This window comes from Leeuwenhoekiella aestuarii (genome assembly GCF_004104055.1).
GTDB classification, from domain to species: Bacteria; Bacteroidota; Bacteroidia; order Flavobacteriales; family Flavobacteriaceae; genus Leeuwenhoekiella; species Leeuwenhoekiella aestuarii.
This window is the reverse complement of sequence record NZ_QOVJ01000009.1, coordinates 1-107,384: the sequence shown is the minus strand read 5'-3', so window position 1 is coordinate 107,384 and position 107,384 is coordinate 1. Positions and strand designations below refer to the sequence as shown.

The following is a 107,384-nucleotide window of genomic DNA, read 5'->3' as shown; positions in this document are numbered from 1 at the left end:
TCCTGTGGGCCTTGGGGACCGTGGGGTGGAGGTTTTGGAAACACCGTATCCAGAACCACTGAAGGTACACTATATATAGACTTGATTGATGCATCTAAAAAAGAATTAGTTTGGCAAGGTCAGGGTACTGGTTATTTAGCTCGTGACGTTGAACGCAAACAAGAACGCATTAGCGAAATTGTAGGCGAGATCATGCAAGAATATCCACCAAAGCAAATGGCTTCTAATTAAGAAGAATAACTAAAAAAGCCCTCAGGTTGAGGGCTTTTTTTTATGCGTAAGACTTAAGTTTATTTCTTGTAAATTCAGACAAAACAAGTTTACCGCTTGTTGTTGCCCTATCTTCTAAAAGTTTTTTCCAACCCTTAGTACCTGACCAAAACATTTTTTTACATTCCGCTAATGCTTCGGGATTATAGGTTGCTAGTTCGTTAGCTAATTTAGCTACAGCTTCATCCAGTTCTTCAGCTGAATTTAAAACTTCAGCATACAATCCTTTTTCTTTTGCCCATTCAGCTGAATAAAATTCCTGTGCATTTATGGTCATTTGAGAAAATGCTGAAACTCCAATTTTGCGAGTTACCGCCGGCCCAATTACAAACGGACCTATACCAATGCTTATCTCACTCAATTTTATTGAGGAATATTGAGAAGCTAGACAATAATCAGCAGCAGCAGCAAGACCTACTCCACCTCCTACAGATTTACCTTGCACGCGCACAACTGTAAGCAACCTGCTCGCACGCATTGCCAAAATCACTTTTGCAAACCCCATAAAAAAACGTTTCCCCTGAGCTTCATTCTCAATAGCAATAAGCTCTTTAAAGCTTGCACCCGCACAAAACGTTCTATCACCTCCACTTTTTATTACCAGTACTTTGAGATCAGTATTAGCATCTGCTCTAAGTATTTGCTGTTCCAAATCGGTTAAAATTGCTGTAGGTAATGCATTGTGTTCTGGCGTGAAAAAAATAAGCGTTCCTACTGCTCCATCGATATGAAGTTTTACAAATGAGTTTGTCATATGATTTTTAATAAATAGAAGTATTATTAAATATTTCTCAAATTTATAGATATAATTACGATAACTATAAACAGATTCTTATTTTTCTAGCTGAAACATAAATGATCTTATGAGCCCTGTTTTAGATAAAAATATAGAAACTAATCCACTTATTGAGCGGTTACCCGCCCATTTAAAGCAGTTTATAAAACCTCAAAATTATGAGGATTATACTGCGATCAATCAAGCAGTATGGCGTTATGTAATGCGTAAGAACGTAAATTATCTGAGTACTGTAGCTCACAACTCCTATTTAGAGGGATTGAAACAAACCGGAATTTCGATAGACCACATCCCAAATATGTACGGAATGAATCGTATTCTGAAGGAAATAGGATGGGCTGCAGTAGCAGTTGATGGCTTTATTCCTCCTGCTGCTTTTATGGAATTTCAGGCGTATAATGTTTTGGTTATCGCTTCAGACATAAGACAGCTCGAGCATTTAGAGTATACTCCCGCTCCAGATATTATTCACGAAGGTGCAGGTCATGCTCCAATTATAGCGAACCCTGAGTATGCCGAATATTTAAGACGTTTTGGAGAAATAGGATGCAAAGCCATTTCATCAGCTAAAGACTATCAGTTATATGAAGCAGTTAGAAAACTATCTATTTTAAAAGAAGCTGAAGATACTCCACAAGAAGAAATTGATGAGATTGAACATCTGGTTGACCACTTACAGAATAATATGGGAACTCCAAGCGAAATGGCACTTATACGCAATTTACATTGGTGGACGGTAGAATATGGCCTCATAGGTACTCCTGATACCCCTAAAATTTATGGAGCAGGATTACTTTCATCAATAGGCGAAAGTGCGTGGTGTATGACCGAAAAAGTAAAGAAAATTCCGTATTCCATTGAAGCAGCACATCAGGAATTTGATATTACTAAGCCTCAACCTCAACTTTATGTAACTCCAGACTTTGCCTATCTCAGTGAAGTTTTAGAAGAATTTGCAAACACGATGGCTTTACGTACCGGCGGTCCCGAAGGCTTACAAAAACTTATAGACAGTAAAAATCTAGGGACCATTGAACTGAGCACCGGCTTGCAGATTTCAGGTGTGTTTTCTGAAATGATTTTATATAAAAACAAAGTATCTTATTTACAAACTACAGGGGGGAGTGCTTTAAGTTTTCACGAAAAAGAACTCGTGGGTCACGGCATTAACATTCACAAAAACGGCTACGGTACAGCTCTTGGTAAGCTCAAAGGCATCAATCTTGCTATTGAAGACATGAGCCCCAAAGACCTTCAAGCTTATAAAATATCAGAAGGGAATATCGTAAGCTTAGAATTTGAAGGCGGAATCAGTGTAAGTGGGAAAATAATTACCGGTACGCGCAATTTAAAAGGGAAAATAATTTTAATCAGCTTTGAGAACTGCACGGTTAAATACAAAGATCGTTTGCTCTTTAAACCAGAATCTGGTATCTATCATTTGGCTGTAGGTAAAAAGATCTCATCAGCATTTGCTGGTCCGGCTGATTTTAAATCTTTCAATTTATTGGAGCATAAAATTTCTTCAACCACGGTTAAAACTTCAACAAATACAAAACGCCAAGAACTAGAATCACTATATCTTGCAGTTAGAAATTACAGGGAAGGCAAAGACACCAAATTCTCTCCGCAGGCTGTTTTTGATATTTTAAATAAAAATCACGAAAACGACTGGTTACTCGCTTTAGAACTTTATGAGTTGGCTAAAGAAGATAACAGAGAAGATTTTCTAAAAGAAATAAACACATATTTAGCAGCGCTAAAAACAAGCAATACTAAAATCAAACATCTTATAGAAGACGGTATCGCACTAGTCTAAAATTTGCTGTAAACTTTGACTGCTTTCTATAGGTGTGGTATTATACTTTAATGTCCATCCCAATGTATTAGTTACTACATAAATATTAGACAATTCAGCTACTAATCTATTTTGAGCATTAGCAGGCAATTCTGAAGCTTCAACTTTTTTTCTAATGCTGCTCATCACTCGTTTTTTTATGGTGTTATAGTCTGAAGCTTCAAACTGATTGAGGTAATCTTGAGACACATCATAATATTCAATATCTGGATTGATGTTTATTTCAGGTTTAGGGATTTTTGTAATGGTAATTGTTTTGGCTTCTGAATCTACTTCTGTTTCTAAAGCTCGTAGATCGTATGAAATTGTGACTTTTGCATTAATCACCACAAGTGCCTTTTTATTAGCCTGAACCAAATTAAAAATCTGTTTAGAGTCTTTATAGGTAAAAACCTGTGCAAAAGAACCTTCTGTCACAACGAGCTTCCCTACATTTTTAATTTCTTTCTCAATGAGCGAAGTAGCTTCTAATAATTGATTGCGCTCTTGATTTTTTTCCTCAAAATATTGATAGGTAAAGTACCCAAGTATGAGAACCAGAATTACAATTAGAACCTTGCGCATAGATAAATTAATTATAGAATCATTTCAATTTATCTATTAAATACGGAAAGAAAAAAGGAAGCCGTTAATCTTAACAGCATATTATATAATATTATTTTGGCGGGCTTTTTCTATCGCTTCAATTTTACTATGCACCTGTAATTTTTTATATATATTTTCTATATGCTTACGCACCGTACTGGGAGCTAAAAATAGATTTTCTGCAATGCGTGTATAACTAAAGCCTTTACTCAACTGCTCTAAAACTTCGGCCTCACGACTAGACAGTGAGATTTCTTCGCGTTCTTTTAAACTGTTTATAGAATCTGGATTACGAAGCAATTTAAGTGTTCTCATAGCGATAGAAGGATTCATCGCCGCACCACCAGATAAAGTCTCTTTTATCCCATTTTCTAAAATATTTGGAGCCGTTTCTTTTAATAAATAGCCATCTGCACCCGCTTTAATGGATCTAAAGATATGCTCATCATTATTAAACACAGTAAGCATTATAATTTTTATCTGCGGAAATCTTTGTTTTACAAGTGCTGTAGCTTCAATACCATCAAGTAACGGCATCTCAATATCCATTAAGATTAAATCTATATTCGAATTTGAATCGAGTTTATTTAAAAGGTCTGCTCCATTTTCAGCAATAAATTTTAAGCTGAATTCATTAAAAAAGGAAAGCTTTTCTGCTAATGCACGGGCTAGAAATAATTTGTCTTCTACAATTGCAATTTTTACCGGCATTACAAAGGCGTTTAAATTAAAAACCGTGAAAGTCCCCTAACTCTTTCCCGGATTTAAAAATGTCAATAAACAGTACTGAGATTGAAAGCACTAAACTAAAAAAGTCTGTTTAGGAATGCAATAGGGCAAATGCCCTATTTATGAATTAAATTTCAAAATTATAACCACTTTCTAAAAGCTCTTGATATTTTTCGGCGTCAAAACGGTACAAAAATGCTCCGCGTTTAGATCCGGATTTATCTTTCTCTTCAAGTTTTACCAGCACTTTAAGCGATAATACTTTTTTTCTAAAGTTACGAGGGTCTAACTCGCGTTGATAGATCGCTTCATAAAGCTGCTGCAATTGTGGTATAGTAAATTTTTCAGGAAGTAGTTCAAAACCTATAGGCTGTTGTCTCGCCTTACGTCTTAGTTTACTTAGAGCATCTGCTACCATCTGGTCGTGGTCTAATGCCAGCTTAGGCAAATCTTTTAAAGTATACCAATAAGCACCATGACTTTCTACCAATTCTTTATCATAATCATCAATACGTATCAACGCGTAATGTGCCACCGAAAGACAGCGATAACCAGGATCACGATCTGCTTTTCCATATGTTTTAGATTGCTCTAAAAAGATTTCATCAAGACCTGTTATCTCTTTAAGAACACGGCGTGCAGCATCATTTACATCTTCATCGAGTTGCACAAAACTACCTATCAGCGACCAGATACCAGAGTCTGGCTCTACGCGTCTTTTAAAAATCAATAGTTTTAAATCTCCTTCATCAAAACCAAAAACAATACAGTCTGTAGCGACGTACAATTTCTCGTTATCAGCATAAAAATCATTATTAGAAGCGTGTGCAACACTTGCAGAACTTGGGGTCATAAAATTACCTTTAAACGTACAAAATACGTTTTTTTGATGAAAAAAAGTAATTCAACTTTTTTTTTAGTTTTACATAGTAATTTTTTCAAGCTTAGATTGAAGCAAAATTTTTGTTCCCTTATTTACTGTTGTTGATATTTTAAAATCTGCGTCAATATCGTTCGCACGCTTTTGCATATTAGAAATCCCATAGCCTGATTTACCCTCATTTATATCAAAGCCTATTCCATCATCAAGAATTACAATTTTATACTTGAAATCTGAAATTTTCATTTTTACACATATAGTTTGTGCCGCCGCATATTTTAATGCATTATTTACCGCTTCCTGAATGATACGATAGACATTAATCCCTTCAAGTGCGCTAAACTCAAAATGTTTTTCTGAATCCTGAAGTTGTATTTCAAACTGAGTTTTAGCATTGCTTTCTCGAGCTTTATCTATTAAAGCCTCTATGCGGTTTTTCAAATCAATCAGGCTTATACTTTCTTTATTCATTGCCCAGACCGTGTCGCGAAGTTCATTTATGGTAACCGAAGTAAATGAGCTGATCGCTACAATACGATCTTTGATTTCCTGACCGGTATCTTTAAGCATATAATTAAGATTATCGAGACTGATTATTATAAATGTAAGCTGTGAACCAATGTTGTCGTGAAGGTCTCTTGAGATACGCAGGCGCTGTTCTTCAAGCCGGTTTTGGGTTTCAATTTTAGCAAGAGCGACTTGTAATTCATTTTCTTTTTGAAGCTGACGGTTTTTTTGCTTTTGACGAGTGTAGATCAAATACCCTAAAAGTCCCAAAATAATTGCCAGCCCCAGACTGCCATAGACATACGTATTCTTACGACGCACTTCAAGATCCTTCTCAGCTAGTTGTGCCCGCTGCTCTAAGATTTGATTTTCTTTCTGTTCGGTTTCAAACTCAATCTCCAGAGCTGCAATTTGCTTAGTGGTCTCTAAACTATTGATACTGTCTTTAAAGACGGCGTATTTTTCAAAATAATACAAAGCAGAATCAGTTTGCTGCATTTGCTTAAATGCTTCAGATAATTGCTGATACGTGTATTGCATTAGAAAACGGTAATCCTCCTTACGCGCGATTGGCAGCGATTTTTCAAAAAACGGTATAGCTACGGCAGGTTTCCCTTCAGCCATATATACTTCTCCGATCTGGGTGAAATTTTCGGCAATTCCTTTACGGTCATTAATTTCTTCCCGTATTGCTTTGGCTTTGTAAAAATAGTCGCGTGCGAGGTCAAAATTGCCCATTTACCCGTAAGCTCCCGCCAGGTTACTATAGCTGTACGGCAAACCTTTGGTATACTTGCGTTCTTCTACAATAGCAAGTCCCTTCTTATAAAAATATAGGGCACTGTCTAGTTGTCCCTGCATTTCTTTAAGCACCCCATAATTATTGTAGGTTCGATCTAAAACCTCTTTATAGTTTCCTTCCTCAGCCATTTTTAGGCCTTTATTCATATAATACTCTGCCCGCTCCATATTATCACGCTTCATCCCGTAGCCCATTTCACCATACAGATTGGCAGCCTGAGGTTTGAGATCATTTTCTTCAAAAATGCGAATGGCTTTCAGATTATAAGCTACCCTTTTTTCACCGTTGGCTTCATAACCATAAGTGGTTGCCAGGTTTTTATAAGATTCGCCGATTCCCTTTTTATAATCAATTTTTTGAGCTGCTTTTAGGTTATTCTCAAAAATGACAAGTAGGGAGTCTGTTTTGAGCGAACTATTCTGAACCAGAATAGCATTTATGGAATCTATCTTTTGTATTTCCTGAGCAGAAAGTGTATAAACACTTAGAAAAAAAGCAAAAGCCAAACAATAGTAGTGTTTCATAAAAATCTGAATTCTTGCGATTTACAGGCTAATATAGAAAAATACTGGAATACGTTTTCACTTTAATTTTTTTAAAAACAAATTTTCTTAAACTACTATTTCGGGCTGAATGATTAAAGCTTCATCAAGATTGTATACTAAAAAATTATAGCGATCCAAATGATTTTTGCGCTTTATAACTTGAACTTGATTAAGCTGAATGTTGTGCTCCAAAAAAGTTAATCTGGATCTTGCCTTTTTATTATCCCGTATTTTCAGAATTTGAAACCAGAGCACGACAAACGCAAGCGTCAAAAAAACACTTCCCCCAATAACCACAAATTCTGTCTCAATCAAAATCATTTTAGCTCTTTTGATTCATAATTAACAAGAAAATAAATTTTGAAATACTAGAAACCAGCTTTTTAACCCTTGAAGTAATATGTTCAATTAAAATTTCTACAACAGCCGCTTTACTATTTGAATCACTACTCAACTTCTGCTTCTACACTTATTAAACTATGAGCCAAAAGCTGCTTATACAAGCAGCTTTTGGCAAAAATTATTTAGAATGGTTAATTATTTTTAGTCAAAAAATTCTTTCATTTCTTCATCTATAAAAGCACTTCCGGCTTTGTAAAGCGCATCGGCCATTTTTGCCCCATCGGTTTCTGCAAATTTTGCGTTTGTGCTTATGGTGCTGTAGGTATTTTTCACCACGTACAGATCCCCGATATTGGTATAGGTTATTGATTTTCCTTTATCGTATGCGCTTGATTTGGTATCATCAATTACCCCAGAAATATAAATGGGCTTCTTTAGGTATCCTTTTGACTGTACTTTCTTTAAACCGGCACCCTGGTAAAATTCTATTGAAGTGGGCATGGTATAAACCTCTTCCTGTCCTTTCAGGCGTAATCCTTTGGTTTTAGGAGCCTGCACCGTATGTGTACCCATCATAAGATTTGTCTTTACCTGTGCATTGGCACCTGTTAAACTTTTAAACCAGTTTGAACCCGCTTCGCTAAAGTTAAGCGCAAGTTTTACTTCAATAACTAGAGCGTCATCAAGGTCTTTTGATAACTGATTAGGACCTGCAACTGCATTGCCTATCATTTTCAAATTATTCATAATCCCTTTTTTGTTGTTTGCCTTTCCTTCAGCCTCTCGTTTGCTAACCATAAAACTAGCTCCGGTAGGTAAGATTTCCAGATAACCGGGGTTGGCACTCTCACGCACATTAGGACCATTCATACGCTCTGCATTTTTATAATAGTCTGTCTTAGCCGCTTCTTCTACAGAAATTAGCGTATAGCCTTTAGCCTTAAGATCAGCTACAAACTCTGCATATAACTTATCTACTTCAGACTGTAATAAATCGGTATCAACACCTTTAAGTCCTAATGCTGCCTGAGCAGTTGCCTCGCCCCGACCTACTCCTCTAAATTCACGTTCTTTTTTATAATCTACATCTTCACGGTACACTTCTACCAGTACCTGAAAGTCTGAGATATATGCCTTCATTGGCATATTATCTTTGGGCTTTTGACCCCAGTGATCCAATTTTGCATTGACCTCACCCAGTGTCTGTGCCTCAGCTGAGGCTCCAAAAGAAAGCAACAACAGCAACAGCGCATAAAAATAATTTGTCTTCATAATTGTTAAGGTTTAAAAGTTTTTACCCTCCAAAAGTCTCTGAAAATCAAGCATCAATCAATAGGGCAATTGCCGTATATTGAGGCAGGCATTTGATTTTAACAAGACACTTTGCTTCACAACATTCAAAATTTTAGCAGCAATTACCAGCTTTTCGATTGTCTATTAAAAAGTAAAGCCAGAAGAAGGGTTGCCCCTGCTTCCGGCTTCGTGTAAAAACCTCAACACTTGAGATTTTTGATTGCTACTTACTTTCTGATCTTAACATTAAACTCTCCATTACTCACCACTACCGTTTTGCTGGTATCGCTGGTAAGGTATCCGGTAAAACTAAAGGTGCCTTTTACGCTTTCGCCTTTGGTATATTCTGCAATTTTAATCTCGCCGTTAGAAGCCGCACCTGTTGAAGTAGAAAATATCTGGGCACTCATAAAGTCAGACTTATCTTTCAGGAAGGTATACGTAGCGATATTACTTACATTAAGATCGTAGGTTCCTACTCCTTCAAAACCTATAATCGTTATTTGAATGTTTTCAGAGTCAATTGAGCCACCCGAGATGGTGATGACTTCTATATCCCCCGACGAATTTTCTTCAGCCAGAGTAGCTTCGGGCATTGAGGTATAGGCTTTACCGTCAACGCTTGCCTTTAGTTCGCCATTGCCGGCTGCACTGTCACCGCCATCGTCGTCTTTGGAGCAAGCTGCAAAAATAAGAAGTAAGCTTAAAACGAAAGTAGAAATGAGTTTTGTAGATGTTTTCATGGTTTTGGTTTTTAATTACAAGACAAATCTCCTGTAAATCAAAACCCAAATCCATAAGGCAATTGCCGTATTTAAAACCGAATGTCAGGTACTTCAGCCTGAAGTGCTTTTATTTTATCATCCAGCTTTTGAAGAAATTTTTGATGTGCGACGGAATCAGGATTGAAAGCTTTGTGTGCCAAACCGCGTTGTATTTCTTCAACCTGATCTATAGTTTTTTTAGCCTGCGGCGAAAGATACACAGCCAGAAAACGCTCCCAGATATAATCAACTGCCAACGGATTAGGGTGAATTAGATCCCGATCGTAAAACCGGTAATCGCGCAACTCATCCATCATAATCTCGTAAGACGGAAAGTATTCAACACGTTTATTTTTTGCTAGTATTGAATGCACAGCGGCGATAAGATGCGCCTTACTACGCTGGTTTTCTACGAAACCGTCTTTAAGATGGCGTACGGGAGAAACAGAAAAAATTACGGAAGCTTTAGAATTAAGATTTTCGACAGCCGATAATACGCGAAGCAACGCTGCTTCAACCTCTGTTATCGAAGTTAGCTCCTTTTGAAATTCTTTTTGTGGAATCTTATGGCAATTGGCTACAACATTTCCCTGCTCTTTATGTCGGTAGCCCCAGGCAGTACCTAGCGTGATCACCAAATGGCTTGCATTTTGAAGCATTGCAAAGGCTTCTTGTATTGCCGTATTCAATTGGTTGACTGCACTTTCGGTAGTGGTTGCTCCCAATTCTGAATGTGCATCCAACGAGACAAACAAACCATTTACTTTCTCAAGATCGCTTTCTGTAAATTGCTTTTGAGTCTCCACTGCTTCAAAAAAACGGGCAATCGCTTCAGGCTGAAACAAAATCCCAAACGGATTAACCAAATTCTGAAACTTAAAATACTCCAGCTTAGCCCCAATATGCTCTACAAAACAGCTACCAACCAACAGCACCTTCGAATCGTAATCCAATTGATTTGCTGAAGGTTTGAGCGGGATTTTGGTTTGGAGATTCACTACTTTTATTGTTATTACTATTGCTATTATTATTATTATTGGAGTTTCGGGTTCTGGGTTTCGCGTTGCAGATTGTTAAGAACTTATTGATTCAAGCTTTATTTAAAATTGCTTGACATTAACGGTTTCGACACCGCTCGACCTGACAACATTGGGTTATTAATAATGCGCGATGCAATCGCGCAAGAACGTTTGCGCAGGAGCAGGGTTTTAATTTCCGATTTTGTATTTCGTATTGCCAACTGCCAACTGAGACTGCCTACTTTTACATCTTACCACAACCCCAATTGCCTTACAACCATTAACACCAAACCATTAACCCAAATACTCCTTCACCGCTCCTAAAGCAGCTACAATTCCGTCAGGATTTTTTCCGCCGGCAGTGGCAAAAAATGGCTGGCCGCCACCGCCTCCCTGAATGTACTTGCCTAATTCACGTACAATGGTTCCTGCGTTTAAGTCTTTCGCTTTAGCTAGATCTTTATCAATATAACAGCTCAACAAAGCTTTTCCACCTTGACGGGAAGCCAGCAATAAGAATAAATTATCTACTTCGCCACCCAGTTGAAAAGCCAGATCTTTAATTCCATTTGCATCGAGGTCAACCTCCTTAGCTAAAAATTGAACACCACCAACTGATTCTAGGTCGTTTTTCAATTCGCCTTTAAGATTCTTAGCTTTTTCAGCTAATAAAGTTTCTAATTGCTTTTTGAGTTCGTTGTTTTCTTCTTGTAAACCTTCAATTACTTTTGCAGGTTCTTTAGTATTATTTAGCAAACCACGCACTGCCTCTAAAGTCTCATCCTGATCTTCAAAATACTGCATAACAGCATCACCGGTAATCGCTTCAATACGACGAATTCCCGAGGCAACTGCTCCTTCTGACTTGATTTTAAAATACCAGATATCTCCGGTATTTGTAGCGTGAGTACCACCACACAATTCCATTGATTTACCAAAACGAATCGTACGCACAGCATCACCATATTTCTCACCAAAGAGTGCAATAGCACCTTCTGCAATTGCCAGATCGTAAGGGATACCACGCTGCTCTTCAAGCGGTAACTGCTCCTGAATACGAGCGTTTACAAACTGCTCTACTTCTTTTAATTCTTCAGCAGTTACTTTTGAGAAATGTGAAAAGTCAAATCGCAAATACCCGCTATGCACCATTGATCCTTTTTGCTCTACGTGAGTTCCTAAAACTGCTCTCAATGCCTGATGTAATAAGTGAGTTGCGGTATGATTAGCTTGTGTACGGTAACGTTGCTTTGCATCAACCACCGCTGTAAAAGTCTCGTTTAAATGCTTCGGAAGGTTTTTAGAAAGATGAATGATCAAGTTATTTTCTTTCTTGGTATCGGTGATGTAAATAACATCGCCATTTGCCGTTTCTAAATAGCCTTTATCACCTACCTGACCGCCACCTTGCGCATAAAAAGGCGTTAGATTGAAAACCAATTGATATTGATCCCCCTCTTTTTTAGTGTTGATTTTTCGGTAGCGGGTAATTCGCACAGGAGTTTCTAGCGTATCATATCCCACAAATTCTTCTTCGGCGTCCTCTTCAAGAATCGTCCAGTCGCCAGCTTCAATTTTTCCGGCAGCACGCGAACGTTCTTTTTGCTTTTGCAATTCTGCCTGAAAACCTTTTTCATCCAGACTGTAGCCTTTTTCAGAAAGAATCAAAGCCGTTAAATCTATAGGGAAACCATACGTATCGTACAATTCAAAAGCTTTTACACCAGAAACTTCTTTACCGGTTGTGTCTGTTATTATAGAATCTAAAAGAACCAGGCCTTGATCAAGAGTTCTTAAAAAGCTTTGCTCTTCTTCTTTAATCACATTGAAAATAAGATTCTGTTGTTTTTTTAATTCCGGAAACGCTTTGCCCATTTCGTCAACCAGAACGCTAACCAATTTATATATAAAAGGTTCTTTAGTATCTAAAAATGTAAAACCATAACGTACTGCACGGCGCAAGATTCGGCGAATCACATAACCTGCTCCGGTATTACTTGGTAATTGTCCGTCTGCTATTGAAAAAGCTACGGCACGCACGTGATCTGAAATTACACGAATTGCAATATCAATCTCTTCTTTAGCTCCGTATTTTGAATTGGTAATGGTTTCGATCTCGCGAATTAGCGGAGTAAAAACATCAGTATCGTAATTAGATGTCTTATTTTGAAGCACCATACACAACCTTTCAAAACCCATCCCGGTGTCAATATGTCGCGCCGGAAGGTTTTCAAGAGAGCCGTTTGCTTTTCTATTGAATTGAATAAAAACCAGATTCCAGATTTCTACTACTTGCGGGTGATCTGCATTTACTAAATCAGCTCCTAGTACTTTGGCTTTTTCTTCTTCAGAACGCAGGTCAACGTGAATCTCAGAACAAGGTCCGCAAGGCCCCTGATCGCCCATTTCCCAAAAGTTGTCTTTTTTATTTCCGTTTAAGATTCGGTCTTTTGCTACGTGCTTACTCCACATATCAAAAGCTTCAGTATCACGCTCCAGATTTTCACTGCTATCACCCTCAAATATGGTTACATACAGCTTGTCTTTATCTATTTTAAAAACCTCAGTAAGCAACTCCCAGGCCCAGTCTATCGCATCTTGTTTAAAATAATCACCAAAACTCCAGTTCCCCAGCATCTCAAACATCGTATGGTGATACGTATCTTTACCTACTTCTTCAAGATCGTTATGCTTTCCGCTTACGCGCAGACATTTTTGAGTATCAGTAACCCGCGTGTCTTTAGGAATCCCATTACCAAGAAAAAATTCCTTAAATTGATTCATTCCGGCATTAGTGAACATCAACGTAGGATCGTTTTTGATCACCATTGGCGCAGAAGGCACGATGGAATGATTTTTGGATTTAAAGAATGATAGAAACTGATCGCGTATTTCCTGGGATTTCATGAGTGAATTTTAGAGTAGATTTTGCCAATATAGCATTAGCGGCAAACTATTTTTTATATTTGTTCGTTTCCCTTTATTTAATTAAAGGTTAGAGCCCTGAATTTTAACGCAAAAATAGAATAATTTAAATAATGTCTAAGGTTAAATATTATTACGATAAAGAGACACTTTCCTATAAAAAAATAGAGAAGCGCAAAGGTCGTAAACTTGGCTACGGATTGCTTTCTATTGGAGCATCTTTTTTAGCCGGTTTTATTCTCCTTCTTACTTATCTCAATATTCCAGATCTGGAAACTCCTCGTGAAAAAGCACTTGCCCGCGAACTTCAGAATATGAAAGTTCAATACGGCGTGCTCAACAAAAAATTAGATCAGGTACAAAATGTTCTAGGTGAAATTGAAGAGCGCGACAACAGTATTTACAGATTGTATTTTGAAGCGAACCCTATACCTGACGAACAACGTAAAGCGGGTTTTGGAGGGGTAAACCGATATAAAGATCTTGAAGGGTATGACAATTCTAAACTGATTATAGAAACTAACAAACGTCTTGACATTCTTACGAAACAGCTTGTGGTTCAAAGCAAATCTCTTGATGAAATTGCAGTTTTAGCAGAAGAAAAAGAAAAATTCTTAGACGCGATACCAGCTATACAACCAGTTGCCAACAAAGATCTTACCCGTATAGCTTCTGGATATGGTTTACGAACAGACCCATTTACCAAAGAACGTAAAATGCATTGGGGGATGGATTTTACAGCTCCTCGCGGTACTCCTATCTATGCAACCGGTAATGGTATTGTTGAGCGCGCTGATAACAATGCTACCGGATATGGGAACCACATACGTATTGATCACGGTTATGGTTACGTAAGTCTTTATGCTCATTTATATAAATACAATGTAAAGAAAGGGCAAAAAGTTGAACGCGGAGATTTAATAGGTTTTGTAGGAAGCACAGGTCGTTCTGAAGCTCCACACGTGCACTACGAGATCTTTAAAGATGGCCAACGTATTAACCCTATTAATTTCTACTACGGAAACCTTTCTCCTGAAGAGTTTGACGTAATTTTACAGAAAGCTCAGCTAGAAAACCAATCTCTGGATTAATGCACGTACAACTGCCCGAAAAATTATATTATAGCATCGGCGAAGTCGCTGAAGCTTTTGGCGTAAACACGTCATTGATACGTTTTTGGGAAAAAGAGTTTGACGTTCTTAAACCTAAGAAAAATGCTAAGGGCAATCGTAAATTCACTCCAGAAGATATTAAAAACCTGGAACTGATTTATCACTTGGTTAAAGAACGTGGCTTTACTTTAGAGGGAGCTAAGACGCATTTAAAAGAAAACAAACAACAAACACTCAATAAATTTGATCTTATCAGAAAACTAGAAGGAATAAAAGCCCAACTTCAGGAATTAAAAGATCAACTCTAAATCAATCATCAAACATGAAAAAAGGACTCATTGCACTCATCGTAATCGTTATTTTGGGAATTATTGGCTATACATTTTTTAAAGGCTTTTACAATACCGCAATAACGCTAAAAGAAGATGCGACAAAACAATGGGGTAACGTAGAAAGCAGCTACCAACGAAGATCTGACCTGATCCCTAATATTGTAAACACGGCTAAAGGCTATGCAGAATTTGAGCAAAAAACCCTTACAGATGTTATTGAAGCTCGATCTAAAGCTACTGGCGTAAACATCGACCCCTCTAATGTTACCCCTGAGCAACTGGCTCAGTTTCAACAAGTACAAAGCGGTGTAAGCTCTGCTCTATCAAGACTTCTAGTTACCGTAGAACGTTATCCTGATCTAAAGGCTAATGAGAATTTCAAAGAACTCATCAATGAATTGGAGCGTACAGAAAACCGCATCAACGTAGAGCGTAATCGGTATAATGAAGCGATCGCTCCGTATAATAAGCATATTAAAACCTTCCCTAATAATATCGTGAATAACTTCATAGGCAACTTTGAAGAAATGGGATATTTTAAGGCTGATGAAGGTGCTGAAAGTGCTCCCGAAGTCAATTTTGACTTCAATAAAGACGCAGCATAATGGCATCTGTAGTTGAAGACTTTTTAAATACCGAAGAAGAACAGGAAGTTGTAGAAGCAATACGTCAAGCCGAATTGAAAACTTCAGGGGAGATTCGTGTGCACTTAGAACGCCAATGTAAAGGAGAAGCTTTAGAACGAGCCAAAGTCCTTTTTCATCATCTGAAAATGGACAATACTAAGGCTGAAAATGGCGTGCTAATTTATGTGGCTGTTGACGCTAAAAAATTTGCTGTTTGCGGTGACCGCGGTATTAATGAAGTAGTACCAGAAGGATTTTGGCAAAGCACCAAAGACTTGATGCAAACTGAATTTAAAAACCGAAAGTTTAAAAGTGGTTTAGTAAAAGGAATTACTTCTGCAGGTGAGCAACTTGCGCAGTTCTTTCCGTGGGATGATGACGACATAAACGAACTTTCAGACGAAATATCAACCTCTTGATCTATTTACCCAAACTATATACTTTTAGAAATGCAGTGCTTATTGCTTTTCTTTTTTGCCTTACTGCAACAAGTTTTGCACAGTTTGACATCCCTGAAGTTCCCAGTGAGCAAACCAGTGTTTACGATTATGCCGGACTCTTAAATTCTGGTCAAAAATCTGCTTTAGAAGACAAACTGGTTAAATACAGCGACACTACTTCAACTCAAATTGTAGTTGTTATTATTCCAAGTACCAAAGGAGAAGACATTAGTTTTCTAGGAGCAAAATGGGGACAAAAATGGGGTATAGGTCAAAAAGAAAAAGACAACGGTATTCTCATCACATTAGCTACTAAAGATCGTAAAGTGGATATTAATACCGGTTATGGTATTGAGACGATCATAACAGATCGTATGGCAGCACAGGTTATCAACCGCATTATGATTCCCCAGTTTAAAAAAGGTGATTACTATGCCGGTCTTGATGAAGGATCTGATGCCATTTTCCAGATGTTACAAGGTGAGTATAAGGGCGCAAGAACCAAAAATAATCAGCCTGGTTTAAAGAACTTTTTACCCATCATCATAATCTTCTTTGTCATTATTTTTATACTGAGTCGTTCTCGCGGAGGTGGCGGAGGTCGAAATGGCGGTAGACGCAGTGGAGCCGGCAGCTTACTTGATGTTATTATCTTGAGCAGTCTGGGTCGTGGTGGCCTTGGAGGAGGTGGCTTTGGAGGAGGATCTTCCGGTGGTGGTTTTGGCGGTGGAGGAGGCTTCGGTGGAGGAGGCTTCGGTGGCGGAGGCTTTGGCGGAGGCGGTGCTTCAGGTGGATGGTGATATACCTTCTAAAGTTTTATTCTTCATTTTATGAAGCTATAACCATTAGTTAATACCTCAATTTTAAAAAGCAATTCATTTGGAATCTTTTCTAAAACTTATACATCAGATCACCCGCTACGGAACAAAACCGGTTATTCAAACAGATAAGCTGGTTTCCTTAAAAAAATCTCTGGGTGACCTTTATGCACTCTACCTCAATCTGAATTCAAATTTTGACGAGCAACTTTACGAAGAAGTCCACCGGCTGGACTATGCTGGAGTTTATGCACACGTTAAAGTCAATTTCCCGGAATTTATTGAATACCATCAAATTGATCAAATATTGGAGCTTGACCAAACTCCTGAGATATACCTTGGAGATGCCATAGATGATCTTACAGACCTTATTATTGATTTAAGCGAAGTTGCATGGCGATTAGAAAACACGAGTCTTAATGATGGACTGTGGTACTTTAATACGTTGATGAAGATTCATTCTGAAGCACATTTACTCAATTTATTGACGTACTTAAAAGCTTTAGAGGCTTAATTGTAACTCTATATAACTATCCCAGCCTGCTTATGCAGTTTCTTTAGTTCCGTGAGCTGTTTCCTCATCATATTTCTTTTGAACGCCATTATATTGTTTCTTAAATTCTGAAAACAGGCTCTTTATTTTATTATGGGAATTTGCAGAAATCCTTTGGCTTGCAAATTAGTCTCTAATTTTACGAGTGCAAGTTTCAAATAAATCAAAATGGCGCTGCTCATGATTTAAAATCGCTTCAGTTTTTATTATTTGTTCTCAACCTCCTTTTTACAATCAAATTTGTTGCTTACAATTATTGTAGCCTTTGTATATACCGTAACAAAAACAGTCTGATAAGTTATAGAACAATAACTCTCTGCGTCATAAGGTGGCTGCTTTTGAACTTCACCTTTAAATTCTTCCCAACTTAATAAGATTAGCTCCGTGCTTTAGGGCAGTTCCCTGAAATAAAGCTATCATTTACGGGCAGGTACAATCTTTTGATTATCCGTTATCGGAAACTCATAACTCATCTACTTCAATTCCTTATAAATCCTGACCATCATTTAAAGGAGGTACGACAACTTCGGCCTCTTCAATCAGTAATGGTTGAGGGTTCACTATAGATGTGCGTATTTTAGGACTGCATTGTAGAAAACAAAGACCTATAACAAATAGACCACAAGCTTTTAAAACACTAATCAAACCAATTATTCTCTCTAACCTCTCCTTTTTTTCCAAGTGTATTGAATTTATAACTAAAGCTCAACATAAAGTACTGCTGTAATACAGTACTCTGTACATCTTCTACATAAGATTGTGTTGCATTACGACGAGAGTTTGTATTCTGGTTGAGCAGATCATAAACTTTGAAAGTTGCCAATGCTTTATTCTGCATAAATGAATACGCTAAAGAACTATTCCAAAAAACAGCATCTCTCTGAAAACCAGAACCTACATTAGGGTTGTAGATATAGCGTATATCATTTTCCCAAGTAAGCCATTCTGGGAAGAATGTTGTGGTTCGCAAGCGTGCCGAATGTTGTGTGAACTCACGCCCGTCAAAAAAGTCTCGATTAAAACTTGTATTATTAAATTCAATGCTGTATTCTGGTCGTAATTCAAACCACTTATTCCAAGTAAAGCGTAAACCTAAGCTGGGGCGAATATTTTTAGTTATACTGGCGTATTGATCTGCATTGAAAAAGTTCACAAAACGATTTAACCCTCCATAAATACGCGCTTCAAGTTTTAGAGTTCTTAGACTGTCCAACTTAAAGTCTTTATTATAATTCAAGTTTCCGTAGGCATTATAAACTCCGTCTACGTTTGTAAAGGTCGTTTCCCGTACGAAATTATCATCTACCGTGGTAAGGTTCACAACCTGATCATTTATTAATGAAGCTCCCAGATAGGCATAAAATCCTGATTTTGACTCCCAATCATAATTGTTAATCCCCAAATTAAAATTATGTTGATTGGTAGGGCTCAAATCAGGGTTACCCTGAATTGTGTTAATAGGATCTGAAACATCTAAGTAAGGAGAAAGCTGGCGTATATCTGGCGCATTATTAGTTAATCTATAAGCAGACCATAAGCTCAATTTCTGTGTGAAATTGTAATTAAGTCGTGCTGAAGCTTCAAGAGCATTAAACTTATTTTCAAAATCAATATCGCGTACCCGGTTTCCTGCATTATCAGTTAACAAATCTTCACCGGTTAACTTTCTGGCAACATAAGACGCATTAATACCAGCTCTTAATTTTTTATCATTATACGTGACTCCAAGTTGCGGTTTGTGGGTTCGGTTCCTACTTTCAAAATCGGTACTTTGAGGTAAAATAATGTCGTTATAATTCTGGTTAAGGTTATCAAAGCCGTAGACAAGTTGCGTATTAGTTCGATTCTGAGAATTGTATTCATACTCAGTCTCTACAAATAATTTTTTAGCGATAATGGGAATTCGCCAGTTTACATTAGTTGTGATACCGTTATTCACATTATCCCCATCAGTAAATTGATCACGTAAAATTTGACTGGGATTATCACCGTAAACATTTGTTTCTGAATTTGTAAAATCTTCGCTTTTAGTATCATCTAACTGAAGGTTTCCATTAATTCGAATAAAGCCTCCTTTATCTCCATATCGTTTAGTTGCAGTTAAGCGATTACCAAAGTTACGTGTGGTTCTAAAGTTACTATTATCATAGTCACTGTCATTCACTAGACTCCCATCAACATTAGTCACTTCAGACTTACCACTACTTGTGTTTTGTCCTTCAGAATATGAAAACCTAGGTAAAACCTCTATCATTAATGTAGAGTCAATCTTAGCTTGAAATCTAAGATTTGCCGAATGATTATCAACATTAGAGTCTGTTCTTGAAGTACTCACCGAAGTAAAACGGTTTTGAGGTAAAATATTTTCTCGATTTCGCTGGGTCTCCTCAAAACTATTGGAGCCTGAATAGAAATAATCTGCAGAAGTTTCAATTTTCTCACCAAAATCATTGGCAAAATTCATTCCTGCATTACGTGAATTAACAATACCATTCCCCATTCCAAAACTCCTACCTCCTACATTAAAACCACCATTGCTATTAACAGAGATATAGCTAGCATTACCAAACATTTTTTCGATCTCTCCAAAACTAAAACCAGGCGAATTGATATTGTTACCACTACCCAGTAAACTTATACGCAAATCGTTGTCAAAGTAATTACCAATACCTGCATATTCAAAACGGTCATCGGTACCACCACCAGCCGCAACACGGCCAAAGAGACCTTTATTTTTATCCTCATCAATTGTTATATTGATCGTTTTATTTTCGCTATCTCCTTCTTCTCCTGAAAATTCCTGGGATTCAGTTTTCGTATCAACAACCTGAATTTTATTAATAAGCTCTTTAGTTAGGTTACGCGTCGCAATTGTAGGATCATCACTAAAAAAAGGCTTGCCGTTAACGAGTATATTACTAACCGGTTTTCCGTTAATACGTATCTGACCATCTGCATCAACTTCTGCTCCAGGTAACTCCTTAAGTAAATCTTCTAATGTTGCATCTGGATTTGTTTTGAATGAAGCTGCGTTAAATTCTAAGGTATCTTGTTTAACAACTACTGGTGCTGCTCTACCTTTTACAACTACATCTCCTAAAGATTCCACTTGAAATTCTAAAGGAATTGACCCCAAGTTGAGTGTGCGGTTTTGAGTTAAATCTATCTCTTTTTCAAAGGATTGATACCCCACAAATGTGACAAAAAGATTTGCTTTAGTCAGCGAACTCTTTCCACTTAACTCAAAATTACCATTACGATCACTTATCGTGTAAGTAATCATAGTACTATCTTTTAACGTTTCGAGAACTACAGTTGCCGCTTCAATAGGACTCTGTTGTTCATCATCTATTAAACTTCCGGTAATTTTAAAATCTTGAGAGAATACACTAATGGAGAATAGGCCCAGTGCTAGGCACAGTAAATAACGATTGATCATGATTGTTTTTTGATTGATGTACGAAGAAATGTATTTTTAATAAAACTAAAAAATTAGTTGTTCTGTTTAAGATAATTTTAACTATTGATAAATCACTCTTTATTAGCAAGCTATCTCCTCCCAGGACCTCCTCTTCTATTTCCACCTCCAGACTTGCCACCAAAATTGCTCAGTTTATAGGTAAAACTCAACATCGCATATTGAGTTAGTATCAAACTATTAGTATCCTGAATATAATCATCACCTATAATTCTTCGGGTATCTACCACCTGATCGAGCAAATCGTAAACCTTTAATTTTAATGTTGCTTTTTCATCTAAAAATTGATATCCTAAACTCGTATTCCATAGAATTGAAGAGTTTTGAAAGCCGGGAGAAACATTCCCATTGTAATTGTAAGTGATATCATTACCAAAAATTACATTTTTAGGCCAGAAGGTTGTTGCTTCAAAACCTACAGTATGATTTATAAAATCTTCATTTCGGTTAGCATTTATAGAATACTGTGTATCATTATACGTAAGACTATAACTTGGATTCAGCTCAAAAAACTCTTGAATTGCATAAGTAAGCCGAATCCCTGGGCTGAAACTAAAGCGTTTTGAATTGAATAGCGTTCCATTTGTAAAACCTACATTCTTGTTGTAATTCCCAGAAAGACTCAACCGGTACCTAAACTCTTTTTCTTCTTTACGTGTACTTTTAGTATAAAAAAGGCGTACACCAGCAGACATCGCACCATCTACGTTTGCATAGGTTGTGGTTCGTCTTAAATCATCACCTACAGTACTCACAGACACCACTTGATTCTCAGTAAAATCCAGAGAGAACGAACTGAAAATACCACTACCTCCACCAGCTCCAAAGTTGAAACTTCTAAAACCTCCATCAATATTATGGCTGTAAGCAGGGCGCAGCTCGGGGTTACCAATTACAATATTTAATGGATTTGTTCTATCTGCCACCGGTTGCAACTGGCGTATTGAAGGGGTGTTTGCGTTTGTACGATAATTTAAATAAACACTTTTTGAGCGTTCTAATTCATAACGTACCCGTGCGCTTAAATACAGGTTATTATAGGTATTATCAAAATTTACCGGGTTGAGTAAATTCTCATTTTTGAGTATTGTGTTGAGCAGTCCAAAGTTAGTATTGATGCGCCACGCCTCGTGGTCGTAATTTAAACCTAAACTGGGTGTATTGCGAATAGTGTTTACTTCAAAATCACTGCTTAAGGTGTCGTTTTGCACAGTATAGTTCCCGGCGTTATCGGCCTCATAAACATATCTTGAGTTTAGAGATTTTACAGAAGAAAAATCATACGCCAAATCCATAAAAAAATCTGTCGCCAGTACCAGTCGCTGCTCTACTTCAAAGCCATACTCATACTGTTTCTCATCTTCATCAATGTACTGATCTTGAACTTCAGTACGGGCTTCATCTCCAAAAAATTCACTACGTGAGAAATAAAAATCATCGTTAACCTGATCATTATAATCTTGCGAAAGCTCTAACCTGAAATAGGCTCCTCTACTCCCAAAACGTTTTATAAAGTCAAGATCATTATTAAAGCTAAAACTCGATCCATCTCCCTGATTTGCAGTCTCAGTATTGTTGACAAGATCACGGTTTCCGTCTAATGAATTAGCTAACGAACTACGTATAGATTTTGTTTTGTTAGTATTGAATCTTGGTGAAAAAGAAAGACGGGTTAGAGTATCAAATTCTACTTCAAATCGAGCGTTGGCGCGATGCCTGTCGTTTAATGCGTTGCTTCTATTTTCTGAATTGGAATAATACGTAGTGTCAGGTAAAATATTCTCGCGCTCAGTTCGAGAACGCGTATCTGTATCAGAACGGTCAAAGAAATAATCACCGTTAAATTCGTATTTATCATTCCAGTCATTGCTGTAGTTCAAACCAGCCGTTTCAGATTTTGTGATTCCTCCACTTCTATTTCCTGCAGCTACTGCTCTGGCACCACTACGCCCCATCATCCCATAAACATCATCAAAATCAAATCCAGAACTGTTGATGTTGTTAGATCCCGCCAGAGCCGTTAAACGCATATTATCTTTAAAAACGTTGCCTATAGCGCTCATCTCATAGCGCTCATTAGTACCACCACCTAAAGTTGCTCTGGCAAAGTAGCCTTTGTTTTTATCTTTTTTAATGGTTATATTAATCGTCTTATTTTCAGAATCTCCAGACTTCCCGGTAAACTCTTCAGATTTGGTCTTAGTATCAACGACATGTAATTTCTCTATAATTTCCTTCGGAAGGTTTTTAGTCGCGATTTTAGGGTCGTCACCAAAGAACTCCTTTCCGTTTACCAGAATTCTCGAAACCGGTTTTCCGTTAATGGTTATAGCCCCATCTGAATCTACTTCAGCACCCGGAAGCTTTTTCAGCAGTTCTTCAAGATTCGCATCGGGTCTGGTATCAAAAGAAGACGCATTAAACTCAAGCGTGTCCTTTTTTACCGTTACTGGTGCACGATTTGCAACTACAACCACCTCGTCTAATAAATTATCTTGCACCTCTAGTTTGAGATCACCTAGATCCATCTTGGGGGTTATCGTAACCTTTTTACGCATTGGTTTAAAGCCGGCATAAGAAACAAAAAGATTAAGCTCCTTTTGCTCTGTTGTTCCCGCCATCTCAAAAAATCCTTTTCGATCTGTGATTCCGTAAGTTACCAGCGTGCTGTCGCTTATCTTTTCAACATAAACCGTAGCAGATTCTAACGGAGTTCCGCTATTATCTAAAATTTTTCCTGAAAGTTCAAAGTTTTGCGCGAGCAGGGACTGACCTAACAAAACCCCAAATAGTAGCAGTAGAAAGTGCTTCATAAACCCAATATATGTACAGTATACGTTTATTCTATGACTGAATAAAACACAAAAGGTTTAAAACAAAAACCCACTTTTTTTAAAAAAAGTGGGTTTTTGTTATTTAAATAGATGAAGCTATTACTATTTCTTACGGAAATATACGGCTACCGGTACACCCTCAAAGTCAAACTCTTCACGTAATTTATTTTCTATAAAACGCCTGTAGGGATCTTTTACATACTGCGGCAGGTTGCAGAAAAATGCAAACTGTGGATGCGGTGTAGGCAACTGCATACAGTATTTTATTTTGATGTATTTTCCTTTAGTTGCCGGTGGTGGAGTCGCTTCAATAACCGGTAACATATAATCGTTAAGCACACTTGTTTTAATTCGCTTTGTACGATTTTCAAAAACTTTTACAGCTGTTTCAATCGCTTTATAAACACGTTGTTTAGTGAGTGCAGAAATAAAAACAATAGGCACATCAGTAAACGGTTCCATCTCCTGACGGATCATTTTCTCGTACTCACGCATGGTTTTGTTTTCTTTTTCAACCAAGTCCCACTTATTCACGAGAATAACGATTCCTTTTTTATTCCGCTCTGCGAGCCAAAAAATATTTTGAACCTGCCCGTCAAATCCCCTTGTTGCATCCAGAACAACCAGACATACATCACAATGCTCTATTGCCCGAACAGATCGCATAACAGAATAAAACTCTAGATCTTCTTTAACCTTAGATTTACGACGAATCCCGGCAGTATCTACAAGATTAAATTCAAAGCCAAAACGGTTATATTTTGTATCAATCGAATCTCTTGTAGTCCCGGCAATATCGGTAACGATATATCGATCTTCACCAATTAAAGCATTGATAAAAGATGATTTGCCTGCGTTAGGTCTCCCTACCACAGCAAAACGAGGCAAAATGCTTTCTTCTACTTCTTCTTTCTCTGGTAACACCTCAACAAGCGCATCAAGTAAATCACCCGTACCACTACCGCTAATACTTGCTATGGTATAGTAATCACCCAGCCCCAGACTATAAAACTCTACGGCGTTTTCTTCACGCATTGCGTTGTCTACCTTATTGATCGCCAAGAAAACCGGTTTTGACTGGCGTCTAAGAAGCGTAGCTACATCTTCGTCCATGCCGGTAACTCCGCTTTCTACATCAACCATAAAAATTATAGCGTCTGCTTCTTCAATAGCAAGTTCTACTTGCTTATCAATCTGTTCTTCAAATACGTCATCACTTCCTTTTACATACCCGCCGGTATCAATAACAGAAAATTCCTTTCCGTTCCAGTCAGTCTTTCCATAATGACGATCACGCGTAACACCGCTTACTGAATCAACAATGGCTTCCCTACGTTGAATGAGGCGATTAAAAAAAGTGGATTTTCCCACATTAGGTCTCCCTACAATAGCTACAATACTCATAAATCTTTCTTTGTGCTTTTCTCGATAATCGAGATTTGACAACGCAATTGTTAAAAAAAACAATCGTGATCTCAAATTATTCCCCTGAGCATTTTATCTCAAGGTAGTTTTTGCGCTGCAAAATTACGATAATTAACGGCTCAGAAATCAACAATGATTTATTTAGCTAATAACTAGTAAATCAATGCCCTACCTACACAAAAACATATAAAAGGCTAAATTATACCTAAAATCTGTTAAGAATGCTGTTAATATTAGACATCTCAAATCTACATCCTCCTATCTTGCGTATGTATTACCAAATAAACAGATTATGTATCTTCTTATGAAAAGAGTATTTATATGCCTTACATTGGCCTTCACATTAAACAGTTGCAACTTACTTTCTGCAGCGGGTATTACAAGTGGTGGGCAACCGACTAAACAGGCCGGAGAAAATTTAACTTCAACAACAGCAAACTCTGCAGAAAATGTAGATCACAGTGCGTGGGATGCTTTACTTAAAAAGAATGTTGACGCAAATGGGATGGTTGATTATGAAGGGTTTAAAGCCGACCGTTCTAAATTAGATGCGTATTTAAAAAAGCTATCTGGTTATGAACCCTCTAACGACTGGTCTGTACAGGAATTACTGGCATATTACATCAATTTGTATAATGCTTATACTGTAGATTTGATTTTAGATAATTACCCGGTAAAAAGTATAAAAGATATTAATGGAGCGTGGACAAAGGGTATTGTGCCTGTTGGTAATAAAGAACTTTCTCTAGGTGGAATTGAAAACGGCGTACTTCGTAAAATGAACGAGCCGCGTATACATTTTGCAATCAACTGTGCTTCTATGTCTTGCCCTAAATTATTGAATGAAGCTTATACCGCCGGAAAAATTAATGAGCAATTAGAGCGCGCAACTAGAGAATTTATAAATTCTGACAAGAATGATATTAGCGCTAACAGTCCCAAAATCTCTTCAATTTTTGACTGGTATAAAAAAGATTTTATAAGCGATAAATCTCCTACTGTAGTAGATTATATTAATCAATACAGTAAAACTAAAATAAATTCTGGCGCAACAATCTCTTATAAAGATTATGACTGGAATTTAAATGAGCAGTAGCCCAACAGATTAATTTTTATAAAAATCCCGAAATCTATTCGGGATTTTTCATGCTTAATGCGTAAGAATTAATTTAGCTTTGAAAGGCTTACCTGATCTAAACCTTTTGATTTATCGAACTTAACTTTATGATTAGTATTGTCATCCCGGTTCTTAACGAAGCGGAAAACTTACCCTTTCTTTTAAAGCATCTTGCTGATCATGCAGCAGATACAAATTCATTAGAGATCATAGTTGTAGATGGTGGCAGCACAGATGAAACGTTATCTGTAGCCAAACAAATTCAAGCTGAAAATACACTTAAAATTCAGGTTCTATCTTCAGAGCGTGGTCGCGCAAGGCAGATGAACACTGGTGCTGATAATGCCAATGGATCTGTTTTATATTTTTTACACGCAGATTCTTTCCCTCCTAAAGACTTTGACAAACACATAGCTAACGAGGTTGCTAAAGGCAATCCTGCAGGTTGTTTTAAAATGCGCTTTGACAGCAATCATTGGTGGTTGCGTCTGGCGAGTTACTTAACAAAATTTAGTTGGAGAGCGTGTCGCGGTGGTGATCAAAGCCAGTTTATTACACATGAACTTTTTGATGAAATAGGCGGTTTTAATGAAAATTATATTATTTATGAGGATAATATTCTTATTAATGAACTGTATGCTCGAAACTCCTTTGTAGTTATTCAGTATCCTATTAAATCTTCAGCACGTATGTATGACAAGTATGGCGTGTGGTATGTACAATATCATTTTTGGACTATTTATGTCAAAAAATGGTTTGGTGCTTCAGCCGAAGAATTACTGGCTTACTATTCTAAGCATCTCAAGAAATAGCCCTAACCATATAGATGAATCAAGTATTATCAATAATAGTAAAAATTGATACTTTGTTAACAGTCTACTGAAAAGCTTCGGTGTATTTTCAATAAAAATCTAAAAAACTACGCCATGAATATTTTTGAAGCCATCCGTAAAGATCATGATAAACAGAGACAGCTTTGCGAACTTGTAACTTCTACTTCTGGAGAAAGCAAAGACCGTAAATTGCTTTGGGAACAATTAAAGAAAGAGCTCGAGATTCATGCTGATGCAGAAGAGCGTACGTTTTATTCTCCACTTATTCATAACGATATGATGCAAGAACACGCGCGTCACGGCATTGCAGAACATCACGAAATGGATGAACTTATAGAAAAGATTGATGATACTGAGATGGATTCCCCTGCCTGGTTAGTTTATGCTAAACAGCTTTGTGAGAAAGTAGAGCATCATCTGAAAGATGAAGAACACAGCTTTTTTCAATTAGCAGGAAAAGTTTTTACTGAAAAACAAAAGATAGATATCGCAAAAGACTATCAAAAACAAATGCAAGAAAACCGATAAGATTACAGGGTTAAACTTCCTATAACCTCAACAAAAACACCATCAGGATCTTTCAGCAAAATCAGAAAGCTACCATTACCAAGATCAATAGGCGTTTCTGCTTCCGGCAAAATGCCTTCTTTTTTTAGACGCGTTATAATGGGATCTAAAGAATACACTTGAAGGGTTAAATATTGCAAACCTAATTGCTCTTGAATACTGGTTTTTACTTCTTCAACATTCAGGTCTTCCTCTTCTTTAAATGATACGATTTTAAGTTGTGAAGAATCTGGCGAATCTGTGAACTTCAACACGGTTACTTCAAAAGGAACACCAGCTGACAAGCCTAAACGTTCTGCAAAGGCTACATCAATAGTGAATCCGCCGGCATCTTTAAGTCCTAAAATATCTCTATAAAAATGTAGTGTTTGTTGACTATTGCTAGAAATAACAGCAGCAGTTAAAGCTCCAGACTTGAAGTTTGTTTGCGCGCACAACGCCTGTATAGAAAGTGCAAAAAAGATTAATCCAGAAAAAAGAATACGCATAAAAAAAGGGTTTTATAAATATACTTATAAAACCCAATGCTGCATATTACTTTTAGACTTAGCCTCTGCTATTCACATAAAATGCGTGAATTACCCCAGGCAACCAGCCTAGTAAAGTAAGAATCACGTTGATAACAAAATCTTTACCAATACCTTTTGCCATTGCTACACCTAGTGGTGGTAAAAGAATAGAAATTATTATTGTAAGAATTGACATAATTAGAATTTTTAGTTAGTTATGCTAAACTAGAACTAATCACAAAATCAAGGTCTTAAACAAATATCAATTGGCAAGAGTTTGACACTTAATGCGGTTATTTAACATCTCTTTCATACCACTTTTTTAAAATCTGTTCTGCTTCTTTTCCCTGCGGAGTAAAACGGTTGTTTTCTTCTTGTATAGCGCGGTCGTGATTGTGAAACCATTTCCATGCAAAACCGCCTGCAAACCACTCTTCGTCCCAAAACGTTTCAAATACCGCTTCGTATAAATTAGCCTGAGCTTTAGCATTCATTTTCCCGTCATGACGATCGCTTACCCAAGGTTCTTTTCCCGCATAATCTGCACTTCGGTATCCAAACTCGGTAAATAAGATGGGTTTACTATACCTCTGCGAAAGCGATACCAGCAATTTTTTATGCGGCTCCCAGCCTCCTTTAGCTTTAGCTGTTGTGGGTGTAACCTCATCAGTAACCGGAAAATAAGCGTCAGCACCTATAAAATCTAAGTCACTCCAAAATGTTACTTCACCAACTTTATCCCAATTTTCTGCATACGTCAACTTACCTGAAAAAACATTGCGTACTTTTTCAATTAAAGAAGCCCAAAACTCAGGACGCTCTTTTGTAAAATTGTAAAGTTCGGTTCCTATGCAAAACAACTCTGCGTGAGTTTCTTCGGCTAATGCTGCATATAGCAAAATGTAGTCTTCATAACTTTTTTCAAAAAGCTCCCAGTCTGCTTCTGAGTCCATTTTCATATCGCCTGTAAATACACCTCGCCAAATCCAGATATGCGGTTTTATCATCACCTTAATATCATTCTGATGCAAAGCTTCGACATATTGTTTCACACCGGTATATCGCTCACCAAACCACTGTCTTTCTGAATTGAATTGCAGCTCAGGATGATTTTTATCACGCACAAAAGCAAACGGCATAACCGCTGCGTGACTTGCCCCTACATTAAGAATAGGGTCTATATGTGATTGCGTCAAGTTATCTTTTGACGAAACAAAACTAACCCCATTAATCTGTTGCCCGGCAACGGGTGTTGCAGAGCATGCTGTAATGCAAATGGCAACAACTAAAACAAGTAAAAAACGAATATCTATTCTCATCACGTTAAAAATACTGGAAATTTTTAGATAGCTCTTGTGTTTTCTTTCGTCTAAAAATGCAGTTAAAAAGATTTTAAGAGCCTGCTAAGTTCTTATCTTGTAAGTATTCTCAACAGCTAAAGATATGGAGCACGTGGTTATTGTGGGTAATGGTATAGCAGGAGTTACGGCTGCGCGTCACATCCGCAAAAATTCAGATAAAAAAATAACCCTTATTTCTGCCGAAAGTGAGCATTTTTTCTCGCGTACGGCATTGATGTATGTGTATATGGGCCATATGCGCTGGAAAGATCTCAAACCGTATGAAGACAAATTCTGGGCTAAAAACCAAATTGATTTACTACAGGCTTATGTCGAAAAAATAAACCCTCAAGAGCAAATACTTCATTTAGCAGATGGTCAAAAACTAAAGTACGACACACTTATTTTAGCTACCGGTTCTATTCCTGCAAAATACGGCTGGGAAGGTCAGGATCTTAAAGGTGTTCAGGGTTTGGTCTCTAAACAGGATCTGGAATTGTTAGAGCATAACGCACCCAATAATGAGGTTTGCCCAAAAGCCGTGATTATTGGCGGCGGACTTATAGGTGTTGAATTAGCTGAAATGCTTCACACTCGTAAAATTGATGTGACCCTCCTGGTGCGAGAAAAAGGGTTCTGGTCTGGTGTTTTGCCTGATGCCGAAGCTCAATTGATTTCTGAACATATTTTAAGTCATGGTATTGACCTTCGTCACGAAGAAGAACTCGATAAAATTATAGACAACGGCACCGGAAATGTACAAGCTATAGTTACAAAAAAAGGAGAAGAAATTCCATGTAATTTAGTTGGCATCACCACCGGAGTAAAACCAAAAATCGACTTTCTGAAAGACAGCGGTATAGAAACCGATAAAGGGATACTCGTAAATAGATTGCTTGAAACCAATGTTAAAAATGTTTATGCCATTGGCGACTGTGCACGACAGCGTGAAGCCATAGGCTTGCGCAAACCGATTGAAGCGGTATGGTATACCGGCCGTATGATGGGAGAAACAGTAGCTCAAACCATCTGCGGAACACCCTTTGAATACAATCCTGGAAACTGGTTTAATAGCGCTAAATTTTTTGATATCGAATATCAAACCTATGGCTGGGTCTTCAGTACCAAAAATAAAAAAGACTACGAGCAACATTTTCATTGGAAACATCCTGACAATACAAAATGTATCACAATCGCCTTTCACAAAGAATCCTTACAATTTTTAGGAATTAACACTTTTGGAATCAGAATGCGACACGAGGTTTTAGATCGCTGGCTCAATGAACACAAGTCTGTTGAATATGTGCTACAGCATTTAAGTCAGGCAAATTTTGACCCTGAGTTTTACAAAAAATACGAATCACACATACAAGCTACTTACAACGCTTCAAAACAAATCGCATAACTATGAGCAGCATACAACGAGATCTATCGCTTACCGGTCAGCCACCAGCTTCTATAAACAGTGTTCAGAAAGTAAGTACAGCAATTGTTGTGGGCGGTCTCATCATTTTATTACTCGCTTTATTCAACATTAATTTACCTAACAAAGCATTGTGGCTTACACTCTCGCTTGTTTCAATTTTTGGTGGGATTCTTCTTTTTTCCTACGGAGCCTATGCTGACAAACAAGAGGGGATTAAAAATGATGGCGTCTGGTTTAAATCTATTTCCAGCCGTGGCTTTCTGGCCTGGGTTGCCGGCCTTGCTCTAACCGGGTTTTACGTTGTTCTTTATTTTAAAGCTGATTTGCTAGGCCTTAGTGCAGAAGGAGAAAACACTGGTCTCATTGCACTTTTTGATCCTTTGAGTAAAATTCTAAGTGGAAACCCAGCCAGCCAATGGTTTGTTTACGGGACTTTATACACCATTGCTATTTTAGGTTTTGGTATTAAATTTCTATGGAAGTACCGCCACAACCGTTATGAGCGCTTGCGAACAATAAGCGTTATGTTTTTTCAGACAGCTTTTGCTTTTTTAATTCCAGAATTTATGGCGCGTTTAAATTCTGATGAATTCAGTCTTCCGTATTACGACATAAAAAATGTATGGCCGCTCAATTATTATAATTTTGAGCAGTACCGCGTAGATGATTTTATTTCAGCCGGTGATATCGGGTTGGCATTATTGCTATTTGGTATTGCTTCAATTTTTGTAATTACGCCTATACTCACTTACAAATACGGTAAACGCTGGTATTGCAGTTGGGTTTGCGGCTGTGGCGGACTCGCAGAAACTGCCGGTGATTCCTTTAGACACCTTAGTGATAAGAGCGAATTTGCGTGGAAGGTAGAACGCTGGGTTGTGCACAGTGTTTTGGTTTTTGTGGTAGTGATGACAACAGCTGTAATTTCTACATACCTGGGTTACGACCCTGATAAATACTGGCTCACTAAAGATATTTTTCTGATTGGCGTGGGTGTTTTTTTAACGCTGCTTTTTGCCGCAATATGGATTTTTAAGAAAGAAGAGTTGCAAAAAGATGCGCGTTATGGCGCTATTGGGTATTTAGTGATTGTTTTAACCTTAATAGGTATTCATTATACCAGCGGAAGCACACTCTTTTTAATCCCGGCAGAAACCTTGCGTACAACTTATGGTTTTCTAATTGGTAGTATTTTTAGTGGAGTAATTGGTACAGGCTTCTACCCTATTTTCGGCAATCGTGTGTGGTGCCGTTTTGGCTGCCCAATGGCTGCAATTTTAGGCCTTCAGCAAAGACTCTTTTCAAAATTCAGAATCACGACAAATGGCGGACAGTGCATTTCCTGTGGAAACTGCTCCAGTTACTGCGAAATGGGAATTGACGTACGTGCTTATGCGCAGAAAGGCGAAAATATTGTACGCGCCAGTTGTGTAGGTTGTGGTATTTGTTCTGCAGTTTGCCCGCGCGGCGTTCTAAAATTAGAAAATGCTGCTACAGATAATCGCATCAACAGCCGTGAAGTATTGCTTGGTAATGATGTAGACCTTATGGATTATTTGAATCAAAACTAGAATAGGATTATCTTTTGTATTTTTAAAATTCACTCTAAAATTTACATATGTTTTTAGGAATGGTAGGCCCCTGGCAGATTATGTTAATACTTGGTTTAGGTTTAGGAATAATTCTTCCAATAATTGCCTTAGTAGATATCGTACGTCACGAGTTTAAAGGTAACAACAAAATCATTTGGGTTTTGATTGTAATCTTTTTCAACATTTTTGGTTCAATCCTCTATTTTGCTATGGGCAGACAGCAGCGTATTGATACGGTTTAGCTTTCGCGAAAGCGTTAAAACCTTAATCAAAAGCATTAAAAAAGGCACAGATCTCCACCCGCGCCTTTGCTAACAAATCAATATTAAACAAACATTATCTACTTCATTTACGCAGTAAAATGTAATTTGGTTTTTCTTATCCTGTTAAAATGCTTAACCCTAGATTTGATAATTTCTGGCGGTCTGAAAATCGAAAAAGGACAGTAGCCGTGCTACTGTCCCTAATCAAAATCCAAACTAAACAAAAATTATTTTTATAGGACAGGTAATAACACCTGATCAATTACGTGTACAATACCGTTTGTGGTTTGTACATCTGGAATTACCATATTTGCAGGAGCAGTATTACCAGAACCACTTACACTAAGCACGCCATCTGTAAATGTTCCTAGTGTTATATCATCTGATCCTAATGCATCATAAGTACCTGCATTTAATTCTGAAGTAAATTTACCCTCAGAAACATCTGCAAATACGTGATTTAATAAAATTGCTTGTACTGTACCAGCACCTAAAACCATATCTAATTTTGCTATATCATCTGTAGTACCAGTGTAATCATCACCAAGTACAGCTTCTAAAACAGCTTTAAAAGCTGAATCAGTAGGAGCAAAAACAGTAAAACTAGCATCAGGATTGCTCAAAGCACCTGCTAAATCAGCATAAACTACAGCCGCAACTAAAAATGTAAGCTCCGGGTTTTTAAATACGTTTGCATCATTTAATGCCAAAGCTGTTTGTACTACATCTGCTCCTGATGCAATCATCACTTTGTCAATCACGTGTACGGTTCCATTTGAAGCTGATATGTCTGTAGCTAAAATCTCAGAACCGTTAATATATATAGCTCCGTCGCGTTCAATAAAACGACGTGTTGGACCTAAAAGTGAAGGCGCAGTTACTCCATCTGTAGTAGAATTTGAAAGCAAATTACCGTTAGAAACGTGATACAGCAATGTACTTTTCAAAAAAGGTTGTTGCAAAACGCCTAATGTTGCTTCTTCAAGCCCCAGACGTGCAAATGCAGCATTTGTAGGAGCAAAAACAGTAAAGTCGCCAGAAGCATCATTTGAATTACTGTTACTCAAAGTTAAAGCTACATCTCCTAACACAGCAGCAGTTTCTAAAGTGCTAAAATCAGGATTAGCTACAGCTATTGCTGCAATAGATGCAGGCTCATCTTCATAAGCACTATCGGTTTCACAAGATGTGTTTAAAACAGCACCTAAAAAGGCTAGTGCGACACCAGTATATTTGTATATATTTTTCATAATATCTTTTATGTAGTTATTGAAATTTTTGATTTTTAGAATGAATACGTCACTCCCCAGTTAAAACCATCTGCATCACCCAGGTTACGTCCTTCGATGTAATTTGAATATCCACCGGAAACACCCAGACCTTTATAAACAGGCACATACGCATTGAAGCCTAAGCGCGTATAGTTAACCCGTGTTGCAGGAAAGAATCCATTAAAGCCTTCTCCCAATATATCAACCCCACTATCATCTGATAACTGATTAGCCACATACCCTTCTAAATAAAATTTTGAAGCAGCATAGCCCAATTTAACTTCACTCAACAAAGCATTAGGCACATCATTACTGCGCAAGCTGTAACCAATTTGTCCCGTGGCAAAAATGCCGTTATTGTGTTTGTAAGATGCAATCGCAAGACCTGTAATATTTGTAGAGCGATTACCTATTGCTATAATAGATTGTAATTCTTCGTCTACTCGATAATCACCCAAAGGTGTTTCAATACCCGCAGCAGCGATAAAGTCTATCATTCCGTTAGGAGTTGCTTTAGAAGCAAAACGGTATTTTCCGTAAAGACTCACATCCTGCACGCCTTTGCGCTCATTCTCATAACCTGTATTTTCTAAGGTTTCTGGTATAGCTTGCCCTTCAGATTTGATATAAGGAAGATTAAATACCAAGTTGAAATTATCTGAAAGTCCATACTCGGCATAAAGCGAGTAACTTATTGTTTTAACTTCATTAAAAACGGGTACCCCATCTACCTTTTGTGGTACAAGAAATACTTCATCGTATTTTTCCGAAGAAAAAGAGGCGGTAATACTCCCATCTCCTTTAACTTTCATAAAGCCGCTTACCGGACTCTGGGCAAGCATCATAACCGGCATCATAAAAAGAGCACCAGTAAGAAATCGTAAATTTAAGTTCATCGTTATAGATTTTTGGTTACACGACACATACGCTGTATTCAACAATTCAGTTTTCTTAATCTTATGTTAAAAACCTTTAAAGCGGATTTTGCGTATACAATCCTTGAAAACCCTATGTTAGTTCAATCATTCTTTTTCGTCTTACATTAATAATTTCATGATATTTAAAACCTTACTGTGTTTAATTGGTTTCATTTGCATTTCTCAGGAAAGCAAAACCTATGTGCGGGAATTTGACGCCAGCGGAAAATTAATTGCTGAAGGATGGCAAAAAGGCTCTGAGAAAGAAGCTTATTGGTATTACTATTATCCATCAGGAGTGGTTAAAGCCAAAGGAGAATATCATAATGATCAAAAAAATGGATATTGGTTTTATTACGACAAGACCTCCAGACTCTTAAGAGAGGGGCACTATAAACAGGATCAAAAAATAGATTGGTGGATTGTTTACAGGTCAGAAAACCAAAAAGAAAAAATTCAGTATCAGAATAACGTAAAGGAAGGTTACGGTTTGCTTTACAAAAATGAAAAACTTATAAAAGCTAATAGATATGATCAAGATAAACTCTCCGGAAGTTGGACGAGCATATCTCAGTTTAAAAAGGACAACCCTAACGCCCGCTTTTAATGCAAAAAATTAATGTAATTATTCCGGCATTTAACGAGCAGGACTCTATAGGTCAGGTCATACAGGATGTTCCAGACCACGTAGAAGAAGTTATTGTGGTGAGCAACAATTCTACAGATCAGACTGAAAGAACAGCAAAAAAAGCCGGAGCCACAGTCCTAACCGAAAGCAATCCCGGTTACGGCTATGCCTGCCTTAAAGGAATGAGCTATATCGCTGCGAAAGAAACCAAACCGGATATTGTGGTTTTTCTGGATGGGGATTACAGCGATTACCCGGAGCAGTTAGATGAATTGATTAAACCCATCATTCAGGATAATCTCGACTTTGTAATTGGTGCCCGTGTAAAACGCCTGCGCGAAGACGGCAGTATGACGTTTCCGCAACGTTTTGGCAACGCACTGGCGACAACGCTGATGCGCTGGTTTTTTGGTTCCCGATTTACCGATTTGGGCCCTTTTAGAGCCATAAAATACGATAAGCTTCTGGCCTTAAAAATGGAAGATAAAACCTATGGCTGGACGGTTGAGATGCAGTTAAAAGCCTTAAAACAAAAGCTTACATACACCGAGATCCCCGTAAAATACCGTAACCGCATCGGCGTATCAAAAGTTTCAGGAACCGTTAAAGGTGCTATATTTGCCGGTGTAAAAATCTTGGGCTGGATTTTTAAATACAGTTTCAAATGATAGAGACAGCAGTAATCATCCTATATACTCTGGCACTGGCGGTTATATTTTTATACAGCCTGGCACAGCTCAACCTGCTGCTTAATTACCTCAAAGCCAAAAAAAGTATAGAAAATGCTCCTGTTTTTGACTTTTCAAAATCAGAAGAAATTCCGGTTGTAACCGTACAGCTTCCACTTTATAACGAGATGTATGTAGTAGAGCGATTGCTTGAGAGCATCGCAAAGCTCGATTATCCTAAAGACAAATTAGAAATACAGGTGCTTGACGACTCTACCGATGCGAGTCTTGAGACTACCCGCCAGCAAATAAACCAATTACAGGACCAGGGTCTTGATATCAAACACATCACCCGTACCGACCGAAGCGGCTTTAAAGCCGGCGCTTTAAAAGAAGGACTTCTGATCGCAAAAGGTGACTATATCGCCATTTTTGATTCAGACTTTGTTCCCAATCCCGATTGGTTGCAAAAGACAGTTCCGTATTTCAAGGATAGTAAAATTGGCGTGGTGCAAACCCGCTGGGCACACCTCAACCGCGACTACTCGCTATTGACTAAAATTCAGGCATTTGCACTTGATTTTCATTTTGTTTTAGAACAGGTGGGCCGCAATTTTGGGCATCACTTTATCAACTTTAACGGTACCGCAGGTATCTGGCGTAAAACCTGCATCCTTGATGCCGGCAACTGGCAGGGCGACACGCTTACCGAAGATCTGGATCTCAGCTACCGCGCACAACTCAAGAAATGGGATTTTAAATACCTCATCGATGTAGAAACCCCAGCCGAACTACCCGTAGCCATAAGTGCTGCACGCTCGCAACAATTCCGCTGGAATAAAGGAGCCGCCGAAAATTTTCAGAAGCTTTACGGCCGACTTTTAAAAGACCCTACCGTATCGTTTAAGACGAAATTTCACAGCTTTTTTCACCTGCTCAACAGCAGCATGTTTTTGCTGGTATTACTTGTGGCGATCCTGAGCGTCCCGGTTTTATATATCAAAAACAACAATCCCGCCTACAGCTGGTATTTTAATGTGATTGCTGCTTTTGCCGTGAGTACAATCATCTTTTTTGGGTGTTATTGGGTAACCTATAAAAAAATACACGGTGGTGGATTCAAGAATTTCCTCAGGTATATCGGGATGTTTTTCACCTTTTTCTCCATTGCCATGGGCTTTAGCGTTCACAATTCGCTGGCCGTTTTAGAAGGACACTTTGGTAAAAAGTCTGAATTTATACGCACACCAAAATTCAACATCAAGAAAAAAGGCGACAGCTATAAGGCAAACATTTACCTTAAAAAACACCTGTCGCTCAACACCATCATTGAGAGCCTGCTCTTTTTATATTTTGGCTTTGCCATTTACAGTGCGTTTGCCATTCAGGATTTTGGTCTGGTGCTATTTCACCTGATGCTCTTTTTTGGTTTTGGCTTTGTAGCCTTTAAGTCTATTTTTTCACAAGCCTGATTTTTGGGCACCTGTTTCTGATGCTCCCGCTTCAGAAACACCGCGCTTTCCGCTATATCTTTAGCGCCAAAAAAGGCACTAAAGGATGCCGCTGCAATCGCTGGCGCAGGGTATAAAAGCCTATATTTATCCTAATTTCTGCTGTAAATTGATGTTCGAAAAACTAAAGGCTTATAAAATACAATTCCTTTTTACCATCAGTATCCTGGTGATGTATGGGGCGTTTGCCTATGATTTGCAGCGACACGATTTTATAAAACTCATCACACTTTATGCAGCTTTATTTTTTCTGTCTTTCAAACTCATTCAGCTCCTAAAAACCGATTTTAAAATCCTTGTTGCTGTGGGTGTCCTTGCCCGGCTTGTTTTCTTTATTGCCGAACCCAATTTGTCCCAAGATTTTTACCGCTTTTTATGGGATGGTCGTTTGCTTGCTCAGGGTTTAAGTCCGTATTTGCTTACGCCCGATCAATGGGTTGCTCAGGGAAACATCCCAATCAATCAAAGTACCGAACTGCTGGAAGGAATGGGCAGTTTAAGCCGTGCGCATTATTCAAACTACCCGCCAGTAAATCAGTTTTTCTATTGGCTTTCCGGACTTTTCAGCGGTAATTCGATCCTCGGCGGAATCGTAGTTCTACGACTCAGCATCATCGCTGCAGATCTCGGAATCGTTTGGGTAGGAAGCAAACTTCTAAAAGCGATGGGTTTGCCGGCACAACAGATTTTCTGGTATTTTCTCAATCCGTTTATTTTAATTGAACTCACCGGAAATCTGCATTTTGAAGGCGTTATGCTCTTTTTTATGCTTGCAGCGTTGTATTTACTATATCTTAAAAAGTGGTTTTGGGCAGCCGTACTTTGGGGATTTTCAGTTTCCGTAAAATTGGTTCCGTTGATGTTGCTTCCTTTGCTATTTCAATTTTTAATCAAACCAGCAAAACCTTCAGTCCAGACTCAAGACTTTTGGCGTTATGTAAAACACCATCTTCCGGCTTCACTCTGGAAATCAGTCCGTTTTTACGGAGTGGCTGTTTTAGTTTTCATCTTAAGTTTTTCACCCTTTTTAAATTCAGCTTTGTTGGAGCATTTTAGCTCTACATTGGCACTTTGGTTTCAGAAATTTGAGTTCAATGCCAGTGTGTATTATGTTGTACGCTGGATTGGTTATCAAGTAAAAGGCTATAATATTATCGCAACTGCGGGTAAAATTCTTCCGGTTATAGCGGTGGTTGCACTACTCGCACTAAGCTTTTTTAGAAAAAACAGAAGTCCGCAACAACTCTTTACGGGACTTCTTTTTGGGATTTCCTGTTATTTTGCGCTGTCCACAACCGTACATCCCTGGTACCTTGCGACGCCATTACTGCTTTCGGTGTTTACCAGATACCGCTATATGCTCGTGTGGACATTCACCATAATGTTCAGTTATGCTGCTTATCGAGAAACTGCGGTTGAAGAAAGGCTCTGGCTGGTGGCTGTTGAATATATTCTCGTGATTGGTGTTTTAGTTTGGGAGCTCTTAAAACAAAAACCCAAAAAACAAGTAGTTTAACGAAGACAGGGGCACAGAAATGTGTTAATATAAGTTTTCAACAGATTATTCTGATCTATTGAACTTATTTTTAACCTGTAAATGTGCTGAATCAATGAACTTCTTGAGGCCTCTTATTAAATTATTTGGGTTTTTACTGGTTGTATTTTACGGAACAGACGCAGTTTCCCAGACCACACCCATTCCCGATACCAATTTTGAACAGGACCTTATCACACAAGGCTACGATACAAACGGCCTTAATGGAAACATTCTCAACACTGATGCAGCAGCTTTCACCAATTATTCTACAGGCCGCAATGATATTATCGATTTTACGGGGCTGGAAGCTTTTGTAAATCTGGTAACGCTTAACGCAGGTACCAACCAGTTTGCTACTTTACCCTTAACCACACTAACACTGCTAGAAGAGCTCGTTTTTGATCAAAATATGGCATTAGCCTCCTTAGATTTAAGCGGCAACCCCAACCTTAAAATTTTTCAGGCAAGAGCAAATGGAGGTTCTAATACGGCTCCAATTACCGTGATTGACCTTAGCAATAATCTTCAATTGGAGGATATCAATATCTATAATTTCAGAAACTTACAGCAAGTTATATTTCCTGATACCGATACTGTGGTTTCTATATACTTACTGATGCACAATGACATCACGGTAGATTTTTCAGGTTACAGTAGTCTGGAATCCCTTGCTCTGAGCACAAATTTCAACAATTCATTCCCTATAACGGCTACGCTACCCAGTGAACAAAATGTACTCCGGTCGGTAGCCTTTCAAGGTGGAAATATTATAAACGTTGACCTGTCAAATTTCCTGGCGCTTGAGTTCATTTCCCTGCAAAGCACCAATACAGAAACCATTGATATTCCACAGACTACTGCATTGACAACAATACGCATAAGTGGTCATAAAATAGCTTCAGCTTCCTTTGCCGATGCCAGTATGCTGCAGAATCTTGATATTACCCGAAAAATTGATCCCCCGGGGCTTATATTGGATTTGACCCAAAATCAGGCATTGACCGCACTCAATGCAAGTAGTAATTATATGAATGCCATCGACTTAAGTCAAAATACGGTTTTAAAAAATCTCAACTTATCGAATAATGATTTTATAAGCTTTGATATCAGTCAGAACATAGCCTTAGAAGATTTAAATGCGTCTAATAATGCGATTACAAATCTAGATTTATCGACAAATACGCTCCTAAAAGCAATCAATTTAAATAACAATGAACTTCCCACTCTGGATTTAAGTACCAATTTAGAATTAGAAAGACTTAATCTGAGCCGCAATCTTCTGCCTACACTTGATGTTACAAACAACACTAAACTCCGGTCTTTATCAATAAATGACAATTTGTTCACTGACACAGGACTTGATCTTACCCAAAATCCTGAACTGGACTATCTCAATGCTTCAAATAATCAAATTGAATCGCTAGATATTACCCAAAACGTAAAACTGGGTAGCTTAATCTTACACCATAATCTATTTTCAGGTACAGATATTATGGATCAGTATTATGCTATTTGGAGTGCAAATGGCGCACTGGGAGCTTCTGACGATCTTGATGTAAGTAACAATTTGTTGACGGGGAAAATTCCTGATTTTGCAAGTCTGGCTTTAGATCGAAGAACCAATTATTTTGAATTAAAGTTTAATGATAATTATTTTCATTTCGGCGATTTTGAAGAGCAGCATCTTGATTATGTTGCCCTTTTAACAACTTTCTGGAGCACTAATTCCTCTTTGCGTTTATTTAGAGAATACCGGTACGCCCCTCAGGCAAAAGTAAATGCGGTTGAAAATCTTACGCACAACGCCGGTGAGGACATCGTGCTTACCACAGTTGTAAGAGGAAGTCAAAATCATTATAAATGGTTTAAAGATGGAGTAGCAATCCCCGATGCACCAGACAGTCCCAATCTGGTTTTAGATGATTTAAATTCGTGTGATGCCGGTGTTTATTATTCTGAAATCACCAGCGATCTGGTTCCTTTTGAAAATTCTAATCCACCGGGAACCAATGGTAAAAACCTGCTCCTGGTGCGTAATGATATTACGCTAGATGTTAATTATACTCAGGAATGCACCAGTTTGACCGCACCCGCAGACGGCTCGAGCAACATCCCTCGTAATCCCAGACTAGAATGGGAAGATCGCAGCGGAGCCTGTGGGTATCGTATTACCGTAGGAACAACAAATGGAGGTTCTGAAATTCTTGATAAAGTTGATGTAGGCGAAGATCCTTTTTATGCGTTGACTTCTAATTTACCAGCAAATACTCAAATCTTTGTACGCATAACTCCCTACTATGCCGGCGGAGCGGAAAGCAATACCTGTACGGTTACAGATTTTACAACAGGTACTGCAGTTTTAAACAGACCGGCCTGTGCTCCAATAATGAATCCGTTGCCGGGATCTATCGATGCTACGGTAAATACAACTATAGACTGGGACGCATCAACTGGAGCAACCGGCTATTCTTTGAGTTTGGGAACCTATCCCGGTGGTACAGACCTGCTCGCTAAAACAGACCTAGGAAACACACTTACCTACACCCATCCTACAGCTTTACCTTATGACACAGTCATTTATGTCAACCTTACGCCGTATAACAGTGACGGGGAGGCTGTAGGATGTCCTGAAAGAAGCTTTAGAACCGAAAAATTAGTCAATACACCTTCGTGTACCACTCTTATAAATCCAACGGCAGGAGCTATTAATGTTCCTTTAGATACTGATTTGAGCTGGAATGCTTCTGCAGCTGCAACCGGATATTTCTTAAGTGTTGGCACCACCAGTGGTGGAAGCGAAATTTTAAACAAGCTTAATATTGGAAATGTTACTAGTTATGACCTGACCAGCGATCTGCCCGAAAACACCGAAATCTTTGTAAGCATCATCCCGTACAATTCCGCAGCCAATGCTACCGGCTGTACTGAAGAATCGTTTACTACCGAAACTTTACTTACACCCCCGGAATGTACCACATTAAGCAGTCCGTTAGATGGTGCGACAGATGTTGCAATAGACACTAATTTAAACTGGAATGCTTCAGCAACTGCAACCGGATATTTCTTAAATGCGGGAACCACAAGTGGCGGAAAAGACATCCTAAACAATCTTGATGTTGGAAATGTTACTAGTTATGACCTGACCAGCGATCTACCCGAAAACACCGAGATTTTTGTAAGCATCACCCCTTACAATTCCGCAGGAAATGCTACCGGATGTACTGAAGAATCGTTTACTACCGAAACTTTACTTACACCCCCGGCATGTACCACATTAAGCAGTCCGTTAGCTGGGGCAACAGATGTTGTGGTCGATACCGATTTAAGCTGGAATGCTTCCGCCTCAGCCACAGGATATTTCCTAAGCGTGGGCACTACTTCAAGTGGAAGCGAAATTTTAAACAATCTTGATGTTGGGAACACGACAACGCACGATCTGACCAGCGATCTATCCGAAAACACCGAGATTATTGTAAGCATCACCCCTTACAATTCCGCAGGAAATGCTACCGGATGTACTGAAGAATCGTTTACTACCGAAACTTTACTTACACCCCCGGAATGTATCACATTAAGCAGTCCGTTAGCTGGGGCAACAGATGTTGTGGTCGATACCGATTTAAGCTGGAATGCTTCCGCCTCAGCCACAGGATATTTCCTAAGCGTGGGCACTACTTCAAGTGGAAGCGAAATTTTAAACAATCTTGATGTTGGGAACACGACAACGCACGATCTGACCAGCGATCTATCCGAAAATACCGTAATCTTTGTAAGCATCATCCCGTATAATTCCGCGGGTAATGCAACCGGATGTACTGAAGAATCGTTTACTACCGAAACCTTACTTACTCCACCGGCATGTACCACATTGAGCAGTCCGTTAGATGGGGCGACAGATGTTTCCGTTGATACCGATTTAAGTTGGAATGCTTCTGCAACTGCCACAAAATATTTCTTAAGTGTAGGGACCACAATCGCAGGGGGCGAAATTTTAGACAATCTTGACGTTGGGAACAAGACAACGCACGATCTGACCAGCGATCTACCCGAAAACACCGTAATCTTTGTAAGCATCACCCCTTACAATTCCGCAGGAAATGCTACCGGCTGTGCTGAAAAATCTTTTACCACTGGAAGCGCTACACCACCACCGCTTCCGTCATGTACCACGCTTACAAATCCGGGCCCGGGTTCTACAGGTGCATTTATAACAGCAACCATCAGCTGGGAACGGGTTGATTTTGCAACAGGCTACCTCATCTCTATGGGACTTGAAACACAGGCTACTTCCTATGTTGAGAATAGAGACATCGGCAATTCAGACACCTTTTTTCTTGGGGAAGCGCTGCCCTATAACACCGACGTTTATGTAAAAATAGTACCGTACAATTCAACCGGAGAAGCACAAGGCTGTATGATACAAACATTCAGAACCCGGCCAGATCCCAATACGCCAGACGAATTTAATTGTACCCAGATCACAAGTCCGCAGGATGGCGCCACAGCTGTTGCGACCACGACCAGCCTGACCTGGGATGCTGTCCCAGATGCCGTTAGTTATTTATTGACCGTGGGCACCACTTCAGGTGGAGGCGAAATATTCAATCTATTAAACGTTGGCAGCGACACCTCTTTTACATTTATTGACGAACTCGAACCAAATACTACGTATTACGTAACTGTAACCCCTGGTTACGGCAGTGGTTCAGCTACAGACTGTCCGGAAATACGCTTTACAACAGCCCAGACAACAGGAACAGTAACCAAAGCTCCAAAAAGTCGCTATGGCATTTCGCCTGATGGAGATGGTATTAATGAATTTTGGAGGATTGAAGATCTTGATCAGTACCCAAACAACACCGTAAGTGTGTTTAACCGCTGGGGAGATCTGGTCTTTGAAACGAAAGATTACGATAACAGCCTCAATGTGTTTAGAGGCGAGGCTAATCAAAAAACGGGAATGGGAGCAGGTAAACTACCAGAGGGCACGTATTTCTTTATGATTACGTCAGACAATCCCGAATTAACAGAACCTGTAAAAGGCTTTATTGTTCTAAAAAGATGAAAATAAATACCCTAACCTTTGTGGCAATTCTTCTGCTTGCTCCTTTTTGGCCTACACACAGTCTTGCTCAACAGCAGCCGGTTTTTTCAGAATACAATTACAATACGATCATTCTCAATCCGGCGCACGCGGGATATTACAACAACAGCGAATTTACTCTATCTAACCAAAACAGCTATAGCGGCTTTGACGGGGCACCGGCAACATTTAATGCTACTCTAAATCTTACTTTAGACAATGAGAATGTAGGTTTGGGCGGCGGTTTTTTAAGCGACCAAATTGGGGTAACCTCAATCAACAGTGCGTTTGTGTCTTATGCTTACAAACTCTATTTTGGGCAGCAGGCGCAGGCACCCCGCTATCATAATTACAATCCCAATATTTTCTCGTTTGGCATTACTGCCGGAATTTTCAATTACACCGAAAACCTCACCGAATTAGGCATAACTGATGATCCTAATTTTCAGCAAGATATAAAAGGTACCGTACCTACTGTAGGCATGGGTATCTTGTTTAACAGAAACCAGCTTTATGCCGGCCTTTCTGTACCGAATCTGTTAGGCAACAGCTTAGCTCCTGACGACTCCATCGAGATCAACACTGCCGCATACGCTTATGCCGGTTATCGCATCTATACCGGGGTTTTTGATGAACTTGAAATCAAACCCAATTTTTTGCTTCGGTATGAAACCGGCGCACCGTTATCCATTGATATTAATACGATTTTTAATTATAAAAATTTGGTGGAGTTTGGCGGGGGCTATCGCACCTCTTCTGCAGTAAATGTGCTTGCGGGTGTCTATTTATTCAACAATCTCAGGTTTGTTTATAATTATACGATGCCGCTTCGGGAGTCTCCCCTACCCGCTACTCACGGACTCGTGCTAAGCGTACGGTTAGGGGAAGGATATAGTCGTTAATCTTTTAGTTGGGCTTTATAAATACAACCTATACGCCGGGTTTTGTAGTTGCGGTCTGCTTTTGATGTAATGTTGCCGTCATAGCAATCTATTTGCTCCAGCTTGTATTCCGGGAGTTCTTCCTTTAGTCTGTCAATACGATCCTGCTCGATAATAACATAAAAAAATTCTGCATCTGGCAACTCTTTAGAATCTCTCGAAATCAAGGTAGGGACGCGTTGACCAAAATCCCAAATTAATTCCGGCGAACTATTTTCAAGTAGATAGATGGGTTTACCGGCAGCCTCATAGTCTGAAATTATTGGTGCGATTTCTCTAAAATCCTGATTGGTATAGGTGAGTCTTACCAGCGGAAACACAAAAAGAATAATAGCACAAGAAAAACCGATTACCACAAAAAATGCCGGTTCAATAATTTTAGATCTTAAACTCTTTATAATTACAAAAGCAAAAGCAATCGCAGCTAGTTGAAATAAACCGTACCAGAGCCAGTCTGTACTTCGAAAATTATTAATAAACAGATATAAAAGTGCAGGGCCTGCAAGAACGCAGATGACAGCTATAAGTCCAAAATAAAAATAAACAGGTATGGTTTCGCGCTTATCACTCAGGTTTTTAAAGCTACGTACAAGATATTCAATATAGAACGAGGTATTGAGCGCAAGCGGAATAAGTACCGGTAACAAATACCTGGACTTTTTCTCCGGAATACAGGAAAGCAAGACAACCGCGGCCAGTGTCCAAATCAAACTGAAGCGATACGCCTTTAAATGCGTAACCCGTGATTTTAAATAGGGATACAAAAGCGCAACAAATGCCGGAACCGTCCAGATTCCGCTTTGCGTAAAAAAGCTCCAGTAATAATAAAAAGGACGCGTATTGTGATTGGCCCACGCCGCAGACTCTTTATCGGCTATTGCCTGTGCTGTTTCTCCGTCTCCAAAATAAATAGCCAGTGCCCACCAGGAACTAAGCGCCAAAGCGATAACCAGCAGTCCCATAAATGGCGCTATTCTGCTCTTAAAACTCCTGAATTTGTATACCCAGGCGTAGGCAATCAAAAAGGGCGAAAGCAACGCAAAATGGCTTACAGGACCTTTGCTCATAAAAGACAGACCTATAAACAATCCGGCAAGGGAAGCGTTTCTATACTTCTGCTTGCTTTCGGTAAAAAACTGGAATAAAAAATAAATACCACCCAGCATAAAGGAGTGGGCAAAAATATCCCAGGTGCCATTTCGCCCTGCGAAAATCACATAAAAGGAAGTCGCAAGAATGAGCGCCGTATATAAACTCTGTTTAGCAGACAAACTGAGGCGTTTTCGCGAAAGCCAAAAACTAAAAAGGGCCATTACCGTGGTAATAATTGCAGAAGGCAATCGCAGAGCCCAAAGTTTGCTGATGCCAAAAATCGCACCTGAAAAGGCCGCCAACCAGGTTGGTAACGGTGGTTTTTCATAACGGGCTTCCCCGTTCATTGTGGTAAACACCCAATTATCGTAATGCAACATTTCGCGTGCTGTGATGAAGTTACGCGCTTCCATAATGTTAGCGTATAGCACATCGAGATGTGGAAAAAACAGCAATACGCAAACTGCCAGAATGATTAACGGATAATATTTTTCGTCAATACTCATTCTTTATCAATACCTATTGAAAGTTTCATATTTCGGTAGTAGATAAAAACACCCATAAGATGCCCCACAAAAAGTACCGGATCTCTGCGTAAAATAGCATAAGTCAGAATAAGGAGTCCACCTACGAGGCTCAACAGCCAGAATCCTAAAGGTAAACTTGATTTTTTCTTCCTTTCAGAATAAATCCACTGATAGATAAATCGCAAGGTAAAAATCACTTGGGCAATGCTCCCCAAAAGCAACAGCCATAAGGGAATATTTTCATTTCTAAATAATTTATCAATATCATAATGCCCATTGTTGTAGCCATAAATTACCAGCAGAATTGGAAAAATAAATAAAAACCAGCGAAGGATTTTAGGTGATTTAATCCACTGCCCCTGTAGTTGCAGGTTTCTGATATAAATAAAATAAGTTAAGGTTTGGCCTAGCATAATAGCGAAATCATCCCGTAAATACCCGTAGACAAAAAGTAAGAAAGAAGCTCCGAGGCTCAACCACCAAAAGGTTGAAGGAGTGAGTACCCGTTTTTGTTTTTCAGATAAAAACCATTGAATAATCAAGCGCCCGCTAAACATTAACTGCGCGAAAAAACCAATTGCATATATCCAAATGGGGCTATGCATCTGATTTTTTGGCTACTTCGTAATTAATGTATTTGTTCTTCATCCACAGATATGCAAAACAGTCCATCAAAGGACCTAGAAGTCGGTTCCACAAACCAAACTTTGCGGTACCTGCAATACGTGGAAAATGACGAATAGGAACCTGTACGGTTTTCCCATTCTGAAGCATAATCATAGCCGGTAAAAAGCGGTGTAAGCCTCTGAACATCGGAATTCGCTGGGCATAATCGGTCTTTATAATTTTTAGAGGACAACCCGTATCGTCCATCCCATCATTTGTAAAAGCACGACGAATTTTATTTGCAATGGTGCTCGACATATTTTTCACAAAAGAATCCTTACGATCAGCCCGATGACCGGTTACCAGATCATAATCTTTAATATAAGGATACAGAACGTTGAAATCTTCTGGAGTAGTCTGCAGGTCACTGTCAATATAACCCACCAAAGAAGTTTTAGTATAATCGAAGCCAGCTTTAATCGCTGCGCTTAATCCGCAGTTTTTTGCAAAAGATATAAACTCAAATCCTTTACTGCGAGCACAAATGATTTCTATAAGCTCTTGACTTTTATCTTTAGAACCATCATTTACAAAAAGCACCTGAGTAGGTACCGCAGCTATTTTAAAATAGTCATTAAAAACCTGCTCTACCCGAAGTAGATTATCTTCTTCATTATAAACAGGAACGACTACCGTTAACGTGTAAGACATACTAATAAATAAGTTTGCGAAAATAAGCAATACTTCTAAAGCAAATCTAAAGATTACCTGTTTTTGTTAATTACAAAACTTTAAATGCGTCCTCTAATTTACAAAGCGCTTTTTCTTTTTATAATTTCTGATAGCGTAATTTGCAAGATACTTTTAACTAGAAAGCCAGGTATAGCAGTCAAACTTCCAATTTTAATATAACTATTTAATGCATTATTTTAGATCTTCAGCTATAGCATTCAGCTGTATTGCAATGCTATTTTTTTCTTGTAAGCCCGAAAAAGAACCCCGGCATTTAAACCTTCCTAAAACCGATCTAACTCAGGCAGACCTCATCCCAAAGCCTTCAACTACAAAAGCCACATACAGCGCTTTCCCATTAGATCAATTTACTACTATACACACAGCCCCAGATTCATCAGGTTTTAATAATGTTGCCTTGTTTTTAGCTGACAAACTAAAAGACCTGACACAGTTGAGAGTCCCTGTAAATACAGAGTTCACGAATCAGGAAAGTGTCATCTATATTCATCATTCAGATAGTTTATCTAAAATAAATCAAGAGTCTTATTTTTTAAAGATAAATAAAGACTCTATTGTTTTAAGTGCTGCAAGTGCTACAGCAGCCTTTAGAGGGATACAGACTTTGCGCCAACTTGTCCCCGCAAAAGCAAGTGATTCTATCATAGATTATCCAGTATGGCCCATTCCTTCAGGAAGTATAAATGACAGTCCTTTATTTGCTTATCGCGGCGCAATGCTAGATGTTGCACGTCATTTTTTTAATGTTGAAGAAGTCAAAAAATATATTGATCTTCTGGCTTACTATAAGTACAATATTTTGCATCTACACCTGACAGATGATCAGGGATGGCGAATTGAAATAAAATCATGGCCCAAACTTACGGAGATAAGCGGAGTTACAGAAGTAGGTAGCGAGCCCGGCGACTTTTACACACAAGAAGATTATAAAATTATTGTTGAGTACGCTGCCCAAAACCACATCACCATAATTCCCGAAGTTGATATGCCTGGTCATACCAATGCAGCTTCGGTGGCTTATCCTATTTTGAATGGAAACGGAAAAACTCCGAAAATATACCGAGGTACACACGTAGGTTTCAGCACGTTTGACACGCATAAGGATACAGTTTATACATTTATAGATGATGTTGTACGAGAGATCTCGGCAATAACACCCGGACCTTATTTTCACATAGGTGGTGATGAAAGTCACGTAACCAAAAAGAACGATTATATCTATTTTGTAAATAAAGTTGAAAAGCTTGTTCAGCGCTACGACAAAATTATGATTGGTTGGGATGAAATTGTTACGGCAGATATTGATACTACATCTGTTGCTCAGTTTTGGTCAAGTACAGACAATGCAAAAATAGCCGTAGCCAAAAACCTAAGGATAATTATGTCTCCTGCTAACAAAGCCTATCTGGATATGAAATATGATCTTGAGTCTGAATATGGCCTGAATTGGGCCGGTTATGTACCAGTAGATACAGCCTACATTTGGAAGCCGGAATCTTATAAAAATATACCTCAGGAAAATATATTGGGTATTGAGGCGCCTCTATGGTCTGAAACTATTAGCACTATTACCGAACTTGAATATTTAGCGTTCCCTAGAGCTATAGGTTTTGCTGAATTGAACTGGTCACAACCAGAAAACAGAGATTGGGAAAATTATAAAGTTCGTCTGGGCAACCAAGCTCCGTTCTTAGAGAAGATGAATGTGAACTATTATCCTTCCCCTTTGATTGAATGGAAGACTGAAAGCGAAAAGCCCAAGACTTTAAAAAATAAAAGTCTAAATCTTTAGTCATATTGAAAATATGACTCATAAAAAAGGCCTCCTGAATTTCAACTTCAGGAGGCCTTTTTATTTAATATCTAACTATTTCACATATCTAATAAATATGCAAAAATAAGAGGAGCTACAATGGTCGCATCGCTCTCGATAATAAATTTAGGGGTATTGATATCCAGTTTACCCCAGGTAATTTTCTCGTTAGGAACAGCTCCTGAATACGAACCGTAACTGGTTGTAGAATCTGATATCTGACAAAAATAGCTCCAGAATGGTGTGTCTTCACGTTCCATATCCTGATACAACATAGGCACTACACAAATTGGGAAATCCCCGGCAATACCACCACCTATTTGAAAGAAACCAATTCCGTTTTCAGAATTATTGGTATACCAATCTGCTAAAAAGGTCATATACTCAATACCCGACTTCATTGTTGAAGCTTTAAGCTCTCCCTTTAGCACATAAGAAGCAAAGATATTCCCCATAGTACTATCTTCCCAACCCGGGCAGATAATAGGCAGATTTTTTTCAGCTGCGGCATACATCCATGAGTCTTTTAAATCAATCTCGTAGTATTCTTCAAGCACACCACTCAACAACATTTTATACATAAACTCGTGCGGTAAATAGCGCTCACCGGCATCGTCAGCATCTTTCCAGATTTTGAAAATATGTTGTTGCAATCTGCGGAAAGCTTCCTCCTCAGGAATACAAGTATCAGTAACTCGATTAAGACCTTTTTCTAAAAGATCCCATTCTTCCTGTGGAGTTAAATCTCTATAGTTAGGAACACGCTTGTAATGCGAATGCGCTACAAGATTCATAATATCTTCCTCCAGGTTTGCACCGGTACAAGAAATAATCTGAACCTTATCCTGACGGATCATTTCCGCAAAAATTTTACCCAACTCTGCGGTACTCATAGCTCCGGCAAGAGAAACTAGCATTTTTGCACCATTCTCGAGCTGCGCTTCATAACCTTTTGCAGCATCTACAACCGAAGCTGCATTGAAATGCAAATAATATTTTTCTATAAATTGAGAGATTGCTCCCTTAGTCTTCATCGTCATTTAAGTCAAATTTATTTACGCCGCCTTTAGAGGGTTTAGCTACGTAAGTATTATCATAATTATCTTCTATATCTTCTCCTTCAAATTTGTAGCTCAACATTTTATAGTAAAGTTTAGCTGCTAAAAAGTCTGAAGATTTATCGTGCTCGCTAGGGCAAAGTTCCATAATATCAAAACCTACCACATTCTTTTCAGCAAAAAGACGCTTTAAGAAATCCATAGTTTCATACCAAAATAAACCGCCCGGCTCAGGAGTTCCTGTTGATGGCATAATAGAAGGGTCTAATGCATCAAGATCAAATGTTACAAAAACGTGATCTGTACATAAATCTATAACCGTATCTGCCCAGTACTCATCCTGTACCATTTCGTGAGCGAAAAATACTTTATCCTCATCCATTACGGTTTTCTCAAGAGCATCCATACTGCGTATGCCTACCTGAATTAGATTTGTTGTCTGACTAGCTTCATACATCGCACAGGCGTGGTTGCATTTGCTGCCCATATATTCCTGACGCAAATCTGTATGCGCGTCTATTTGTAATACCGTAAGATTATCGTAAAGCTCATTAAAAGCACGTATGGCTCCTATTGACACCGAATGTTCACCGCCAAATAGCGTAACAAACTTGTTACGTTTAATAAAGTCTTTAGTTGTTTTATGAACTTCTTGAACCATTGCTTCTGGAGAACTAGCTTCAGTTATTGCAGGAGCGAGATAAATACCCTGCTGATAAACTTCAGTATCAGTCTCAATATCGTAAGTCTCCATATTTTCTGATGCGTCTAAAAAAGCCTGCGGCCCTTTGTCTGCACCTTTACCCCAAGTACTAGTCCCATCATAAGGCACCGGGATTAATACAATTTTTGAAGTTTCCAGTTTGGCAAACTCATCAGGGATGCCAGCATAATTTTTAGTTGTACTCATAACCTAAAATCTTAAGCAATTGTTCTGCTTTTTGTTGTTCATTAAATATACGGGTTGTTAAGTTACCATTTTCATCCCTATCTATCAGAATATGTTTAGGCTGAGGGATTAAACAGTGTTGCAGACCGCCATAGCCTCCTATGGTTTCTTGATAAGCACCGGTATTAAAAAACCCGATGAATAGTGGTTTATCTTTTTTATATCTGGGTAAGTAAATCGCGTTACTGTGCTGCTCACTATTATAGTAATCATCACTATCACAAGTTAGACCTCCTAGCAGAACGCGCTCATATTCTTCATCCCATCGGTTTACCGGCAGCATAATAAAGCGCTTGCTAATCGCCCAGGTATCTGGCAAAGTGGTAATAAATGATGAATTTATCATATTCCACTTTTCGCGATCGTTTTGTTGTTTTTGATACAGCACTTCATAAATGGCACCGCCACTCTCTCCTACTGTAAAACTTCCAAATTCTGTGAAAATATTAGGTACAGGCACTTCAGCCTCATCGCATGTAATCTTGATTTGATTGATGATCTCGTCTACCATATAAGCATAGTCGTAATCAAAAGCCAACGAATTTTTAATAGGAAAGCCTCCGCCAATGTTTAGACTATCTAGTGAGGGACAAATCTTTTTCAATCTAATATAGACTTTAAGACATTTATTCATCTCATTCCAGTAGTAAGCGTTGTCACGAATCCCGGTATTGATAAAAAAATGAAGCATTTTAAGCTCTAACTGGTCGTTATTCTTAATCTGGTCTTCATAAAAAGGAACAATATTCTTATATCCTATACCCAACCTTGATGTATAAAACTCAAACTTAGGTTCTTCTTCAGAAGCAATACGAATACCTATTTTAAAATCACCTTTAATACCTTCAGTAAGCAAGTTGATTTCTTCATAATTATCAATGATAGGAATACAGTTCTTTTGCCCATCATTAATAAGATTAGTAATATTCTTAATGTATTGGTCCCTTTTAAAACCATTACAAATCACAAATGTCTCATCTGTGATCTTACCATTTTCTTTCAACTTATTTACAATATTGATATCAAAAGCAGAAGATGTTTCTATATGAATATCATTTTTTAGAGCCTCATCAAGTACATGCTTAAAATGCGAACTTTTTGTACAATAGCAATAATTATAAGAACCCTTATAATTGTGCTTTTTGACAGCATCAGCAAACCAGCCTTTGGCTCGATTGATGTTTTCAGAAATTTTAGGCAAATAACTGAATTTCAATGGAGCGCCATACTGCTCTACAAGAGCCATCAAGTCTATATCATGAAACTTTAATTGATTGTCCTCAAGTTTGAATTCCTCTTGAGGAAAATAGAAAGATTGATCTATAAGATCTATATACTTTGTATTCATTAAATTGTTTAAAGCAGGAAATGTAAAAAAAGAATTTGATATACAATGCAATCAACTCTTAAGGTAATGTAAAAAAAATACTAATCTCCCTTTTTACAACACTTTAAATCTAAAATAAAAAAACAAAACACAGTCTTAAAGCATCATAAGGTTGTTAATTTCCTGCTCACTCAAATGTTTATACTTACCTCTTGGCAGGTCTTTTTTTGTCAAACCGGCAAGTGTAACACAATCTACACGTACAACTTGATAATCTAAATGTTCAAAAACAGTACGTATAAGACTGCTTCCTATATTTCTCATGCGAAGACCTACTTCTTTTTTGGGAGCTCCATCTACATACTTTAAATCTTCGACCTCGTATTTTTTACCATCTATAGTAAGACCCTTTTTAATTTTCTCAAGATCTTCACCTTTTAGGTTTTTATCAAGCTCTATATGAAAGAGACGCTGCAAACCAGCTTTTGAGTTGGTTAATTTTTGCATCACCTTCTCATCATTGGTAAATAAGATAAGTCCTGTTGCATTACGGCCCAACCTTCCTACCGGCTGAATTCTAGACTTTGTAGCGCTAGCCACAAGATCCATAACCGTCATTCCTTTATAATTGCTGGTGGTTACAGAAAAACCTTTTGGTTTATTAAGCAATACATAAGCTTTAGACTCCGGGTTGATGCGACGACCGTCAAAACGTACATCATCATCTAAATTAACTTTATATCCCATCTCATTAATGATCTCGCCATTAACCGAAACCTGACCGGTAGCGATATACATATCTGCTTCCCTGCGAGAACAGATGCCACTATTTGAAATATATTTATTTAAACGAATACCGCCTTTACCAGAACTGGCGGTCGCTGTGCGACTACTAGCGGCTGTATTTTTCTTTATAGGAGCGTTCCCTCTTGCGTTACTTTTGCTACGCATATTATTAGAACCGCGACCAGATGCTTTCCCGTCTCTCTTTCCATCTTGATGTCTGCTCATAACTTAAATTTTGCGCAAAGATACATATTTAAAAAACGAATTTAATACCTGAAACAAAGCTTCAAAGACATAAACTGAATACCTAAAAAACTCTTCTTGTTAATCTTTAGTTCATATTAGAAACTAATGCGGTTATTAAAACTGAAGGTTTAAGAAACAATAACAAATTAGTCTGTATTAATTCAATCTAAAACCTTCTGAAATCTGACGACTTTCTTGCTCTTAATTAATAAAAATGGATTTGTTTAGAAATTGTCCCTAACCTGAAATTGAACAGAAAAAGCAGGTATTGCATCAAATTAGCGTAATACAAATTATACCGCGTAATGCAAGTTGAATTAATATTTTTGGGACATCAATCACAAATAAAAAAAACATGAAAAAATTACACATTTTAGTTTTAGCTCTCGCACTAACAGCTACAAACCTTTTTGCAAACACCGACCCAAAACCAGAATCAAAAAGCGTTGAGCTTCGTGCTCAGGTTGTAGCACTTTTAGGAAACCCTGATATCGAATTAGAGCAAGATACAATAGAAAGCAACATTCACTTTATGGTGACTGCTCAAGGGAAACTTGTTCTGCTCAATGTAGCTACAGAAAATAAAACCATTGAAAACTACATCAAATCAAGATTAAACTACAAAAAGACCGATATAAAAGTATTAGGGAATCGTTTTTTCAATATCACCTATACCATTAAAAAGCATTAGTAGTAATTAGTTTATTTGAATCAGCCTTAAAAGCCATCCTTTCAGATGGCTTTTTTTTTATAGAATACGGTTGATCACAACATCTGTATCAATCAGCAAAATGCTAAAAACACCTAGCACGATGATTAGCTTCAAAATATTGTGTAAAAGCAGGTAATGCAACTTTTCGTTAGACTTCCACAACCAGAATAAAAAAACCAGCAGCAGAATCATACTTAAATAAAAATAGTAGCTCATCAAACCTACATCAAAATTGTTAATGAGTAAAAAAGCGGGAATTACTGTAATACCCACAAGCAATGTTATTAAAGCTTTGGTAGAACGTTCTCCGTAAATCACTGGAAACGTATGATAACCTAAGGCAATATCTCCTTTTATATTTTCCAGATCTTTAATAAGCTCGCGCATTATTATAATCAAACCTAAAAACAAAGCGTGTACAAAAATTACTTTTTCAAAATTTCGGTAATAAATAAATACTGCAAAAAAAGGAGTTAACGCAAGAGATGCAGAAGTTAGATTTCCCAAAAAAAGAACTTTCTTCAGTTTATGGGAGTAGAACCAAATCCCGAAAATATATGCTGAGAAAAACAGCACTGCAAAGAACGAAACATAGCTAGCAACAATGATTGAAATGAAATTGAGCACAAAATACAAAGTGAGTATTTTTTTTTGGCTCACCATATGGTCTAGCCTTGTCTTATTAGGCCTGTTGATCAAATCTTTTGCACTATCATAAAAACTGTTAATAATATAACCCCCGGCGATAACCAGAGAAGTAGACAATACAATTAGAAACAGATTAAGATCAAGCACTACATCTCGCGCACGTAGATTATCTGGCGATAAAATAAATATCGAGGCCAGGTATTGTGCTAAAACAATAATGAGAATATTATACCCACGCACCACCGAAAACAAACTCAAAAATTTGAGAAGTAACAGTTTATTTCTTCGGCTTATGCGAGACATAAACGAGTATTTTAATTGAAGATAATTCTTAGAAGTTATAGACCACTTCTAACTTGTGACCATCAAGTGACCTACGAGCTTTATCAATATCTTCGGTAAAACCTAAAATATAACCGCCACCTCCAGAACCACAAAGCTTCAAATAGTAATCATTAGAATCTAAGCCTTGTTTCCATAAATCATGAAAACTTGCAGGGATCATAGGTTTAAAATTGCGAAGCACCGTTTTAGAAAGCTGTTTAACATTACCAAAAAGCGATTTTACATCACCCTTTAAAAAGTCATCTATACAAGCATCAGTATGTTTGACAAACTGATTTTTTAACATTTTACGAAAACCTTCTTGCTTCATACTTTCCATAAATATATTGATCATCGGCGCTGTCTCGCCTACAATACCACTATCTAAAAGAAAAACTGCTCCTTTACCGTCAACGGTTTGAGAAGGAATTCCGGCAGGCTCTATATCGTCTTTACTATTGATCAAAATAGGCAGGCTCAAATAACTATTTAAAGGATCTAAACCAGAAGATTTTCCATGAAAAAAAGACTCCATCTGCGCAAAAATCTGCTTAAGCGTCAATAATTTTTCACGGGTAAGATTCTCCAAAATCGTGATCTTATCACTTGCATATTTATCGTAAATAGAAGCTACAAGCGCACCGCTACTCCCCACTCCATATCCTTGAGGAATAGTACTGTCAAAATACATACCTTCGGTTATATCGGCCTTTAAAGCTTCAATATCAAACTGCACTAATTCCGGTTGATTTTCTTGGAGTTGCTGAAGATACTCAGCAAAACGACCTAAACTTTCATTAGATTTAACAGCGATCTCATCTGGGTTTTCATCTACTTTTAAAGCACCCTTATAAAAGTTATAAGGTATAGATAAACCCTTTGAATCCTTGATGATTCCATACTCACCAAAAAGAAGAATTTTTGAATAAAATAAAGGTCCTTTCATAAATCTACTAGTTATTAGGCCTTGGCAAAGTTACAACTTAATTGCGCCACTTCCCACACTGTCAAAAATATACCTGTTATCCTGACAATATTTACTTAAATTATTTTTAATAAATTCATGAACCTGCTCTTTATCTTTATCAGGAAATAAAACATGAACATTAGCACCCGCATCTAGCGTAAAACACACAGGTATACCGGTTTCTCTTCTATATTCCCAAATCTTATCTATAATATGAAGTGTGTTTGGCTTCATTAATATAAAGTAAGGATCACTAGTAAGCATCATTGAGTGTAGCGTAAGCGCTTCACTTTCTACCAGCCTCACAAACCCATCTAAATCTCCGGTTTTTAACATAGGAATGAGCTTAGATAAATTTACCACAGCCTGTTCAAAACGACTTGCAGCATAAGCATGATTGTGCATCAGGTTATGCCCCACAGTACTACTCACCGGCTTCTCTCCTTTATCCACTAAAAGAATAGCATCTTGATAGTTGTCAAAAACCGGGTTTATTTCATAAGGGTATTGAACTCCGTATAAATCGCTGCTTCCTTTTATTTCTGCATGTTCTCCCCAGACAACTAAGGGACCTTCTAAAGATCTACAACCACTTCCTGAACCCAACCGCGCAATAAACGAAGCTTTTTGATTGAAATGTTTCAAAGTCATTTCTGGCTGCATTTCGCGTTCCATTTCCATCAAACATAATGCAAGAGCACTCAAACCACTAGCGGAAGAAGCGATACCAGAACTGTGAGGAAAACTGTTTGATGTTTCAATAGTAAACTCATAATCTTTTACAAAAGGTAGATATGATTGAATACGCCCAAAGAATTGATAAATTTTAGGCTCAAAACCAGGCTTGTGTTTTCCATCTAAAATCACCTTAAGCTCATATTCATCAGTGATTTTTTCACGCTTAACATAACTCAATTTAGTTGTGGTCTTACATGTATCTAGTGTAAAACTAATTGAAGGGTTTTTAGGTATTTGCACACCGTGTTTACCCCAATATTTAATTAGAGCTATATTACTAGGAGAAGCATAACTCACTGACTCACTTGTCAGTGCCTGAGTGTAGACCTCAGGGTGAAATTTGGTAGTTGTCATACTGCAAATATACTGTCTCTAAAAACTTATGAAAGTTTAAACTCAATTTTTTAATGAATTAAGAACTCAAATTTATTTTCTAAATTAGTAACAAGTACAGTTCTAATGATCACACAAAAGGCTTTACGCATTTTAATACCCGTAACGATTTGCTTAATCGTGGGATTTCTTGATGCAATAGCGACTCAAAGTAGCGTTGACGTGTGGTATATTAATTTAGAAAAGCCTTTTTTCACTCCACCCAATTGGTTATTTGGCCCCATATGGACGCTTCTCTATATACTTATGGGTGTAGCAGCAGGTATGGTTTGGAACAAAGGTTTCTACCATAAATGGGTAAAAACAGCTCTATATCATTTTGGTTTTCAACTTATATTAAATGCCAGTTGGTCTATATTTTTTTTCGGGCTTAAACTTATATTACCTGCACTTATTATTATTTTGGCTTTGCTTATTCTATTACTTTTTACTTTTAAATGGTTTAAAGTAGTGAATCCTAGTGCGGCGACTCTATTAATCCCCTATATAATATGGGTAGCATATGCAACAGCTCTCAATTTTGAGATTTGGCGTCTCAATTAAAGACTTTCTGCCAGAGCCTTTGCTGCGATAAAACCACCCGTCCAGGCATTTTGAAAGTTAAACCCTCCCGTTACTGCATCTATATTGAGTACCTCACCTACCATATACAAGCCCTTGATCTTTTTACTTTGGTATGTTTTAAAATCAATTTCAGTGAGATCAACACCCCCTGCAGTCACAAATTCCTCTTTAAAAGTACTTTTTCCACTTACACGAAAATGACACGTTAGCAATTGTTGCTCCAGATCATTAAGCATGGCTTTATTAAGATCTGCCCATTTTAAAGAATCAGAAATCCCTGAAGCTTTAACCAAACTTTGCCAAAGGCGTTTAGGCAAATCAAAAGGAGCCCACTTCGCAACGGTCTGTTTTGCCAGATTAAATTTTGATTCTCTCAAGGCTTCCCGTAATTGATTTATATTATAATCTGGCAACCAAGAAATCTCAATTAAAAATTCATAATTAGATGCTTTTAAAGTGCGAGCACCCCAAGCCGATAATTTAAGAATTCCCGGCCCGCTCATACCCCAATGCGTTATTAAAACTGGTCCTTCAGTACCGTTGTGGTCAATTTGTGCCTCATTTACAAGTAATGACTTTTTATTTAAATCTAAAAGCTTCACTCGAGCTTGAGTAGCAAGTCCTGCTAAACTTGTGATACGCTCATCTCTTATATTAAATGTAAACAAAGATGGCACAGTGGAAGTCACTTTTACCCGAGCTCCCTCTAGCAATTTTAACATCTTAGGATTACTCCCGGTAGCCACAACAACGGTTCTGGAGAGATAAGTGAAATTTTTAGAACCTAATTCAAAAGTATTATCATCATTTTTTTTTAATGATGTCACAGGTATTTTAGTTTCTATCGCTATGTTGTAGTGCGAAGCCTGTTCAAGAAAACAATCTATAATACTTTGTGAACTGTCGCTTTGCGGAAAAACCCTCCCGTCTTCTTCTATTTTCAAAGGAATGCCTAAATCTTCAAACCAAGCCATTGTATCCCCAGTCATAAACGTATGAAAAGGGCCCAGCAACTCCCTTTTTCCTCTTGGGTAAAAATCGGTAAGTGGCCTGGGTTCAAACACAGCGTGCGTCACATTACAACGACCACCGCCCGAAACACGCACTTTCTCAAGAACCTGACCTCCTCGCTCTAGAATAAGAATTGAGCTTCCCGGTCTGTTTTTAGCTAAATTAATTGCAGTAAAAAACCCGGCTGCCCCTCCTCCGATAATTATTGAATCGTAAATCATTTTACAAAGATACCACCAAGCTTGATTTCTATTCCTAAACCGCTATAAATTTAAAAATCGTTTAATCGATTTAGTACCTTATTAAATAAGCTTTTAAGACATTTCTAATTTATAGGTTACACAGATTTGACGTTTTAAGAATTAAAAAGGGTGTTTTGTGCAGGTAAAAAAGTACTATTTAAGATGTTTTTTTGAGGTTACTTTTAATTTTTTTCAAAAAAAAAGAATCACAAGATTCACTAAACTCTTTTAGGCGAAAATTTCAACAGTATGAATATTTCATAATTTTTTCACTATATTATTAGATATTATTAGTTATTTGATAATATATTGAGGATAAGCGTATTTTTTACAGTTTTCAAAACTATATCGATTTCGTTACTTAAACGTTGTAGTTACCCTTATTTATTCAATTATTTATATAAATTTGATGACCAAGAAACACTTTTGGAAAAACCAATAATTCAATTAAAATTCAAACTTATGAAGCATGTAATACTTAGAAGTATGTTGTTTTTCGCTTCGCTCTTACTGGCAGGTATGGCGCAAGCACAAACAGTATCCGGAACAGTATCAGAACCCAATGGCCCATTGCCTGGCGCAAACGTTCTAGTCAAGGGAACCACAAATGGCACTACAACAGATTTTGATGGTAACTATACCTTAAACAATGTTCCTTCAGATGCAACACTTGTATTTAGTTATGTAGGATTTTCACAACAGGAGGTTGCTGTTAATGGCAGGTCTACTATTAGTGTAACCCTAGAAGAAGATGCTGCAGCTCTTGAAGAGGTTGTGGTTATTGGTTATGGAACTACAACTGTACGTGATGCAACCGGGTCTGTTTCTTCTGTTACTGCAGAAGAATTTAATCAAGGTGCTATCGCTTCTCCTGAACAATTGATTCAAGGTAAAACGGCAGGGGTAAACATCTCACAAAATAGTGGTGAACCTGGTGCTGGAAATAACATTAGAATCAGGGGTTCAAACTCTATTCGTTCTAATAACAATCCACTTTTTGTTGTTGATGGTATTCCACTTTCTGGTGAGTCTACAACCCCATCAGGTGGTGATATTATAAATGGTGCAAACGCTACCAGAAACCCTTTAAACTTTATCAACCCTAACGATATTGAGAGCATATCTATCTTGAAAGATGCCTCTGCAACAGCAATTTACGGTTCTCGTGGTGCTAATGGGGTTGTTATCGTAACGACCAAAAGTGGTCGTGGCTCTCAGGGTGGTGTATTTGAACTGTCTACAAGTATGAGCTTTTCTGCACCAGCAAGAGAATATGACCTTTTTAATGCTCAGGAATTTCTTGCTAATACTGCTGACTTAAGAGGTCAGGATATTGCTAATGATCTTGATTTTGGATCAGAAACAGACTGGCAGGATTATATTACACGTTCAACAATCTCTACAAATAATAACCTTTCTTATTCTAATAACTACAACTCAGGTAATGTACGAGCAACTGTAAGTTATGGAAACATTGAAGGTGTTATTCAAAATTCATCACAAGAGCGTATTACTACACGTCTTAATGCCAATCAACGTTTTTTTGATGATAAATTGAGTTTTGCACTCCAAGCTTCTTATTCTCGTGTAAATGACGAAGCGCCACCAATTAGTGGTCAGGGAGGTGCAAGTGGTAACCTTATTGGTGCTGCTTACTCTGCTAATCCAACTTGGCCCGCAGACCCTGAGTTTTTCTTTGCCGGAAACCTCTTGAATCCTGCAAACTACCTTAATAATTACTACTCAATTACAAATACAAACAGATACCTGTTAAACCTATCAACTGAATATAAATTTACCGATGCAATTACCGGTAAAGTAAGTTTAGGTTATGACAAATCTGACGCAGAAGCTCAAGCTGCTGTATCTCCTAATATCAATAACTTTAACAGGGTTACAGATAATGGTCAGGCTTCATACAACACATTAGAAAACACCAGTAAATTACTAGAAACAACCCTGCGTTATGCTAAAGATTTTGATGGCTTCAAGATTGACGCACTTGCTGGTTATTCGTTTCAGGATTTCAGACGTCAGGGCTTTAATGCTCAGGGTTATGGATCACCAGTTACAAACCTTGTAGACATGCAGAGTACTTTAAGAGGTGCAGTAAGTGATTTACGTGGTTTAATTAATACCCCTTATCAGCAATTTGGATATGATTCTAATGGTGCTAACACGTTCCTAAATTCATTAATGCCATTTGATGATTCTGGAGTTTTACCATCATTTAACGGTGTATATGAATCATTGTGGTTAGATACCTTTGACAATACAGATGAGTTACAATCTTATTTTGCACGTGTTCAGTTAACTTTTGCTGATAAATATTTACTTACTGCAACGATGAGAGCTGATGGTTCTTCGCGTTTTGGCGAAAACAACAAGTATGGTTATTTCCCTTCTGCAGCATTTGCATGGCAACTGGGTGATGAAGATTTCGTAGGTGATGCATTCTCTACGCTTAAACTTCGAGTAGGTGCAGGTTCTACTGGTAATCAGGAAGGCCTGGGTTATGCTCAGTACTTAAACAGACAGCGTTTTGGTGGTCCTTCTATTACGGATGACGGGACAGTTAACAGACCTGGTCTAGAAACTGTAGCGGTACAAAACCCAGATCTTAAATGGGAATCTACAATTGATTTAAACTTTGGTATTGACTTTGGTTTTAACAACGACCGCTTTAATGGTTCGCTTGACCTATATCGCAAAGCTACACGAGATCTTTTATTTAGATCTCCGGCTCCGGCACCAGCTTTTGATCCATTCAGATTCGTAAACTTAGAAGATGGTGAGGTAATTAACAAAGGGGTTGAATTAGCCCTTAACTATGACTTGATTCAAACTGAAGATGTGAATTTTTCTGCTTCATTTAATATTTCATACAACCACAATGAAGTAACTGGCCTAAATGGTGCCGTCGCTAATTTTGGTGAGGTAAATGGTCCTGGTCTTACTGGTGCATTTGTACAAAGACTTGGAGAGGGAAGATCATTATTTTCGTATTATATGGCTGAATATGCTGAGGATGCTGATGGTACTCCTAACTTTTCTGCAGATGATAAAGATTTTGTTGGAAAAGATGCATTACCAGATTGGAATACAGGTTTATCACTTAATTTAAGTGTAAAAAACTGGGACTTCTCAACCTTCTTTACCGGTCAGTTTGGTTTTTATGTGTATAACAATACAGCGAATGCGTTTCTTAACAGACCTACTTTTCTTACTTCAAGAAATGCCACTCCAGATGGATTGGCCCTTGTTTCTCAGGAAGTTTCAACCCTTTACTTAGAAAGTGGTGATTTTGTAAGACTTCAAAATGCGTCTATAGGCTATAATGTCCCTATGCGCGAAGGATCTGCAGTTCAATCACTCAGAGTAAATGTTACTGGTCAAAATTTATTTTTAATCACCGGTTACAGCGGTCTTGATCCAGAAGTGTCATCTACTACAGGTGATTTTGGTAGCGGTATTCCAAGTGCAGGAATAGACTATACGTCTTTCCCAAGACCCACTACAGTAACAATAGGATTAAACGCTAAGTTTTAATTATAAAAAATTGATAAAATGAAAAGAACAAAACAAATTAAATTGGTCTTTCTCAGTTTTCTTACAGCAGCGGCTTTTACAGCTTGTACTGACTTAGAAATTGAAGAGACAGATTCGATACTTACAGATGGCTTTACGGGTATACCAACTGCTGATGAAGCAGCCAGTACTGTAAGCGGAATGTATAATAATATTCAAGGTTACGTTGGAGATCAGGCTAACTTATATGCCCTAAGTGAAGTTACTACAGATGCACAATTAGTACCTACTAGAGGTTCTGACTGGGGGGATAACGGTATCTGGAGACAAATGCATCAGCATACCTGGACTGCAGATCATCAGTATATAAGAACAGTCTTTGACCAGTGGAATGAGTTACAGTTAACTTCAAGTACTGTATTAGATGAAAGATCCGCTTCTTCAGATGAATCTCGTGCCCAAGCATCTTTCTTACGTGCTTTAGGTATGTTTGTAATTCTCGATAATTTTGGCCAGGTTCCATTTAGAGATACAACTGCGGATCCTCGTGAAAATCCAGAAGTTTTAACTGGTGCAGATGCCGTATCTTTTATTGTTTCTGATTTACAGAATGCTATCTCTGGTTTGCCATCTTCTTCTGCTGGAGATGACAATCCACGAGCAACTAAAGCTGCCGCAAGATACTTGTTGGCAAAAGTTCACTTAAACAGACATATCTACGAAAAAACGGGAAGCCCAGCTTCATCAGATATGAATGAAGTAATTACGCTAGTAGAAGAAATCGAAGACGATGGATATGCTTTAGAGGATGGTTATTTTGAAATGTTTGAGCCTACTCCAGATTCAGAAACTATTTGGTACATAAACACATCAACAGGTAACCGTATCTGGAATACACTACATTATAATTTTACACACCCTGATAACACAGGTGGTGGTTGGAATGGTTTTGCTACACTAGCAGAATACTACGATCTATTTGAAGGACCTTCTGATTCTAATAATCCTGGCGAGGGTCAGGAAGAACGTAGAGGTTATGTTGCTCAAAGCGGTATTGCCTTCACTGGCCAAGATTTGATGAGTGATACTGACAATGATGGTTTTGCTGATGCTTCAAATGTTGGGTATGGATTCCTAATCGGTCAGCAATATGCGCTTAATGGGGATGAACTTACTGATAGAGGTAATGTACCCTTACAATTCAAACGTGATTTTGTTGATGCTGGAACAGGTGAACCAAGTCTGGTTGAAAATGGTGAACAAACCGGAATTCGCGTAATCAAATACAACCCTAGAAATGGTGCTTTTAGAGAACACGAGATATTCTTCCGCTATTCTGATGCTTATTTGATGAAAATTGAAGCGATTCATAATGGTGGTACTAGCTCTGACGATGCGTTGACGCTTATGAATGACTTAAGAACATTGAGAGATGCAACTCCTCTGACTAGTCTTACAGATCAGGATATTATCGATGAGCGCGGTCGTGAATTATACATTGAATTTTGGAGACGTAATGACTTGATTCGTTTTGGTCAGTATACTAAAGACTGGGCATTTAAAGATCCTTCTGCGGTAGGGAATGACGAAAAGAATCTTTTCCCAATCCCAAATACACAGGTTATTTTAAATCCAAATCTTGTTCAAAATCCTGGATATTAATCCTTATATTTTGTTACCCATAATAGAAAAGAGGATCATTTATGGTCCTCTTTTTAAATTAGTAACTTTCCCAAAACTACTGTAACCTACTCTATGCCGCGATTACATCTTTATACTATAATCGTTTTGATTTACACTTTTTGCTGTTCTTGCGAAAAGGAAAGTAAGTCCTATAAATTAGCTTATATTGCTGATTCTGGGGTAGATTTTAAAAATACATTAACCAGCACTCCTCAACTCAACATTCTCAACTACCTCTACTTCTACAATGGTGGCGGTACAGCTATTGCAGATTTCAATAATGACGGGTTACCCGATATTTATTTTACAGGGAATCAAGTTTCAGATAAGTTATACCTTAATGTAGGTGATTTTAAATTTAAAGACATTACCTCAGCTTCCGGAATTTATGACACTAAAAGTTGGAATACAGGTGTCACTGTTGTTGACATCAACGCAGATGGCCTACTGGATATTTATGTATGCACAGTAAGCGGTCATTTACAACTTAAGGGGCGCAACAAATTATACATAAATATCGGCGAGCAAAATGGCGTTCCAAAATTTAAAGAAGCTGCTGCTGAATATGGTCTGGATTATGCAGGCCTTTCCACTCAGGCTTCTTTCTTTGATTATGACTTAGATGGCGACCTCGACATGTATTTACTCAATCATTCGGTTCATCCCAACGCCAATTATGGTAAAGCTGCTGTTCGTAAAAAAGCAGATAGTTTACTTGGTGATAAATTGTACCAAAATAACAACGGTTATTTTACAGACATCACTGAAGAAGCAGGTATATTAAGGAGTAAAATAGGCTACGGTCTTGGTGTTTCAGTCTCTGACATTAACAATGACAGCTATCCTGATTTATATATCGCAAATGATTTTTTTGAAAATGATTACCTCTATCTTAATAATCAAGACGGAACATTTTCAGAGCTTAATACCACAGAAAAAAGTTTAGGGCACACCTCACACTTTTCTATGGGAACTGATATTGCTGACATTAATAACGACGGAAACACAGATATTTTAAGTCTCGATATGCTTCCTGAAAATCTGGAAGTTCTCAAGGCTTCTGGGAATGAATATTCCTACCCTATTTACCAAAATCAGTTGCGTAACGGTTATGATTACCAGTTTATGCAAAATACGCTACAGCTCAATTTAGGTGATGGTCGCTTCGCGGAAACTGCTTTTCAAAGTGGAATTGCCGCTACTGAATGGTCTTGGACTCCACTTATTGCTGATTTTGATAACGATGGTTTTAAAGACATTTATATAGCAAACGGAATTCTGGGCGCGACCAACGATATGGATTTTGTGAATTTTATTTCTAATGAGTCTATTCAGAAAAGATTAGGCAAAAACATGTCTGAAACAGAAATGGAATTCATCAAAAAACTCCCAGAAACTCATGTAGCAAACTACATGTATAAAAATAATGCCGACGGTACTTTTGAGGATGTCACCCAGTTATGGACTGCAAATAAACCATCTTTTAGCAACGGGGCTTCTTATGCTGACTTGGATAATGATGGGGATCTGGATATTGTCGTTAATAACGTTAATGAAGAAGCCTATATTCTTGAAAACACAACAGCTCAACAATCAACTCAGAAAGGCATTCTAATTCAGTTTAAAGGGGAAGACAAAAACACTTTTGGCATTGGAGCAAAACTCATCGCCTATCAAAATAATAGAAAACAAGCTTTTGAAAATTACACCACACGAGGTTTTATGTCTGCTGTACCCCCCTCTGTTTTTGTGGGGTTGGGCGATACCGAACAATTAGATTCTCTTATGGTCGTTTGGCCATCAGGAAAACAACAGATTTTGACAAATACAAACTCAAATCTTGTCTTATCTGAAAGCAATGCTGAATCAAAAGAAAAAAACATAAACAATTCTGAAAATGAAATCAACTGGACTATTGATTCTCTTCAGGTAGATTTTAACCACAAAGACGGAAATTCTATTGAGTTTAGTAGAGACGGTCTTATTCCCTACGCGAATACTAATACGGGCCCACAAATTCAAACTGCTGATTTGAATAATGATGGTTTAGATGACTTTATAATTCTGGGTGCTAAGGCTCAAAAAACAACGATATTCTTTCAGAACAAAACAGGAAATTTCACTCAGAGCTTTCTTCCTGATGCTGATGAAGATGCTATAAATGAAGACACCGGAGCAGCGCTTTTTGATGTTGACGATAACGGAACTCTTGATATTGTTATAGCAAGCGGAGGTAACGAATTTAAAAATGGTAAAGCCCTTACTCCTCGACTCTACTTAAACACTAAAGGTTCTTTTGAAAAAATAAATAATGCTTTTGAAGGTATTGAACTTAATGCGTCAAAAATAAAAGCTGTTGATCTTGATAAAGACGGAAAACTAGATTTAGTGGTTACCAGTGATTTAGTTCCTCATGAATTTGGTGCAACTCCAAAGCAATATATTTTTAAAAATTCTGGAAAAGGAAAGTTTGAAGATATCACAACAACCTATGCTCCAGAATTTGCTACACTAGGAAATGTAAAAGATATTATTTGGGCAGATCTGGATGCAAATGGATATCCTGATGCAATAGTTTGTGGTCATTGGATGCCAATACAAATTTTGATGAATTCGGGTTCTAAACTAGAATTACAAAATATTGAAAGTCTAAAAAACACAAATGGATTCTGGAACTCGATCTTGGTTGAAGATTTTGATCAAGATGGTGATTTAGATATGATTGTCGGTAATTGGGGCTTAAACACAAGATTAAAGGCTTCTTTAGAACGGCCTATTAATTTATATCGCTTTGATTTTGATGCTAATGGCAAAACTGATCCTGTGACTACGTATTATTACAAAGGCTCAGAAACGGTTTTAGCAACTAAAGATGAACTGGTTAAACAGCTCCCCTTTTTAAATAAGAAATTCTTAAGCTATCATGCATTTGCACAAGCCAGTATAACCGATTTATTGTCAGAAGAAAAATTAGAAAAAGCTGAAAAAAAACAAGTTTTTAAACTCGCAAGTACGTATTTTGAAAATGTAGGTAACTTAGAGTTTAAAGCACATCAACTGCCATTTATGGCGCAAGTTTCAACGGTTAAAGTTATCACCGCTATAGACTTTAATGAAGATGGCTTAAACGATCTGCTACTTTTGGGTAATGACAGTGAGATTAGCACACAGTTGGGAAGGTTAGATGCATCACACGGTGTTTTTCTTCTGAATACCGGTAATAATTTTAAGTACGCCGGGAAACATAAAATTAATATTAAAGGAGCTGTGCGCAGCATTGCACCGCTAAAAATAAAAGACAATACCTATTATATTATAGGTCGTAATAATGACAAACCCCTATTTTTAAGAAAAGAGAATAACTGATGAATAGTCTTAATAAACTTTACTTTTTCGGCTTAGTATTGATGCTTATTGCCTGTGGCGATAAAGGTTCAGAAGAGAAAGAGACCACTAGCAAAGAACCTACACTCTTTAGCCTGATGGCTTCTGAAGAAACCGGTATAGACTTTGTAAATGCGATTAAAAATGAGAAAGATTTCAATATTTTTAAATACCGAAATTTCTACAATGGTGGTGGAGTTGCTATAGGTGATATTAATAATGACGGTCTTGCAGACATTTACCTAACCGCAAATATGGGAAAGAATAAACTCTACCTCAACAAAGGTAATTTTGAGTTTGAAGACATTACCGAAGCTGCTGGGGTAGGCGGCAGTAAACCTTGGTCTACCGGTGTGGTTATGGCAGATGTGAATGCTGATGGCTTACTGGATATTTATGTAAGTAATGCCGGTAATATGAAAGGAGACAACCACGACAATGATCTTTACATCAATAACGGGGATCTTACTTTCACCGAAAAAGCAAAGCAATACAATCTGGCTAAATCTGGTTTTTCTACACAGGCCAGCTTTTTTGACTATGATAAGGATGGGGATCTTGACGTCTATATTTTGAATAACAGTAATGTGCCTGTAAGTGGATTGGGATATGCTGAACAGCGTGATACTCGCGCAGAAAACTGGGAAAATGTTCCTGATATTTTTAAAGGTGTAGGTGATCTTTTAATGCGGAATGATGGCGATACTTTTACAGATGTAAGTGAAGAAGCAGGTATCTACGGAAGCCTCATAGGTTTTGGTCTTGGAGTAATGATCACAGACATCAACAATGATCTTTATCCAGATATCTACATCTCAAATGACTTCTACGAGCGCGATTATCTTTATATCAATCAACAAGACGGGACGTTCAAAGAAGATATTAAAAACCGGACATCACGCCTTTCTCTCTCCGCGATGGGTGTTGATATTTCTGACATCAACAATGATGGTTTGCAAGATATTTTTATAACTGATATGCTTCCCGAACCTGAAGAGCGGGTAAAATCTGTGATGGAATTTGACAGTTATAATGTTTATAAATTAAAACAGAGTAAAGACTTCTATCAGCAATTTATTCAGAATACCCTACAGGTAAACAACGGTAACGGTTCGTTTACAGAAACTGCCTATTACAGCGGTGTAGACGCTACAGACTGGAGTTGGGCAGGATTATTAGCTGATTTAGACAACGACGGCTACCGCGATATTTATGTAACTAACGGAATTAATCACGATCTAACTGATTTGGATTTCGTAGACTTCTTTGCTAATGAGATAATTCAAAATATGGCACTCACCGGTAAGCGCCAGGCTATTGATTCTATCATTAATAAAATGCCTAAAAAACCGTTACCCAATGCGGTGTACCGCAACAAAAAAGATCTCACTTTTGAAGATGCCGGTAAAAAATGGGGATTAGACATTCCCAGTATGTCTAACGGTTCTGCTTATGGCGATCTGGACAATGATGGCGATCTGGATCTTGTGGTGAATAATGTGAATATGCAGGCATTTATATACCGCAACGAGAGCAGACAACAAACTGATAACAATTATATAAATATCACTTTTAAAGGTGCTGAGAAGAATCCGTTTGCAGTGGGAGCTTCGGTACGCCTGTATTTTGATGGGCAAGAGATTTTACAGGAATTATATCCTGTGCGAGGCTTTCAATCTTCTATGGATTATAAGATGACTATAGGTCTGGGGCAAACGCAAACCATAGATTCATTGCGCGTGCTTTGGCCTAATGATAAAACTGAAGTATTCAAAGAAGTGGCTGCAAATCAAACTTTAAATCTCGATCAGGCTAAGGCTACTGAAGTATTTATTCCGCAGAAGCAAAAAACAGTACCACAATTACTTACAGAACTTAATAACGATAAGCTTAAAGCTAATAAAGAAAACAACTACAATGACTTTGATTATGAAGGTCTAATTGCTAAAAAACTTTCTCAGGAAGGTCCGGCGATAGCTGTAGGCGATGTCAATAATGACGGAAATGAAGATATTTTTGTAGGAGCTCCCAGTGGAAGTGCGGGAAAACTATATCTACATTTAGGCGGTGGAAAACTAAATGCAAAAAATCAGTCGCTCTTTGAAGATGAAGCTAATTTTGAAGATACAGCAGCTGCATTCTTTGATGCAGACGGTGATGGGGATCTTGACTTATTAGTAGCTTCCGGAGGTAATGAAGTGGGCAAAAAAGAGTTGCTAAGACCGCGCTTGTACCTCAATGACGGCAAAGGCAACTTAAGCAAATCACCTAATGAACTTCCGTCAGCATTTCAAAACATGAGCGTTGTTGCTCCTTATGATTTTGATGGCGATGGCGATACAGATGTCTTTATTGGTTCTCGCAGCGTTGTTGGGGTTTACGGTATAGATCCTGCACAATTATTTTTAGAGAATACCGGAGACGGCATTTTTGTAGATGCCACCGAACGTCTGGCTTACGATACTAAAGATGCCGGTATGGTGACCGATGCGATCTGGCTTGATGTTGACGGTGACGACAAAAAAGATCTGATTACCGTTTCAGAATGGGGTTCCCCTCTAGTTTATAGAAATTCAGGCAGAAGAATTTCATTAAAAGAGAATAATCTGAGTGACAAAACCGGCTGGTGGAATACCATTACTGCAGTAGATATAGATAATGATGGCGATATGGATCTGGTTTTAGGAAACGAAGGAGAAAACTTGCATTATTTACCTACGGCAGAAAACCCAATGTCTATGTACATTAATGATTTTGACAATAACGGAACGATTGAACAAATCACCACGATGCACAAAAATGGTAAAGATTATCCGTTACATCAGAAAAAGGAAATCACGGCGCAAATGAGTTCGCTTAAAAAACAAAACTTAAAAGCTTCAGACTATGCCAGTAGATATATCGATGAGATTTTTTCAACAGAGAGCTTAAAAAATGCGATCAAGAAAACTGTAAAATATTCTCAATCTATGTTGGCTATTAATGATGGCAAAGGCAACTTTAGTCTAAAACCACTTCCTTACCAGACGCAACTATCTTGTGTTTGCGATATAGTTTCTGCCGATATCAATAAAGACGGGCTTGCAGACTTGATCATGGCGGGTAACAATTATGAGTTTAAGCCACAATATTCACAATTGGATGCAAGTTTTGGTAATGTACTGCTTAACGAAGGCAATGCGAATTACAAATGGCAGAATTATGATAAGAGTGGATTCTTTATTAAAGGAGAAGTCAAGCACCTATCAACGTTTAGCGACAATAAAGGAAACGTTTACCTTATCGCTTCTGTAAATGATGAAAAACCAAAGATTTTTGCACTTAATGAATAAAGCCGTTGTACTCATACTATTAGGTTTTGTCGCTTTTTCGTGTTCCAAAGAGCCCGAATTATTTACCAATCCTGACACTGAAAAAATCGGAGTTACCTTCCAGAACACACTTACTGCGACTGAAGATATGAACATCTTAGATTACCTCTACTTTTATAACGGAGGCGGTCTTGCGATAGGCGATATCAACAACGACGGATTGCCAGATGTTTATTTTTCGGGTAATCAGGTAAAAAATGAACTCTATCTCAATAAAGGAAATCTAAAATTTGAAGATATCACCGAGACTGCCGGAGTTTCCGGAAACAGCGATTGGAATACCGGTGCAGTAATGGGCGATATTAACGGAGATGGCTTTCTGGATATTTATGTTTGTGCTGTTGTAGGGCTTAACGGTCTGGACGGTTACAACGAACTTTTTATAAACAATGGTGATGGTACTTTTACTGAGAAAGCTTCAGAATACGGTCTTGATCTGGATACCTTTTCCTCTTCTGCAGCCTTTTTAGATTACGATCTGGATGGTGATCTAGATATTTATATTCTAAATCATGCGGTACATACTCAGAGTTCATTTGGAAAAGCAGATTTGCGTTACGAGCGCAATCCACAAACCGGTGACCGCCTGATGCGAAATGATGGAGATCATTTTACAGACGTGAGCGAAGAAGCGGGTATTTACGGCGGAATAAACAGCTATGGATTAGGCATCGCTGTATCAGATTTTAATCTAGATGGTTATCCTGATATCTACATTGGTAACGATTTTCACGAAGATGATTATTATTACTTAAATAATGGCGACGGTACATTTATCGAAGCATTGAAAAAGCATTTTGGGCATACTAGCAGATTTTCTATGGGTAGTGATGTTGCTGATTTAAACCATGACGGTTGGCCAGATCTGATCTCTTTAGATATGCTACCACAAGAAGAGAAAGTTTTAAAAGCATCTGAAGGTGATGACAACATACAAACACAGCGTCTGCGCACAGACCGTTACGGATATCACTACCAGTTTACCCGAAATATGCTATTTATTAACCGCGAAGGTGGTAACTACCAGGAGACAGCTTTATTAAGTGGCGTTGCAGCTACAGACTGGAGTTGGAGTGCGCTTTTTGGCGATTACAATCAAGATATGCAGCAAGATTTATTCATTTCAAATGGCATCCCAAAACGTCCCAATGATCTGGATTATATAAAGTTTGTATCAAGTGACCAGATTCAAAATAAAATAAATAATACAGCGCTTATAGATCAACAAGCCTTAGATCTTATGCCTAGCGGAACTACTCATAATTATGTATACGAAGGCAGTGAAGATCTCAATTTTAAAGATCAGTCCGGTAAATGGATCGCAAATGACACCATCGTTTCTGGAGCTACAGCTTACGCAGATTTAGATAATGACGGGGACCTCGATTTGGTGACCAATAATATCAATGCTGCTCCTACTTTTTACATCAACCAGACTAATCAAAAAGCAAACTACATTAAAATTAAACTGACTTCAAAAAGCAAAAATGATTTTGCCATTGGTGCTAAAATCTACGCTTATGCCAATGGCATAAAACAGTTTAAAGAACTCTATACGGTGAGAGGTTTTCAGGCATCTTCAGAACCACTGATTCATTTTGGGTTAGCCCAAGAAAAAACAGTAGATTCTATTCGCATTATTTGGCCAGATAAGACCAGCCAAAAATTAACTAATGTTGAAGCCAATCAAACGTTGACAATAAAGGAAGAAAACACTCAATCTTTTAATTTTGACAATCTCAAACCGAGAAAAAAGATACTTTTTACAGTAGTCACAGACAGCTTAGGCCTTGACTTTGTTCATAAAGAAGATGCCTATTCAGACTTTGATCGGGAGAAATTGATCCCATATCAGATAGGTGATCGCGGACCAGCAATTGCTCAAGGCGATATAGATGGTGATGGCAAAGAAGACTTATTCTTTGGCGGTTCTAAATACATCGCTTCTCAAATTTATCTACAAAAAGATTCTACCTATCAGCGCATTAGTTACCCGGCTATTCTCAATGATTCTATTAATGAAGAGGTTTCTGCAGTTATAGCTGATTTTGATCAGAATGGAAAAAATGATGTAATGACCGGTACTGCGGGAGGTGACTTTTTTAACAGAGCAAAACCCTTAATAGATGGTTTGTATTTAAATACAGTAGAAGGTTTTGAGAAGTCAACTATGCCAGAGCTTTTTGACAATACTTCGATATTAGTAACATATGATTATGATAACGATGGCGATCTGGATGTCTTTGCAGGAACTCAAAGTATCACAGGAAATTTTGGCAAAACACCGGTTTCTTACCTCTTTGAAAATGAAAAGGGATCCTTCCGCTTAGCGCAAGAATTTAAAGATCTGGGTATGGTAACTGCAGCCGTCTGGGATGATTTTAGTGGCGATGGCGTACAAGATCTTATTATAGTGGGAGAATGGATGGAGCCTACATTTCTTAAAAATGAAAATGGAAAACTTACCCGAACTGAAGTTGTAACCGAAAAATTGAACGGACTCTGGCAAGGCATTATTCCGTTTGATATTGACGACGACGGCGACACAGATTATATATTAGGTAATTGGGGCGAAAACAGTAAATTTAAAGCTTCTGCAGATGCTCCGATGCTGCTCTACTACAATGATTTTGACAAGAATGGGCAAACAGAAACTATTGTAACTACCGCAAAAAACGGAAAATACTACCCCTTAATGGGACTAGACGCTTTAGCTTCGCAAGTAGTGAGTTTCAAAAAAAAATACCATAGCTATAAAGATTTTGCCGGTCAAACCATTGAGGAAATTCTTAATGAAAACCAATTAGAAACAAGTAAAAAACTTGAAGTAACAACGCTTAAAACCGGGTATTTGCGCAATGATAACGGGCAATTTACCTTTGTTCCGTTAGGGTATGATTTTCAGGTTGCTCCCGTATTAAGTTTTTGTAAATTTGACTTTGATAATGACGGTAGAGAAGAGGTTCTCGCGGCAGGAAACTATTTTGGCGTTCAGCCCTTTCACGGAAGATTAGACAGCTTTGATGGAGTTTTAATTAAAAACGCTGACACGTTTATTCCCGGGAATCAAATCGGTTTAGATTTTACACAAAAATCAATTCGTCATTTAAATATTCTTTCATTAAAAGGTCAAAAGTATTTACTTGCAACGCCTAATGACGCAGCCATCCAACTTTATAAACTGAAAAATTAAAAACAAGCATTCATCTTTAATGATGTATTTCTTAAATTAAGTTAGGACTATGTTTAAAAAAATAAGTTTAGTTTTTATAGCCGCACTTGTAATTACTTCTTGTGCTAAAGAAGAAGTACCGCTTAAAGTAACACCAAATGATTACAACAATGCGGTAGATAAAGTGACCGAAGTAATCATTCACGATATTTTCTCACCGCCTGTTGCTAGTCGTATTTACTCCTATTCTAATATTGCTGCTTACGAAGTTTTAGCACAAAACAACTCTGATTATGTGACTTTAGCCGGTCAATTAACAGACTTAAAAGAAACTCCTAAACCTGATGCCGGTGCATCAGTCAATTATGATGTCGCTGCATTGATTGCTCAAATGGAAATAGCAAAAAGTCTTATTTTTTCTGAAGATCGAATTACTGAGATGCGCGACAGTTTATATATGAAATGGGAAGACCAGAATCCTACAGAATTAGCAGCTTCTAAAGACTATGGTTTAAAAGTTGCTGATCACATTAAAAGCTGGATGGATGGGGATATGTACAAGCAAACGCGTACGATGCCTAAATTCTCGGTAAATCCTGACAATCCCTCAAGATGGCAACCTACTCCTCCTGCTTATATGGATGGAATAGAACCGCATTGGATGAAGATTCGCACCTTTGTAATTGACTCTGCTTCTCAATTTAAACCCATTCCACCACCAGAATTTTCTATGGAAGAAGACTCTGAATTTTACAAGCAATTGATGGAAGTTTACACTGTACGCAATGAGATGTCTGATGAAGGAAACGACTCAGAAAAAGTGGCGATCGCTCAGTTCTGGGATTGTAACCCATATGTTTCTACTCACAAAGGACATTTAATGTTTGCCACAAAAAAGATTACTCCAGGTGGCCACTGGGTTGGGATTGTAAAAATTGCCACAAAAAAAGCCAATGCAGATTTGATGGAGACTGTTTACGCATACACAAAGACCTCTATCGCGCTTTTTGATGGCTTTATAAGTTGTTGGGATGAAAAGTACAGAAGTAACCTCATACGTCCCGAAACACTTATTAATCAGCATATAGATGACAGTTGGGCTCCTGTTTTACAAACACCTCCTTTTCCTGAGTACAGCAGTGGTCACTCTGTGGTTTCTGGTGCAGCGGCCGAGGTTCTCACACAAATCTACGGAGATAATTTTCAGTTTGACGATGATACCGAAACCGCATACGGACTTCCCATACGTAGTTTTGACTCCTTTAGACAAGCATCTTCAGAAGCTGCTTTAAGCAGACTTTACGGTGGTATTCATTACCGTGCCGCAATTGACGAAGGTTTAAAACAAGGTCGTCAGTTAGGACAGTTTGTGGTTAAAAATCTTATCATGAAAACCAATACCGCTCAAGCTTCAAATTAATTGCATTTATGAAAAAAGGACTTCTTGCCATTGGTGTAATATTATGTATTGCCGTAGGTTGGTATTTATTTATTAAGCCAAGTGATTATATCATCAACTTTAAAGTAAAAACAACTCCGGGTACAGTAATGCAATCTGTCAAAAGCTGGAGCAGTAATTTAACGGCTAGTACGATTACAGAACAGCACGGAACCTCAGCTATTATTCAAGAGCGGCAATTTGGTGATACAACTGTAACATATACCTTTCACGTTTTTCCACTTAATGATTCGATCACCAAAGTAAGCGTTGGCGTCAAAGACGCTGAGCATAGCCTTAAAAATCGGCTAACAGTGCCTTTTACCAATACACTTTTTAAGGAGCGAAGTACTGCTAATGCAATGGATTTTTACGAGACACTTAATCAGCATCTTAAAGAGATTAAAATAGAAGTTACGGGCATTGAAAAAACACCTTCTACCTATTGTGCTTACATTTCCTTAAAAAGTATGCAAGAAGCAAAAGCCTTGGGGATGATGCGCAATTATGGCTATATAGGCGACGTTCTTACGCGCAATAATGTTGAAATGAACGGCCCTCCATTTGTAGAAATAACCGAATGGAATCAAGATACAGACAGCATTTCTTATAACTTTTGCTTTCCCATCATTCGGTCTGAGAATCTGCCCATCACAGACGAAATTAAATATAAGCGCTTGTTTACAAAAGATGCCATTCACGCAGTATATAACGGCAACTACATCACTTCAGATCGTGCCTGGTACGCGCTTTTGGCTTACGCTAAACAAAACAACATTGAAGTCGATCCCAAACCTTTGGAAGTATTTTTCAATAACCCTAATATGGGCGGAAATGCTATGGAATGGAAAGCAGATATTTATATGCCCCTGAAACAAGAAAATCCCGTAAAGGTAGATTAGTGAGGAAATTTCCGAATCTTTAGTTTATTAAATCAAAAGAGAGCTTAATCCCTTGTATCACCATTGTTGTACCAATGATGGCAATGATCAACCCCATAATTTTACCAACTACCGAAATTACATTTTCTCCTATTTTACGAGCAATAAAATCACTGAGACTAAAGGCTATATAGGTGAGTAAGCACATCAACCCAAAGATCAAAATTACCAGACCTATATTTACATAAGAAGGATTCGACACAAAATTGGTTGCTGTAACTATTGTACCAGGGCCAGCTAAAATGGGGATCGCTAATGGAGATACCGCAATATTCTCATCAAAATTAGGCTCTTTTAAATGTTTTACATTGGACTTTTTAGACTGAAGCATTTCAAACCCCACGTAAAATATTAAGATTCCTCCAGTGATTTTAAATGCCGGAATGGTTATTCCAAAAAGTCCAAAAATAAACTTTCCCAGAACTACAAAAACCGTTATAATAATAAACGCAACCAGAACAGCTCGTTTATTTACATTTTGTTTTTCTTCACGGGTTGCACCTTCAGTAAGTGATATAAAAATAGGAATGTTTGACAACGGATTCATTATCGCGAAAAAGCCAGTAAAAACAGATATTGAATAGGTTAGAATATCATCCATAAGCGTCAATTTAATTTAGGAGTTTAATGAAATATACAATTAAATCTCAAAATCAAGGACCTTATTCTGTGCAGCTGCATCCTTATCTTTTTTTCTACCAACGTTTATGCCTATCGCTATACCGAAAAGCATTCCTATACTTAAATATGACATATTACCCAATGCTGCTCCAAAAGCGGCTCCCATCGGAATACCAAATGCTGCCATGCCTACTGCTAACCACTTACTGCGATAATGATTTTTAGTTACGATACCGGCTTCTTTTTCTAACAAAGTCAAAATTTCAAATTGAGATTTTCTAATCTTCTTCTGCAACTTTTTATCATAACCTTTAAAGCTATTCAGTTCTTCTATGTTTATATTTATTTCAGTTATTACTTTATCTGAAAATTCTTTTAATTGTAGTTCCGCAAGTATCTGATTCAGCTTCTCAAACTGCTTATAAATTTTGCTGTTAGGGTTTAGATTTTGGGGTGTTTTAAGTTATTTTAATTCCATAATAAGTTCTACATAAACAAAAAAAGCCTTTGCTTATAAATTAAGCAAAGGCTGAATTCTTCAAGTAATTTCTTATTTAAACCTCAACGGCTGCATCAGAAGTTACTCGTATTTGTTTACCATCAACTAAAATATCCAGATCATCACCGGTATCAAGACTAAAGGTGTATTTATCTTTAGCCACTGCTACTTTTAGTATCTGATTTCTAAAATTCAGCTTAAAGGAAAAACCTTCCCAGGCCTTTGGCATTTTTGGAGCAAAAGATAGCATATCATCTTTAATTCGCATTCCCCCAAAACCTTCAACAACACTCATCCAGGTACCTGCCATACTTGTGATATGTAAACCTTCGTGTACTTCTTTATTATAGTCGTCAAGATCTAATCGAGAGGTTCTTAAGTAAAATTCATAAGCTTGATCCATCTGTCCCAATTTTGCAGCTTGAATCGCATGAACACATGGACTTAATGAAGACTCGTGAACGGTAAATGGTTCATAAAAGTCAAAATGCTTCTTGAGTTCTTCTTCTGTAAAGTGATCTTCAAAAACATAAAAACCCTGAAGCGTATCTGCTTGTTTTATATAAGGTGAGCGTAAAATTCTATCCCAGCTCCATTTTTGATTGATAGGCCGTTCTGCTTTATCAAGATCTGCAACAGTTACCAGCTCTTTATCTAAGAAACCATCTTGCTGTAAATACACACCTTCTTCTTCAGAAAAAGGTAAGTACATTTTTTCTGAAATATCAATCCAAGAATTTAATTCTTCATTAGAGACACCGGTTACTTGTGCAATTCTTTTGTAATCTGAACTAAATTCTTTAGCAACCTTTTTAGTATGCTCTACCGCATAACTCAAACACCATTTTGCAAGATAGTTGGTGTAAAAATTATTGTTTACGTTGTTTTCATATTCATTAGGACCAGTCACTCCAAGAATTACAAACTGCTCTTTTTTAGCAGACCAAGTGGCACGTTCTTTCCAGAAACGCGCTACTGCGATCATAACTTCTAAACCTTTTTCAGGAATATAGCTGTAATCACCCGTATAATTCACATAATCTCTAATAGCAAATATCATCGCTCCATTACGATGTATTTCTTCAAAAGTGATTTCCCATTCATTATGGCATTCTTCACCATTCATCGTAACCATGGGATACAATGCTGCTCCATTTTTAAAGCCTAACTTTTGAGCATTCTCAATTGCTTTTTCTAAGTGATTGTAGCGATAAGTCAATAAATTACGTGCAACCTCTTGATCTTTAGTAGCCATATAAAAGGGCAAGCAATACGCTTCGGTATCCCAATAGGTTGAACCACCATACTTCTCACCGGTAAATCCTTTAGGACCTATATTTAAGCGTGCGTCTTTTCCTAAATAAGTTTGATTCAATTGAAAAATATTGAAACGTATTCCTTGCTGAGCTTTTACATCACCTTCAATAACAATATCAGCCATTGACCAGATTGCTGCCCAATCTTCTTTTTGTTTAGATAACAAACTATCAAAACCTTCTTCTAAAGCAATATCTAAAACTGAAGTTGCTGCTTTTTTTAAATCATCTTTATTGTGGTTGAAAGAAGTGATATATCCTGCATATTTTTGAATAGCAAAAGTTTCTCCCTCGCGTATATCGGTCTCATAGACATGACCTATGTAGTTATCTGTCTTATTGGTTTTGAGCGTCAAAGAAATTTCTTTCCCATCTACTGTAAAGGTGTTAGACATTGCGGTACATACGTAGAAATATGTTTTCATCGTATGCGCAGAAATAAAGGCTTTATTTCCGTCTTCCGTTACTTCTAAAGTATTCCAGAATTTATCATCCCAGTTTGTATCTTCATTAGTGATACCACTATCTAAATAGGGCTCATAGCTAATGCTTACATCTTTATTGAGGGGAGTAACCTCATAATAAATGGCTCCCAATTCATCATGCTCTAAACTCAAAAAGCGTTTCGACTTCACTTTAAGTTGGGTTCCGTTTTGAAGTTCGGCTTCAAAGCTTCTACCCAACCAGCCTTCTTTCATATTGAGTTCACGACGAAATTTTGACACACTTTTTGCTGTGTTCAAATCCACTGATTCACCATCAACTTTTACTTTTATACCTATCCAGCTAGGTGCATTAAGCACTTTTGCAAAATACTCAGGATAACCATTTTTCCACCAGCCCACACGGGTTTTGTCAGGATAATAGACACCTCCTATATAACTTCCCTGAAACGTTTTTCCACTATACTCTTCTTCAAAATTGGCACGCTGTCCCATTGCTCCATTACCTATACTAAACAGACTTTCTGAAGATTTTACGCGTTCTCTTTCAAATCCCTCTTCTATCACTGCCCAGGGAGCAGGTACTATATAATCTTGATTCATGGTTATGCGTTAATTAGTTTATCTAAAAATGCAGTATCAATTTCTGTAAAATCATTAAAATTATAATCGGCTTCGTGTAAAACCTTGGCATCGCCAATACCTACACTTACCATATCAACTCCATTTGCTGCCTGAATACCGGCAATAGAATCTTCAAAAACGATAGCATCTGTATATTCTATTTCAAGTTCTTCTGCTCCCAAGGTAAAAACCTCAGGGTCTGGTTTTGCCTTTTCTACGTGATTGCCATCTACAATACAATCAAAAAGATCAAAAAGACCTATGCGTTTTAGAATAGGTTGTGCGTTTTTACTTGCAGATCCTAGCGCCATAGGAATGTTTTTTTCTTTAAGATAGGTTAGAACTTTGAGTACTCCCGGAAGAATATCATTTTCGGTCATCTTAGCAATATAACTCAGATACTCCTCATTTTTTGAAACCAGCCAGCCTTCCTTTTGTTCTTCTGTAGCTTTAACGCCACCTATCTCGAGTAAAATCTCTAAAGATCGAACGCGGCTCACCCCTTTAAAACGCTCATTTTGTTCTTCAGTAAATTCAAAACCCAATTCATCAGCCAAGTTGCGCCAAGCGAGATAATGAAATCCTGCTGTATCTACAATTACTCCGTCTAAATCAAAAATAAATCCCTTCTTACCCATATTAGCGCTTGATGACTTCTTTTGTAGATTCTCGCTCTACCAGACTGGTATCTATGTAGGCTGTGCTGTATTCCTCTTCTTCATCTTCAGGACGTTCTAATTTGTCTATAAGCATCGCTGCAGCTTTACGTCCCATTTCTTCTCCGTGTTGACTTACAGCAGTAAGACTAGGCACAGCATGCTCAGATAATTGACCATCAGTAAAACATACTAAGGAGATATCATCTGGAATCTTCTTACCTAAACCACTGATTACACGTGATGCGTGAACCGCAAAAAGCTCATTAACCGTAAAAACTCCATCAAGGTCATTTTTAGTAATAAACTCTTCGATGCGCTTTTTAGATTTATCATTAAGATCATCAATGTTGTCTAACTTCAGAATACGCTTATCATCTGGTTCTATACCAAAATCGTCTAAAGCATCTAAATAACCTTCAGTTCTCAAACGACCTACACTTACATAATCTTCACTAGTAATAATACCTATCTTACGACATCCCGAGCGTATCATATGGGTCACCCCCTTCTTTGCACCTTCTTTATCATCTATAAGTACGCGGTCACACTGTATACCATCAACCACACGGTCAAACATCACAACCGGCATACCTTGCTCTATAACTTCATTTAAATGATGATAATCTTCTTTAAGCATCGTCTCTTTTGATACCGAAAGAATAAAACCATCTGTACTACCGTTCGCAAGTAGTTCCATATTGAGAACCTCTTTGTCAAAATCATTGTTTGACAAACAGATAATGACATTATAATTTTTCTCTCTTGCCTCATGCTCTATACCCTGTATCACAGTTGTAAAAAAATGGTGAACGATTTGAGGAATGATAACACCTATAGTATTGGTTTTACGATTCTTTAAACTCAGGGCTATATTGTTTGGCTTATAATTATAAAGCTTAGCATAAGCCTTTATTTTCTCACGGGTCTCTTCACTAATTTCAGGACTGTCTCGCAAGGCTTTTGAGACTGTAGAAATTGATACTCCCAGTTCTTTAGCGATTGATTTTAGGGTCAGCTTTCTTTTCATAATTTGGGAAAAAGAATTAATAATATTAAGTCTATCTATAGACTATTCAACAAACATTGTTGTGGCAAATTTACACGACTAAATCGATTAAGTTCAGTTAAAATGTTTTAAATTTCCGCGGAATTAAAATCTATTTTCTAATTAAAGTCATTTAGTATGAAATACTTATCTTCAATCTTACTAGTCTTTTTGATTATGACCGCTTGTAAAAAAGAAAATACAACTAATGCTACCCCTAAAGATACGGTAGTTGAAGCATATTACGAAAATTTTCGCCCACAATATCATTTTTCTCCGGAAGCACACTGGATGAACGACCCCAATGGACTGGTTTACAATGATGGAACTTATCATTTATACTATCAGTTTTATCCAGATTCTACCGTATGGGGACCTATGCATTGGGGACATGCTACGAGTAAAGATTTAAAAAAATGGCACAACGAGCCAGTAGTATTAAAACCAGATAGTTTAGGTTATATATTCTCAGGAAGCGCAGTAGTTGACCATAATAATACATCAGGCTTTGGTACTTCTCAAAACCCACCTCTAGTTGCTATGTTTACTTATCACGACCCAGTTGCCGCAGCTCAAAAAACAACCAACTACCAGTATCAAGGTATCGCATATAGCATAGATAATGGGCAGACTTTTACCAAATACGCTAACAATCCTGTTGTACCCAATAGCGATAACCTTGTAGATTTTAGAGACCCTAAAGTTTTCTGGCATGAGGCTTCTCAAAAATGGGTTTTGCTTCTTGTAGGCGGAGATCGTGCGATGATTTATAATTCTGATAATTTAAAAGAATGGACTTACCTCAGCGATTTTGGTCAAAATACTGGTGCACACGGAGGTGTATGGGAATGTCCAGATCTTTTTCCGCTAACGATTGAGGAAACCGGTGAAACTAAATGGGTTTTGCTTATTAGTATCAATCCTGGCGCTCCTAATGGTGGGTCTGGAACTCAATATTTTATAGGAGAATTTGATGGGAAAACTTTTAAAACTTCTCAAACCGAAGAAAAATGGATTGACTTGGGAAGAGATAATTATGCCGGCATCACCTACAATAACCTCCCGTATGAGGAGCGTATTTTTATAGGATGGATGAGCAATTGGGATTATGGCCAAGTTACTCCTACCGAAAAATGGCGCAGCGCGATGACACTTCCGCGAAAGCTAGAACTAAACAAAAACAAAGCTTATTTCTTAACAAATAAACCTGTAGAAACACTAATTGAAAATCTTCAAACTGATACCCTTGAAATTCAGGAAGAAAATGGAATCTACATGTTTTCTCATACTGAACTGAATCAATCTAAAGTAGCATTTGATCTACCAAAACCACTTAATGATTTCAATATAAAATTAAGCAATACTGATGGCGAGCAACTTTTAATCTCGTACGATTCAGAAAAGCAAGAATATAGATTAGACAGAAGCAAAAGTGGCGACATAACATTTTCTGACTCGTTTGCTTTACCTATTATGAAAGCTCCAGCTAAATTTAAAAAGGGAGAATCTGCAGATTTTTCAATTTACATAGATGCATCATCTGTCGAGTTTTTTGGAGACGGCGGTGCTAATGCATTAACCGCTCAATTTTTTCCAAGTAAACCCTATACAGAATTTAGCATTGAGACAAAAGACAAACCCACAACTATTACATTAACCCCTATTCCTTCCATCTGGAAAGAAAACTAATCCGAATTAATTTACTTTTATGAAAGCAGTTCAAAAATGGTCAATCACAGTAGCGCTTGCAGGCTTTCTGTTTGGTTTTGACACCGTCGTTATTTCAGGAGCAAACCTTCCGGTAAAAGAACTTTGGAATCTTTCTCCATGGTTTCACGGTTTATTCATTATGTCTATGGCATTATGGGGAACCGTTTTAGGTTCATTAACCGGCGGTATACCCTGCGATAAATTTGGACGTAAAAAAACCTTGTTTTGGATAGGGATTTTATACTTCGTATCAGCCTTAGGCTCTGCACTATCACCAGATCCTTACCTTTTTTCGTTCTTTAGATTTATTGGCGGCGTAGGAGTTGGTGCCTCATCGGTTGCTGCACCTACCTATATTTCAGAAATCACCACAGCTTCTAATCGTGGTAAACTGGTAGCGCTTTATCAATTTAATCTCGTCCTGGGTATTTTTATCGCTTTCTTTTCTAACTATTTATTAGAAGGGTTTCAAGGTGAAAACGATTGGCGCTGGATGGTAGGTGTAGAAGCTATTCCTGCCTTTTTATATACATCATTAGTACTCACTGTTCCTGAAAGTCCCCGCTGGTTACTGCATAAGAAAAAAGATGAGAAAGCTGCTTTTGAAGTCTTAAATCAAGTTTATGATAAAACTGAAACTCAGCAAAAAATAGATGCTATAAAAATAGAACTTGCTAAAACTTCTGACGACATCAAACTCTTTACAAAGCGATTTAAAAAACCTCTGGTTCTCGCCTTTTTAATCGCATTCTTTAATCAGCTTTCCGGTATAAATTTTATTTTGTATTATGCTCCTGAGATTTTAGTTAAAGCTGGTTTGGCTACAGAAGATTCGCTATTAAACTCTATATCTATTGGTGTTGTAAATCTTATTTTCACCTTTGTGGGCGTTGGTTTAATTGATCGTCTAGGAAGACGCACTCTGATGTATATTGGTTCTTTAGGCTACATCATCAGCTTGGTCACCGTTGCCTATTGTTTTTATAATGGTTCTAGTCCGGCGGTATTACTCACGTTTATTTTGATTTTTATAGCATCTCACGCTATAGGACAAGGAGCAGTCATCTGGGTATTTATCTCAGAAATATTCCCTAATAAAGTTCGTGCTTACGGTCAGTCTTGGGGTACCGGAACCCACTGGGTTTTTGCTGCTTTAATTACTCTTTTAACTCCTGTCTTTTTAGATGGTGATGACGGAGTTTTTAAGGATAACCCTTGGCCCATATTTGCATTTTTTGCATTTATGATGTTTTTACAATTGCTATTTACCAAATTTATGATGCCGGAAACTAAAGGTATTTCTCTCGAAGAATTAGAAGAAAAAATCTTAGGGTAATGAAAGATATGTTAAGCGCCATTTCTTATGGCGAGATTTTATGGGATGTTTTTCCTGATGGAAAAGCGCTGGGTGGAGCACCACTCAATTTATGTCTGCGACTAAAAAGTCTGGGGCTTAGTGTAAAAATGATTAGTAGATTAGGCTCAGATGCTCTCGCTAAAAAAACACAAGCTGCGATTGAAAAGTTTGATCTCGATCAAAGTCTGATTCAAGAAGATGATTCTCTAGAAACCGGTCAGGTTATGGTAAGCTTAGATTCAAGCGGTAGCGCTTCATATACCATCAAAGAACCTGTAGCGTGGGACGCAATCACTTTAACCGAAAATAATCTAAAGGCAGTAAAACAATCCGATCTTTTTATATTTGGGTCTTTAGCAGCTCGCGGCGAGACTTCCCGCAATGCCTTAAAAGAATTACTTACTGAAGCCAACTATTCAATTTTTGACGTAAATCTGCGTGCGCCTCATTATAAAATTGAGCATCTCGCTCAGTTTATGAAGCAGGCTGATATGGTCAAAATGAATGATGAAGAACTGGAGGAAATCGCTCAATACCTTGACATCAAAACTCAAAACGTTTCTGATCAAATCGAAGCAATCAGCAAACATACAGGAACTAAACTCATTTGTGTAACCTGTGGTGGAGATGGGGCAATCTTATATAAAAACAGCAAATTCTACAGGCACCCGGGCTACAAAATTAAAGTCGTAGATACCGTAGGTGCAGGAGATTCTTTTCTTGCCGGTTTGATCTATCAACTATTTATGGTTGAAAACAAACCTGAAGAATCTCTAGCTTTTGCCTGTGCCTTAGGCTCATTGGTAGCAGGCAAAAAAGGTGCGAATGCCAACATTCCGAAAGAAAAAATCTTAAAAAAAATGGCAGAATAATTATTCTGCCATTTTCTCACATAATGCTATAGTTTCTTCTACATCTGCAAGTGTAGTTCTAGGATTTATTAGACACATACGCAGAACAATCTGTCCATTCAAAACTGTAGTTACCAGCATTGCTTCTCTTGAATTCACCACACGCTCAGATATTTTAGAGTTGAGTGCATCAAGCTCTTCTTCTGAAAGATCCTGATCAATAGGATGATATCTAAAATTAATCACCGCGAGCGTTGCCGGTGACACTACTTCCCACTTGGCACTTTTCCGAAGAATACTTTCTACTTTTTCGCACAAATCAAAATTGTATTGTACCGCCTCTCGAAATGCTTTAAGGCCAAAAGTTTTTACACTCATATAAAATTTAAGCGCTCTAAAACGACGTGTAAGCTGTATCCCATGATCGTAAAAATTGATCTCAGATTTATTACCTTCTACATCTTTAAGATATTCTGGGACTTCAGTAAATGTACCACTCAACCACTTGTGGTTACGCACTAATAGACATCCCATTTCATAAGGCTGGTAGAACCACTTATGCGGATCAACAGTAAGAGAATCTGCCTTTTCAACCCCCTTTAAAAGCTGCTTTCCATTTTTAGAAAGAATTGCTGCACCACCATACGCTCCATCAATATGGAACCAAAGGTCTTCTTTTTTTGCAATCTCAGACAACTCTGTAAGTTGGTCTACAGTACCGGTATTTGTCGTTCCCGCCGAAGCCAATAAGCAAAAAGGCTTCCACCCTTCTAAACGATCTTTATTAATCGCATTTTTAAGTTTATTGATGGAAAATTTGAACTCCATGTCTGTTGGGATCAGACGTATTTGTTCTTTTCTAAAGCCCATCACACGTATCGCCTTGATGTTTGAGGAATGTGCCTGATCAGAAAGATATATCACTGCTTTAGAGAAATCATCTCCGCATTTTATATTTCGGGCTGTTATTAGTGCCGTAAGGTTTGCCATTGAACCGCCACTGGTAAAGATCCCACCACCTCGCTTTTTAGGAAAACCGTAAAGATTGAGTAACCAGTTTATAGTTACGATCTCTAATTCTGCTGCTGCAGGAGATGCCGCCCACCCCCCAGAAAACACATTAAAACCTGTCGCCAGGGCATCTGCCATTGCGCTCACATAATTACTGGGTCCCGGCACAAAAGAATAAAATTTAGGGTGACTCATGATGTTGGTATATGGCATTACTTTTTCCATCACAGTATTAAAAACATCATCTACAGCAGTCGCATTTTCAGGTACGTTCTCTCTCAGTAACGAGTCCATCTCCGCACGACTTGCCTGAGCTACCGGTTTCTCTTTATGTTGATTGAGGTGATGCGCTACAATAGCATCAACCACTTTGTAGCCATAATCCCGCATTTCTTGCTCAGATAATTCTAAACGTGCTGTTTGTTGTGCTTTCATAAGGTTCTAAATTTTTTGCAAAATTAAGGCTTTAAGAAGCGCCCAAAAACTTTTAAGCAACAAGATTTAAGTATCTAAAATCTTGCTCAAAAATTATCTAAAGTTTAAGATTTTAAATCTAGTCTCTATTTAAGTTGGCGTAACTTTGCGCTGAAATTTCAATACGCTGAATTTGAAAGAATCACTTTCTAAAATAATGACTTTAAATGCATTATTTCGTTCTGCTTTTGTTCTAAGCTTAATTGGAGTTTTTGCATTCATTCTTGATTTTGGTTATGAGCAGTCTGAAGATATTCAGCTTTTTTTAAATGCCTATTACCTTATCGTATTATTTATAGGCATTGCCACAACACTTATTAGGTATTTTATTCAGTCTAAAAAGTTAAGCACACAGGTTATTTTCTTTGATGCTGCCAGTATTTTGCTCATTCTCTATATTATAGGAATTCATTTTTTTGGACACGAAGCACACGAAAAGCTGGGCTTTTTATACAATGACAAATGGCTGAAGGCAGCCATTATTCTCACCTTTATACGTGAATTTGCAGAGCGAAGACTTAGCTATAAAAAGAGTCATTTGAATCCTGCTCAACTTTTTATTGCCAGTTTTATAGGTATCATATTATTTGGTGCATTTTTATTAATGCTACCTAAAGCCACTTACGATGGTATTTCCTTTTTAGATGCGCTATTTACTTCAACAAGCGCAGTATGTGTAACCGGTCTAATTGTGGTTGATACCGGTAGTTATTTTACACCTTTAGGTCAAAACATTATCATCTTTTTAATCCAATTAGGCGGATTGGGGATTCTTACCTTCGCCAGTTATTTTAGTTATTTTTTTAAAGGTGTTTCCTCTTTTGAGAATCAGGTGGTGTTGAGTGATATGAATAATTCGCAAAAAATAGGCGAAGTATTTTCTACCCTAAAACGCATTCTGGTCATCACCTTTTCTATTGAAGCTATTGGCGCACTTATTATCTTTTTCAGCCTGAAATTAAATGATATGCCAGAGTTTACAGATCGTGCATTTTTTGCGGTATTTCATTCTATTTCTGCATTTTGTAATGCGGGATTTTCAACGCTCTCAAATGGAATCTACGACATCAACTTTAGATATAATTATGTATTTCAGCTTACTCTAATAGGTCTATTTGTATTTGGAGGCTTAGGTTTTCCTATTGTTATAAATGTTATAAAATATTTGAAATACAAAGTCATAACCCCTTTAAAAAACAGGGATCGCAGTATCATTTACAAACCCTGGGTTTTGAGTTTAAGCAGTAGAATAACCCTGATCACAACAAGTGCCTTGACTGTTCTAGGTACACTCGTTTTTTATATCAATGAATACCACAATACATTGGAGGAACATGATGGGTTTGGTAAATTTGTCACAGCCTTTTTTGGCGCAACAACTCCCAGAACAGCCGGCTTCAATACGCTTGATATGAACCAGCTGCACTTTTCAACCATTATGCTAATCTTTCTACTTATGTGGGTTGGAGCTTCCCCGGCATCTACCGGTGGCGGGATAAAAACCAGCACTTTTGCTATTGCAACCTTAAATTTTTTAAGTCTTGCTAAAGGAAAAGAACGCATAGAAATTTACCGTAGAGAAATCGCTGATATTTCAGTGAGACGTGCTTTTGCAATTATCTCTTTATCATTAGTAGTTATTGGCTTTGCTGTTATCGCAATAACTTCCTTTGACCCTGATAAAACTCTACTCAGTATTGCTTTTGAATGTTTTTCAGCATACAGTACTGTAGGATTGAGTCTGGGTATTACCTCAAGTCTTTCCGCAGCGAGTAAAGGAGTTTTGATTTTGGTAATGTTTATAGGAAGGGTAAGTATGCTGACTATTATGATTGCTATATTTAGAAAAATCAAACACAAAGCATACCGCTATCCCACAGAAGAAATTTTGATCAATTAAAAGAATTTAGAAGATGAAATATATCATTGTAGGCTTAGGAAGTTTTGGTGCATCTCTTGCCGAAAAATTAACAGCTCAGGGAAATGAAGTTATTGGGATTGATATCAAAATGCCTCGTGTAGATGCGTTAAAAGAAAAAATAACGCATACCATTTGCCTGGACGCCACCGATGAATCTACCGTTAGCGGACTTCCGCTAAAAGATACTGATATTGTAATTGTTGCCATTGGCGAAAATCAGGGGACCAACGTTATGGTAACAGCGCTCTTTAAAAACTTACAGGTTAAAAAACTCATCAGCCGTGCAGTTAACACCTTGCACGAAAATGTCTTGAACGCAATTGGCGTTGACGAGATCGTTCACCCTGAACAAGAAAGTGCAGAACGCTGGGCAAAACGTCTTTGTATGCGCGGTGTTGTCGATTCATTTGAATTGAATGATTACTTCAGTATTGTAGAAGTAAAACTTCCTGTGCGTTATGCAAATAAAACGGTAGAAGAAGTTCAGTTTAGAGAGCGTTACAATCTATTGGTCTTAACAACTTTAAAGAATGCTCAAGTTGAAACCAATATGGGTAAGAAGAAAACAATAATAGATGTACAAAGTGTCGCCACGCCCAAGCTTTTACTCGAACAAGGCGACATCTTAGTTCTTTATGGTTCTAATAAAGACATTAGAAAGTTTATAAACTCTTAGTTTAAAATAGTGTAACTGCGACTTCAATTGCACCATATTCCTGCTCAGGATTCCACATTGCAGTTGCTGCAAAAGGCAAAGTGAACCTTTTAAGCACTCTTACTTCTTTAGTATAAATAAGTCCAAAATTAGTCACATTAGGATGATCGCCATAAAAGTGCGCCTCATTTTCAAATGAAAAGGCACCTCCTACAAAAGCACTCAGCGACCAATCCTTTTTTTGAATCAAGCCGTAACTCGCTTCTACATAATTAGAAAAAGCATTGCGCAATTTTCCGGAGTTGGTTATATAAGTATCTCTACCCTGTACTATTGTACTCCATGATAATTTAAGCGGAATAGGCTTGAACTGATATCCCAATGTCACATCAATAAAATGAGAAGTTGTACTGCGATCATAATTAAAAATCTCTGCATCTGGAAAATCACTCGAGTTATTGATATCCCAAACCGCCAATGAAAAGCCGTTTGTACTATATGAAGCATAATAATCAAACTCGGTATAGTAACCGGTTACACCAGCACCACCCCAAAGACCGGCTTTAAATTTTCCGTCTCGTGAGGTATAGTTGAGATCTACATCAACAACCGGAGCATCTGTTACGCGTAAGCCTTTCCACAAGTGCATTGTCTTTACTTTTAAATTAAAGTCAAAAGGCTTATATTTTGATGAAGTTGAATCTACGATTTCAAGATTTGATGAGCGTAGGTCTTCCTGTGCCTGTAGTTGCTGAAGTGCAAAAATACACACCAGCACTAAGGCCGATTTAAATAATTTCATAAATAGTTTAGCTGAAAATTAGTTTAAGGTGAGATAAAGAAGTGCTGCGAGAACTGCACCAATAATAGGACCTACTACTGGAATCCAGGCATAACCCCATCCGCTATTTATTTTTCCTTTTATAGGTAATAATGCGTGAACAATGCGCGGTCCTAAATCTCTTGCAGGATTAATAGCATAACCAGTGGTTCCGCCAAGAGAAAGTCCTATTCCCCAGACTACAAATGCAACGGGGATTGCGCCTATAGATCCTAAGCCAACTTTTGTACCAGTTCCGTCAGCAATTTCTGCTCCTGAAAAATAGAATACACAAAAGATCAATACAAAGGTTCCCAGAATCTCACTTATGATATTTCTAAAATTATTGGGAATGGCCGGGTCTGTACAAAATACTGCACGCTTGAACCCACCGTCTTCTGTAGCATCAAAATGATCTTTATACATCAGATAAACTAATGATGAACCGATCATTGCTCCTAAAAATTCTGCCGCGAGGTATGTAGGCACATCTGCCCAAGGAAATAAACCACCTACTGCGAGACCTATGGTAACTGCCGGATTGAGATGTGCTCCGCTATAAGGTCCCGCAACAACTACACCTACAAATACTGCAAGCCCCCAAGCCGTTGTGATGGTCATCCACCCACCACCGTGACCTTTAGTTCCTTTTAAAATATCGTTTGCGACTATACCTCCTCCTAAAAGGATTAATAGTCCTGTTCCTATTACTTCCGCTATAAATGGTGTCATTCTATAAGTCTTAAAGTTTTGTCCAATGTTCTAAGGCTTTAACAGCACGATACCACCCTTTGATACCCGCTTCAACATCTGCTCTGGGTTTTTGTGGTTCAAAACGTTTATCTTCTTGCCACATCTCTTGAATCTCTTCTTTACTTTCCCAAAAACCTACAGCCAGACCTGCAAGATATGCCGCTCCTAAAGCTGTCGTTTCGGTGATTTTTGGTCTAACGGTAATAGAATTCAAAACATCTGCCTGAAACTGCATAAGCGTTTCATTTACCGAAGCTCCACCATCTACACGTAATTCTTTGATCTCAATACCAGAATCTGCCTGCATAGATTTTAAAATATCCATAGTTTGGTAAGCGATCGCTTCAATAGAAGCTCTGGCTATGTGCGCATCTGTAGTTCCTCGAGTAACACCAAAAATGGTTCCTTTTGCTTTTTGATTCCAATACGGTGCGCCAAGGCCGGCAAATGCAGGAATAAAATAAACACCATCTGTAGACTCTACAGACTCTGCAAGCGGCTCCACATCTTCAGATTTAGCAATAATGCCAAGTCCATCTCGTAACCATTGCACCACAGCTCCTCCTATAAAAATACTTCCTTCTAGAGCATATTCTGTTTTTCCATTTATTCTCCAGGCTACTGTGGTTAGGAGATTGTTTTTAGAAATAATGGGTCTATCCCCAATATTCATCAACATAAAACAACCTGTTCCATAAGTGTTTTTTACCATTCCTTTTTTAGTACACATCTGTCCAAAAAGAGCAGCCATCTGGTCTCCTGCAATACCGGCAATAGGAATTTTAGAAGCAAATACTGTAGTCTTTGTGTGACCATACACTTCACTAGAATCTTTTACCTCTGGCAGCATACTTTCCGGAATTCCAAAAAGTTCTAAAAGCTCTGGGTCCCAATCCATCGTATTTATGTTATACAAAAGCGTTCTACATGCATTAGTTACATCGGTTACATGCAAATCTCCTTTTGTAAATTTCCAGATCAACCATGTATCTATAGTCCCTAAGATAAGATCACCTGCTTCTGCTTTTTCACGAGCACCTTCAACATTATCTAAAATCCATTTTACTTTAGTCCCTGAGAAATACGAATCAATAACAAGCCCTGTTTTCTCCTGAATCATTTTTGCCTGACCGCTCTCTTTCAGCTCTTCACAATAATCAGCAGTCCTTTTATCTTGCCATACAATCGCATTGTAAACAGGCTCACCAGTATTTTTATCCCAAACCACAACTGTTTCCCGTTGGTTTGTAATCCCAATACCTGCGATGTTTTTTCCATTCAAACCTTTAGAAACAGTTGCTTCTGCAGCTACACCTGCTTGGGTAGACCAGATTTCCTGTGGATCATGCTCAACCCAACCCGGCTTGGGAAAATATTGTTGAAATTCTTTCTGTGCTATTGAAACAATACTACCTTTCTTATCGAAAACGATTGCGCGAGAACTTGTTGTCCCTTGATCCAGAGCTAAAATAAACTGGTCCATTATGTATAATTTTTAAGGTTAAACTCCTCAATAATATCATTGAGGAGCGATGATATTTGTATTCAGATTAAGCGGTAACCGTATTGCTATCTATGCAATAATGATTTGCCAACTTTGTAAACTCTTCTATTTGATTAAGCTTCCAGGCCTCATCTCTATGGAGTTCGCCTGCAATTAGTGAAGCAACTTCTGCGGTCATATCACGGGCAGCAGCAGCATCTAGAAAGAGTGCTCTTACCCGTCTAGCCAAAACATCTTCTACCGTACGTGCCATCTCATATCGTACTGCCCAGATTACTTCGGCTTTTAGAAATGGAAGTCTGGGATGTAATTTTTCACCTAAAGAAAGATTTTCTTCAACCAATTTAGTAATCCCTTTCTGATCGGTTCCATAAATATACATATGGTTTTCCCTGTTTTCAGTAGGCATGGCTCCGTGAATCTCTAAATGCTCTGTCTGGCATTTTTTCTTCGGAAGCTTTTTAAGCGAAATTGCTTTATTTATGGTATCCTGAGCCATACGTCTATAAGTCGTCCATTTACCACCGGTAATGGTAATCAAACCGGTTTCTGAAACAATAACTTTATGACTTCGGGATATTTCTTTTGTTTTTTCAGAAGAATCTTTGGGCGCAGCAAGTGGGCGCAAACCAGCAAAAATACTGCGTACATCTGCGCGAGTAACTTTTTTATTGATATAATTATTGAAGGTTTTCAGAATAAATTCAATTTCTTGCTCTTGAGCCTGAGGCTCCAGACTGTGGTCATCAAGATTAGTATCTGTAGTACCTACCAAAACTTTATCGTGCCACGGCACAGCAAACAATACGCGACCATCATCTGTTTTTGGAATCATTATCGCATCGTCACCAGGCAAAAAGCTTTTATCAAAAACCAAGTGTACACCCTGACTAGGCACAACCGACTTTTTAGCATCTGCATTTTCCATACGTAAGATCTCATCTGTAAAAACGCCGGTAGCATTAATTACCAAATCACTAGAAAATGTATAGCTTTCTTTAGTTTCGGTATCTTTCGCTTCTAAACCTATAATTTGCTTCTGATCATCCTGTAATAAATCTGTTACTTTAAAATTATTGAGTAGGGTTGCACCATTTTCAATACAAGTCTGGGCGATGTTTGTAGCTAAACGAGAATCATCAAACTGACCATCCTTATAAACCACGCCGCCGTAAAGTCCTTTTTGACGCAAGGTTAAAAGGCGCTCAACAGTCTTTGATTTATTAATATGCTTTGATTTTCCTAAACTCAGTTTACCGGCGAGAAAATCATATGCCTTAAGACCTATTGTATAGTAAATGCCCTCCCACCAGCGATAGTTAGGGATCACAAAATTTTGATTCTTTACCAAATGCGGCGCATTTTTAGCCAATAGACCACGTTCGTAAAGTGCTTCTTTAACCAAGTCTATATTACCCTGAGCTAAATAACGCACACCACCATGCACCAGTTTTGTACTTCTGCTCGAAGTACCTTTTGCATAATCTACCTGCTCCAGTAGTAATGTTTTATAACCTCTGGTTACGCTATCTAACGCAACACCAAGTCCTGTAGCTCCACCACCTATCACGATCACATCCCACTTTTTGACTTGTGGCAGTTCACTGATAATATGCTCCCGACTGAAAATATTCTGCTTCATTTGGTTTTCAAAAATTACTAATTACACACAAATATATAAATAATGAAGTAAAACGATTATTTTCGAAAGTTAAAATTTCGTTTAAATAAAATAACGATCAAAATCGAAATAAAAAGAAACTAGTTTTCATTTGATTTTCTAGACCTTATATTTGTAACTTCCTACAAAATGAATTAAGTATTCTATATGGAAAGACATCAGCAGATTCTAGAACAACTAAAAGAAGAAAAACACATCAAGGTAGCCACCCTTTGTGAACGACTTGATGTATCTGCAGTAACCATTAGAAAAGACCTCAAACTATTAGAAGACAAAGGCTTACTATTCAGAACACACGGAGGTGCTTCTCTAGAAAATCCATATATGAATGAGCGTGACGTGGTTGAGAAAGCAAATATTTCTGCTGCCGAAAAATCACTAATCGCCGAAGCTGCAGCTGAGCGGGTTCAGGAAAATGACTCTATAATTATTGCCAGTGGAACCACCGTTCAACAATTAGGTCGCGCAATAAAACCGAAAGGGAAACTAAACGTAATTACATCTTCTCTACTTGTTGCGATAGAATTGATCAAACATAAAGATGTAGATATCATACAGCTAGGTGGAAACATACGCCACCGCTCAGGATCTGTAACTGGTCATTATGCAGAACATATTTTAAATCATATTTCTTCGCATCAGTTTTTTATGGGGGTAGATGGGATTGACCTTGATTTTGGCTGCACGACTACCAATATAGAAGAAGCGATTCTCAATAAAAAAATGATGGATGCCGCCCAGAAAACTATTCTTTTGGCAGACTCTTCAAAGTTTGGCAAACGCAGTCTAGCTAAAATCTGCGAACTTGATGAAATTAGTGAAATCATCACGGATAAAGATTTATCTGCATCAGATGCAGAACGCATTCGCGAAATGGGAATAAAACTTACTCTTGTTTAATTATTTTAAACTCAACTTGAGGTATTTAATTTTATTTCGATTGTGGGTATAGGATATATGCACAAGTCCCTGGGAATCCTGTATAATCGCAGGATAACTAAACTCACCTTCCGGTTCACCTTCAAGCTTTAAAATATCTTCCCAGTTTTCACCGTCTTCGCTAAAAGCCAGATATAGTTTATTTCGGCCGTCTGACCAGTCTGCGCCGGCTTCGGTAGGATTGTAGACTAACAAGAAGCTCCCGTTGTCAAGGGTAACGGCATCTACCCCGCTGTTGGGATTGAGCACCTTGCTTTTTACAATTTCAGACCAGGTTTCTCCATTGTCTGAACTTATACTTTCCATTAAATAATCCTGATTGCTGCGTAATAATGCCTTTAAAGTTCCATCGTTTAACTGAAGAATTGTAGGCTGAATAACTTTAATGCCATCACCAGAAGGTATGTCTACTTTTTCCCAGGTATGCCCCTCGTCATATGAAAGCTCCATATGCGATTTCCAGACTCCACCCCCCTGGCTTTCAATACTCGACGGACTCACAATGACTCCAGATTTCAACCTAATGGGTTTATTCTTGACCGGCCCAATGATTCCATCGGGCAGTCTTTTGGCTTCCGACCAGGAGTTGCCGGCACCATCTGAAATTTTCAGCATTCCCCACCAGGTTGATGGTGACGGACCTTCTTTATAAAAAAGCATCAGCTCATCTTCTGCATTATTGAATAAAACCGGGTTCCAGGTAGCATAGCTTATGCTGTCGATTGCAGCCTGACCGTCGGCAACTTTTTCAGGAACAGACCAACCGGAAGGAGTCAACCGGCTCGTATAAATAGCCACATGCGGATGCCGCTCGTATTCACCGCCAAACCAGGCAGCAAGAATATCTCCATTTGCGGTCTCAACCAGAGTTGAAGCATGACATTGTTTAAAAGGAGCTTTTTCAAAAATAAAACGATCAACCAATACATCGACCCGAGGTATTTGCCCGTAGGACAAGGAACTGAACAGGCTTAAAAACACCAAGTAGCAACAACTCCTGAACATATATTTTTACTTCAATTCGCCTACAATGCGACTCCCGTGATAGAATTTGGCTCCCAATTGCGCATGAAGTTCCTGCAGATTAAACTGGGTGATTTTACCCGCTGGCATAATCTCAAGTTTATCGCCTGCCCTTTTCAGCATCGCTTTTAGCGTCTCTGTACCGTCAAAAGCATTAGAACGTCCTCCTGAAGTAAGCACCGTATCAATACCATTGATTTCCAGTAATTGCTCCAAAGCTTCTAGAGGTTGCGGAGTAGCATCAATAGCTTTATGAATCACCACTTTAAGAGGTTTTGCAGCTTTAGTCAACTCTTCTATAGCTTCCAGATTAAGCTCATTATCCTGCGTTAAAGCTCCAAAAACTACTCCTTCAACACCTAGCTTCTTACATAAATCAATTCCGCTTTGCATATGATTGAGTTCGTCTTCGTTGTATTTGAAATCCCCGTTACGCGGTCTGATCATCACCCGAACCGGGATATTCACCTGCTCTATAACTTTTTTGATCAGGTCGGGCGCAGGGGTTAGTCCGTCAAAAGCCAGGTATGCGCAGAGCTCCAGGCGGTCTGCTCCTTTAGCTTCGGCAGCAAGTGCCTGATCAAGCGTTTCTACGCAAGCTTCTTTCAAATAAGGTGTCGACATAAGTGAATATTAATTTTTAGATTTCGGAATAACTAAAGTTTCCGAAGAAATACTGCCTTTTAATTCAGAGTCATCAAAAAGACCAGCTTTCACAGTCTTGCCGGCCTTAAGCTTTAATGGTTTTTCGTAAACAGCTGAAGCTGCTATTGGCGTGCTCCCATCAAGCGTATAGTGCACGGTTCCGTCCCACTGCGGATGTAATACAACTTCAAAATCTTTCGCTTTTTCATCATATTTCGCCCGAATTTCCACATTATAAATTGTGTATGCGAAATTGATATCCTGCAGCTCATAGCGTTTTAATTGTTGCGGAATACGCTTTTGAAAACTTTCCCAGTCTTTGTGATCTTCTCCACTCCAAACCACTTCAGCCAAAGCACTAATACGTGGAAAAACCATATATTCCCTACTGTCCGAAGTAGGCAAATACTCGGTCCATACATTGGCTTGGGCGCCCATGATATACTTAGCCTCTTCGTCAGATAGAGCATCAGGTGTAGGTTTGTAGGAGTAGACTTTTTCCAATGGCAAATAGCCTCCGATATTTAGAGGTTCCTGATCCGGGTCTCCCTGCCCGTGATCAAAATACAAATGCGATCCGGGTGACATCACTACATAATGTGCATCTTTTGCTGCTGCAATTCCGCCTTCTTCCCCGCGCCAGGACATTACCGCTGCGTTAGGAGCCAGACCACCTTCTAAAATTTCATCCCAACCAATTATTTGACGTCCTTTTGAATTCAGGAATTTTTCAATACGGGTAATGAAATAACTCTGCAACTCGTGCTCATTCTTTAGGCCTAGCGAGTCTATTTTAAATTGAATACGCTCAGAGGCTTCCCATTGATCTTTTGGTGCTTCGTCGCCGCCAATGTGAATGTATTTAGAAGGAAAAATATCCAGTACTTCTACCAAAACATCCTCTAGAAAATCAAAAGTGCTTTCTTCCACATTAAAAATATCCGGAAAAACGCCCCAGGTGGTTACTGTCTTAACCGGCTTGTCAGTATTACCTAATTGGGGATAGGATGCTACTGCGGCGGTCGCGTGGCCGGGCATTTCAATCTCAGGCACCACTGTGATGTAACGGTCTTTAGCATACGCCACAATTTCCCGGGCCTCATCCTGCGTATAATAACCCCCATAGCGTTTACCGTCGTATTTACCGGTTCCGTAATGTCCCACTAAAGTAGAATCACGATAAGCACCTACTTCGGTAAGCAATGGATACTTATTGATTTGCAGGCGCCAGCCCTGATCTTCGGTTAGGTGCCAGTGAAAAGTATTCAGTTTATGCGCCGCCATCTGATCCAGATATTTCTTTATGAAATCTATAGAGCTGATATGCCGCCCGGTATCCAGGTGCAACCCGCGCCATTTATACGCAGGGACATCGATAATCGACACTGCGGGGACCGTCCAGTCTACCGCACGTACCACTTCGTTTTCTACCACTTCAGGTGGAAGCAATTGATACAAGGTCTGCACGGCATAAAAGAGTCCTGCAGGCTTATTAGCCTTTATTAAAATATGATTTGGAGTGACCTCAAGTTGATAGCCTTCTGCGCCCAATTCCTCGTCAGGCATAAGCTGAAAAACCACAGCATTTTGCTGATCCTCAAAATCTTCTAATGGCATTACCGGAAGCAGCATCCCGGTTACGGTTCTCAATTGTTGCTGAAAACCTTCGGCAATATGTGTGACTTCAGATTCTGTGGGATCTGCATACAGCACGGTATGTTGATCGATCACAAACTCCCCTTCTCCCAGTTCATATTCCGTAGGAATAGGAATTACCGAAAGTTCTCCTTTTTGAGCGCTCAGGTTTCCGCAAAGCGAAAACAAAACAAGTGCGAGGCTTAATCTTAAAATAACCGAATGTTTCATATGTTATAGTTTTAAATCTTCAAGAACAGGTTTTTTAACCCCAGAGATCTCCATGACCTGCTTCTCGTTAAGTTGTTCAAATACAACTATTTTATTGTTTTCTTTAAGCCAGCATCCCGGCACATATAAAGTTTGCTGTGGTCCCACTTTCCAATAGCGTCCCAGATTGTGACCGTTGACAAAAACGATTCCTTTACCTAAATTACATACATCAAGAAATGTATCACCCAAATTATCCAACTCAAAATTACCGGAATAGATAACCGGCCTACCCGTCTTTACCGTTGCTGATTTGAGATCCTGAGGTGCTTTGGTAAATGGTGCTTTGTACATCTCCCAGCCACCGGTAATTTCATAATCGTTGATAGTTACCGGTTTGATAATGCCTTTGAGGTTGTTTACGATTTCTGAACCGTAATTAATACGTCCCATATTTTCTACCAAAATTTCCAGACTTCCATTGAATGGAATTTTGATAGGCATCTCATACGTGTTGAAAACCCGGTTTAGCTCCCCTACTTTTTTTCCATTCACATAAACTGTTGCAAAATCCCGCAAACCGGGCACTTTTAATGTCCCGGTGATGGGTTGCGTAAAGCGTTTTTTATACAAAACATATCCATAGCCTTGCTCCAATTCTTCAAAAGTAAGCGGGCTATCACTAGTCACCGGATTTTGCTTTTTGATGTAGGATAAGGCATCACTTGTTTTAGACAAGCTGATTTTAGGGATCTCAATAACAGGAATCTGCTCGGGCACGTCCGGAATATCGTAAGGAGCATAGTGTTGCATCAAAGCTCTTATAGAATCGTATTTAGGCGTTGCCCAACCTGCTTCAGAAATTGGCGCATCATAATCGTAGCTGGTAATATCTGGCTGTATGTCGTGCTCATCGTTATAATTGGCTCCTGATGTAAACCCAAAATTAGTTCCGCCGTGTGCCATGTACAAGTTGAAGTTTATATCATTTTCAAGGTATACTTTAGTTTGCTTTGCAATGTCTGCAGCACTGATTTTCACAAAAGGTTCTGCCCAATGATCTAACCAACCGGGATAAAACTCAGCCACCATATATGGGCCTTCGTTGTTATGGTAGGCATCAACTGCTTTTTTAAGATTAGCTACATTGCCCTCTCCATTTGCTGTGGGTAAAACACCCTCAAGACTACCGCCTTCAAAAAGCCACGTACCGTCTGAAGTAAAAAATGGAGCCTGAAACCCGGCTTCTTTCAGCATTTTATAAATCTTGTTTTTATAGATTTTATGCTCTTCTGCCGAAATATCTTCTCGCTGAGCTACGTAAGATCCAAATTCATTCTCCACCTGCGTCATAATGATATTCCCTCCATTATTAACCTGAAGCGAAACCACTTCTTCTGCCAATCTGTTGATGTACTCCCGGCAAGCTTCCAGAAAGGCTTCATTATTTTCACGTACTTTCAGGCCTTCAATATTCTGAAGAAACCAAGGATAGCCCCCAAATTCCCACTCGCCACACGCGTAAGGACCGGGACGCAAAATGACAAACATCCCTTCTTCCTGCGCAATTTTAATAAACTTGGTAATGTTTTTATTTCCGGTTTTAAAATCCCAGACTCCTGGAGCTGTATTGTGGTAATTCCAAAACACATAGGTTGCAATGGTATTGAGCCCCATAGCCTTCATCATCTGTATGCGATGTCGCCAGTAAGCTTTAGGAATACGCTCATAATGCATCTCTCCAGAATAGATAGGGGTTGACTTCCCTTTATAAACAAAAGAGCCATTTTCTATTTTAAAAGCAGCGTCAGTTTGTGCACTTAAACCATTAAAAAAAAGCAGGATTAGTATAAATACAATTCTGTTTTTAAACATAAGATTGGATTTTAATAAACTTCTATAGTAGAAATTAGTGGGCAAGCCAGTGACTCCGTAATGTCTACTTTCAATTTTGAAGTTTCAACACCGTTTAATTTTAAAATTCGTTTATGACCTATAGTGGCTTGACTTTGCACTTCTTTCCATTTACCATCTTCCCAAACCGAAACCGTAAATGCAGCAACCCGCTGACCCAATTTTATGTATTCCTGAAGTACCAGATAATTTAATTTTTGGGGCGCTTCCCAGGTCAGTTCAATGCTTCCGGTAGTTACACCATCATTTGTTGCCCAGTAGGTTTCTGCATCGCCGTCTAAAACTTTATCTGCAGCATAAACCGGGGTTTCACCCTGTGAAGTATTCGCTACAGCAGTAGCATTCTTAGCTAAATTTTCAGCAAAAACACTGTCTAATATCTTACGAAAGCCTTGAAGGGCAGCTACATCATTTTCGTGAAACAAGCCACGACGATCTGGCGGAATATTGAGCAGTAAGGTTGAACCACGACCTACTGAAGTTAAATACAGTTCAAACAAATTTTCAGGAGTGCGCACCAGTGAATCTTCTGAAGCATGATAAAACCAACCCGGACGTATGGAAGTATTTACTTCTGCCGGCACCCAATTTTTACCATCTGGCGAACCGGTTTGCAGAATGTCGCCAATGTCAGACTTACCGGCATACAGCGTATCGGTGCTAATGGTATTCCAATGGGTTTCCCCGCCTATACCACGCTCATTTCCTACCCAGCGCAAATCGGGACCTGCATCGCTAAAAAACAAAACCTGAGGCTGAATTTCTTTGGCCATAGCGATCGTCTTGGGCCAGTTGTAATAGGTCTCCCGGTCTATTTTTCGTTCTTCGTTAGCTCCTCCGTAATAGCCATCACCGCCGTTAGCACCATCAAACCACATTTCAAAAACCGCCCCGTAGCCCGTAAATAATTCGTTAACCTGATCGCTGTAATAATCTACATACGAGGGCTCGCCATAGTCCGCACGATTACGATCCCAGGGAGAAAGATATACACCGAATTCAAGTCCGAATTTTTTAGCCGATTGAGAAACTTCTTTTACCAGATCTCCTTTTCCGTCTTTATACGGACTCGCAGCAATATCGTGCTCGGTATATTCTGAAGGCCAAAGCGCAAAACCATCGTGATGCTTTGCAGTCAAAATCGCCCCGCTAAAACCGGCATCTTTTAAGGTTGACATCCACTGGTCGGTATCTAGATTTGTGGGATTAAAAAGCTCTGGAGATTCATCCCCATAACCCCATTCCTTATCAGTAAATGTGTTTATGGTAAAATGAATAAAGGCATTCATTTCCATATCATACCAGTCCAGCTGTTCTTGTGAAGGCACGGGACCATAAGGTGCCGGTGCTTCGCTATTTTTCTCCTGCTCGCAAGACATACTGAGTGCTGCGAAAAAAAGAAGGCTAAGTGTATATAAGTTTTTCATATTCTAATTTTTAAACGAAAATGCCAAAGCTGCTCTGGCATTCTTGCGGATTTCCGAAGGAATCTGAACGCTAACCGTATTTCCGTCTAGTGTATAGTTTAATTTTTGCCCGGTACTTACCAATCTTAACGTACTTCCCTTTTTCGGAAGATTCCCGGACCAGCTGATGCTTTTGGGCACTTCTTTACCATCTTCAAGCAAGGTTATGGCAAAAGTTTCTTTATCGTTGGCGGTAAACCAGGTATTGCCGTCCTGATAGGTATCCAGGGCGTGCGTACCATAAATAGCTTCTGAATTCAGCTCCAACCAATCTCCTATTTCTGCAAGAATGGGAAGCGCATCGGGAGGAAGCAAACCATCCGGTTGCGGGCCAACGCCCAGCAGCATATTTCCGCCTTTGGCGACCACTTCAACCAGGCTGTGAATCACTTTAGCCGAAGTTTTAAAATTATCATTAGGCACATAACCCCAGTTGTTTCCTAAGGTCATACAGGTTTCCCAGGGATTATCAAGCTTGGTATCGGGAATCTTGCGTTCCGGGGTCTGGTAGTTTTCGTAAGGGCCGTGTACGGTACGGTCTGCAAAGATGATTCCCGGCTGGGCTTCCCGAGCCATTTCTGCAATACGCGGCATATCTATTTCCTGACTAAATTCTGGAATTGGAGCTCCCCACGCGCGCACTTCATCGGTTACGGTTTCACGAGGCCTTACCCATCCACCGTCTAACCAAAGGATATCTATATCCCCGTAATCGTGCATCAACTCACTGATCTGATTATAGGTAAAATCCTGAAAGCTTTTCCATTTCTCCGGGTACTTTCTAATGTCATAATTCACGTTACGGTCTGGCGTAGCATATTTGTCCCACCAGAAATCGGGATTGTGCCAATCGGGTTTTGAAAAATAAGCCCCGATCATAAAATCCTTATCCCTAAAAGCCTCAAATACATATTTAGCCACATTGGCTTTTGGATGATTTTTAAAAGGTCCGTTGGTGATTTTATAATCGCTTTGCTGGGTATCAAACATATTGAAACCGTCGTGATGCTTGGTCGTAAATACCACATACTTCATCCCGGCATCTGCAGCGGCTTCTGCCCATTGATCCGGATCAAAATTCACCGGATTAAAGACCGAACTCAAATTCCAATACCATTTTTTATAGTCGTTATACGAAATTCCCTCAGGTCGCTCTAACCAGGGCTCTGAGCACAATTGCCAGGACTCGATGATTCCGGGAACGGCATAAACACCCCAGTGAATAAGCATCCCAAACTTTTGATCTCCCCATACCTTCAGTTTTTCCTGAACCAAAGGATCTGTAGGTGCTACATACACCTCAGACTGCTCGTGCAGATTACCGCCCTGAGCAAAAAGACTAGTACTACTGGCTAGGGAAACCAGCAGCATAGCCAAACCATAAAATAATTTAGAGTATGAAAGGGATTGCATAATTTATTTTGTTTGAGTTGTGAATAAAATAGCTTCGGCTAATTCAAAGCTACCTGTAAGTCTTATATCTTTTGAGGAAGCCCCAACCTGAACTTCAAATTCTCCTGCTTCTGCCACGTGTTTCATTTCTGCATTATAAAGAGCAAGTTCTTCCGGAGTAAGCGTAAACCTAAGTGTTTTACTTTCGCCTTTGGCTAAATGTATCCGCTCAAAACCACTTAATTGCTTTACCGGCGTCACCACGCTGCTTACTAGATCACGCAGGTACAACTGCACCACTTCGTCTCCGGCCTGAGCTCCTGAATTTTTTACACTTACCGAAACTTCTATAAGCTTATCTGTATCAGTTCCGCTTTGCGAAATTTTCAAATCTGAATAGTCAAATGTAGTGTAGCTCAACCCGTGACCAAAAGCATAGAGCGGGCTTGCCGACTCCTCTACATAATCACGACGTTTAGGCCACCAGTGGTTGTAATAAACCGGCGTTTGGCCTACCGATCTCGGGATGGAGATGGGCAAACGACCCGCCGGATTATACTCACCAATTAAGACGTCTGCAAGGGCATGGCCACCCTGAGAACCGGGATACCACGCGTCCAGGATTGCAGGAATGTGTTTGGCAGGCCAGTTGATTAATAAAGGTCTGCCGGTGATCAACACTAATATTGTAGGAGTGCCTGTCGCTTCAACAGCTTGAAGCAGTTCGAGCTGTTTTCCCATCAGGTCAAGGGTTCCGCGGTCGTAGCCTTCCCCGCTTTCCATATCGCTTAAAATTTTATCATCTTTAGTAGAAACCGTTGCGGCACCCGTCTCCAGATATTCGGTTTTGAAGTCGCGTGCGCTGGAGCCTCCCAGGACGACAATTGCAACTTCAGCATACTGAGCGGCCTTGACCGCCGCCGGAATATCAGTTTGAATAGTATCGCGAATCGCGGTCCCTTTTACATAGATAATTTGCGCATGGGGCCATTTTGCCCGTATGCCTTCAAGCGGCGTAATGATGTATTCGGGATCCTGCGGCGCAGTATAGTCACCTAACTGATTGTACATCATATCGGCATTTGGACCAATTACGGCAATTTTTTTCAGATTTTTTGAGAGCGGAAGCAAATCTCCTTCATTTTTAAGGAGGGTAATACCTTCAAGGGCTACTTCTTTCGCCAGGGCGATGTGTTGTGTGTTGCGTACCACTTTAGCCGGAAGCTTTTCATCAACATAGGGATTTTCAAAAAGGCCCATTTCAAACTTCAAACGAAGCACATGTGCTACGGCACTGTCCAGGCGCTTCTCTAAAACATTACCATCCTGAAAGGCTTCAAGCAAGGCATCGTCAAAACCATTACCACCCAGATCAACATCAACCCCGGCGTTCATCGCGATAGCAGCGGCTTCTTCAAGAGATGATGCCGCGTGATGATCATTTTTAATACCTTCTATACTCCCGAGGTCCGAAACTACAAAACCCGTAAAGCCCCATTGCTCACGAAGTAAATCGGTGAGCAATTTTTTATTCGCCGTACTCGGAATCCCATCTACCGAACTGTAAGCCGTCATCACCGACAAAGCTCCGGCGTCAATCGCTTTTTTAAAAGGGTACATATAATCTTGCATCAATTCACGCCGACCAATATGAACCGCTCCACCGTTGTGTCCTCCTTCGGAAACCCCGTAAGCTGCGAAATGTTTTAAAGTCGAAATAACCTGTTCCGGATTGTTTATCCCATCACCCTGAAAACCTTTTATAAGACCCAATCCCATTTCTGAAATCAAATACGGATCTTCCCCAAAGGTCTCTTCAACTCGGGACCAACGGGGTTCACGAGCCAGGTCCAGTATAGGACCATACCCAATATGTGCACCCTGAGCCCGTAATTCGCTTGCGATAACGCTTCCCATTTTTTCGATGAGTTGCGGGTTAAATGTACTTGCCTGAGCGATGGCTGCGGGGAATTCGGTTGTCCCTATAGCCATATGACCATGCATAGCTTCTTCGGCTAAAAACAAGGGAATACCCAGGCGGCTTTCTTCCACAGCGATTTTCTGAATTGCATTAGTTGCCTCTGCTGCAAGCACCGGATTAAGACCGGTTTGTAAGGTTTTTTGCGTCCATGGATCGGCTCGCAAAGTACCCCAAAGGGCTCCAATTTTTTGATTAGCTACAGCTGTTTTAAGAGCCTCGCTGGCTTCCACTCCATTATTAGTCTTGGTATACATAGGCCAACCCAGTAAGGTAGAAAGCTGACCTACTTTTTCTTCCGGAGTCATGCGCACCAAAAGATCTTCAACGCGCTGCTCGATAGTGAGATTTGGACTTTTATACGCGGCATTCGCCGGAATTTTATCTTGAGCAAAAAGTTGAGCCACCGAAACAAGCACAGCAACAGTGGCAATCAACTTTTTCAAATAAATAGAATACATAGGACTTCTGTAGTTTATGCTGAACTGCATTATCAATAATTCATACTAATTGTTAGAATAACGACAATACGCTCTTTAAAACTAAGAGAACATTAAAAGTATATAAAAAATAATCGCTGAATAACCGCAGAGCGTAGCTTAATAACGCTGAATATTAAGATTTTTTTAAATAAAATAATAGACTGTCAATTTTGAGATTTGCAATTCGTCAAGCCTTGAAATATTCAATACATTCTAGTTTCCGTAAGGCTTTAGAATAAATACAAAAAAGGTGCTCATACAAGCACCCTTTTCACCAGAAACAATTTAAAAAAACTCAAAAAACTCTCGTTTTAATTCGCTGCCATAGTTTCACCAGAACTACAGTT

At 38.5% G+C, this 107,384-nt stretch carries 83 protein-coding genes; 36 read left to right on the top strand and 47 right to left on the bottom strand.

The genetic code is table 11. The annotated features are described in order from the left end of the window. Positions 1 to 231 (top strand): DUF4136 domain-containing protein (locus tag DSM03_RS16690; RefSeq protein ID WP_161568069.1); only part of this gene is annotated, 231 nt, incomplete at its 5' end. Positions 232 to 271: 40 nt separating this feature from the next. On the opposite strand, the gene DSM03_RS16685 is transcribed toward DSM03_RS16690, so the two are convergent. After that, positions 272 to 1,024, bottom strand: a complete 753-nt coding sequence (locus DSM03_RS16685) for an enoyl-CoA hydratase/isomerase family protein (protein ID WP_128762753.1) — start codon at positions 1,022 to 1,024, stop codon at positions 272 to 274. 109 nt (positions 1,025 to 1,133) lie between these two features. Here DSM03_RS16685 and DSM03_RS16680 point away from each other — a divergent pair, with 109 nt between their 5' ends. Continuing rightward, positions 1,134 to 2,885: an aromatic amino acid hydroxylase gene (locus DSM03_RS16680; protein ID WP_128762752.1), complete on the top strand. Its 1,752-nt coding sequence runs from the start codon at positions 1,134 to 1,136 to the stop codon at positions 2,883 to 2,885. On the opposite strand, the gene DSM03_RS16675 is transcribed toward DSM03_RS16680, so the two are convergent. From DSM03_RS16675 to alaS, 10 genes are all read right to left on the bottom strand, one after another. Beyond that, entirely contained in the window at positions 2,877 to 3,488 is a 612-nt protein-coding gene (locus DSM03_RS16675; RefSeq protein ID WP_128762751.1) for a DUF4230 domain-containing protein, read from the bottom strand. The genes DSM03_RS16680 and DSM03_RS16675 overlap by 9 nt on opposite strands. Before the next feature lie 81 nt (positions 3,489 to 3,569). Next, positions 3,570 to 4,220, bottom strand: a complete 651-nt coding sequence (locus DSM03_RS16670; RefSeq protein WP_128762750.1) for a response regulator transcription factor — start codon at positions 4,218 to 4,220, stop codon at positions 3,570 to 3,572. Between the two features lie 145 nt (positions 4,221 to 4,365). Further along, positions 4,366 to 5,091: an NUDIX hydrolase gene (locus DSM03_RS16665; protein ID WP_128762749.1), complete on the bottom strand. Its 726-nt coding sequence runs from the start codon at positions 5,089 to 5,091 to the stop codon at positions 4,366 to 4,368. Between the two features lie 69 nt (positions 5,092 to 5,160). Continuing rightward, positions 5,161 to 6,363 (bottom strand): ATP-binding protein, encoded by a 1,203-nt coding sequence (locus tag DSM03_RS16660; RefSeq protein WP_128763399.1) that lies wholly within the window; start codon positions 6,361 to 6,363, stop codon positions 5,161 to 5,163. After that, positions 6,364 to 6,951 carry a tetratricopeptide repeat protein gene (locus tag DSM03_RS16655; RefSeq protein ID WP_128763398.1) on the bottom strand — a complete coding sequence of 196 codons (588 nt, stop codon included), beginning with the start codon at positions 6,949 to 6,951 and terminating at the stop codon, positions 6,364 to 6,366. Between the two features lie 87 nt (positions 6,952 to 7,038). Next, positions 7,039 to 7,293, bottom strand: coding sequence for a hypothetical protein (locus tag DSM03_RS16650; RefSeq protein WP_128762747.1), 255 nt, complete (start codon positions 7,291 to 7,293; stop codon positions 7,039 to 7,041). Between the two features lie 222 nt (positions 7,294 to 7,515). Continuing rightward, the gene (locus tag DSM03_RS16645; protein WP_128762746.1) at positions 7,516 to 8,586 is read right to left on the bottom strand and encodes a hypothetical protein; all 1,071 of its coding nucleotides are present in this window, start codon (positions 8,584 to 8,586) and stop codon (positions 7,516 to 7,518) included. Between the two features lie 248 nt (positions 8,587 to 8,834). Next, complete coding sequence (locus DSM03_RS16640; protein WP_128762745.1) at positions 8,835 to 9,350, bottom strand: DUF6252 domain-containing protein; 516 nt, start codon at positions 9,348 to 9,350, stop codon at positions 8,835 to 8,837. Between the two features lie 71 nt (positions 9,351 to 9,421). Beyond that, positions 9,422 to 10,369 carry a GSCFA domain-containing protein gene (locus DSM03_RS16635; RefSeq protein ID WP_128762744.1) on the bottom strand — a complete coding sequence of 316 codons (948 nt, stop codon included), beginning with the start codon at positions 10,367 to 10,369 and terminating at the stop codon, positions 9,422 to 9,424. A 315-nt stretch (positions 10,370 to 10,684) separates the two neighbouring features. Continuing rightward, on the bottom strand, positions 10,685 to 13,297 hold the full coding sequence (gene alaS, locus DSM03_RS16630; protein WP_128762743.1) for an alanine--tRNA ligase: 2,613 nt from the start codon (positions 13,295 to 13,297) through the stop codon (positions 10,685 to 10,687). Positions 13,298 to 13,428: 131 nt separating this feature from the next. On the opposite strand from alaS, the gene DSM03_RS16625 reads away from it, so the two are divergent. The 6 genes from DSM03_RS16625 to DSM03_RS16600 all read left to right on the top strand — a co-directional run bounded on the left by DSM03_RS16625 (position 13,429) and on the right by DSM03_RS16600 (position 17,157). Beyond that, positions 13,429 to 14,406: a M23 family metallopeptidase gene (locus tag DSM03_RS16625; RefSeq protein WP_128762742.1), complete on the top strand. Its 978-nt coding sequence runs from the start codon at positions 13,429 to 13,431 to the stop codon at positions 14,404 to 14,406. Next, the gene (locus tag DSM03_RS16620; RefSeq protein WP_128762741.1) at positions 14,406 to 14,735 is read left to right on the top strand and encodes a MerR family transcriptional regulator; all 330 of its coding nucleotides are present in this window, start codon (positions 14,406 to 14,408) and stop codon (positions 14,733 to 14,735) included. Before DSM03_RS16625 ends, DSM03_RS16620 begins: the two co-directional genes overlap by 1 nt. Positions 14,736 to 14,749: 14 nt before the next feature. Continuing rightward, a complete protein-coding gene (locus DSM03_RS16615) occupies positions 14,750 to 15,364 on the top strand; it encodes a LemA family protein (protein WP_128762740.1) in 615 nt (204 codons plus the stop codon). Beyond that, complete coding sequence (locus DSM03_RS16610; RefSeq protein WP_128762739.1) at positions 15,364 to 15,804, top strand: TPM domain-containing protein; 441 nt, start codon at positions 15,364 to 15,366, stop codon at positions 15,802 to 15,804. The genes DSM03_RS16615 and DSM03_RS16610 overlap by 1 nt, the downstream gene beginning before the upstream one ends. Further along, the gene (locus DSM03_RS16605) at positions 15,804 to 16,625 is read left to right on the top strand and encodes a TPM domain-containing protein (RefSeq protein WP_420813167.1); all 822 of its coding nucleotides are present in this window, start codon (positions 15,804 to 15,806) and stop codon (positions 16,623 to 16,625) included. Before DSM03_RS16610 ends, DSM03_RS16605 begins: the two co-directional genes overlap by 1 nt. 79 nt (positions 16,626 to 16,704) lie before the next feature. Next, positions 16,705 to 17,157, top strand: a complete 453-nt coding sequence (locus DSM03_RS16600) for a DUF5063 domain-containing protein (RefSeq protein WP_128762738.1) — start codon at positions 16,705 to 16,707, stop codon at positions 17,155 to 17,157. A gap of 676 nt (positions 17,158 to 17,833) precedes the next feature. On the opposite strand, the gene DSM03_RS16595 is transcribed toward DSM03_RS16600, so the two are convergent. The 3 genes from DSM03_RS16595 to der form a co-directional block, all read right to left on the bottom strand. Beyond that, on the bottom strand, positions 17,834 to 20,635 hold the full coding sequence (locus tag DSM03_RS16595; protein ID WP_128762737.1) for an outer membrane beta-barrel protein: 2,802 nt from the start codon (positions 20,633 to 20,635) through the stop codon (positions 17,834 to 17,836). Positions 20,636 to 20,745: 110 nt separating this feature from the next. Continuing rightward, positions 20,746 to 23,487, bottom strand: coding sequence for an outer membrane beta-barrel protein (locus DSM03_RS16590; RefSeq protein WP_128762736.1), 2,742 nt, complete (start codon positions 23,485 to 23,487; stop codon positions 20,746 to 20,748). Between the two features lie 123 nt (positions 23,488 to 23,610). After that, complete coding sequence (der, locus tag DSM03_RS16585) at positions 23,611 to 24,912, bottom strand: ribosome biogenesis GTPase Der (protein WP_128762735.1); 1,302 nt, start codon at positions 24,910 to 24,912, stop codon at positions 23,611 to 23,613. Positions 24,913 to 25,237: 325 nt separating this feature from the next. On the opposite strand from der, the gene DSM03_RS16580 reads away from it, so the two are divergent. From DSM03_RS16580 to DSM03_RS16570, 3 genes are all read left to right on the top strand, one after another. Continuing rightward, positions 25,238 to 26,029 carry a DUF547 domain-containing protein gene (locus DSM03_RS16580; RefSeq protein WP_201740463.1) on the top strand — a complete coding sequence of 264 codons (792 nt, stop codon included), beginning with the start codon at positions 25,238 to 25,240 and terminating at the stop codon, positions 26,027 to 26,029. A gap of 128 nt (positions 26,030 to 26,157) precedes the next feature. Beyond that, entirely contained in the window at positions 26,158 to 26,862 is a 705-nt protein-coding gene (locus DSM03_RS16575) for a TIGR04283 family arsenosugar biosynthesis glycosyltransferase (RefSeq protein ID WP_128762733.1), read from the top strand. Between the two features lie 114 nt (positions 26,863 to 26,976). Beyond that, positions 26,977 to 27,411, top strand: a complete 435-nt coding sequence (locus DSM03_RS16570; RefSeq protein WP_128762732.1) for a hemerythrin domain-containing protein — start codon at positions 26,977 to 26,979, stop codon at positions 27,409 to 27,411. A gap of 2 nt (positions 27,412 to 27,413) precedes the next feature. Here the strand turns inward: DSM03_RS16570 and DSM03_RS16565 are convergent, their stop codons facing one another. The 3 genes from DSM03_RS16565 to DSM03_RS16555 all read right to left on the bottom strand — a co-directional run bounded on the left by DSM03_RS16565 (position 27,414) and on the right by DSM03_RS16555 (position 29,278). Beyond that, positions 27,414 to 27,938 (bottom strand): VOC family protein, encoded by a 525-nt coding sequence (locus DSM03_RS16565; protein ID WP_128762731.1) that lies wholly within the window; start codon positions 27,936 to 27,938, stop codon positions 27,414 to 27,416. Between the two features lie 58 nt (positions 27,939 to 27,996). Further along, on the bottom strand, positions 27,997 to 28,155 hold the full coding sequence (locus tag DSM03_RS16560) for a YqaE/Pmp3 family membrane protein (RefSeq protein ID WP_128762730.1): 159 nt from the start codon (positions 28,153 to 28,155) through the stop codon (positions 27,997 to 27,999). A gap of 97 nt (positions 28,156 to 28,252) precedes the next feature. Next, positions 28,253 to 29,278, bottom strand: a complete 1,026-nt coding sequence (locus tag DSM03_RS16555; protein WP_128762729.1) for a glycoside hydrolase family 113 — start codon at positions 29,276 to 29,278, stop codon at positions 28,253 to 28,255. 124 nt (positions 29,279 to 29,402) lie between these two features. Here DSM03_RS16555 and DSM03_RS16550 point away from each other — a divergent pair, with 124 nt between their 5' ends. From DSM03_RS16550 to DSM03_RS16540, 3 genes are read left to right on the top strand one after another with little or no spacing between them, the layout of a single operon-like run. Beyond that, positions 29,403 to 30,704 carry an NAD(P)/FAD-dependent oxidoreductase gene (locus DSM03_RS16550; RefSeq protein WP_128762728.1) on the top strand — a complete coding sequence of 434 codons (1,302 nt, stop codon included), beginning with the start codon at positions 29,403 to 29,405 and terminating at the stop codon, positions 30,702 to 30,704. Between the two features lie 2 nt (positions 30,705 to 30,706). Then, a complete protein-coding gene (locus tag DSM03_RS16545) occupies positions 30,707 to 32,296 on the top strand; it encodes a 4Fe-4S binding protein (RefSeq protein WP_128762727.1) in 1,590 nt (529 codons plus the stop codon). Between the two features lie 47 nt (positions 32,297 to 32,343). After that, positions 32,344 to 32,559 carry a PLD nuclease N-terminal domain-containing protein gene (locus DSM03_RS16540; RefSeq protein ID WP_128762726.1) on the top strand — a complete coding sequence of 72 codons (216 nt, stop codon included), beginning with the start codon at positions 32,344 to 32,346 and terminating at the stop codon, positions 32,557 to 32,559. Positions 32,560 to 32,813: 254 nt separating this feature from the next. Here the strand turns inward: DSM03_RS16540 and DSM03_RS16535 are convergent, their stop codons facing one another. Together DSM03_RS16535 and DSM03_RS16530 are read right to left on the bottom strand one after the other, a co-directional pair. After that, positions 32,814 to 33,830 (bottom strand): fasciclin domain-containing protein, encoded by a 1,017-nt coding sequence (locus DSM03_RS16535; RefSeq protein ID WP_128762725.1) that lies wholly within the window; start codon positions 33,828 to 33,830, stop codon positions 32,814 to 32,816. Positions 33,831 to 33,865: 35 nt separating this feature from the next. Next, positions 33,866 to 34,747, bottom strand: coding sequence for a hypothetical protein (locus DSM03_RS16530; RefSeq protein ID WP_236638941.1), 882 nt, complete (start codon positions 34,745 to 34,747; stop codon positions 33,866 to 33,868). 157 nt (positions 34,748 to 34,904) lie between these two features. Here DSM03_RS16530 and DSM03_RS16525 point away from each other — a divergent pair, with 157 nt between their 5' ends. The 6 genes from DSM03_RS16525 (at position 34,905) to DSM03_RS16500 (ending at position 45,097) form a co-directional block, all read left to right on the top strand. Continuing rightward, positions 34,905 to 35,375: a toxin-antitoxin system YwqK family antitoxin gene (locus DSM03_RS16525; protein ID WP_128762724.1), complete on the top strand. Its 471-nt coding sequence runs from the start codon at positions 34,905 to 34,907 to the stop codon at positions 35,373 to 35,375. Beyond that, positions 35,375 to 36,064 carry a glycosyltransferase family 2 protein gene (locus tag DSM03_RS16520; protein WP_128762723.1) on the top strand — a complete coding sequence of 230 codons (690 nt, stop codon included), beginning with the start codon at positions 35,375 to 35,377 and terminating at the stop codon, positions 36,062 to 36,064. The genes DSM03_RS16525 and DSM03_RS16520 overlap by 1 nt, the downstream gene beginning before the upstream one ends. After that, on the top strand, positions 36,061 to 37,536 hold the full coding sequence (locus DSM03_RS16515) for a cellulose synthase family protein (protein ID WP_201740462.1): 1,476 nt from the start codon (positions 36,061 to 36,063) through the stop codon (positions 37,534 to 37,536). The genes DSM03_RS16520 and DSM03_RS16515 overlap by 4 nt, the downstream gene beginning before the upstream one ends. 151 nt (positions 37,537 to 37,687) lie before the next feature. Then, a complete protein-coding gene (locus tag DSM03_RS16510; RefSeq protein ID WP_128762722.1) occupies positions 37,688 to 39,091 on the top strand; it encodes an MptA/MptB family glycosyltransferase in 1,404 nt (467 codons plus the stop codon). Positions 39,092 to 39,185: 94 nt separating this feature from the next. After that, positions 39,186 to 44,177: a T9SS type B sorting domain-containing protein gene (locus tag DSM03_RS16505; RefSeq protein ID WP_128762721.1), complete on the top strand. Its 4,992-nt coding sequence runs from the start codon at positions 39,186 to 39,188 to the stop codon at positions 44,175 to 44,177. Next, positions 44,174 to 45,097 (top strand): PorP/SprF family type IX secretion system membrane protein, encoded by a 924-nt coding sequence (locus DSM03_RS16500; RefSeq protein ID WP_128762720.1) that lies wholly within the window; start codon positions 44,174 to 44,176, stop codon positions 45,095 to 45,097. The genes DSM03_RS16505 and DSM03_RS16500 overlap by 4 nt, the downstream gene beginning before the upstream one ends. Here the strand turns inward: DSM03_RS16500 and DSM03_RS16495 are convergent. Genes DSM03_RS16495 through DSM03_RS16485 form a run of 3 tightly spaced genes read right to left on the bottom strand, consistent with a single transcriptional unit; the run spans position 45,094 to position 48,072 of the window. Next, on the bottom strand, positions 45,094 to 46,734 hold the full coding sequence (locus tag DSM03_RS16495; RefSeq protein WP_128762719.1) for an ArnT family glycosyltransferase: 1,641 nt from the start codon (positions 46,732 to 46,734) through the stop codon (positions 45,094 to 45,096). The two genes, DSM03_RS16500 and DSM03_RS16495, sit on opposite strands and share 4 nt — an antisense overlap. Then, on the bottom strand, positions 46,731 to 47,360 hold the full coding sequence (locus tag DSM03_RS16490) for a lipid-A-disaccharide synthase N-terminal domain-containing protein (protein ID WP_128762718.1): 630 nt from the start codon (positions 47,358 to 47,360) through the stop codon (positions 46,731 to 46,733). Before DSM03_RS16490 ends, DSM03_RS16495 begins: the two co-directional genes overlap by 4 nt. Further along, a complete protein-coding gene (locus DSM03_RS16485; protein ID WP_128762717.1) occupies positions 47,353 to 48,072 on the bottom strand; it encodes a glycosyltransferase in 720 nt (239 codons plus the stop codon). The genes DSM03_RS16490 and DSM03_RS16485 overlap by 8 nt, the downstream gene beginning before the upstream one ends. Positions 48,073 to 48,280: 208 nt before the next feature. Between DSM03_RS16485 and DSM03_RS16480 the strand changes: the two genes are divergently transcribed. Continuing rightward, the gene (locus tag DSM03_RS16480; protein ID WP_201740461.1) at positions 48,281 to 49,906 is read left to right on the top strand and encodes a family 20 glycosylhydrolase; all 1,626 of its coding nucleotides are present in this window, start codon (positions 48,281 to 48,283) and stop codon (positions 49,904 to 49,906) included. A gap of 80 nt (positions 49,907 to 49,986) precedes the next feature. Here the strand turns inward: DSM03_RS16480 and DSM03_RS16475 are convergent, their stop codons facing one another. The 4 genes from DSM03_RS16475 to DSM03_RS16460 all read right to left on the bottom strand — a co-directional run bounded on the left by DSM03_RS16475 (position 49,987) and on the right by DSM03_RS16460 (position 54,272). Then, on the bottom strand, positions 49,987 to 50,961 hold the full coding sequence (locus DSM03_RS16475) for a deoxyhypusine synthase family protein (RefSeq protein WP_128762716.1): 975 nt from the start codon (positions 50,959 to 50,961) through the stop codon (positions 49,987 to 49,989). Continuing rightward, a complete protein-coding gene (speB, locus tag DSM03_RS16470) occupies positions 50,951 to 51,895 on the bottom strand; it encodes an agmatinase (protein WP_128762715.1) in 945 nt (314 codons plus the stop codon). The genes DSM03_RS16475 and speB overlap by 11 nt, the downstream gene beginning before the upstream one ends. Continuing rightward, the gene (locus DSM03_RS16465; protein ID WP_128762714.1) at positions 51,882 to 53,282 is read right to left on the bottom strand and encodes an arginine decarboxylase; all 1,401 of its coding nucleotides are present in this window, start codon (positions 53,280 to 53,282) and stop codon (positions 51,882 to 51,884) included. The genes speB and DSM03_RS16465 overlap by 14 nt, the downstream gene beginning before the upstream one ends. A gap of 135 nt (positions 53,283 to 53,417) precedes the next feature. Continuing rightward, positions 53,418 to 54,272, bottom strand: coding sequence for a pseudouridine synthase (locus tag DSM03_RS16460; protein ID WP_128762713.1), 855 nt, complete (start codon positions 54,270 to 54,272; stop codon positions 53,418 to 53,420). Between the two features lie 376 nt (positions 54,273 to 54,648). Here DSM03_RS16460 and DSM03_RS16455 point away from each other — a divergent pair, with 376 nt between their 5' ends. Further along, positions 54,649 to 54,984 (top strand): hypothetical protein, encoded by a 336-nt coding sequence (locus tag DSM03_RS16455; protein ID WP_128762712.1) that lies wholly within the window; start codon positions 54,649 to 54,651, stop codon positions 54,982 to 54,984. A 57-nt stretch (positions 54,985 to 55,041) separates the two neighbouring features. On the opposite strand, the gene DSM03_RS16450 is transcribed toward DSM03_RS16455, so the two are convergent. From DSM03_RS16450 to DSM03_RS16440, 3 genes are read right to left on the bottom strand one after another with little or no spacing between them, the layout of a single operon-like run. Next, a complete protein-coding gene (locus DSM03_RS16450) occupies positions 55,042 to 55,956 on the bottom strand; it encodes a geranylgeranylglycerol-phosphate geranylgeranyltransferase (protein WP_128762711.1) in 915 nt (304 codons plus the stop codon). Positions 55,957 to 55,984: 28 nt separating this feature from the next. After that, positions 55,985 to 56,923: a mevalonate kinase family protein gene (locus tag DSM03_RS16445; RefSeq protein ID WP_128762710.1), complete on the bottom strand. Its 939-nt coding sequence runs from the start codon at positions 56,921 to 56,923 to the stop codon at positions 55,985 to 55,987. 30 nt (positions 56,924 to 56,953) lie between these two features. Further along, positions 56,954 to 58,036, bottom strand: coding sequence for a diphosphomevalonate decarboxylase (locus DSM03_RS16440; RefSeq protein WP_128762709.1), 1,083 nt, complete (start codon positions 58,034 to 58,036; stop codon positions 56,954 to 56,956). 105 nt (positions 58,037 to 58,141) lie between these two features. Here DSM03_RS16440 and DSM03_RS16435 point away from each other — a divergent pair, with 105 nt between their 5' ends. Next, the gene (locus DSM03_RS16435; protein ID WP_201740460.1) at positions 58,142 to 58,618 is read left to right on the top strand and encodes a TspO/MBR family protein; all 477 of its coding nucleotides are present in this window, start codon (positions 58,142 to 58,144) and stop codon (positions 58,616 to 58,618) included. Here DSM03_RS16435 and DSM03_RS16430 read toward each other — a convergent pair. Then, positions 58,615 to 59,871: a BaiN/RdsA family NAD(P)/FAD-dependent oxidoreductase gene (locus tag DSM03_RS16430; RefSeq protein WP_128762708.1), complete on the bottom strand. Its 1,257-nt coding sequence runs from the start codon at positions 59,869 to 59,871 to the stop codon at positions 58,615 to 58,617. The genes DSM03_RS16435 and DSM03_RS16430 overlap by 4 nt on opposite strands. Before the next feature lie 483 nt (positions 59,872 to 60,354). On the opposite strand from DSM03_RS16430, the gene DSM03_RS16425 reads away from it, so the two are divergent. From DSM03_RS16425 to DSM03_RS16395, 7 genes are all read left to right on the top strand, one after another. After that, positions 60,355 to 63,441: a SusC/RagA family TonB-linked outer membrane protein gene (locus DSM03_RS16425; protein WP_128762707.1), complete on the top strand. Its 3,087-nt coding sequence runs from the start codon at positions 60,355 to 60,357 to the stop codon at positions 63,439 to 63,441. 18 nt (positions 63,442 to 63,459) lie between these two features. Continuing rightward, positions 63,460 to 65,082, top strand: coding sequence for a RagB/SusD family nutrient uptake outer membrane protein (locus DSM03_RS16420; RefSeq protein WP_128762706.1), 1,623 nt, complete (start codon positions 63,460 to 63,462; stop codon positions 65,080 to 65,082). A gap of 93 nt (positions 65,083 to 65,175) precedes the next feature. Beyond that, positions 65,176 to 68,469, top strand: coding sequence for a VCBS repeat-containing protein (locus DSM03_RS16415; RefSeq protein WP_128762705.1), 3,294 nt, complete (start codon positions 65,176 to 65,178; stop codon positions 68,467 to 68,469). Beyond that, on the top strand, positions 68,469 to 71,819 hold the full coding sequence (locus tag DSM03_RS16410) for a CRTAC1 family protein (RefSeq protein ID WP_128762704.1): 3,351 nt from the start codon (positions 68,469 to 68,471) through the stop codon (positions 71,817 to 71,819). The genes DSM03_RS16415 and DSM03_RS16410 overlap by 1 nt, the downstream gene beginning before the upstream one ends. Continuing rightward, positions 71,812 to 75,051, top strand: coding sequence for a VCBS repeat-containing protein (locus tag DSM03_RS16405; RefSeq protein ID WP_128762703.1), 3,240 nt, complete (start codon positions 71,812 to 71,814; stop codon positions 75,049 to 75,051). Before DSM03_RS16410 ends, DSM03_RS16405 begins: the two co-directional genes overlap by 8 nt. 49 nt (positions 75,052 to 75,100) lie before the next feature. After that, entirely contained in the window at positions 75,101 to 76,450 is a 1,350-nt protein-coding gene (locus DSM03_RS16400; RefSeq protein ID WP_128762702.1) for a vanadium-dependent haloperoxidase, read from the top strand. 8 nt (positions 76,451 to 76,458) lie between these two features. Then, entirely contained in the window at positions 76,459 to 77,370 is a 912-nt protein-coding gene (locus DSM03_RS16395) for a GyrI-like domain-containing protein (protein ID WP_128762701.1), read from the top strand. Positions 77,371 to 77,389: 19 nt separating this feature from the next. Here the strand turns inward: DSM03_RS16395 and DSM03_RS16390 are convergent, their stop codons facing one another. The 5 genes from DSM03_RS16390 to DSM03_RS16370 all read right to left on the bottom strand — a co-directional run bounded on the left by DSM03_RS16390 (position 77,390) and on the right by DSM03_RS16370 (position 82,598). After that, on the bottom strand, positions 77,390 to 78,010 hold the full coding sequence (locus tag DSM03_RS16390; RefSeq protein ID WP_128762700.1) for a MarC family protein: 621 nt from the start codon (positions 78,008 to 78,010) through the stop codon (positions 77,390 to 77,392). Between the two features lie 39 nt (positions 78,011 to 78,049). Beyond that, positions 78,050 to 78,325 (bottom strand): hypothetical protein, encoded by a 276-nt coding sequence (locus tag DSM03_RS16385; RefSeq protein WP_236638940.1) that lies wholly within the window; start codon positions 78,323 to 78,325, stop codon positions 78,050 to 78,052. Positions 78,326 to 78,584: 259 nt separating this feature from the next. Beyond that, positions 78,585 to 80,891, bottom strand: a complete 2,307-nt coding sequence (locus tag DSM03_RS16380) for a glycoside hydrolase family 65 protein (protein ID WP_128762698.1) — start codon at positions 80,889 to 80,891, stop codon at positions 78,585 to 78,587. A 2-nt stretch (positions 80,892 to 80,893) separates the two neighbouring features. Next, positions 80,894 to 81,550 (bottom strand): beta-phosphoglucomutase, encoded by a 657-nt coding sequence (gene pgmB / locus DSM03_RS16375; RefSeq protein ID WP_128762697.1) that lies wholly within the window; start codon positions 81,548 to 81,550, stop codon positions 80,894 to 80,896. Between the two features lies 1 nt (position 81,551). Beyond that, positions 81,552 to 82,598: a LacI family DNA-binding transcriptional regulator gene (locus tag DSM03_RS16370; protein WP_128762696.1), complete on the bottom strand. Its 1,047-nt coding sequence runs from the start codon at positions 82,596 to 82,598 to the stop codon at positions 81,552 to 81,554. Positions 82,599 to 82,754: 156 nt separating this feature from the next. Between DSM03_RS16370 and DSM03_RS16365 the strand changes: the two genes are divergently transcribed. From DSM03_RS16365 to DSM03_RS16355, 3 genes are read left to right on the top strand one after another with little or no spacing between them, the layout of a single operon-like run. Next, a complete protein-coding gene (locus DSM03_RS16365) occupies positions 82,755 to 84,305 on the top strand; it encodes a glycoside hydrolase family 32 protein (protein ID WP_236638939.1) in 1,551 nt (516 codons plus the stop codon). Positions 84,306 to 84,324: 19 nt separating this feature from the next. Next, positions 84,325 to 85,662: a sugar porter family MFS transporter gene (locus tag DSM03_RS16360; RefSeq protein ID WP_128762695.1), complete on the top strand. Its 1,338-nt coding sequence runs from the start codon at positions 84,325 to 84,327 to the stop codon at positions 85,660 to 85,662. Next, the gene (locus DSM03_RS16355; RefSeq protein ID WP_236638938.1) at positions 85,662 to 86,555 is read left to right on the top strand and encodes a carbohydrate kinase family protein; all 894 of its coding nucleotides are present in this window, start codon (positions 85,662 to 85,664) and stop codon (positions 86,553 to 86,555) included. Before DSM03_RS16360 ends, DSM03_RS16355 begins: the two co-directional genes overlap by 1 nt. Here DSM03_RS16355 and DSM03_RS16350 read toward each other — a convergent pair whose 3' ends face one another. Continuing rightward, complete coding sequence (locus DSM03_RS16350) at positions 86,556 to 87,980, bottom strand: pyridoxal phosphate-dependent decarboxylase family protein (RefSeq protein ID WP_128762694.1); 1,425 nt, start codon at positions 87,978 to 87,980, stop codon at positions 86,556 to 86,558. A gap of 196 nt (positions 87,981 to 88,176) precedes the next feature. Here DSM03_RS16350 and DSM03_RS16345 point away from each other — a divergent pair, with 196 nt between their 5' ends. Continuing rightward, complete coding sequence (locus DSM03_RS16345; protein ID WP_128762770.1) at positions 88,177 to 89,919, top strand: TrkH family potassium uptake protein; 1,743 nt, start codon at positions 88,177 to 88,179, stop codon at positions 89,917 to 89,919. A 13-nt stretch (positions 89,920 to 89,932) separates the two neighbouring features. Further along, the gene (locus DSM03_RS16340; RefSeq protein ID WP_128762693.1) at positions 89,933 to 90,616 is read left to right on the top strand and encodes a potassium channel family protein; all 684 of its coding nucleotides are present in this window, start codon (positions 89,933 to 89,935) and stop codon (positions 90,614 to 90,616) included. A 1-nt stretch (position 90,617) separates the two neighbouring features. Here the strand turns inward: DSM03_RS16340 and DSM03_RS16335 are convergent, their stop codons facing one another. The 4 genes from DSM03_RS16335 to DSM03_RS16320 all read right to left on the bottom strand — a co-directional run bounded on the left by DSM03_RS16335 (position 90,618) and on the right by DSM03_RS16320 (position 95,314). Beyond that, entirely contained in the window at positions 90,618 to 91,397 is a 780-nt protein-coding gene (locus DSM03_RS16335) for a hypothetical protein (RefSeq protein WP_128762692.1), read from the bottom strand. Positions 91,398 to 91,415: 18 nt separating this feature from the next. Next, positions 91,416 to 92,147: an MIP/aquaporin family protein gene (locus tag DSM03_RS16330; protein WP_128762691.1), complete on the bottom strand. Its 732-nt coding sequence runs from the start codon at positions 92,145 to 92,147 to the stop codon at positions 91,416 to 91,418. A 10-nt stretch (positions 92,148 to 92,157) separates the two neighbouring features. Beyond that, the gene (gene glpK / locus DSM03_RS16325) at positions 92,158 to 93,651 is read right to left on the bottom strand and encodes a glycerol kinase GlpK (protein WP_128762690.1); all 1,494 of its coding nucleotides are present in this window, start codon (positions 93,649 to 93,651) and stop codon (positions 92,158 to 92,160) included. Between the two features lie 67 nt (positions 93,652 to 93,718). Next, positions 93,719 to 95,314 carry a glycerol-3-phosphate dehydrogenase/oxidase gene (locus DSM03_RS16320; protein WP_128762689.1) on the bottom strand — a complete coding sequence of 532 codons (1,596 nt, stop codon included), beginning with the start codon at positions 95,312 to 95,314 and terminating at the stop codon, positions 93,719 to 93,721. 186 nt (positions 95,315 to 95,500) lie between these two features. On the opposite strand from DSM03_RS16320, the gene DSM03_RS16315 reads away from it, so the two are divergent. Further along, on the top strand, positions 95,501 to 96,253 hold the full coding sequence (locus tag DSM03_RS16315) for a DeoR/GlpR family DNA-binding transcription regulator (RefSeq protein ID WP_128762688.1): 753 nt from the start codon (positions 95,501 to 95,503) through the stop codon (positions 96,251 to 96,253). Here the strand turns inward: DSM03_RS16315 and DSM03_RS16310 are convergent, their stop codons facing one another. From DSM03_RS16310 to DSM03_RS16280, 7 genes are read right to left on the bottom strand one after another with little or no spacing between them, the layout of a single operon-like run. Beyond that, positions 96,254 to 97,249 carry a sialidase family protein gene (locus DSM03_RS16310; protein ID WP_236638937.1) on the bottom strand — a complete coding sequence of 332 codons (996 nt, stop codon included), beginning with the start codon at positions 97,247 to 97,249 and terminating at the stop codon, positions 96,254 to 96,256. It abuts the gene before it with no gap. Positions 97,250 to 97,303: 54 nt separating this feature from the next. Then, on the bottom strand, positions 97,304 to 97,939 hold the full coding sequence (locus DSM03_RS16305; RefSeq protein ID WP_128762686.1) for a copper homeostasis protein CutC: 636 nt from the start codon (positions 97,937 to 97,939) through the stop codon (positions 97,304 to 97,306). Between the two features lie 9 nt (positions 97,940 to 97,948). Beyond that, complete coding sequence (locus DSM03_RS16300; protein WP_128762685.1) at positions 97,949 to 99,826, bottom strand: beta-N-acetylhexosaminidase; 1,878 nt, start codon at positions 99,824 to 99,826, stop codon at positions 97,949 to 97,951. Positions 99,827 to 99,829: 3 nt separating this feature from the next. Beyond that, positions 99,830 to 101,680, bottom strand: coding sequence for a beta-galactosidase (locus DSM03_RS16295; RefSeq protein WP_128762684.1), 1,851 nt, complete (start codon positions 101,678 to 101,680; stop codon positions 99,830 to 99,832). Positions 101,681 to 101,691: 11 nt separating this feature from the next. Next, positions 101,692 to 103,146, bottom strand: a complete 1,455-nt coding sequence (locus tag DSM03_RS16290; protein ID WP_201740459.1) for an alpha-L-fucosidase — start codon at positions 103,144 to 103,146, stop codon at positions 101,692 to 101,694. Between the two features lie 3 nt (positions 103,147 to 103,149). Further along, positions 103,150 to 104,598: an alpha-L-fucosidase gene (locus tag DSM03_RS16285; protein ID WP_128762683.1), complete on the bottom strand. Its 1,449-nt coding sequence runs from the start codon at positions 104,596 to 104,598 to the stop codon at positions 103,150 to 103,152. Between the two features lie 3 nt (positions 104,599 to 104,601). Then, positions 104,602 to 107,016 (bottom strand): glycoside hydrolase family 3 N-terminal domain-containing protein, encoded by a 2,415-nt coding sequence (locus DSM03_RS16280; RefSeq protein WP_128762682.1) that lies wholly within the window; start codon positions 107,014 to 107,016, stop codon positions 104,602 to 104,604. Between the last annotated feature and the right edge of the window lie 368 nt (positions 107,017 to 107,384).

What these genes read in the sequence shown, in the direction of transcription:
- DSM03_RS16685 (WP_128762753.1), bottom strand. Translation starts at nt 1,024, where the DNA reads ATGACAAACTCATTTGTAAAACTTCATATCGATGGAGCAGTAGGAACG.
- DSM03_RS16680 (WP_128762752.1), top strand. Translation starts at nt 1,134, where the DNA reads ATGAGCCCTGTTTTAGATAAAAATATAGAAACTAATCCACTTATTGAG.
- DSM03_RS16675 (WP_128762751.1), bottom strand. Translation starts at nt 3,488, where the DNA reads ATGCGCAAGGTTCTAATTGTAATTCTGGTTCTCATACTTGGGTACTTT.
- DSM03_RS16670 (WP_128762750.1), bottom strand. Translation starts at nt 4,220, where the DNA reads ATGCCGGTAAAAATTGCAATTGTAGAAGACAAATTATTTCTAGCCCGT.
- DSM03_RS16665 (WP_128762749.1), bottom strand. Translation starts at nt 5,091, where the DNA reads ATGACCCCAAGTTCTGCAAGTGTTGCACACGCTTCTAATAATGATTTT.
- DSM03_RS16660 (WP_128763399.1), bottom strand. Translation starts at nt 6,363, where the DNA reads ATGGGCAATTTTGACCTCGCACGCGACTATTTTTACAAAGCCAAAGCA.
- DSM03_RS16655 (WP_128763398.1), bottom strand. Translation starts at nt 6,951, where the DNA reads ATGAAACACTACTATTGTTTGGCTTTTGCTTTTTTTCTAAGTGTTTAT.
- DSM03_RS16650 (WP_128762747.1), bottom strand. Translation starts at nt 7,293, where the DNA reads ATGATTTTGATTGAGACAGAATTTGTGGTTATTGGGGGAAGTGTTTTT.
- DSM03_RS16645 (WP_128762746.1), bottom strand. Translation starts at nt 8,586, where the DNA reads ATGAAGACAAATTATTTTTATGCGCTGTTGCTGTTGTTGCTTTCTTTT.
- DSM03_RS16640 (WP_128762745.1), bottom strand. Translation starts at nt 9,350, where the DNA reads ATGAAAACATCTACAAAACTCATTTCTACTTTCGTTTTAAGCTTACTT.
- alaS (WP_128762743.1), bottom strand. Translation starts at nt 13,297, where the DNA reads ATGAAATCCCAGGAAATACGCGATCAGTTTCTATCATTCTTTAAATCC.
- DSM03_RS16625 (WP_128762742.1), top strand. Translation starts at nt 13,429, where the DNA reads ATGTCTAAGGTTAAATATTATTACGATAAAGAGACACTTTCCTATAAA.
- DSM03_RS16620 (WP_128762741.1), top strand. Translation starts at nt 14,406, where the DNA reads ATGCACGTACAACTGCCCGAAAAATTATATTATAGCATCGGCGAAGTC.
- DSM03_RS16615 (WP_128762740.1), top strand. Translation starts at nt 14,750, where the DNA reads ATGAAAAAAGGACTCATTGCACTCATCGTAATCGTTATTTTGGGAATT.
- DSM03_RS16610 (WP_128762739.1), top strand. Translation starts at nt 15,364, where the DNA reads ATGGCATCTGTAGTTGAAGACTTTTTAAATACCGAAGAAGAACAGGAA.
- DSM03_RS16595 (WP_128762737.1), bottom strand. Translation starts at nt 20,635, where the DNA reads ATGATCAATCGTTATTTACTGTGCCTAGCACTGGGCCTATTCTCCATT.
- DSM03_RS16590 (WP_128762736.1), bottom strand. Translation starts at nt 23,487, where the DNA reads ATGAAGCACTTTCTACTGCTACTATTTGGGGTTTTGTTAGGTCAGTCC.
- der (WP_128762735.1), bottom strand. Translation starts at nt 24,912, where the DNA reads ATGAGTATTGTAGCTATTGTAGGGAGACCTAATGTGGGAAAATCCACT.
- DSM03_RS16580 (WP_201740463.1), top strand. Translation starts at nt 25,238, where the DNA reads ATGAAAAGAGTATTTATATGCCTTACATTGGCCTTCACATTAAACAGT.
- DSM03_RS16575 (WP_128762733.1), top strand. Translation starts at nt 26,158, where the DNA reads ATGATTAGTATTGTCATCCCGGTTCTTAACGAAGCGGAAAACTTACCC.
- DSM03_RS16570 (WP_128762732.1), top strand. Translation starts at nt 26,977, where the DNA reads ATGAATATTTTTGAAGCCATCCGTAAAGATCATGATAAACAGAGACAG.
- DSM03_RS16565 (WP_128762731.1), bottom strand. Translation starts at nt 27,938, where the DNA reads ATGCGTATTCTTTTTTCTGGATTAATCTTTTTTGCACTTTCTATACAG.
- DSM03_RS16560 (WP_128762730.1), bottom strand. Translation starts at nt 28,155, where the DNA reads ATGTCAATTCTTACAATAATAATTTCTATTCTTTTACCACCACTAGGT.
- DSM03_RS16555 (WP_128762729.1), bottom strand. Translation starts at nt 29,278, where the DNA reads ATGAGAATAGATATTCGTTTTTTACTTGTTTTAGTTGTTGCCATTTGC.
- DSM03_RS16550 (WP_128762728.1), top strand. Translation starts at nt 29,403, where the DNA reads ATGGAGCACGTGGTTATTGTGGGTAATGGTATAGCAGGAGTTACGGCT.
- DSM03_RS16545 (WP_128762727.1), top strand. Translation starts at nt 30,707, where the DNA reads ATGAGCAGCATACAACGAGATCTATCGCTTACCGGTCAGCCACCAGCT.
- DSM03_RS16540 (WP_128762726.1), top strand. Translation starts at nt 32,344, where the DNA reads ATGTTTTTAGGAATGGTAGGCCCCTGGCAGATTATGTTAATACTTGGT.
- DSM03_RS16535 (WP_128762725.1), bottom strand. Translation starts at nt 33,830, where the DNA reads ATGAAAAATATATACAAATATACTGGTGTCGCACTAGCCTTTTTAGGT.
- DSM03_RS16530 (WP_236638941.1), bottom strand. Translation starts at nt 34,747, where the DNA reads ATGAACTTAAATTTACGATTTCTTACTGGTGCTCTTTTTATGATGCCG.
- DSM03_RS16525 (WP_128762724.1), top strand. Translation starts at nt 34,905, where the DNA reads ATGATATTTAAAACCTTACTGTGTTTAATTGGTTTCATTTGCATTTCT.
- DSM03_RS16520 (WP_128762723.1), top strand. Translation starts at nt 35,375, where the DNA reads ATGCAAAAAATTAATGTAATTATTCCGGCATTTAACGAGCAGGACTCT.
- DSM03_RS16515 (WP_201740462.1), top strand. Translation starts at nt 36,061, where the DNA reads ATGATAGAGACAGCAGTAATCATCCTATATACTCTGGCACTGGCGGTT.
- DSM03_RS16510 (WP_128762722.1), top strand. Translation starts at nt 37,688, where the DNA reads ATGTTCGAAAAACTAAAGGCTTATAAAATACAATTCCTTTTTACCATC.
- DSM03_RS16505 (WP_128762721.1), top strand. Translation starts at nt 39,186, where the DNA reads ATGAACTTCTTGAGGCCTCTTATTAAATTATTTGGGTTTTTACTGGTT.
- DSM03_RS16500 (WP_128762720.1), top strand. Translation starts at nt 44,174, where the DNA reads ATGAAAATAAATACCCTAACCTTTGTGGCAATTCTTCTGCTTGCTCCT.
- DSM03_RS16495 (WP_128762719.1), bottom strand. Translation starts at nt 46,734, where the DNA reads ATGAGTATTGACGAAAAATATTATCCGTTAATCATTCTGGCAGTTTGC.
- DSM03_RS16490 (WP_128762718.1), bottom strand. Translation starts at nt 47,360, where the DNA reads ATGCATAGCCCCATTTGGATATATGCAATTGGTTTTTTCGCGCAGTTA.
- DSM03_RS16485 (WP_128762717.1), bottom strand. Translation starts at nt 48,072, where the DNA reads ATGTCTTACACGTTAACGGTAGTCGTTCCTGTTTATAATGAAGAAGAT.
- DSM03_RS16480 (WP_201740461.1), top strand. Translation starts at nt 48,281, where the DNA reads ATGCATTATTTTAGATCTTCAGCTATAGCATTCAGCTGTATTGCAATG.
- DSM03_RS16475 (WP_128762716.1), bottom strand. Translation starts at nt 50,961, where the DNA reads ATGAAGACTAAGGGAGCAATCTCTCAATTTATAGAAAAATATTATTTG.
- speB (WP_128762715.1), bottom strand. Translation starts at nt 51,895, where the DNA reads ATGAGTACAACTAAAAATTATGCTGGCATCCCTGATGAGTTTGCCAAA.
- DSM03_RS16465 (WP_128762714.1), bottom strand. Translation starts at nt 53,282, where the DNA reads ATGAATACAAAGTATATAGATCTTATAGATCAATCTTTCTATTTTCCT.
- DSM03_RS16460 (WP_128762713.1), bottom strand. Translation starts at nt 54,272, where the DNA reads ATGAGCAGACATCAAGATGGAAAGAGAGACGGGAAAGCATCTGGTCGC.
- DSM03_RS16455 (WP_128762712.1), top strand. Translation starts at nt 54,649, where the DNA reads ATGAAAAAATTACACATTTTAGTTTTAGCTCTCGCACTAACAGCTACA.
- DSM03_RS16450 (WP_128762711.1), bottom strand. Translation starts at nt 55,956, where the DNA reads ATGTCTCGCATAAGCCGAAGAAATAAACTGTTACTTCTCAAATTTTTG.
- DSM03_RS16445 (WP_128762710.1), bottom strand. Translation starts at nt 56,923, where the DNA reads ATGAAAGGACCTTTATTTTATTCAAAAATTCTTCTTTTTGGTGAGTAT.
- DSM03_RS16440 (WP_128762709.1), bottom strand. Translation starts at nt 58,036, where the DNA reads ATGACAACTACCAAATTTCACCCTGAGGTCTACACTCAGGCACTGACA.
- DSM03_RS16435 (WP_201740460.1), top strand. Translation starts at nt 58,142, where the DNA reads ATGATCACACAAAAGGCTTTACGCATTTTAATACCCGTAACGATTTGC.
- DSM03_RS16430 (WP_128762708.1), bottom strand. Translation starts at nt 59,871, where the DNA reads ATGATTTACGATTCAATAATTATCGGAGGAGGGGCAGCCGGGTTTTTT.
- DSM03_RS16425 (WP_128762707.1), top strand. Translation starts at nt 60,355, where the DNA reads ATGAAGCATGTAATACTTAGAAGTATGTTGTTTTTCGCTTCGCTCTTA.
- DSM03_RS16420 (WP_128762706.1), top strand. Translation starts at nt 63,460, where the DNA reads ATGAAAAGAACAAAACAAATTAAATTGGTCTTTCTCAGTTTTCTTACA.
- DSM03_RS16415 (WP_128762705.1), top strand. Translation starts at nt 65,176, where the DNA reads ATGCCGCGATTACATCTTTATACTATAATCGTTTTGATTTACACTTTT.
- DSM03_RS16410 (WP_128762704.1), top strand. Translation starts at nt 68,469, where the DNA reads ATGAATAGTCTTAATAAACTTTACTTTTTCGGCTTAGTATTGATGCTT.
- DSM03_RS16405 (WP_128762703.1), top strand. Translation starts at nt 71,812, where the DNA reads ATGAATAAAGCCGTTGTACTCATACTATTAGGTTTTGTCGCTTTTTCG.
- DSM03_RS16400 (WP_128762702.1), top strand. Translation starts at nt 75,101, where the DNA reads ATGTTTAAAAAAATAAGTTTAGTTTTTATAGCCGCACTTGTAATTACT.
- DSM03_RS16395 (WP_128762701.1), top strand. Translation starts at nt 76,459, where the DNA reads ATGAAAAAAGGACTTCTTGCCATTGGTGTAATATTATGTATTGCCGTA.
- DSM03_RS16390 (WP_128762700.1), bottom strand. Translation starts at nt 78,010, where the DNA reads ATGGATGATATTCTAACCTATTCAATATCTGTTTTTACTGGCTTTTTC.
- DSM03_RS16380 (WP_128762698.1), bottom strand. Translation starts at nt 80,891, where the DNA reads ATGAATCAAGATTATATAGTACCTGCTCCCTGGGCAGTGATAGAAGAG.
- pgmB (WP_128762697.1), bottom strand. Translation starts at nt 81,550, where the DNA reads ATGGGTAAGAAGGGATTTATTTTTGATTTAGACGGAGTAATTGTAGAT.
- DSM03_RS16370 (WP_128762696.1), bottom strand. Translation starts at nt 82,598, where the DNA reads ATGAAAAGAAAGCTGACCCTAAAATCAATCGCTAAAGAACTGGGAGTA.
- DSM03_RS16365 (WP_236638939.1), top strand. Translation starts at nt 82,755, where the DNA reads ATGAAATACTTATCTTCAATCTTACTAGTCTTTTTGATTATGACCGCT.
- DSM03_RS16360 (WP_128762695.1), top strand. Translation starts at nt 84,325, where the DNA reads ATGAAAGCAGTTCAAAAATGGTCAATCACAGTAGCGCTTGCAGGCTTT.
- DSM03_RS16355 (WP_236638938.1), top strand. Translation starts at nt 85,662, where the DNA reads ATGAAAGATATGTTAAGCGCCATTTCTTATGGCGAGATTTTATGGGAT.
- DSM03_RS16350 (WP_128762694.1), bottom strand. Translation starts at nt 87,980, where the DNA reads ATGAAAGCACAACAAACAGCACGTTTAGAATTATCTGAGCAAGAAATG.
- DSM03_RS16345 (WP_128762770.1), top strand. Translation starts at nt 88,177, where the DNA reads ATGACTTTAAATGCATTATTTCGTTCTGCTTTTGTTCTAAGCTTAATT.
- DSM03_RS16340 (WP_128762693.1), top strand. Translation starts at nt 89,933, where the DNA reads ATGAAATATATCATTGTAGGCTTAGGAAGTTTTGGTGCATCTCTTGCC.
- DSM03_RS16335 (WP_128762692.1), bottom strand. Translation starts at nt 91,397, where the DNA reads ATGAAATTATTTAAATCGGCCTTAGTGCTGGTGTGTATTTTTGCACTT.
- DSM03_RS16330 (WP_128762691.1), bottom strand. Translation starts at nt 92,147, where the DNA reads ATGACACCATTTATAGCGGAAGTAATAGGAACAGGACTATTAATCCTT.
- glpK (WP_128762690.1), bottom strand. Translation starts at nt 93,651, where the DNA reads ATGGACCAGTTTATTTTAGCTCTGGATCAAGGGACAACAAGTTCTCGC.
- DSM03_RS16320 (WP_128762689.1), bottom strand. Translation starts at nt 95,314, where the DNA reads ATGAAGCAGAATATTTTCAGTCGGGAGCATATTATCAGTGAACTGCCA.
- DSM03_RS16315 (WP_128762688.1), top strand. Translation starts at nt 95,501, where the DNA reads ATGGAAAGACATCAGCAGATTCTAGAACAACTAAAAGAAGAAAAACAC.
- DSM03_RS16305 (WP_128762686.1), bottom strand. Translation starts at nt 97,939, where the DNA reads ATGTCGACACCTTATTTGAAAGAAGCTTGCGTAGAAACGCTTGATCAG.
- DSM03_RS16300 (WP_128762685.1), bottom strand. Translation starts at nt 99,826, where the DNA reads ATGAAACATTCGGTTATTTTAAGATTAAGCCTCGCACTTGTTTTGTTT.
- DSM03_RS16295 (WP_128762684.1), bottom strand. Translation starts at nt 101,680, where the DNA reads ATGTTTAAAAACAGAATTGTATTTATACTAATCCTGCTTTTTTTTAAT.
- DSM03_RS16290 (WP_201740459.1), bottom strand. Translation starts at nt 103,146, where the DNA reads ATGAAAAACTTATATACACTTAGCCTTCTTTTTTTCGCAGCACTCAGT.
- DSM03_RS16285 (WP_128762683.1), bottom strand. Translation starts at nt 104,598, where the DNA reads ATGCAATCCCTTTCATACTCTAAATTATTTTATGGTTTGGCTATGCTG.
- DSM03_RS16280 (WP_128762682.1), bottom strand. Translation starts at nt 107,016, where the DNA reads ATGTATTCTATTTATTTGAAAAAGTTGATTGCCACTGTTGCTGTGCTT.